Origin of the sequence: Sphingomonas sanxanigenens DSM 19645 = NX02 (assembly GCF_000512205.2) — a bacterium.
Lineage (GTDB): Bacteria > Pseudomonadota > Alphaproteobacteria > Sphingomonadales > Sphingomonadaceae > Sphingomonas_D > Sphingomonas_D sanxanigenens.
Map to the genome: position 1 here is coordinate 3982501 of NZ_CP006644.1, position 115343 is coordinate 4097843.

The 115343-nt window shown below is 65.9% G+C and carries 103 protein-coding genes and 3 pseudogenes (2 of these 106 only partly in view); 53 read left to right on the plus strand and 53 right to left on the minus strand.

All coding sequences use genetic code 11. The features are described 5' to 3' along the window. On the plus strand, positions 1–301 hold the 3' portion of the coding sequence (locus tag NX02_RS18095) for a type II toxin-antitoxin system RelE/ParE family toxin (protein ID WP_025293607.1). 17 nt of this gene lie to the left of the window's left edge; 301 of the gene's 318 nt are visible here — the last part of the coding sequence; its start codon lies beyond the left edge, outside the window; its stop codon occupies positions 299–301. 58 nt (positions 302–359) lie between these two features. Here NX02_RS18095 and NX02_RS18100 read toward each other — a convergent pair whose 3' ends face one another. After that, a complete protein-coding gene (locus NX02_RS18100; protein WP_025293608.1) occupies positions 360–3269 on the minus strand; it encodes a TonB-dependent receptor in 2910 nt (969 codons plus the stop codon). Between the two features lie 121 nt (positions 3270–3390). Between NX02_RS18100 and NX02_RS18105 the strand changes: the two genes are divergently transcribed. Continuing rightward, positions 3391–4770 carry a glycoside hydrolase family 28 protein gene (locus tag NX02_RS18105; protein ID WP_158014065.1) on the plus strand — a complete coding sequence of 460 codons (1380 nt, stop codon included), beginning with the start codon at positions 3391–3393 and terminating at the stop codon, positions 4768–4770. A 60-nt stretch (positions 4771–4830) separates the two neighbouring features. On the opposite strand, the gene NX02_RS18110 is transcribed toward NX02_RS18105, so the two are convergent. Continuing rightward, complete coding sequence (locus NX02_RS18110; protein ID WP_025293610.1) at positions 4831–5361, minus strand: Lrp/AsnC family transcriptional regulator; 531 nt, start codon at positions 5359–5361, stop codon at positions 4831–4833. Positions 5362–5772: 411 nt separating this feature from the next. Here NX02_RS18110 and NX02_RS18115 point away from each other — a divergent pair, with 411 nt between their 5' ends. After that, entirely contained in the window at positions 5773–8265 is a 2493-nt protein-coding gene (locus NX02_RS18115) for a TonB-dependent receptor (RefSeq protein ID WP_162232700.1), read from the plus strand. A 113-nt stretch (positions 8266–8378) separates the two neighbouring features. Beyond that, positions 8379–11345, plus strand: a complete 2967-nt coding sequence (locus NX02_RS18120) for a M14 family zinc carboxypeptidase (RefSeq protein ID WP_025293612.1) — start codon at positions 8379–8381, stop codon at positions 11343–11345. Positions 11346–11482: 137 nt separating this feature from the next. On the opposite strand, the gene NX02_RS18125 is transcribed toward NX02_RS18120, so the two are convergent. After that, on the minus strand, positions 11483–13783 hold the full coding sequence (locus tag NX02_RS18125; RefSeq protein ID WP_025293613.1) for a TonB-dependent receptor: 2301 nt from the start codon (positions 13781–13783) through the stop codon (positions 11483–11485). A gap of 301 nt (positions 13784–14084) precedes the next feature. Here NX02_RS18125 and NX02_RS18130 point away from each other — a divergent pair, with 301 nt between their 5' ends. Then, a complete protein-coding gene (locus NX02_RS18130; protein ID WP_025293614.1) occupies positions 14085–15875 on the plus strand; it encodes a gamma-glutamyltransferase family protein in 1791 nt (596 codons plus the stop codon). Between the two features lie 539 nt (positions 15876–16414). Here the strand turns inward: NX02_RS18130 and NX02_RS18135 are convergent. From NX02_RS18135 to NX02_RS18160, 6 genes are all read right to left on the minus strand, one after another. Next, positions 16415–16921, minus strand: coding sequence for a DUF421 domain-containing protein (locus tag NX02_RS18135; RefSeq protein ID WP_025293615.1), 507 nt, complete (start codon positions 16919–16921; stop codon positions 16415–16417). Positions 16922–16968: 47 nt separating this feature from the next. Then, on the minus strand, positions 16969–17430 hold the full coding sequence (locus NX02_RS18140) for an MgtC/SapB family protein (RefSeq protein WP_025293616.1): 462 nt from the start codon (positions 17428–17430) through the stop codon (positions 16969–16971). Next, a complete protein-coding gene (locus NX02_RS18145; protein WP_211258228.1) occupies positions 17430–18743 on the minus strand; it encodes a DUF2254 domain-containing protein in 1314 nt (437 codons plus the stop codon). The genes NX02_RS18140 and NX02_RS18145 overlap by 1 nt, the downstream gene beginning before the upstream one ends. Continuing rightward, positions 18740–20152: a L,D-transpeptidase family protein gene (locus NX02_RS18150; RefSeq protein ID WP_245648635.1), complete on the minus strand. Its 1413-nt coding sequence runs from the start codon at positions 20150–20152 to the stop codon at positions 18740–18742. Before NX02_RS18150 ends, NX02_RS18145 begins: the two co-directional genes overlap by 4 nt. Before the next feature lie 68 nt (positions 20153–20220). Continuing rightward, positions 20221–20508 carry a hypothetical protein gene (locus NX02_RS18155; RefSeq protein ID WP_025293619.1) on the minus strand — a complete coding sequence of 96 codons (288 nt, stop codon included), beginning with the start codon at positions 20506–20508 and terminating at the stop codon, positions 20221–20223. 73 nt (positions 20509–20581) lie between these two features. Then, positions 20582–20953, minus strand: coding sequence for a PRC-barrel domain-containing protein (locus NX02_RS18160; RefSeq protein ID WP_025293620.1), 372 nt, complete (start codon positions 20951–20953; stop codon positions 20582–20584). 253 nt (positions 20954–21206) lie between these two features. Here NX02_RS18160 and NX02_RS33920 point away from each other — a divergent pair, with 253 nt between their 5' ends. After that, positions 21207–21440 carry a Na+/H+ antiporter NhaA gene (locus tag NX02_RS33920; protein WP_025293621.1) on the plus strand — a complete coding sequence of 78 codons (234 nt, stop codon included), beginning with the start codon at positions 21207–21209 and terminating at the stop codon, positions 21438–21440. 34 nt (positions 21441–21474) lie between these two features. On the opposite strand, the gene NX02_RS18170 is transcribed toward NX02_RS33920, so the two are convergent. Further along, a complete protein-coding gene (locus NX02_RS18170; RefSeq protein WP_084717900.1) occupies positions 21475–21783 on the minus strand; it encodes a non-heme iron oxygenase ferredoxin subunit in 309 nt (102 codons plus the stop codon). A 64-nt stretch (positions 21784–21847) separates the two neighbouring features. On the opposite strand from NX02_RS18170, the gene NX02_RS18175 reads away from it, so the two are divergent. Continuing rightward, positions 21848–22813 carry an asparaginase gene (locus NX02_RS18175; RefSeq protein ID WP_025293623.1) on the plus strand — a complete coding sequence of 322 codons (966 nt, stop codon included), beginning with the start codon at positions 21848–21850 and terminating at the stop codon, positions 22811–22813. Here NX02_RS18175 and NX02_RS18180 read toward each other — a convergent pair. Then, positions 22802–23797 (minus strand): FAD-binding oxidoreductase, encoded by a 996-nt coding sequence (locus NX02_RS18180; protein WP_025293624.1) that lies wholly within the window; start codon positions 23795–23797, stop codon positions 22802–22804. The two genes, NX02_RS18175 and NX02_RS18180, sit on opposite strands and share 12 nt — an antisense overlap. Before the next feature lie 70 nt (positions 23798–23867). Here NX02_RS18180 and NX02_RS18185 point away from each other — a divergent pair, with 70 nt between their 5' ends. From NX02_RS18185 to NX02_RS18205, 5 genes are read left to right on the plus strand one after another with little or no spacing between them, the layout of a single operon-like run. Beyond that, positions 23868–24653: a 2-keto-4-pentenoate hydratase gene (locus NX02_RS18185; protein WP_025293625.1), complete on the plus strand. Its 786-nt coding sequence runs from the start codon at positions 23868–23870 to the stop codon at positions 24651–24653. A 23-nt stretch (positions 24654–24676) separates the two neighbouring features. After that, positions 24677–25837, plus strand: coding sequence for a Rieske 2Fe-2S domain-containing protein (locus tag NX02_RS18190; protein ID WP_025293626.1), 1161 nt, complete (start codon positions 24677–24679; stop codon positions 25835–25837). An 11-nt stretch (positions 25838–25848) separates the two neighbouring features. Further along, entirely contained in the window at positions 25849–26673 is an 825-nt protein-coding gene (locus NX02_RS18195) for an alpha/beta fold hydrolase (protein WP_053000674.1), read from the plus strand. Next, on the plus strand, positions 26670–26933 hold the full coding sequence (locus tag NX02_RS18200) for a hypothetical protein (protein ID WP_025293628.1): 264 nt from the start codon (positions 26670–26672) through the stop codon (positions 26931–26933). Before NX02_RS18195 ends, NX02_RS18200 begins: the two co-directional genes overlap by 4 nt. Position 26934: 1 nt before the next feature. Beyond that, a complete protein-coding gene (locus tag NX02_RS18205; RefSeq protein WP_025293629.1) occupies positions 26935–27744 on the plus strand; it encodes a DODA-type extradiol aromatic ring-opening family dioxygenase in 810 nt (269 codons plus the stop codon). A 22-nt stretch (positions 27745–27766) separates the two neighbouring features. Here NX02_RS18205 and NX02_RS18210 read toward each other — a convergent pair whose 3' ends face one another. From NX02_RS18210 to NX02_RS18230, 5 genes are all read right to left on the minus strand, one after another. Further along, entirely contained in the window at positions 27767–28546 is a 780-nt protein-coding gene (locus tag NX02_RS18210) for a transglutaminase-like domain-containing protein (protein WP_025293630.1), read from the minus strand. Between the two features lie 144 nt (positions 28547–28690). Continuing rightward, positions 28691–29215 (minus strand): cupin domain-containing protein, encoded by a 525-nt coding sequence (locus tag NX02_RS18215; RefSeq protein ID WP_025293631.1) that lies wholly within the window; start codon positions 29213–29215, stop codon positions 28691–28693. A gap of 10 nt (positions 29216–29225) precedes the next feature. After that, positions 29226–30461, minus strand: coding sequence for an FAD-dependent oxidoreductase (locus NX02_RS18220; RefSeq protein WP_025293632.1), 1236 nt, complete (start codon positions 30459–30461; stop codon positions 29226–29228). A 58-nt stretch (positions 30462–30519) separates the two neighbouring features. Then, positions 30520–31218: a GntR family transcriptional regulator gene (locus NX02_RS18225; protein WP_025293633.1), complete on the minus strand. Its 699-nt coding sequence runs from the start codon at positions 31216–31218 to the stop codon at positions 30520–30522. 101 nt (positions 31219–31319) lie between these two features. After that, a complete protein-coding gene (locus NX02_RS18230; protein WP_025293634.1) occupies positions 31320–32120 on the minus strand; it encodes an aspartate dehydrogenase in 801 nt (266 codons plus the stop codon). 91 nt (positions 32121–32211) lie between these two features. Here NX02_RS18230 and NX02_RS18235 point away from each other — a divergent pair, with 91 nt between their 5' ends. Continuing rightward, a complete protein-coding gene (locus NX02_RS18235) occupies positions 32212–33141 on the plus strand; it encodes an acetaldehyde dehydrogenase (acetylating) (protein ID WP_039996673.1) in 930 nt (309 codons plus the stop codon). Next, a complete protein-coding gene (gene dmpG, locus NX02_RS18240; RefSeq protein WP_039996674.1) occupies positions 33138–34160 on the plus strand; it encodes a 4-hydroxy-2-oxovalerate aldolase in 1023 nt (340 codons plus the stop codon). Before NX02_RS18235 ends, dmpG begins: the two co-directional genes overlap by 4 nt. Positions 34161–34169: 9 nt before the next feature. Here dmpG and NX02_RS18245 read toward each other — a convergent pair whose 3' ends face one another. The 5 genes from NX02_RS18245 to NX02_RS18265 form a co-directional block, all read right to left on the minus strand. After that, a complete protein-coding gene (locus NX02_RS18245; RefSeq protein ID WP_025293637.1) occupies positions 34170–35723 on the minus strand; it encodes a S10 family peptidase in 1554 nt (517 codons plus the stop codon). Between the two features lie 42 nt (positions 35724–35765). Next, entirely contained in the window at positions 35766–37505 is a 1740-nt protein-coding gene (locus tag NX02_RS18250) for a DUF885 domain-containing protein (protein ID WP_211258229.1), read from the minus strand. Positions 37506–37590: 85 nt separating this feature from the next. Continuing rightward, on the minus strand, positions 37591–39330 hold the full coding sequence (locus NX02_RS18255) for a DUF885 domain-containing protein (protein WP_211258230.1): 1740 nt from the start codon (positions 39328–39330) through the stop codon (positions 37591–37593). 2 nt (positions 39331–39332) lie between these two features. Continuing rightward, positions 39333–41057, minus strand: coding sequence for a gamma-glutamyltransferase family protein (locus tag NX02_RS18260; RefSeq protein ID WP_025293640.1), 1725 nt, complete (start codon positions 41055–41057; stop codon positions 39333–39335). 43 nt (positions 41058–41100) lie between these two features. Then, on the minus strand, positions 41101–43422 hold the full coding sequence (locus NX02_RS18265) for a glycoside hydrolase family 127 protein (RefSeq protein ID WP_025293641.1): 2322 nt from the start codon (positions 43420–43422) through the stop codon (positions 41101–41103). A 451-nt stretch (positions 43423–43873) separates the two neighbouring features. On the opposite strand from NX02_RS18265, the gene NX02_RS18270 reads away from it, so the two are divergent. The 5 genes from NX02_RS18270 (at position 43874) to NX02_RS18290 (ending at position 50657) form a co-directional block, all read left to right on the plus strand. Further along, on the plus strand, positions 43874–45286 hold the full coding sequence (locus NX02_RS18270) for a hypothetical protein (RefSeq protein ID WP_025293642.1): 1413 nt from the start codon (positions 43874–43876) through the stop codon (positions 45284–45286). 235 nt (positions 45287–45521) lie between these two features. Beyond that, positions 45522–46436 carry a dihydrodipicolinate synthase family protein gene (locus tag NX02_RS18275; RefSeq protein ID WP_025293643.1) on the plus strand — a complete coding sequence of 305 codons (915 nt, stop codon included), beginning with the start codon at positions 45522–45524 and terminating at the stop codon, positions 46434–46436. Between the two features lie 8 nt (positions 46437–46444). Then, positions 46445–47443, plus strand: coding sequence for a 4-hydroxyproline epimerase (locus NX02_RS18280; protein ID WP_025293644.1), 999 nt, complete (start codon positions 46445–46447; stop codon positions 47441–47443). Positions 47444–47498: 55 nt separating this feature from the next. After that, on the plus strand, positions 47499–48938 hold the full coding sequence (locus tag NX02_RS18285; protein WP_025293645.1) for an amino acid permease: 1440 nt from the start codon (positions 47499–47501) through the stop codon (positions 48936–48938). Between the two features lie 222 nt (positions 48939–49160). Next, on the plus strand, positions 49161–50657 hold the full coding sequence (locus NX02_RS18290) for an amidohydrolase family protein (RefSeq protein ID WP_025293646.1): 1497 nt from the start codon (positions 49161–49163) through the stop codon (positions 50655–50657). Between the two features lie 63 nt (positions 50658–50720). Here NX02_RS18290 and NX02_RS18295 read toward each other — a convergent pair whose 3' ends face one another. From NX02_RS18295 to NX02_RS18315, 5 genes are all read right to left on the minus strand, one after another. Further along, the gene (locus NX02_RS18295) at positions 50721–52478 is read right to left on the minus strand and encodes a DUF885 domain-containing protein (RefSeq protein ID WP_025293647.1); all 1758 of its coding nucleotides are present in this window, start codon (positions 52476–52478) and stop codon (positions 50721–50723) included. A 32-nt stretch (positions 52479–52510) separates the two neighbouring features. After that, positions 52511–54148, minus strand: a complete 1638-nt coding sequence (locus tag NX02_RS18300; RefSeq protein ID WP_025293648.1) for an amidohydrolase family protein — start codon at positions 54146–54148, stop codon at positions 52511–52513. A 77-nt stretch (positions 54149–54225) separates the two neighbouring features. Continuing rightward, positions 54226–57087 (minus strand): TonB-dependent receptor domain-containing protein, encoded by a 2862-nt coding sequence (locus tag NX02_RS18305; protein WP_245648637.1) that lies wholly within the window; start codon positions 57085–57087, stop codon positions 54226–54228. A 189-nt stretch (positions 57088–57276) separates the two neighbouring features. Then, a complete protein-coding gene (locus NX02_RS18310; protein WP_025293650.1) occupies positions 57277–58668 on the minus strand; it encodes a M24 family metallopeptidase in 1392 nt (463 codons plus the stop codon). Between the two features lie 273 nt (positions 58669–58941). After that, entirely contained in the window at positions 58942–59613 is a 672-nt protein-coding gene (locus NX02_RS18315) for a GntR family transcriptional regulator (protein WP_025293651.1), read from the minus strand. A 140-nt stretch (positions 59614–59753) separates the two neighbouring features. On the opposite strand from NX02_RS18315, the gene NX02_RS18320 reads away from it, so the two are divergent. Beyond that, entirely contained in the window at positions 59754–61007 is a 1254-nt protein-coding gene (locus tag NX02_RS18320; protein WP_025293652.1) for an NAD(P)/FAD-dependent oxidoreductase, read from the plus strand. 68 nt (positions 61008–61075) lie between these two features. Here the strand turns inward: NX02_RS18320 and NX02_RS18325 are convergent, their stop codons facing one another. The 3 genes from NX02_RS18325 to NX02_RS18335 all read right to left on the minus strand — a co-directional run bounded on the left by NX02_RS18325 (position 61076) and on the right by NX02_RS18335 (position 64357). Continuing rightward, entirely contained in the window at positions 61076–62392 is a 1317-nt protein-coding gene (locus NX02_RS18325) for a metal-dependent hydrolase family protein (RefSeq protein ID WP_025293653.1), read from the minus strand. A gap of 17 nt (positions 62393–62409) precedes the next feature. After that, complete coding sequence (locus NX02_RS18330; RefSeq protein WP_025293654.1) at positions 62410–63639, minus strand: MFS transporter; 1230 nt, start codon at positions 63637–63639, stop codon at positions 62410–62412. A gap of 94 nt (positions 63640–63733) precedes the next feature. Then, positions 63734–64357, minus strand: a complete 624-nt coding sequence (locus tag NX02_RS18335) for a GntR family transcriptional regulator (protein ID WP_162232701.1) — start codon at positions 64355–64357, stop codon at positions 63734–63736. A gap of 187 nt (positions 64358–64544) precedes the next feature. Here NX02_RS18335 and NX02_RS18340 point away from each other — a divergent pair, with 187 nt between their 5' ends. Continuing rightward, complete coding sequence (locus NX02_RS18340; protein WP_025293656.1) at positions 64545–65357, plus strand: TauD/TfdA dioxygenase family protein; 813 nt, start codon at positions 64545–64547, stop codon at positions 65355–65357. An 82-nt stretch (positions 65358–65439) separates the two neighbouring features. Here NX02_RS18340 and NX02_RS18345 read toward each other — a convergent pair whose 3' ends face one another. From NX02_RS18345 to NX02_RS18360, 4 genes are all read right to left on the minus strand, one after another. Next, a complete protein-coding gene (locus NX02_RS18345; protein ID WP_025293657.1) occupies positions 65440–65922 on the minus strand; it encodes a Ros/MucR family transcriptional regulator in 483 nt (160 codons plus the stop codon). 274 nt (positions 65923–66196) lie between these two features. Further along, complete coding sequence (locus NX02_RS18350) at positions 66197–67333, minus strand: acyl-CoA dehydrogenase family protein (RefSeq protein ID WP_025293658.1); 1137 nt, start codon at positions 67331–67333, stop codon at positions 66197–66199. 3 nt (positions 67334–67336) lie between these two features. Then, on the minus strand, positions 67337–68533 hold the full coding sequence (locus tag NX02_RS18355) for an acyl-CoA dehydrogenase family protein (protein ID WP_039996679.1): 1197 nt from the start codon (positions 68531–68533) through the stop codon (positions 67337–67339). Further along, on the minus strand, positions 68526–70577 hold the full coding sequence (locus tag NX02_RS18360; protein WP_025293660.1) for a 3-hydroxyacyl-CoA dehydrogenase NAD-binding domain-containing protein: 2052 nt from the start codon (positions 70575–70577) through the stop codon (positions 68526–68528). The genes NX02_RS18355 and NX02_RS18360 overlap by 8 nt, the downstream gene beginning before the upstream one ends. A 221-nt stretch (positions 70578–70798) precedes the next feature. Here NX02_RS18360 and NX02_RS18365 point away from each other — a divergent pair, with 221 nt between their 5' ends. After that, positions 70799–72568 carry a class I adenylate-forming enzyme family protein gene (locus NX02_RS18365; protein WP_025293661.1) on the plus strand — a complete coding sequence of 590 codons (1770 nt, stop codon included), beginning with the start codon at positions 70799–70801 and terminating at the stop codon, positions 72566–72568. Between the two features lie 73 nt (positions 72569–72641). Here NX02_RS18365 and NX02_RS18370 read toward each other — a convergent pair whose 3' ends face one another. The 4 genes from NX02_RS18370 to NX02_RS18385 all read right to left on the minus strand — a co-directional run bounded on the left by NX02_RS18370 (position 72642) and on the right by NX02_RS18385 (position 76556). Next, on the minus strand, positions 72642–73640 hold the full coding sequence (locus NX02_RS18370) for an NADPH:quinone oxidoreductase family protein (RefSeq protein WP_025293662.1): 999 nt from the start codon (positions 73638–73640) through the stop codon (positions 72642–72644). 16 nt (positions 73641–73656) lie between these two features. Next, positions 73657–74460 (minus strand): tyrosine-protein phosphatase, encoded by an 804-nt coding sequence (locus tag NX02_RS18375; protein WP_025293663.1) that lies wholly within the window; start codon positions 74458–74460, stop codon positions 73657–73659. Positions 74461–74477: 17 nt separating this feature from the next. Beyond that, positions 74478–74948 carry a MaoC family dehydratase gene (locus NX02_RS18380; protein ID WP_025293664.1) on the minus strand — a complete coding sequence of 157 codons (471 nt, stop codon included), beginning with the start codon at positions 74946–74948 and terminating at the stop codon, positions 74478–74480. A 345-nt stretch (positions 74949–75293) separates the two neighbouring features. Continuing rightward, entirely contained in the window at positions 75294–76556 is a 1263-nt protein-coding gene (locus NX02_RS18385; protein WP_025293665.1) for a TetR/AcrR family transcriptional regulator, read from the minus strand. Positions 76557–76686: 130 nt separating this feature from the next. Between NX02_RS18385 and NX02_RS18390 the strand changes: the two genes are divergently transcribed. From NX02_RS18390 to NX02_RS18415, 7 genes are all read left to right on the plus strand, one after another. Beyond that, entirely contained in the window at positions 76687–77748 is a 1062-nt protein-coding gene (locus NX02_RS18390) for a phosphotransferase family protein (RefSeq protein WP_025293666.1), read from the plus strand. 29 nt (positions 77749–77777) lie between these two features. Continuing rightward, the gene (locus NX02_RS18395) at positions 77778–78542 is read left to right on the plus strand and encodes an SDR family NAD(P)-dependent oxidoreductase (RefSeq protein WP_025293667.1); all 765 of its coding nucleotides are present in this window, start codon (positions 77778–77780) and stop codon (positions 78540–78542) included. Then, positions 78539–79342, plus strand: a complete 804-nt coding sequence (locus tag NX02_RS18400; protein ID WP_025293668.1) for an SDR family NAD(P)-dependent oxidoreductase — start codon at positions 78539–78541, stop codon at positions 79340–79342. Before NX02_RS18395 ends, NX02_RS18400 begins: the two co-directional genes overlap by 4 nt. Then, a complete protein-coding gene (locus tag NX02_RS18405; protein WP_025293669.1) occupies positions 79336–80112 on the plus strand; it encodes a thioesterase family protein in 777 nt (258 codons plus the stop codon). The genes NX02_RS18400 and NX02_RS18405 overlap by 7 nt, the downstream gene beginning before the upstream one ends. A gap of 539 nt (positions 80113–80651) precedes the next feature. Continuing rightward, complete coding sequence (locus NX02_RS18410) at positions 80652–82379, plus strand: N-acyl-D-amino-acid deacylase family protein (RefSeq protein ID WP_025293670.1); 1728 nt, start codon at positions 80652–80654, stop codon at positions 82377–82379. Beyond that, positions 82376–82555 (plus strand): hypothetical protein, encoded by a 180-nt coding sequence (locus NX02_RS32560; protein ID WP_158014066.1) that lies wholly within the window; start codon positions 82376–82378, stop codon positions 82553–82555. Before NX02_RS18410 ends, NX02_RS32560 begins: the two co-directional genes overlap by 4 nt. Beyond that, on the plus strand, positions 82552–84165 hold the full coding sequence (locus tag NX02_RS18415; protein ID WP_039996680.1) for a GMC family oxidoreductase: 1614 nt from the start codon (positions 82552–82554) through the stop codon (positions 84163–84165). Before NX02_RS32560 ends, NX02_RS18415 begins: the two co-directional genes overlap by 4 nt. A 46-nt stretch (positions 84166–84211) precedes the next feature. Here NX02_RS18415 and NX02_RS34030 read toward each other — a convergent pair. Then, positions 84212–84397, minus strand: a pseudogene (locus NX02_RS34030) (zinc-binding dehydrogenase); the annotation flags it as partial. Between the two features lie 9 nt (positions 84398–84406). Between NX02_RS34030 and NX02_RS18420 the strand changes: the two are divergent. Next, complete coding sequence (locus NX02_RS18420) at positions 84407–85222, plus strand: LysR family transcriptional regulator (RefSeq protein WP_342671316.1); 816 nt, start codon at positions 84407–84409, stop codon at positions 85220–85222. 51 nt (positions 85223–85273) lie between these two features. On the opposite strand, the gene NX02_RS33925 is transcribed toward NX02_RS18420, so the two are convergent. The 7 genes and pseudogenes from NX02_RS33925 to NX02_RS18445 form a co-directional block, all read right to left on the minus strand. Continuing rightward, complete coding sequence (locus tag NX02_RS33925) at positions 85274–85399, minus strand: hypothetical protein (RefSeq protein WP_281178227.1); 126 nt, start codon at positions 85397–85399, stop codon at positions 85274–85276. Positions 85400–85531: 132 nt separating this feature from the next. Next, positions 85532–86551, minus strand: coding sequence for a hypothetical protein (locus NX02_RS18425; RefSeq protein WP_158014067.1), 1020 nt, complete (start codon positions 86549–86551; stop codon positions 85532–85534). Between the two features lie 195 nt (positions 86552–86746). Continuing rightward, positions 86747–87778 (minus strand): Atu2307/SP_0267 family LLM class monooxygenase, encoded by a 1032-nt coding sequence (locus tag NX02_RS18430; RefSeq protein WP_025293673.1) that lies wholly within the window; start codon positions 87776–87778, stop codon positions 86747–86749. Positions 87779–87836: 58 nt separating this feature from the next. Next, positions 87837–89240 carry an alginate export family protein gene (locus tag NX02_RS18435; protein ID WP_025293674.1) on the minus strand — a complete coding sequence of 468 codons (1404 nt, stop codon included), beginning with the start codon at positions 89238–89240 and terminating at the stop codon, positions 87837–87839. 83 nt (positions 89241–89323) lie between these two features. After that, complete coding sequence (locus NX02_RS18440; protein ID WP_158014068.1) at positions 89324–89488, minus strand: hypothetical protein; 165 nt, start codon at positions 89486–89488, stop codon at positions 89324–89326. Between the two features lie 34 nt (positions 89489–89522). Beyond that, a pseudogene (locus NX02_RS34090) lies at positions 89523–89642 on the minus strand (hypothetical protein); the annotation flags it as partial. A 119-nt stretch (positions 89643–89761) separates the two neighbouring features. Then, entirely contained in the window at positions 89762–90460 is a 699-nt protein-coding gene (locus tag NX02_RS18445; RefSeq protein ID WP_025293676.1) for a hydrolase, read from the minus strand. Between the two features lie 283 nt (positions 90461–90743). On the opposite strand from NX02_RS18445, the gene NX02_RS32570 reads away from it, so the two are divergent. Together NX02_RS32570 and NX02_RS18450 are read left to right on the plus strand one after the other, a co-directional pair. Continuing rightward, entirely contained in the window at positions 90744–91094 is a 351-nt protein-coding gene (locus tag NX02_RS32570; protein WP_158014069.1) for a hypothetical protein, read from the plus strand. Positions 91095–91469: 375 nt separating this feature from the next. After that, positions 91470–92384, plus strand: coding sequence for a DUF3089 domain-containing protein (locus tag NX02_RS18450; protein ID WP_025293677.1), 915 nt, complete (start codon positions 91470–91472; stop codon positions 92382–92384). A 186-nt stretch (positions 92385–92570) separates the two neighbouring features. Here NX02_RS18450 and NX02_RS18455 read toward each other — a convergent pair whose 3' ends face one another. The 4 genes from NX02_RS18455 to NX02_RS18470 form a co-directional block, all read right to left on the minus strand. Further along, complete coding sequence (locus NX02_RS18455) at positions 92571–93092, minus strand: (R)-mandelonitrile lyase (protein ID WP_084717910.1); 522 nt, start codon at positions 93090–93092, stop codon at positions 92571–92573. A gap of 2 nt (positions 93093–93094) precedes the next feature. Beyond that, complete coding sequence (locus NX02_RS18460; RefSeq protein ID WP_025293679.1) at positions 93095–94174, minus strand: alpha/beta hydrolase; 1080 nt, start codon at positions 94172–94174, stop codon at positions 93095–93097. Between the two features lie 23 nt (positions 94175–94197). Continuing rightward, positions 94198–95403 carry an MFS transporter gene (locus NX02_RS18465; RefSeq protein ID WP_025293680.1) on the minus strand — a complete coding sequence of 402 codons (1206 nt, stop codon included), beginning with the start codon at positions 95401–95403 and terminating at the stop codon, positions 94198–94200. Between the two features lie 119 nt (positions 95404–95522). After that, positions 95523–96425, minus strand: coding sequence for a LysR family transcriptional regulator (locus NX02_RS18470; protein ID WP_025293681.1), 903 nt, complete (start codon positions 96423–96425; stop codon positions 95523–95525). Positions 96426–96780: 355 nt separating this feature from the next. Between NX02_RS18470 and istA the strand changes: the two genes are divergently transcribed. Then, positions 96781–98268, plus strand: coding sequence for an IS21 family transposase (istA, locus tag NX02_RS18475; protein WP_039996352.1), 1488 nt, complete (start codon positions 96781–96783; stop codon positions 98266–98268). Further along, positions 98265–99116, plus strand: coding sequence for an IS21-like element helper ATPase IstB (gene istB, locus NX02_RS18480; RefSeq protein WP_425424012.1), 852 nt, complete (start codon positions 98265–98267; stop codon positions 99114–99116). Before istA ends, istB begins: the two co-directional genes overlap by 4 nt. Positions 99117–99271: 155 nt before the next feature. Here the strand turns inward: istB and NX02_RS18485 are convergent, their stop codons facing one another. From NX02_RS18485 to NX02_RS30835, 4 genes are all read right to left on the minus strand, one after another. After that, positions 99272–99553, minus strand: a complete 282-nt coding sequence (locus NX02_RS18485; RefSeq protein WP_025293682.1) for a hypothetical protein — start codon at positions 99551–99553, stop codon at positions 99272–99274. Beyond that, complete coding sequence (locus NX02_RS18490; RefSeq protein ID WP_025293683.1) at positions 99550–100203, minus strand: hypothetical protein; 654 nt, start codon at positions 100201–100203, stop codon at positions 99550–99552. The genes NX02_RS18485 and NX02_RS18490 overlap by 4 nt, the downstream gene beginning before the upstream one ends. Then, positions 100200–100823 (minus strand): hypothetical protein, encoded by a 624-nt coding sequence (locus NX02_RS18495; protein WP_158014070.1) that lies wholly within the window; start codon positions 100821–100823, stop codon positions 100200–100202. The genes NX02_RS18490 and NX02_RS18495 overlap by 4 nt, the downstream gene beginning before the upstream one ends. A gap of 166 nt (positions 100824–100989) precedes the next feature. Then, positions 100990–101562 carry a LexA family protein gene (locus NX02_RS30835; RefSeq protein ID WP_025293685.1) on the minus strand — a complete coding sequence of 191 codons (573 nt, stop codon included), beginning with the start codon at positions 101560–101562 and terminating at the stop codon, positions 100990–100992. Positions 101563–101677: 115 nt separating this feature from the next. On the opposite strand from NX02_RS30835, the gene NX02_RS32575 reads away from it, so the two are divergent. The 19 genes and pseudogenes from NX02_RS32575 to NX02_RS18590 all read left to right on the plus strand — a co-directional run. Continuing rightward, on the plus strand, positions 101678–101911 hold the full coding sequence (locus NX02_RS32575; protein WP_025293686.1) for a helix-turn-helix domain-containing protein: 234 nt from the start codon (positions 101678–101680) through the stop codon (positions 101909–101911). 1 nt (position 101912) lies between these two features. Next, positions 101913–102950 carry a DUF7146 domain-containing protein gene (locus NX02_RS18505; protein WP_025293687.1) on the plus strand — a complete coding sequence of 346 codons (1038 nt, stop codon included), beginning with the start codon at positions 101913–101915 and terminating at the stop codon, positions 102948–102950. 20 nt (positions 102951–102970) lie between these two features. After that, positions 102971–103219: pseudogene (locus tag NX02_RS34095) on the plus strand (DnaB-like helicase N-terminal domain-containing protein); the annotation flags it as partial. Between the two features lie 24 nt (positions 103220–103243). Next, positions 103244–104425, plus strand: a complete 1182-nt coding sequence (locus tag NX02_RS18510) for a DnaB helicase C-terminal domain-containing protein (RefSeq protein WP_245648639.1) — start codon at positions 103244–103246, stop codon at positions 104423–104425. Next, a complete protein-coding gene (locus NX02_RS30845; RefSeq protein ID WP_025293689.1) occupies positions 104418–105341 on the plus strand; it encodes a DUF1376 domain-containing protein in 924 nt (307 codons plus the stop codon). Before NX02_RS18510 ends, NX02_RS30845 begins: the two co-directional genes overlap by 8 nt. Then, positions 105338–105958, plus strand: coding sequence for a transcription termination/antitermination protein NusG (nusG, locus tag NX02_RS18520; RefSeq protein WP_025293690.1), 621 nt, complete (start codon positions 105338–105340; stop codon positions 105956–105958). The genes NX02_RS30845 and nusG overlap by 4 nt, the downstream gene beginning before the upstream one ends. Before the next feature lie 319 nt (positions 105959–106277). After that, complete coding sequence (locus NX02_RS18530; protein WP_158014071.1) at positions 106278–106457, plus strand: hypothetical protein; 180 nt, start codon at positions 106278–106280, stop codon at positions 106455–106457. Between the two features lie 477 nt (positions 106458–106934). Then, entirely contained in the window at positions 106935–107291 is a 357-nt protein-coding gene (locus tag NX02_RS18535) for a hypothetical protein (protein WP_158014072.1), read from the plus strand. Continuing rightward, positions 107275–109128, plus strand: coding sequence for a terminase large subunit (locus NX02_RS18540; protein WP_047099816.1), 1854 nt, complete (start codon positions 107275–107277; stop codon positions 109126–109128). Before NX02_RS18535 ends, NX02_RS18540 begins: the two co-directional genes overlap by 17 nt. Before the next feature lie 2 nt (positions 109129–109130). Then, on the plus strand, positions 109131–110408 hold the full coding sequence (locus NX02_RS18545; protein ID WP_025293695.1) for a phage portal protein: 1278 nt from the start codon (positions 109131–109133) through the stop codon (positions 110406–110408). Between the two features lies 1 nt (position 110409). Further along, positions 110410–111291 carry a head maturation protease, ClpP-related gene (locus NX02_RS18550; protein WP_025295509.1) on the plus strand — a complete coding sequence of 294 codons (882 nt, stop codon included), beginning with the start codon at positions 110410–110412 and terminating at the stop codon, positions 111289–111291. Positions 111292–111302: 11 nt separating this feature from the next. Next, positions 111303–112556, plus strand: coding sequence for a phage major capsid protein (locus tag NX02_RS18555; protein ID WP_025295510.1), 1254 nt, complete (start codon positions 111303–111305; stop codon positions 112554–112556). Between the two features lie 52 nt (positions 112557–112608). After that, positions 112609–112896 (plus strand): hypothetical protein, encoded by a 288-nt coding sequence (locus tag NX02_RS18560; RefSeq protein ID WP_025293697.1) that lies wholly within the window; start codon positions 112609–112611, stop codon positions 112894–112896. Between the two features lie 56 nt (positions 112897–112952). Beyond that, positions 112953–113495 carry a head-tail connector protein gene (locus tag NX02_RS18565; protein ID WP_025293698.1) on the plus strand — a complete coding sequence of 181 codons (543 nt, stop codon included), beginning with the start codon at positions 112953–112955 and terminating at the stop codon, positions 113493–113495. Further along, positions 113492–113821 (plus strand): phage head completion protein, encoded by a 330-nt coding sequence (locus NX02_RS18570; RefSeq protein WP_158014073.1) that lies wholly within the window; start codon positions 113492–113494, stop codon positions 113819–113821. The genes NX02_RS18565 and NX02_RS18570 overlap by 4 nt, the downstream gene beginning before the upstream one ends. Continuing rightward, positions 113821–114309: an HK97 gp10 family phage protein gene (locus NX02_RS18575; RefSeq protein WP_025293700.1), complete on the plus strand. Its 489-nt coding sequence runs from the start codon at positions 113821–113823 to the stop codon at positions 114307–114309. Before NX02_RS18570 ends, NX02_RS18575 begins: the two co-directional genes overlap by 1 nt. Before the next feature lie 2 nt (positions 114310–114311). After that, positions 114312–114707 carry a tail completion protein gp17 gene (gene gp17 / locus NX02_RS30850; protein WP_053000675.1) on the plus strand — a complete coding sequence of 132 codons (396 nt, stop codon included), beginning with the start codon at positions 114312–114314 and terminating at the stop codon, positions 114705–114707. A gap of 10 nt (positions 114708–114717) precedes the next feature. Then, complete coding sequence (locus tag NX02_RS18585; protein ID WP_025293702.1) at positions 114718–115155, plus strand: phage tail tube protein; 438 nt, start codon at positions 114718–114720, stop codon at positions 115153–115155. After that, positions 115155–115343: the 5' portion of a hypothetical protein gene (locus tag NX02_RS18590; RefSeq protein WP_025293703.1), read on the plus strand. The gene runs 174 nt beyond the window's last position; 189 of the gene's 363 nt are visible here — the first part of the coding sequence; it begins with the start codon at positions 115155–115157; the stop codon falls past the right edge of the window. Before NX02_RS18585 ends, NX02_RS18590 begins: the two co-directional genes overlap by 1 nt.

A 115343-nucleotide genomic window follows, 5' to 3' on the forward strand; every position in this document is an offset into this window, starting at 1 on the left:
TCGCGTCTCGGCGATCGCCGGCGGGCGCATCGACGAGATCTACGCCTACACGCGCAGCCGATGGAGCGAGGATGAGGCGGAAACCTATGTCCGCGCGCTGTTCGATTGCTTCGGCCGGATCGCCGCGCGCGACATCATCTGGCGCGCGATTCCGGCAGAGTTCGGGATCGATGGCCATTATACGCGGCACCGGCACCATTATATCTACTGGCGCAGCCTTTCGGACGGTGCCGTCGGCATCGTGACGATCCTGCATGAGCGCATGCATCAGCTCGACCGGTTCCGCGAGGATCGCGGCTGAGGGCGCCGGTCCAGGCACAGGGGGAGCCCTGCCCCAAGGCAAGCCTCCCCCCGGAGGATCAGAAACGAACCGCCACGCCGGCGCTGAACTTCCGTCCGCTATAGGAGCTGTACAGCGGGTTCTGGCGCCCCGAGTCCATGAAGAAGCCGAGTTCCTGGTTGGTCAGGTTCTGCGCCTCCACCGTCACCCGGATTTCGGGCGTGATCTGGTAGGAGGCGGTGGCATCGAGGAAGAAGGCGGAGATATTGCCCTGCACGTCGCTGCCGGCGCGGCCCGAGGGGACGCGCAGCAGGAACTTGTCGCGGTAGGAGCCGCTCGCGCGAATGCTGAACTTGCTGTCCTCATAATAGATGGTGCCGTTGAACGCGTTCTTGGACAGGTTGACGAGATCGTTGCGGACCGTCGTCGTGCAGGTGGTGTTGGTGCAATAGGTGATCTTCGAATCGACATAGGTGTAGTTTGCGAGAATGCCGAGGTTCGACAGGAAGCCGGGCAGGAAATCGAGGCCCAGCTGGCCGTTGAGTTCGATGCCTTTCAACGGACCGCCCGGCGTATTGGTCTTGTTGGAGACGGTGAAGATCGTGCTCGCATCATTGTCCGACCCCGCGAGCAGCGACAGTGGCAGACCCGTTTCGCCGAAGGGGATGTTGCGCTGGAGCGTCTGGATGAAGGTGTCGATATCCTTGTAGAAGGCGCCCACCGAGATGATCCCGCTGCGCCCGATATAATATTCGAGCGAGACGTCCGCGGTCTTGGCGCGGATCGGCTCGAGCAGGAAATTGCCGCTCGACACGGTGCGCGTGTTGAGCGCGATCGACACCGATCCCGGCAGCAGGTCCGACAGTTCGGGACGCGTCATCACCTTGGCGGCGGCGGCGCGCAGGATGAGATTGTCGGTGATGTCCGCCACCACCGTCGCCGAGGGCAGCCAATCCTCATAGCTGCGCGACAGCGTCAGCGGCGAACCCGCCAGCGAGCCCTGCCCGACCTGGTCGGTATGGACATAGCGCACGCCGACATTGCCGCGCAGCCGCACCGGCAGCGCGTCGGTATCGAACTCGATCATGCCATAGGCGGACTTGATCGTTTCCTTGAGACTGCCGTCGGTCGTCGTCTGGAACGCGTAGATCCCGCTTTCGCTCGAGAAGCCGAGCACCGAATCGAACTTGTCATAGTCCGGCGCGGCCCAGCCAGAGATCGTCGTGCCGGGCAGCGAGCTGCCGAAGCCGGTGAGCGGCGAGGTGAGATCGGCCATGCTCGTGCCCGCGGGAAGCAGCGGCGCGAGGTTCTGCGTCACGCGGCTGCGGCTGAGCGTCTCATATTCGGACTGGCGATACTGCCCGCCCGCGCGCAGCGTCACGCCCTCCAGAATATCCCAGCTCGCATTGAGTTCGGCGGTGGTGTTGTTGGTCTCGTCGCGCCCGCGGGTGAGCGCCAGCGTGCCGCGCGTCGTGTTGTCGGCCAGCGGCGGCGCGAAGGTGAAGTTGGCCGGATTGGTGACGTCGATGCCCCAGCCGATGTCGGGGATGCGCCCGCCATCGCGGAAATCATAGGAGAAGCCGTTCACATTGTTGGCGAAGATGCCGATCTGGGTGCGCATCGGCCGATCGACGATCGTGCGCGACATGCCGACATAGCCATCCAGCTTGACCCCGCCGAAATCGTGCGAGGCGCTGAGATTGACCTGACCGAAGGTGGTGGTGAATTTGGTCAGCGTGAGATCGTTGGTGAGATCGACGCCGTTGAACAGACCATAGGTCAGCGTGCCGTCGTCCGCCCGCTCCGCATCGACGACCGAGCTTTCGGCGCTGCCATGCTGGCCGGCGTTGCGCGAGAAGGAGATCGCGGTGATCGTCTGGTCGCTGCGCGTCACGTCATAGCGCGAGAACAGGCCGTCGAGCGCGACCCGGGTGCGGTCCGACGGTCGCGCTTCCAGCGTCAATGTCGCGCCGAGGCGCGAATAATCCTGGTCCGAACGGATCAGGCGCGGGCTGCGCGGGATGAAGGTGCCGGCATTGTCGACCAGCGCATAGTTGGCCGCGTTGGTCGGCGTGTTCGGCAGGCGAGGATTGTCCGTCGAGCAGTTCGCGGCATCGCTGCCATTCCTGCTGCTGTTGGCGGGGCTTTGCGGCGTATAGCCGACCGGCGAGCAGAAACGGTTGAGACTGCCCTGCAGGATGTCGATCGCCGAATAGCCTTCCTCGCGCGTGTAGCGCCGGGTGTAGGCGATCGAGCCCGAGATGCCGAGCGTGCCATCGAGGAACGTCTTCGAGACCAACCCGGTGAAGCGCGGGCTGACGCGCTCGCGCAGATCGTCATAGGTCCCCTGCGCGCTGGCGGACAGGGTGAAATCCTCCTTCATGTCGAGCGGCCGGGGCGTCTGCAGGTCGACGGTCGCGCCGAGCGAGCCTTCCTCGACATCCGCCGAGCTGGTCTTGCGCACCGAGAGCGAACTGAACAGCTCGGATGCGAAGGTGCTGAAATCGAAGGAGCGCGAGGAGACATAGCCCGAGCGGATGTCCGACGATCCGGTCGAACTCGCGCCTTCCATGCCGTTCAGGCGAACGCGGGTGAATTGCGCACCGAGGCCGCGCACCGAGATGGTGCGCCCCTCGCCGCCATCGCCGCGCGTGATCGCGACGCCGGGCAGGCGCTGCATCGATTCGGCCAGGTTCGAGTCGGGAAACTTGCCGATATCCTCGGCGGTGATGGCATCGACGACGCCGGTTTCCTGGCGCTTGATCGCCAGCGCGTTGGTCAGCGACTGGCGGAACCCCATGACCACGATGTCGTCGGTGGTCGCCGGTGGCGCCTCCGGCGGCGCGGCTTCGGCGTCGCTTTGCCCGTCCTGCGGCGTTGCCGCGCCCTGCGCGAACGCCGGCGCCGCCGCCATCAAAAGGCCCATCGAGAGCGCCAGAGCGGAAACCGTGCCACGGCGATTCGAAAGCAGTCGAAACGATTCTTCCATCGATACCTCCCCCAAATGCAGCTTTTCGCTTTCTAAGGTGGACAAACCTGTAAGACAGAATAACCTGTAAGACAAGATTTAAAGCTGCATGCGTCGCAGCCTTTTTATGGGGAGAGGACCTTTGGAACGATCGCGGCGAGAGATTCTGGGGCATGTGCCGACCGCCGGGCTGCTTTGCGCGCTGCCGGCCTTCCCGAGCATCGCGGCGACACCGTCGCGGCGATTTGCGATCACGCGCTACGGCGCGAAGGCGGATGGCGTCACCATCAACACGCGGGCGATCCAGAACACGATCGATGCCTGTGCGGCGGCGGGCGGCGGAACGGTGGTGGTGCCGGCGGGCACTTTTCTCAGCGGATCGATCTTCCTCAAACAGGGCACCCACCTCGAACTCGCCAAGGGTGCGGTGCTTAAGGGTTCCGACAGGCTGGAGGATTATCCGCTGGTGATGCGGCGCTTCTGCGAGGCCTATCCCGAGCCGCTGCGCATGGCGCTGGTCAACGCCCGGGGCCTCAAGGGGCTGCGCATCACCGGCCCCGGCACGCTCGACGGCCATGGCGAGCCCTTCTGGCGCATGTTCTTCTCGGTACCGAAGGAGAGCCTGGAGGGCCAGGAGGTCAAATATCCCTTCCCGCAGATCGCGTTCCTGCAGGATTGCGACGACCTGCTGGTGAGCGGCGTGGCGTTCAAGGACGCCGCCTTCTGGAACCTTCATCTCTACCGCTGCACGCGCACCGTGATCGAGACATGCGGCTTCGACGTGCCGCACGTGATCCGCGCGCCGAGCAGCGACGCGATCGATCTCGACAGCTGCCAGGATGTGACGGTGCGGCATTGCCGCTTCTCGGTCGACGACGACTGCATCGCGCTGAAGGGCACGCAGGGGCCGGGGGCCGCCGCCTATGCGGAAGCGCCGCCCACCGAGCGCATCCACATCCACGACTGCCAGTTCGAATATGGGCTTGGCTGCATCACCTTCGGCAGCAACGGCACGATCATGCGCGACATCAAGGTGGAGCGGATCACCAATGTCGGCGACATCCCGACGGTCCGCTTCAAGATCCGGCCGGATACGCCGGGGCAGGTCTATGAGCGGCTGCATGTCCGCGGCGTCCGTCTCGCGCCCGCGCCGACGCCCTATGCCTTCTGGCACCGCGGCGAGGTGTTCTACGGGCTGCCCAACCCCAAGACCTTCGGCGCCGACGATCCGGCGATCGGCCTGATCGTCAACGCCCGCCTGATCCACGGCACCAAGGTGCCGGCGCAGCCGCCCGGCGGCGTGATCCGCAACATCCTGATCGAGGATGTGCGGGGAACGACGCGCGGCTTCGGCAACATCTCAGGCAACGCGACCACCGCGATTTCGGACATCACGCTGCGCGACATCGATGTGACGTTGCTCGACGCCGGGCGCAGCCAGTTGATCGCGCGCGGCGTGGAACGGCTGACGTTGGAGAATGTGCGGGTGAACGGCGCGCCGGCGGTCGTCGTGCGCAGTTGAGCCTAAATGCGCGCTCTCGCGACCGGCCGGGTCCGGTGACCGGGGCGGTGCCGGGCCGCTTCAAGTCGGATCGATCGGGGCAGACGGCCGGCCGCTCCGATCCACCTCGGGCGTGTAGCCGTCCTCACCGCAAGAGAGGGGCGACGCGCGGCGCAGCACCGTCTTCAGCACGAAGCTGGAGTTGATGCGCGACAGCATCGGGATGCGGGAGAGCGCGCTGAGCATGATCTGGTAATGATCGAGGTCCGTGACGACGACCCGCAGCAGATAATCATGGTCTCCGGTCGTCTGGAAGCAGTCGGTGACCTCCTGCATCTCGCAGATGCTGCGCTCGAAGGTGATCCGTGCCGCGTCCGACTGGCGATCGAGGCTGATGGAGATCAGTGCCTCGATCCGGCCTGCGAGCCGCCGTTCGTCCAGCAGCGCGGCATAGCCGAGGATATAGCCTTCCTCCTCCAGCCGGCGCACCCGCCGCATCGTCGGCGTCAGCGACAAGCCGATCGTGTCGGCAAGATCGCGCCAGCTGATCCGCCCGTCCCGCGAGAGAATCCGGAGGATGCGGAGATCGAAGGAATCGAGCTTGGCGGTCATGATCGGAGAATTCCCCACGCCGGGCCGGGAAACCATAGCCCGGATGCGGGGCGGATCAAGATGCCCGGCCGCGTTCCGAATCCGTCTGCATTGCTGCATTGCCGGCGCGTAGCGCATTTCGCTCCATATCGCTGAATCCGTAGCGCAATATCGCCATATTATAGTGTTAAAATATATTATTTTAGTGTTGCGCAAAATGTCAGTTCGGTTTCTCATTGGTTACAGGAAGCGGCGCAAGACCGCATGTTCGGGGAGCAGGAAGGCGACGATGTCGGCAGGGGCAAGGGCCCCGCCGGTGATCGGGAATGGTGCGGGGCGCCAGGTTCGTCCCGTTACAACAAGGGGGCGCTACCAATTATGATCGCTGTTTCGTTTCCGTTTCGCCGGGCCGGGATTCTGCTCGGGGTATCCGTGCTCAGCACGGCCAGCGCGCTGCACGCGCAGACGGCCGAGGCGCCGCAATCCGAACCCGTCGAGCAGGGCGGCGGCGATATCATCGTCACCGCGCTGAAGCGCTCGACGAGCATCCAGGAAACGCCGATCTCGATCTCCGCGGTGACATCGGAGTCGCTTGCCCGGCAGAACATCACCGATTCCAACGCCCTGGGCCGCGTCGCCCCCAGCCTCGTCATCAACGAGAGCTCGAACGGCGGCAGCCGCGTCATCATCCGCAACCTCTATGCGACCGGCGAACCGCTGGTCGGCCTCTATTATGACGAGGTTCCGCTGAGCGGCACCGGCGGCGTTTCCAACGACGCCGGCGGCACCCTGCCCGGCCTGCGCCTGTTCGACGTCGAGCGCGCCGAGGTGCTGCGCGGTCCGCAGGGCACGCTCTATGGCGCGAGCTCGATGGGCGGCACCATCCGCATCATCTTCGCCAAGCCCAAGCTGGACCGCTACGAAGGCGCGGTCGACGGGCAGGTGACGACGATCGACGGCAGCGGCGGATCGCTGGGCTATCAGATGAACGGCATGGTCAACGTGCCGATCATCGAGGACAAGATCGGCGCCCGCGTGGTCGGCTTCTACGAAAAGGGGGCCGGCTTCGTCGACAACAGCGTTCTCGGCTTCAAGGACATCAACGGCAGCGAGAGCTATGGCGGCCGTTTGACGGTGCGCATCAAGCCGATCGAGGATATCACGCTCGACCTGTTGGGCGTGTACCAGAACCGCACCGGCGCCCGTTCCGACTGGAACTACACCGAATATCTGCTGACCAACAAGCGCTACGACCAGTCGCTGCTGATCCGGCAGCCGCAGGAGGACGAGCTGAAGCTCGCCGCGGCGACACTCAACTGGGATGTCGGCTTCGCAACGCTGACCGCGACCGCATCCTATTCGGAACGCAACCTCAAATACAGCTTCGACTATACGAACTATTTCTCGCGCTACCAGACGGTCAACCAGACCAACGGGCTGGTGCCGAGCTATACCGGTGCGCCCACCGCGATCCCCGGGTACAGCCGCTACCTTGCCGATTGCCAGTCCGGCTACCTGGTCAACACGACCTGCGACGGCGCCGGCTACCAGAATCTGGTCAACAGCTACGGCATCCAGTCGACCTACCAGCCGCAGTCGAACAAGACCAACACCGAGGAAATCCGGCTCGCCGACGATCGCTATGCATTCAAGTGGACGGTGGGTTTCTATCACAGCTACCGCAAGAACTTCACGCGCTCCATCCTCGAGCGGTCGGACCCTGTCACCGGCCTGCAGAACTATCCGAACGGCTTCGCGAGCGGCGATACCTACATCGTCGGCACCAACTTCACCGGCCTCGACCGCACGATCGACGACCGGCTGGAACAGATCGCCGGCTTCGCCGAGGCGACGTGGGACATCACCGACGCGCTGAGCGTCACCGCGGGCGGGCGCTACTTCAAATATATGAAGGACACGACCTCGGCGGTGCTGGTGCCGAGCTACATCGCCGGCAACTCCCGCCAGGGGGAACTGACGGCGAGCGGCGACGAGACCGGCACGCTTTTGAAGTTCGGCGCCAACTACAAGTTCAACCGCGACTTCATGCTCTATGCGACGGCGGCGCAGGGATATCGCCCGGGCGGCGTGAACCAGACGCTCGGCCTGCCGAGCTATGCCGCGGTCTATTCCTCGGACTCGGTGTGGGCCTATGAGATCGGCGCCAAGACCTCATGGTTCGACCGCAAGGTGATCGTCAACATCGACGCGTTCCAGATGGACTGGAACGACATGCAGATCTCGGCGAGCTTCAACAACGCCTTCGGCTTCATCACCAACAGTTCCAGCCCGGCGCGGATCCGCGGCATCGAGCTCGACACCTCCTTCTTCCCGCTCGACGGGCTCGCGCTGCGCGTGTCCGGCAGCTATATCGACGCCAAGCTGCGCGGCGACCAGTCGCTGCCGAGCGGCATCACCCAGTGCCCGATCCCGTTCATTCCCGGCACGACCGGCTGCGCGACGATCGCCGCCGGGCGCGACGGCGACCGCATCCCCTATTCGCCGAAATGGACGATCCAGGGGTCCGCCGACTACACGATCCCGCTCGAGGATGATCTGCAGATCATCACCCATGCCGACCTCGCCTATCGCAGCAAATCGCTGACCACCTACGATCTGGCGCGCTATGCGACCGCCTACCCCAACGGCCCGGCCGGCACGCCGGGCGGCGAGGCGCTCTATACGCTGCCGGGCTTCGCGACGGTGGGCCTGCGGCTGGGCCTCGAAAAGGACGAGGGACGCTGGGGCATCTATGTCTTCGCGAACAATGTGTTCAACAAGCTCGGCCTCACCTCGCTGACCAACGGCCAGGCGAGCGCGACGCAGCTTTCCTACCGCTACAACGGCGCGCTGATCCGGCCGAGCTTCGCCCAGGTGACGCAGCCGCGCGTCATCGGCGTCCAGGCGACCGTCAAGTTCCGCTGATCTTCCGATGACACCGCCGACGCTCGCAGGAGCGTCGGCGGCCGCTGCACGACGGGCCCGGCGCCGGCCGCCCGAACCAGATGAAGACAAACGTTCAAGGCAGGGGATTCTCGATGCGCGTCCGTCTCTCGATCACGTCCGCGGCGCTTGCCGCGACCATGTTCTCCGGCTTGCCGGCCCGATCGCAGTCCCCGACCCAGGCGCCGTCGCCGGCCACGCTCGGACCGCCGGGCGCCGCCGTCCCCTCCGGCCTCACCCCGCTGACCCAGCCGCAGGATGCCGAATATACAAGGCTGATCGCGCAGCATCTCGTCGACAAGCGCTTCACCACCGAGCTGGTCGATCATATGCCGGCGTCGGACACGGTGCCCTCGCCGCTCAAATTCTTCGGCCGCATTCCCGGCACGCCCGGCGAACTCACCTATGCCGCCGACATCCACCGCTATTATCGCGAGCTCGCCCGCACGTCGAAGCGCGTGAAGCTGATGACGCTCGGCACCACCGAGGAAGGCCGCGAACAGGTCGTCCTGGCGATCGCCGACGAGGCGACGATCGCCAATCTCGACCAGTACAAGGCGCAGCTCGCCGCGCTGGGCGATCCGCGCCGCACCGACGCGGCGAAGGCGGCGGAGATCATCAAGACCGCCAAGCCGATCTACTGGCTGACCTCCGGCCTGCACTCGTCCGAAACCGGCGGGCCCGAGACGCTGATCGAGCTGGCCTTCCGCCTCGCGGTCGAGGACACGCCGTTCATCAGGAATGTCCGCGAGAATGTGATCACCTTCATTACCCCGGTGGTCGAGGTCGATGGTCGCGAGCGGCTGGTCGATACCTATTATTATGGCAAGAAGACCGGCAAGCCCAAGCCGCCCTTCATGTATTGGGGCCATTATGTCGCGCACGACAACAACCGCGACGGCATGGGGCAGGCGCTCAAGCTCACCCAGAACGTCACCAAGGGCGTGCTCGACTGGCATCCGACCGTGCTGCACGACCTGCACGAGTCGGTCGCCTATCTCTATGCGTCGACCGGCGGCGGCCCCTACAACCCGCAGCTCGATCCGATCCAGCCGGGCGAGTGGTGGCTGCTGGCCGAGACCGAGGTCACCGAACTGACCAAGCGCGGCGTGCCGGGCGTGTGGACCGGCGGCTTCTACGACGGCTGGGTGCCCAATTATCTGTTCTGGGTGGCGCAGACCCACAACGGCTTCGGCCGCTTCTACGAGGTGCAGAGCTATGGCCCCGAGATCACCAAGGGCCTGAAGCTGCCGCCGGCGACCACCAGCAAGGAATGGTATCGCCCCAACCCGCCGCTGCCCTCGGTCGACTGGGGCCCGCGCAACAACGTCAACATCCAGCAATCGGCGATCCTGTTCGCGCTGAACAAGGTGGCGGACGATCGCGCGACCTATCTGGAGAATTACTGGATCAAGAACCGCAACGCGGTGGAGATCGGCAGGACCGGCGCGGTCAATGCCTATGTCGTGCCCGCCGCGCAGCACGCGCCGGACAATGCGATCGACATGCTCAACACGCTGGTGCGGCAGGGCGTCGAGGTCAGCACCGCGACGCAGGCCTTCACCGCGGGCGGCGTGCAGGTGGCGGCCGGCGACTATGTGATCCGCGCCGACCAGCCCTACCGCACCTTGCTCGACATGTATTTCAGCGTGCAGAACTATCCGGCGTCCAACCCGCGTCCCTATGACGATACCGGCTGGACCATGCATTATATGCGCAACGTCGACATGAAGACGATCAAGGACCCGGCCGTCTTCTCGCAGCCGCTGGCGCCGATCGCGGGCGAAATCGCGCTGCGTGGCGGCGTGACCGGCAGCGGCCCGGTGATCGTGTTCGATCATACCGGCGACAATGCGCTGGTGTCGCTGCGCTTCAAGCTGAAGGGCGTGCGGATGCTGGCGGCGGACGCACCGTTCGAGGCGAACGGCCGGCGCTATGCCGCCGGCAGCTTCATCCTGCCCAACGCCGATCGCGCTGCCGTCGACCAGCTCGCGCGCAGCCTGGGCGTGAAGGGCGAGGCGATCGCGGCCGCCCCCGCGGTCGCCAGCCATGTCCTCACCGCGCCGCGCATCGCCTATGTCCATTCCTGGCTGCGGACGCAGGACGAGGGCTGGTGGCGCCTCGCGCTCGACAAATATGGCATCCCCTACGATTATTTCGCCGACACCACGCTCAAGCAGCGGCAGAACCTGCGCGCGAAATATGATGTGCTGATCTATCCCACCGTCGCGGTCGGCGCGCGCGAGCAGTTCGTGGGCCTGCCGATGAACGGCCCGGATCCGATCCCCTACAAGAAGACCGCGCTGACCCCGAACCTGGGCAATCTCGATTCCGCCGACGATATTCGCGGCGGCCTCGGCGGCGAGGGGCTGGAGGCGCTGCGCAGCTTCGTCCAGGGCGGCGGCACGCTGCTCGCCGACGGTTCGACCGTCGAGATGCTCTCGGCCTTCGGCCTGACCCCCGGGATCACCGTGACCACGCCGCCGGAACTCTACAACAAGGGCTCGGTCATGCGCGGCGTGATCGTCGATCGGAAGAGCCCGATCGTCTACGGCTATGACCAGAAGGAACTGCCGGTGTACTTCTCGCAGGCGCCGGTTCTCACCGTGTCGCGCGGCGAGAGCCGTGGCGGCGGCGCCGTCGATCCGAACTCGGCGGGCGCGCGGCTGGCGCAGAACCTGACGCCGAACGTCGCCTCCGCACCGCTCTCGCCATGGACGCCGGGCGTGGGCGAACCCGTCGCCGTCGCGCCGGCGGACCATGGCCCGATGCAGCAGCCGGCCTCGCGCTCCTTCGGTGCCGAGCCGACCCAGTTGCCGCGCGTCGTTATGTCCTTCCCGGCCAAGTCGAGCGACATGCTGCTCAGCGGCCTGCTTTCGGGCGGCGATGCGCTCAGCAACAAGCCGCTGGTGGTCGACCTGCCGAGCGGCAAGGGCCATATGGTGCTGTTCGCACTCAGGCCCTTCTGGCGATCGCAGACGCAGGGCAACTACATGCTCGGCTTCAACACCATCCTCAATTGGGATCATCTCGACGCCGGCGCGCCGGCGCCCAAGCCCTGATCGGCTGAAGCGGGCGCGCGGCGGCGGAGCCGCCCGCGCCGGCTGGATCACACCCACGCGCACCGACGCGCGCGTCCCGAAACGGCGGGCGGCGGGCCGTTTCCGGCCAGCCGCCCGAAGTCATGCGTGGGGTGCGATCAGAAGCGGGCGCGAACGCGGGCGCCGATCGTGCGCGGACGCGCGGTGAAGATGCGCACGCCATCCTGCGACGGGATCACCCCCAGATAGGGCGCCGCGTTGGTAAGGTTGTCGCCATAGATGGTGAATTCCACGCCCCCCTCGGTGCGCAGGCCGAACCGGGCACCGATCAACGTATAGTCGGGCAGATAGGTGTCGAACGCGGTAGCGCGGCTGAAGCTGCTGTAGCTGTCGCCATGATAGGTGATGTTGCCCGCGACGAAGCCGGTCAGCGTGCCGCCCAGCGCGGTTTCGTAATTGGCGGTCGCCGCCGCCGACCAGCGGGGAGACAGCGGCACGCGATCGCCGTCGCTGCCGAACGTCCCGGCCGCGACGACTTCCGGCGGCAAATCTTCGGCGAGCCTGGCATCGACATAGGTGACGTTGCCGTTGACGCTGAAGCCCTGCGGCAAAGTGAGCGTGGTGTTGAATTCCACGCCCTTGGTCACCGTCTTGCCGGCGTTGATCGTGTAACCGAACGCGCCCGCGGCACTCGCCAGCAATTGCTGGTTGGTCCAGTCGACCCGGTAGCCGGCAAGGTCGAAGAACAAGGCGCGATCGAACGCATAGCCCTTGATGCCGACCTCATAGCTCCACAGGCTGTCCGGATCATAGGTGCCCGGGAACACCACCCCGGCCTGCTCCGCGAGCGAGGTGGCGGTGTTGACGCCGCCGATGCGGAAGCCGGATGCGGCGCGGCCATAGAGGCTGAGGTTCGGCGTCGCTTCCCACAGCAATGCGAAATTATAGCTCGGCTCCGTGTTCACGCCCTCGCGATCGCCGGTGACGCTGGGCGTCGTGACGATGCCGAACACGAAGTCCGGAAACACGGTCTGCAGGTTGGTGACGAGATCGCGCACCTCGGCGCGGAAATAGCGCGCGCCGACCGTGGCGGTCAGGCCCTGCACCATTTCCCAATCGGCCTGCGCATAGAGCGCATATTGATCGATCCTGCGCTGGGTGAGCGTGCCGAACTCATAGATGCTGTTGCCGCGGCCGGGCTCCGCCAGCCCCTTGGCCTTGCATTCCTCATAGGTGAAGCAGGCGGGAATGAAGTCGGGCGCCTGGATCGCGTTGGTCTGATAGTCGCTCTCCGTGTGCTCGTAATAGGCACCCGCGACCAGCTGGAACGGACCATCGAACGCCGAGGAGAAACGGACCTCGCTGTTGAAGTCCTCGAAGTCGATGTTCGCGACGAAGTTCAGCGGCGCGTTCACGCCGAAGCTGATGTTGGTCGGCGTCGAATCCTTGGTGTTGCGCACGTCCTGCTTGCTGTAGCTGCCGCTGGCGATGATCGCGCCGAAGCCCAGATCATATCCGGCGGTCAGCGAGAACAGGCTGTAGCGATCCTGGTAGGTCTCCACCGTCGGCGACGTGTTGAGATAGGGGCCGGCCGCCGTCTGGAACGCCTGGCTGCCGTCCACGTCGATCGCCTGATGGGTGGCGAGCGCGCGCACCGACAGGTCCGGCCCCGCCTGCCACAGCAGTTCGCCGCGCACGCCGCGCACGAACTGGTCGTTGCCGTTCCTGATCACCACGCCGTCGCGCGGGCGCTGATCGATGAAGCCGCCGCCGCTTTCCAGCCAGCCGGTTATGCGCACGCCCAGCGTGTCGGCTACGATCGGCGCGTTGATCGTCCCACTGGCTTCGGCGAACGGATTGCCGCCCTCGACCGCGGAGAGGCCGAGTTCGGCCGAGCCGCCCCACTGGTCGAGCTCGGGCTTGCGCGTCAGCACGCGCAGCGTGCCGCTCATCGACGCGGTGCCGAACAAGGTGCCCTGCGGGCCCTTCAGCACCTCGACATGGTCGATGTCGTGCAGGCGGATGCCCGGCTTGCCATCCCCCAGGATGTTGCCGCCGGTGCCCCCCAGCACCGCGGATTCGTTGAGGTAGAGCGCCGAGGTCGCGCCGACATCCGAGTCGATGCCGCGCAGCACCACCTTGGTCTGGGCGGCGCCATAGCTCTGGATGTTGACCGACGGATCGAGCGCGCGAATGTCGGACAGGCTGGTGACATGGCTGCGCTCGAGCGTCTCCCCCGAAAAGGCGGTGATCGCGAGCGCCGTATTCTTGACCGACGCGTCGCCGCGGCGGGTTCCGGTGACGACGATATCGCCCCCGTCGACCGCGTCCGCGGTCGTATCGGGTGCGGCGTCCTGCGCGACCGCCGGGCTGGCGGCGAGCAACGCTGACAGCGCCGCCGACGCCATCAGCGTGAAAGCGCGCTGACGGCCGCGGACGCGGCTGAGAATCTGACCCATTTGGATTAACCCCTTGCTCGATGCATTCTCCCTGGTTCTCCTGCTGGCCCGTCGCCGATGATCCTGTGCGATCGACCGGCTCTCATCGTGCGGCCGCCGTTCATGCGGGGCCGATTTCGATGTGACGGTGTGACTGTCATACAAACTTCTGCGCTTGGCAAGCCCGCAATGATGCAATTGACGGTTGTCAAAGCGATCGAGGTACGATTGTGTTATTGTATGACGATGTTTGCTCCATCGCGGCACTGGAAACGCCCCGGTGCCGCGATCGTCCGCAGACCTGGCCGGAGATCTTCCCACGATGTTCACCACCCGCCCCGAGATCAGCGGCACGTTCGGCGTCGTCGCCTCGACCCACTGGATCGTCTCGCAGGTGGCGATGGGAATGCTCGAGCGCGGCGGCAACGCGTTCGACGCCGCGGTCGCCGGCGGCTTCACATTGTGCGTGGTCGAGCCGCATCTGTGCGGCCCCGCCGGCGAGGTGCCGATCCTGTTCCACGATGCAGCGAACGGCAGCGTGCAGGTGCTGTGCGGTCAGGGCGTCGCGCCCGCGGCCGCGACGATCGCCGCGTTTCGCGGCGAAGGGCTCGACATGGTGCCGGGATCCGGGCTGATCGCCGCGGTGGTGCCCGGCGCGTTCGATGCCTGGATGATGCTGCTGCGCGACCATGGCACGATGGACCTGGCCGAGGTGATGGCGCCCGCGATCGGCTATGCACTGAACGGCCATCCGCTGCTTGCCGGCGCATCGCGCGCGATCGCCGATGTCGCCGATGCGCTGCTGACCGAATGGCCGAGCGGCGCCGGGATCTGGCTGCCCGGCGGCGCCCCGCCCCCGCCCGGCGCGCTGTTCCGCAATCCCGTGCTCGCCGCGACGTGGCAAAGGCTGATCGCCGAGGCGGGCACCACCGGCACGCGCGCGGCGCGCATCGACCGCGCACGGCGCGCGTGGAGCCAGGGCTTCGTCGCCGAGGCGATCGACGCGTTCGCGCGCACGCCGCTGATGGATGCGAGCGGAGAGCGCCATCCCGGCCTGCTGACCGGCGAGGACATGGCGCGCTGGTCCGCCGGCTATGAGGCGCCGGTGAAGACCGACTTCGCCGGCTGGACTGTGTGCAAGACCGACAGCTGGGGCCAGGGCCCGGTGCTGCTCCAGGCGCTCGCCATTCTCGATGCGGCGGGGATCGCCTCGGTCGATCTCGGCGGGCCCGATTTCGTCCATCTCGTGCTCGAAGCCCTCAAGCTCGCCTTCGCCGATCGCGAGGCCTATTATGGCGACCCCGCCTTCGTCGACGTGCCGATGGCGGCCCTGCTCTCACCCGGCTATGCCGCAGCGCGCGCCGCGCTGATCGATGCGCAGGCCAGCCACGCGATCCGCCCCGGCATCATCGCCGGCTTCGAGGATCAGGTGCGGCGCGGCATGGCGCAGATCCGCGTCGCCACCTCCGAAGCGGCGGGCATCGGCATCGGCGAACCGACGATGATGCACCTCAAATCGACGTTGAAGCCCGGCGATACCGTGCACATCGACGTGATCGACCGCTGGGGGAACATGGTGACCGCCACCCCCTCCGGCGGCTGGCCGCAATCCTCCCCCACCGTCCCCGGCCTCGGCTTCGCGCTCAACACGCGTGCGCAGATGTTCTGGCTGGAGCCCGACCTGCCCGGCAGCCTCGCCCCCGGCAAACGCCCGCGCACGACGCTGACCCCGACGCTGGCGCTGAACGGCGGGCGCCCGGCGCTGGTCTGCGGCACGCCGGGCGGCGACCAGCAGGACCAGTGGCAGCTCGTGCTGCTGCTGCGCCGGATCCTTGGGGACATGAAGCTGCAGCAGGCGCTCGACATGCCGCTGTTCCACAGCCTGCACGTCCCCTCATCCTTCTACCCGCGCGAGGCGCTGCCCGGCGTGGCGGTGATCGAGGAGAATTATGGCGCCGATATCCTCGCCGACCTCACCCGCCGCGGGCACGACCTGCGCGAGGCCCCGGCCTGGTCGGCGGGCCGGCTCACCGTCGCCGAGCGAAGCGCCGATGGCGTGCTGCACGCCGCGGCGACGCCGCGGCTGATGCAGGCCTATGCCGTGGGGCGGTGACTCTATCGCGAGGTCTGCAATCGCCCCAGGCGCCGATCGTGAGCGCGACCCGTCACCGGCTTACGCCTGTGATGGCGACGGTCATTGCTGTCGCAATGGGTGCGATGCCGTCCTTGCCGGCACAATCGGACGCACAATCGGTTTCCGGCGTTCCAGCGATATGCCGGAACGGCCGGGATTGCCGCGAAGCATGCTAATGCGTGGAATGGGCAACGGCAGCTCGCGACCAGCTCAAGACATTAGCTTCGTTGATGTGAGCGGCGGCTTTTGCTGAAATCCGCCATTCGGGTCGCGCAGACCGGCTAGTCGGCTTTGCGTCCTATTTCGGTCATTCCGCGCGACGGCTATCGGCTGGCGCTGGCAGGCCGTATCGCGTCCTTCCCTTACGGACGTGCGATCCGCTGTCGCGCGACGGGCCCCGATCAGCCTCCGGTTTGCGTGGTCGCTACCAAGCTGGACCGCGTCTCGTTCTAAGATGAGAACGGCGAAACGTTCAGCGAGAGCAGGCCCGGGTATAGCTGCGCGATCGGACCGCCGCCTCACCGCTCGACCGAACGTAGCGCGGTTAGCTCGTCGTCGGCACCCCGTGCGATGACGCTCATGCTGCCGTCAGTCTCCAGCACGACCGCAGCTACTGCTTCGAGCCGACCGTGCCCGGCATTTCTCACAGCGGCGTCGATCTCGGAGGCGGTTACACGCTCCTGCGCCATGGCGCCGCGGCGATATTCGCCATTTTCAAGCAGGAGTCGCGGCTCCGCGCGGACGAGTGTTCGGAACCAGGCGCTCGAGATCGATATTCGCGAGACGAGCCACTGCAGGCTCGCCAACGCCGCGAAGGCGAGCACGCCCTCGCCAAGTGCGACATCCTTGCTGAGCAGCACGGTGGCCAACGTCGAGCCAAGCGCGACCGTGACAACCAGGTCAAATGCGTTGAGCTTTGCGAGCGAGCGCTTGCCCGCGATCCGCAGGACAAGAACCATCGCGGCATAAGCCAGCAGCGAAACGACCGCGACGCGCAGCAAGCCATCAAGATCGTCAAGGAGCATGACAGGCCAACGTTGCGGATACGCATTCGCTCCAACTCGGGGACGCATCAGTCGGCATCGTATTTGCCAGTGAGTGGCGCGCTGACGACCAGGACCAGCAACACGCAACCCGCGAGCAGCGTCGCAAGCCACAGCAGGCCAACGCCACAGATCAAGCCGATCGCACCCGCCGCCCAGATCGACGCCGCGGAGCCAGCACCCTTCACGTAGCTCTCCTCGCGGAACATCGCGCCCGCACCGAGGAAGCCAATGCCGGTTATGACGCCGGCGAACACGCGGCTGAGGCCGAGATCGACGTCAGGCCCGGTGGTACGCGCGGCGAGTTCCATGATCGTCAGCGCCAGCGAGCAAGCCGCCAGCGCCACGATTACGAACGGGCGGAAATCTATGGGTTTGCGGCGGAGGAAGCGGTCAATGCCGATCAGCAGCGGCAACAGCATCGACGCGCCGATGCGCAGCAGCGCTTCCGCCCACGAGATATGGATGGGGGAGAATGTGCCTGTGTCCATCAGGCGACAATCTCCGATGCGGCATTGGCTCCGCCCGCCGCCGGTGCCCGAGCGGTCCAATGCGATCGGTATACGGCGCGAACGCATTCGAGATCGGAGGCAAAGGTCATCGCCGCCTGGCAGCGCGCGAGCGCGTCCGCCGCCCGTACCGCCAGCAGGCCATGTGCAGCAGGCGCCATCACGGCGATCTCGGCAAGCGAGCGCTGAAGCTTGATCGCGACTTCGACGATGCCGGCGCCATCGCGCGCAACAGGCCGGAACAGGTCGTCGAGCAGGTCGTCGATCCTGATTTGAGGAAGCCGGACGTGTGCGCTGTCCGAACCACCAGTCCGGCTCTCAGCGAGCAATGCGGCCATCACCCGCACGCCGGCGCCCAGCACAGCGATCCCGGTTCCAGGGTCGTTGACCGCGGGCGACAAGGCTCGCGAGGCGATTTCCGAAAGGACGATCAGACCGAGCCGCGGATCGTGATCAAACTGGCGATGATGATCAAAGGTGAATGCCTCGCGGATTTCAACATCGCTCTTGTCGTTACCATGTTCGAGCCAAGCGATCTCCCGACCTGGCGTCACGAACGCGCCGGGCGTCACCGCTATGTCGATCGCACAACCGAGCCGCTCGGCGATCTCGTCGAGTGCCTTGAGATCGATGTGCGTGACGTAGCCGATCTTCTCGGGGTGGACCGAACGCCTGCCGCGCGTATCCGGACTTTCGGCGGGCACCACGGCGACCTTGTAGCCCGATCGAGCTATCGCCGCCTGCGTCACCTTTTCCACGCGATCGATCGTGTCGCCGACTCGGCCAAAGCTCGCCAAATGCCCTATCCAGCGCAGCAGCGTGATGACGATGACGGCGATGACGAGGATGGTGCCGGCGAACAGAATAACTCGGCCGGAGGTGCCGTAGATGCCAGTCGACAGCGCGCAGATCCCGACAATAGAGAACAGGAATGCGCCAATGAACGTCGAAAGCGCATTCTGCGCGGTCGAGTCCTCAACGAGCAACTGGGTCGCGCGAGGCGTGATCGCGCCACTCGCGGCGGAAAAGGCCGAAACCATCGCGGTCAGCGAAAAGGTAGTGACCGCCAGCATCGACGACGCCAAGATGCCCAGGATATTGTCTACGGCGTCAGAGCCGATCTTGGTGCTGATCTCATAAGGGATGAAAGGCGCCACGAACGCGGCCAGCAACGCGAGCACCACCGAGGAAATCGAGAACAGCGCCGCGCGGAACCAGATGCGACGCAACAGCAGCCGCATCACCCAGCGCCAGCGCGAGGTCATTCCACCAGCCTTCTTCACCGGCTTGTTCATGGGGCGATATCGGTTTCGTCACTGCGCAACTTAGTGTCAGCGCGTTCGGCGAAGCCCAGCGCCTTTGCGATCGGACCATTCCAGCCATAAGGATCGGTGCGAAATGCCACCTTACCATCCTTGTCGATGAACACGTTGCGATAGATCAAACGTACCGGGATCTCCGTGCTGAGCTGAACGAATTGCTGTTCTCCGCCGCCCCGTGCCGCTTCCCATGCCTCGGTTATTCCCTGATCCTCGGCCAGCATCCGGGCGAAGCCCAAGGCATCCTCCACGCGGACGCAGCCGTGGCTGCGATGGCGATGGCTGCGCTCGAACAGCTCGGGCGCCGATGTGTCGTGGAGGTAGATGGCATGTTCGTTATGCATGTCGAACTTAACCAGGCCGAGCGCATTATCCGTCCCCGAGCGCTGGACGATCCAGCCGCCTCGAAGCTCCATATTGTGACGTTGCAGATAAGCCGCACCGACCCCCGCCAGTTCGCCGTGCTGAATCGACTTGGGAACCGTCCAGGTCGGGTTGGCGACGAGCCGGTAGATCGGCGACTGAAGCGGCGGGGTTTCCGTGCCGGGCTTGCCGGCCACCACACGCCGCGTGTCGACGAGTACACCCTCGCGATAATAGTGGAGCAGCGACGCCGCGGTGTTGACGTCGATGCGGGTAGCCGGCGGCTCTCTTTCCAACCAGCGGCGCCTTTCGAGCGCGACGGCGATCGCCCGCGCCTTATCACCTGCGCCAAGGTTGAGAACGCGCAGCGTTGCGGGCCCCACGATCCGGTCGGCCGCGATGCCATAGTCGCGCTGCAGCGCCTTGACGGCATTCGCAACGCGGTCGGTATAGATAGGCGGACTTTCCGTGTCGGGTGCTGCGTCGGGGGGAAGATATTCGCCCATCACCAACTGCTCGACGATCGCCGACACGCGCGGGTCCGCATCGCCAACCTCAATCAGGCCGCTGCCGATCCCCGGGTCGCCGTCGTCCCTCGGGAGCGCGCGCAGCTCGAGATAGCGCAGCGATAGCCGCGCATATTCCTCATCCCGTGGCGCCAAGGCGGCCAGCCATTCGCGCAGCGTCCCTTCGGTAAGGGCGTTGTCCAGTTGCTTCGCGAGATCGGCGATGGGGCGCGGCAAAGAGTATGGATCATGCAGGTGGGTTGGATCGAGCAGTCCCCTTCCGAGCGCCCCTGCGTAGCGCAACGCCGCAGCGCGTAGCGCATCGTCGGACTCGGCGCTGCCCTCTTCCAGGAACACGACACGATCGAGGCCATGGCGAGCGCGGTCGGCAAGCGCTGAACGCAATGCGAGTCGGGACGCTTCGTCCCAACTGCTGGCAAGTTCGGCCACAACGCCAGATGCCGGCACTGCCGATGTCTGAGCCGCCACCGGCGCGGTGAGCGTGGCGGCCAGCACAGGGAATATCGCACGACAAGCGGCCGGTAAGGCCAGGCGGCGAACGCGATCGGCAGTTATCATCGCGATTATCGCACCGCTGGCGCTTCGTTCGCAATCACTGCGTCGCGGCGCTCCTGGCTCATCGTCGCGGCGACATTTCGGTCGGCTGCCGAGATTGCATCCGCACGCTCTTCGCCGGTCTGGCGAACTTGCTCGGCGCGGTCTTCAAGTGCACCTGCGCGGTTCTCCATCGCGTCGGCGCGCTCGTTGGCAGCGTCCTCGACGCGATCTGCCAGATTATCTGCTGGGCTCTGGTTGCAGCTGGCAAACGTCAATGCGCAAAGCGCGGTGCCGATGGCTAGGGCGATCTTCATCTCAATTCCTTCCTGAACGGGCATAAACCGATGCCTGTCACCACCTTGAGGGTGGAGACGAGGCAGCCTGTCGTCACATCAAGCGGACACCGTAGTAGCTGGTCAGCTGGTCGTCATATGAGCGGTCCCAGCTTGGCTCCCGATCTCGCTGATAGCGTGGGCCATCCTTCAGTTGGGCGATATCACGATCGACGATATAGCCGCCGCGGCGCTCGTCATAGGTCAGCTCGCTCCATGGCAGAGGGAAGTAGTCCTCGCCCATGCCAAGAAAACCACCATAGCTGACGACTGCATGACGCACTTGACCGTCGCGCTTCCCGATCATGAGATGATGCACCGAGCCGATCTGATCACCGTCCCGGCCATATACGGCGGTGCCATCGACTTTTTCGGAAGAGATGGTGTCATGGGTTTCCGTGCGATCGGTGGTCTGCGTATTTTCCATTTATCTGCTCCTGCGCCGCGATTTCCCATGTCAGGTCCAAACGGACCTTCCGGCACGAGCCGGTGCGCGACTGCTGTATTCAGACATCCGCACGAAACGCGAGGGTGCGAACGTTGGGGCGCGTCCCACATGCGGCGCACCTGAATAAACAGCGTCGGGGGTAACAAAAAGCCAACGGGTCGGCCCGCGCATTGTTCCAGTGTTTTCAAGAAAGGGCTGTGTCAATGATCGCCACACTATGTAAATTTGTGGTGTGGCCACGCTTGACAAGGTGGATACCCGGTTCGCACCTGCCTCGCTGCGCGTGTTTCTGGCCGCGCTGGCGATCATCGATAACCTGCGCGCGGTGCTGATCATCCCGATATTCTACACCACTGATTTGCCGCTACTTTGGTTCTCAAGAACTGCCGGATTGGTTCTCAATAACGGCCAGACCGCAACCGATCCACTGTCGGTCATTCTGCGATTTCGATCAGGCTCCCGCTGAATGTCGGCACTTGTGAAAGCAGAACCGGATCCCCCTACCCCAGATACACGATCCCGTTCTCGACGCTGACGGGGTAGGTTCCGAGCGCCTGCTTGCAGGGCAGCGACTTCGCCTTGCCGGTGCGGATGTCGAAGCTGCCGCCGTGGAGCGGGCAGAAGATGATATGGCCTTCCAGCCGCCCTTCCGCCAGCGAGGCGATCGCATGCGTGCAATCATCGTCGATCAACCGGAAGCTGCCCGCGTCGTTGATCAGCAACACCGGATCCGCGCCGGCGGGTTCGAAACGCACCATTTGCCCCGGCGCCACCGCACCGGCCTCGCAAAGCGCAATCTTTTCGGCCATGTCATTCCCTAGTGAAGCATATCTTTGTATTATTGTCATACAGACATGAGCGAGCGGAGCCGATATGTCCAGCCTTCTGTTGATCGATGCCGGCGGTACCATCGCCTCGCTGCCCGATGCCGCGGGTGTTCTCATCGGGCGCGCGGGGTCGGCGGGGCTGATCGACGCCTTGATGCCGGCCGCGCGCGACGGCGTGCGCGAGGTCCAGCTTTATGCGGGGCTGAGCGAGGATATGGGGTTCGCCGATGCGATGCGGATCGTCCGCACCATCGCGGCGGCGGCGCAGGAGGGCATGCACGGCTTCGTCGTCGCGCACGGCACCGATACGATGGAGGATGTCGCCTTCCTCAACGAACTCTTCCACGGCGGCACCGCGCCGGTGCTGTTCACCGGTGCGCAGCGTGCCGCCTCCGCACCGGGCAGCGACGGCCCCGCCAATCTGCATGACGCCGTGGCGGTGGCGCGCGATGCCGCCGCGCGCGGCATCGGCACCGCGATCATCTTCGGCGGCCGCATCCTGCCCGCGCGCAGCGCGCGCAAGCTCGACAGCAGCGGCCCCGAGGCGTTCGGGCCGCACACTGCGGCGATCGGCCGCGTCGACGATCATGGCGTGCGGCTGACCGCGATGCCCCGCCGCGTGCCGGGGTTCGCGATCGAGGATCCGGAGCCCGCGGTCGAGATCGCGGCGCTCGGGCTGGGCAGCGGCCCGGCGCTGGTCGACGCGCTGGTCGATCGCGGCGTGCGCGGGCTGGTGAATGAGGGGTTCGGGCGCGGCAATGTGCCGGCACAGCTCGTCCCCGCGATCGCGCGCGCGCGCGATGCCGGGGTGCTGGTGGGCATCGCGACGGGCTGCATCGGCGGCGGCACCGCGCCCGCCTATGATTCGGGCGCGCGCCTTGCCGCGATCGGTGCGATCGGCGCGCATGACCTCAGCGCGCGCAAGCTGCGCCTGCTGTTCGCGGTTGCGCTCGCCGGCGGGCGCGACGCCGCCGAAGCGGGGCGCCGCGCAACCGCCTGGCTACGCGCCTAGCGCGAAGCGCTCCGCCCGGATCCGTTCGGGCGGAACCCCCTCGGCGCGCAGCACCGCGCGCGCGGCATCGACCATCGCCGGGGGGCCGCAGAGATGATAGCTGGCACCCACGCAGGGATCGCCGGCGAGCAGCGCCACCGCCGTCCCTTCCCGGACGTCGCCCGCGGCCCCCTCGATCAGCGCGATGCGCACCTCCAGATCCGGCGTCTCCGCCTCGAGCGCGCGCAGCTCCCCGTGCAGGAACAGATCCTCGCGCCGCGTGCAACCGAAGCAGAGCAGCATCGGCATCCGCCCGGCCTGCGCGCGAATCATCGCCAGCGACGGCGCGAGGCCGGTGCCGCCCGCGACGAACACGGCGCGCGCCGCCCGGTCATCGAGCGAGAAGCCGCCGAGCGGCCCCTGCAGCGTCATCACCGCCCCCGGCACCGCGCCCCCACCGTCCAGCCAGCCGCTCACCTGACCGCCAGGAACATGGCGAATCAGCAGCTCGATCGAGGGGAGCGCACGCGGTGCCGAAGCGATCGAATATGCGCGCGCCACCCGCAGCCCCGGCGGGCGCAGCCGCACATATTGGCCGGGCTGGAAGCGGAACCGGTCGGGATCGTCGAGCCGGATGACGAGCCGCGAGACGGTCGCCGCCAGCCGATCGATCGCCACCAGCGTGCCGCGGTGGCGGTCGGGGTCGGTCGGGCGCGGATCGAGCGGATAGTCGAGCGCGAAGGCGGCATCCGATTCGAGCCGCGTGAGACAGGTCGGGTAGATCCCCGCCTCCGCCTCGTCCGCCGTCACGATCGCGGGCGCCACCGTCTCGCGCGCGACGCGCCCCTCGGTACAGCGCGCGATGCAGGCGCCGCACCGGCCGCTCATGCAATCCGAGCGCAGCGGCGCATCCGCCGCCATCGCCGCCTCGACCAGCGTCTGCCCCGGCGCCACTGCCAGATCGATCGAGCCGCCATCCTGAAAATGCAGCGCCGCACGGAACATCCCGAAACTTCTCCCTCGACAAGCAGGCACAATGTTTGTCATACAATCATATCAGGAACAGGGGAAGGCCATGGTTGAGATCGCCGCAGACGAACAGGTCGGTGCCGTGGCGCGGCAGCTTGCCGATGCCTATGCCGGCGCGCCGATCGCGCCGGTGGCCGATCGGATCGCGGACGTGGCGCAGGCCTATCGCGTGCAGCTGGCGCAGATCGAGGAACGCATCGCCGGCGGCCGGCGCATCGTCGGCCGCAAGATCGGCCTCACCTCCCCCGCGGTCCAGCGCCAGCTTGGCGTCGGCGAACCCGATTTCGGCCATCTGACCGACGAGATGGTGCATGGCGACAATGCCGCGCTCGCCCATGCCGATCTGCGCCAGCCGCGCGTCGAGGCCGAGGTCGCGCTGATCCTCGGCGCCGACCTCGACATGCCCAACCCGACCGTTGCCGATGTGATCGCGGCGACCGCCTATGCGGTGCCGGCGCTGGAAGTGGTCGCCAGCCGCATCGCCGACTGGAAGATCGGCATCCTCGACACCATCGCCGACAATGCCTCGGCGGGCGCGGTGGTGCTCGGCGGGCCGGCGCGCCGGCTGGACGGGCTGGATCTCTCCGGCTGCGCGATGGCGCTGCGGATCAACGACACGATCGTCTCCGAAGGCCGCGGCGCCGATTGCCTCGGCAACCCGCTCAACGCCGCCGCCTGGCTGGCCGCGCGCAGCCACGCGCTGGGCCGGCCGCTGCGCGCCGGCGAACTGATCCTCACGGGCGCTCTCGGGCCGATGCGGCCGGTCGCCCCCGGAGACGCCGTGCACGCCGAGATCGCCGGGCTCGGCACCGTCTCCGTCACTTTCCGCTGATTCAGATACCCGAAGGAAGAACGATGAACGAAGAGCCGCTGGTCAATCCCGACGTCGTCAGCATGATCGGGGACTGGAAGGGCTATGTGGAAGCGAAGATGGGCTTCCGCAACCACTGGTATCCGGTGCGCTTCTCCAAGGAGATCGACGAGGGCCAGATCGAGGTGATCGAACTGCTCGGCGAAAAGCTGCTGCTCAAGCGCATCGAGGGCAAGGTCTATGCGATGCGCGACCGCTGCCTCCATCGCGGCGTGCCGCTGTCCCGCAAGCCGGACTGCTATACCAGGGACACGATCACCTGCTGGTATCATGGCTATACCTACCGCTTCCAGACGGGCGAGCTGGTCAACATCCTCGCGGTGCCCGACAGCCGGCTGATCGGTCGGCGCAGGATCGTGACCTATCCGGTGCAGGAGGCGAAGGGGCTGATCTTCGTGTTCCTGGGCGACGAGGATGCGGTGCATGAGCTGAAGAAGGATGTGCCGCCGGGCTTCCTCGACGAGGATCTGATGGTGCTGGGCAAGCATCGCGTGGTCAATTCGAACTGGCGGCTGGGTGCCGAGAACGGCTTCGATGCGCTGCACATCTTCATCCACAAGGATACGACGCTCCGCCACTATCGCACCTTCAACTTCCCGATCGGCCACACCCCGCTGCCCGGCGCCGTCCAGGTCGTCGAGGACGCGGATGGCCCCAAGGGCGTGATGGACGATTTCGCGCAGCACACCCCGGTGTGGGACGGCGTGATCGATGGCGAGGTGGTGGTGAGCGGCCCGCGTTCGGCGCAGGTGAAGGGCACATCCGCCTCGGTCGGCACCTCGATCTGGCTGCCGGGCGTGCTCAAGGTGGAAAGCTTTCCCACCGGCGGGCTGACCCAGTTCGAATGGTATGTGCCGCTCGACGGCGAGCGCCACCTCTATGTCCAGACCATCGGCAAGGCCTGCACGACGCACGACGAGCGCATCGATTTCGCCAACGCGTTCGAGGCGATCTGGAAGCCGCACGGCCTCGACGGTTTCAACGGCGACGACATCTGGGCGCGCGAGGTGACCGAGCCCTTCTATGCCGACGATTTCGGCTGGGTCGACGAGATGCTGTGCGAACCCGACGAAACCATCCTGCAGTGGCGCCGCCTCGCCAGCCGGCACGGCCGCGGCGTCCAGCAGAAATCCGACCTGCGCTGAGGGACGCCGCCATGGAGATCGCATCGCATTTCATCGACGTCGACGGCGTCCTTACCCACTATCTCGAAGCGGGGGAGGGTCCGCCGCTGCTGCTCGTCCATGGCGGCGGCGCGGGCGCGGACAGCTGGGGCAACTGGAAGGATTGCTTCGCGCATTTCGCGCCGCATTTCCGCGTGATCGCACCCGACATGATCGGCTTCGGCAAGACCGACAAGCCATCGCCCGAGGCCTATGTCTATGACCAGCCGGGGCGCAACCGCCACCTTGCCGGCTTCATCGACGCGATGGACCTTTCGGGCGTCGCGATCGTCGGCAATTCGATGGGCGGCGCAAGCGCGATCGGCGTGGCGCTGGACCGGCCGGAACTGCTCTCGAAGATCGTGCTGATGGGCAGCGCCGGGCTGCCGATCCCGCCCAGGCCGTCGCCCCATCTGCTCCACAACCTCCACTATGATTTCACGCGCGAGGGCATGCGCAGGGTGATCGGCGGGCTCACCGCGCCGGGCTTCGAACCCGGCGAGGAGATGGTCGAGTATCGCTTCCAGCTGCTCGAGAATGACGAGGCGCGCGCCGCGCTCTCCGCGATCAACGCCGAGACGCGCAAGGGCACGCTCAACTATGACGAGGATCGGCTGGCGACGATCGCGCACCCGGTGCTGGTGGTGAACGGCAAGGATGATGGCGTGTCGATCCTGCCGCGCGCCTATCGCTTCCTCGAACTGCTGCCCAACAGCTGGGGCTATATCGTGCCGCATTGCGGGCATTGGGCGATGATCGAGGCCACGGACGATTTCTGCGGCGCGGTCAATCGCTTCCTCGGCGTCGCGGCGGCATGACCGCGCCGGCGGGGGTCCATGCGCTCATCGAGCATCTCGTCCGCCACCCGGAGGAGCGTGGGCTGGTGACATCCGATCCGGGCGCGCTGTTCGCGCGCTTCGGCGTCGACGAGGCTGCCCAAGCGGTGCTGCGCGACGGTTCGCGCGACGCGATTTCGCGGATCGGCGTCCACGGCAATTACGTGATCAAATGGCTGATCTGGTCGGGAAGGCCCACGCTGCCCTTCTTCGCGATCAGCCATTTCTTCGATCGGAGATAATATGGGCAAGATCGTCGGCGCCTTCGCCATGTCGCACCAGCTCGGTTCGCCCGCGGGGGTCGAGGAACAGTCGGAGCGCGTCTTCCAGGGCATGCGCGAGATCGGCCGCCGCATCCGCGCGCTCGATCCGGACGTGCTGGTGATCATCACCAGCGACCATCTCAGCAATTTCTCGCTGACCACCCCGGCGCCCTTCGCGGTCGGCACCGCGGCGGCGTTCCACCCGCTCGGCGATATGGGCCTGCCGCGCGATCCGGTGCCGGGCGCGCCCGGATTCGCCGAGGGGTTGCTCGCGTTCGCGCAGGAACGGGGTGTGGCGATCGACCGCGCCGATCCCATCCAGCCGGATCATGGCGTGATGATCCCGCTCGGCATCGTCGATCCCGAGCGCCGGTTCCCGGCGGTTCCGCTCTACGTCAACACCGTCTTCTACCCCGAGCCCCGCCCCGCCGATTGCCGCCGGCTGGGCGAACTGGTGCGCGATTATGTGACCCAATCGCCGGACGGCGCGCGCGTCGTGCTGCTGGCGGGCGGCGGCCTGTCCCACTGGGTCGGCACGCCGCAGGAAGGCGCAGTCAACGCGCCCTGGGACCGGGCCTTCTTGGCGGACATGCTCGCAGGCGACCTCGACGCGCTGGCCGCCCGCGACAATGCAACGATCCTCGACGTGGCCGGCAATGGCGGGCTGGAAGTGAATGCGTGGATCGTCCTCGCCGCGGCCGTACCCGGCGCACGCGGCGAATGCCTGTTCTATGAGGCGATGCCGACATGGGCGACGGGCATGGCCGGGGTGGAGATGCGGCTGGGCTGACGGCAAGCGCGCCGCCGCCCCCTCATTCCACCGACACCACCTGGACCGCCTGCGTGATCATCGTTGCTTCACCGAACGCCGTGAGAAAGGCAACGTCGGCAGCGTCGCGCCCGACCCCGATCTTCGCCATGGCCCCCTCGCGCGCCATGCCCGTGGCGTCGAGCAGATGCCATTCGCCGCCGAGAAACACCTCGGCGACCGCGTGAAAGTCGGGCGGCTCGACGCCGTCGGCGTAGACGCTGGCGAAGCGTGCGGGGACACCGGCAGCGCGCGCGAAGGTAATCAGCAGATGCGCATAATCGCGGCAGATGCCGTGGCGGGCGATAAAGGTATCGGCCGCGGTGGTTGCCGCATTGCTCGATCCCGGGACATAGCTGAGATGGTCGTGGATCCAGTCGCGCATCGCGATCACCTGCGCGCCCCCGCTCAGCTCACCGAACGTCGCATGGACGAAGCTTTCGAACTGGTCCGAGGGACAATAGCGCGACGCGAACAGATACTGCACCGTTTCCCCGGGCAGGCGATGCGGCTCGATGCGCGCCAATGTCGAACAGTCGGCGAGGATGCGGTGGATGACGACGGTCGCGCGGTAGTCGACCTGGAGCCGGCCATGCGCGCGCAGCCACAGCCGCTCGCCGATGCCGTCATGCGCCGGCACCCGTGCGGTATGCTCGCACGGTGTCAGTTCCAGCGTGGCGTTTTCAACGCTTTGCTCTGGCAGCGGCGCTGCTTCCAGCTGAAGGAGGAGATCGGTGGGATCGGCGAACGCATATTCGAGATGCGCATGAATCGAGAGCTGCATGCCGCCACAACGCAACGCGAGACAAGATGGGCGCAAGCCCGGACGAGCGGCATATCTAAAAATGCTGATTATCCGGATCGAAGCCGATCGGGATGACCGACCGAAGGCACCGCGGCGCCGGACAAGGGGAAGCCGTGCAGTTCGCTACGACAGATGCGCCTCGCGCTTCTCGAACAGCGCATCGTCCGCGAAGCCGGCGACCTCCGGCCGCCCGCGACCGAGCACGACCTGCAGATAGCAGGGTTCGTCCGTATCGTTCTGATAGCCGTGGATGACGCCCGCGGGGCAGGACATCAGTTCCCAAGGCCCCAGTTCGCGCGACAGGCGATGTCCCGCCTCATCCTCGACGAAGACGGTGCAGCGCCCCTGGAGGATGAAGAACACCTCCTCAACCTCGTGCGTGTGCGGGGCGTTGCCCTGCCCCGGCGGCACCAGCATGATCGACAGCGTGAAATTGCCCGCGGGCACCACTGCACCATCATCATGCTTGCCCGAGGCGCCGGCGCCGATGAAGCGGTGCTGGGCGCGGCGATAGCCTTCGATGCTGGCGTCGGAAAAGGCGTTCCAGTCGGGCACGCGATCCTCGAACCGCGCGACATGGCGGTCCATGATCTGCTCCAGGCTCCAATCGGCGATCTCGGCCGGGCGGGCATGGCGGGCGACGTTCATCTTCTTCTCCCTATTCGATGGCGTTGGCGGCGGCGAAGCTGTCGATCATGCAGCTCCGGCGGATGAAGGCGTCGTGCAGGTCCGGCGTTTCCGAGGCGCGGCGGATCTCGGCGAGCTTGGCGGCGCGGACGACGGGATCCTTCTCCCCAAGCGTCTGCTTGTTGGCGATGCTCTGCGCCTGCACGCCATCCACCTGCCCCTTGCGGCGCTGGCGGGTGTAGCGATCGAGCAAGGGCAGCGCTTCGGCGCCGCGCAACAGGATGTCACCCAGCTTGGCGGCCAGGTTCATCGCATCATGGATGCCGCCGTTCATGCCCATGCCGCCGACCGGGTTGTTGACGTGGGCGGCATCGCCCGCGAGCAGCACGCGGCCCTTGTTGAACGTCTCGGCGATGCGCTGGTGGACGTTGTAGAGCGCGACGGTGACGACCTCATAGCTGCCGGGCTTCGGGCAGAATTTCTGCAGCCGCGCCTCGATCGCCGCGGGCGAGAGCAGCGCGTCATCGGTCTGCTCGGGAAGCGTGGGGCTCACCGCGCGCCACATGCCGGACCCATCCTCGCCGCGCGCCTTGAACAGGTTCATCCATTCCTCCGGGTCGGAGAAATAGTTGCGATTGCTGATCTTCGGCCCGAGCGCGGTGAAATCGTGCCGCGTGTCGATCTTGATGAAGCGTTCGGGCCAGGTGAAGCCGTCGAACCCGATCCCGGAAAGCTTGCGCACGGTGCTGCGGCCGCCGTCGCAGCCGACGAGATAGGCGGCGTCCAGCCGGTCGGTGGAGCCATCGGCGCGCTCGACGATCGCGGCGACGCCGTCTTCGTCCTGCGCGATGCCGAGCAGCTTCGTGCTGCGCTCGATCCGGGCGCCGTCGTCGGCGTTCAGCATGGCCTCGACCGTGTCGGCGATCTTGTACTGTTCCCACTGCAGCACATAGGCGTGCGCCGGCGGCTGCTGCATTTCGGGCAGCGCGAAGCGCCCCACGCGCTCCCCGGTGACGCGATCGAGATAATGGAACACCGGCGAGACGAGCCCCTGCTCCAGCCCCGCCTCGAGCAGCCCGAGCTCTTCGAGGATCGCGATCGTCGGCGGATGGCAGGATGCCGCACGGCAATCGCGTTCCGGAGCCGCCAGCTGGTCGATCAGCAGGATCGGCACGCCCTGCCGGCGCAGCGCAAGCGCGAGGACCGAACCCACCGGTCCCGCGCCAATGATCAAGACGCGGTCACGCGTCGCTTTGTCCTGTCCCATGGGCAGGACGGTAGGCAACGAAACTTTGTATGACAATCATAAAGTCATACAGAAATGATCAGGCAGGATGGGCGGCTTCCCTTTCGCCCGTCGCGCTGAGCCGGGCGACCAGCGTGTCGCGCGCATTGCGGATGTGCTGCCCCAGCGCCGCGGCGGCGGCATCGGCATCGCCCTTGATCACCGCATCGACGATCGCGCTCCATTCGGCCACGCCCTTTTCGACGCGATCCGGTGCCGACATCGAGGTCAGGCGCAGATAGGAGACGCGCTTCAGAAGCTGGCGACCGCTGTCGCTGATAATCCGGCTGCCCGAGCCGTCGAGGATTTCTTCGTAGAACGCGCCGGCCATTTCGGAGAGCGCGGGCAGATTGCCCTTGCCGGCATATTTCTCGATCGCGCGATAGGCGGACTGGAGGCGCCTCACGACCTTGGCATCGTTCCGCTCGACCAGGCGGCGGATCGCCGTCGTCTCGATCAGTTCGCGCAACGTATAGATGTCCGCCGCGTCCTCGGCGCTGAGCACCGCGACCATGATCGTGCGGCGCGGGCCGGGCTCGATCAGCCCCTCGGACTGAAGCTGGCGCAGCGCCTCGCGCACCGACGTGCGGCTGACGCCGAGCGCCTCGCACAGTTCGCGCTCGACCAGTCGCGCGCCCGGCAAGTAAAGCCCGGTCGCGATCGCGGTGCGGATCTTGTCGACGGCATGTTCGCGCACGAGCGTCGGGTTCGCGACGATGCGCAGATCTTCGATGTTCACGTCTCTCGCTCCTTGTTGCGAACGCATACCAGCTACCGACGCCCGGAGATAGGGTTCCCTGTCACACAATCATATGGGGAACCGCGCCGGTGAAGCGCCAGTTACGCGCCGATCAGCGCGGATACCGGCCATGCCCCACCCAGCCGCGCGCATTGCAACAGGCTGTATCCGGTCAGCGCCGAGGTCTTGGGATTGCCGGGCGAGGCGAGCGCAAGAATCTCGAAGCGGAAGCGTCCGAACGCGCCCTCCGCCTCGATCACCCCCAGCGGGTCCGCCACCGCGCGGCTGGAAACCAGCCGCACGCGCGTACGATCGATGCCGATGCCGGCGAGCCCGACCGCGACCGAGACATTGGCGTTCTTCGGATAGGTCGCCGCCGCCTCGCGCGCACTGCCCTCGAAGAAGATCTGCTCCGCCGCCGGCGCGTCGAGATCGATCAGCGCCTCGGCGGGCGTCCCGCGCCAGGCGTGGGGCGGCTTGTGGGAGGTATAGGTGACGCGATCGATGCCGGCGAGCGCGGCCGCGACCAGCCCGTCGAGCCCGGCGATGGCGCCCGCGGGCAGCAGCAGCCGCCCCCCGCCCCGCGCCTCGGCGGCGAGCAGTTCGGCGGCGAGTTCGGTATCCGCCAGCGCGCCGATCGACGAGACGATGCAATCGATGCCCGCCTCCAGCAGCGCCGGCACATACTCACGCACCGCCTGATGCCCGGCGCATTCGATCACCACCACCGGCCGCGCCGCGATAAGTTGCGCCACCGTCCCGACCGCCGCCGGCGCCGCGCGGCCGCTGCGGACCAGCGTGCCGACGAGGCGCGCGTCCTCCCCCAGCCGGCCCAGCGCCTGCGCGATCTCCTGCCCGATCGCCCCGAATCCGATCATGCCGATCTTCGTGCCTGCGCTCATTCCGCAATTCCTCTTGTATGACAGTCATACATATCTTACGCCGCGCCCCTCGATTTGCAACGCCCGAGGGGACGCCGTGAGCAAACATAAAATGAAAGCCGCGATCATCGGATCGGGCAACATCGGCACCGATCTGATGATCAAGATCATGCGCCGGTCCGACGTGCTAGAGATGGCGGCGATGGCCGGGATCGACCCCGCGTCGGACGGGTTGGCGCGCGCCGCGCGGATGGGCGTCGCCACCACGCACGCGGGGATAGCGGGGCTCGAAGCGCTCGCGGTATGGCCCGAGATCGGCGTCGTCTTCGACGCCACCTCCGCGGGCGCGCATGCCGGGCACAGCGCGGCGGTGACGGGCGCGGGCAAGGTGATGATCGACCTGACCCCGGCGGCGATCGGCCCCTATGTCATTCCCGTCGTCAATGGCGACGCGCATCTCGAAGCATCCAACGTCAACATGGTGACCTGCGGCGGGCAGGCGACGATCCCGATCGTCGCGGCGGTCGCCTCGGTCGCGACGGTGCATTATGCCGAGATCGTCGCCTCGATCGCCTCGCGCTCGGCCGGCCCCGGCACGCGCGCGAACATCGACGAGTTCACCGAAACCACCGCGCGCGCGATCGAGCAGGTGGGGGGTGCCGCCAGGGGCAAGGCGATCATCATACTCAACCCCGCCGAACCGCCGATGATGATGCGCGACACCGTGTTCACCCTCTCGAACGGCGCCGACGAGGCGGCGATCGCTGCGGCGGTGGAGGCGATGGTCGCGCGCGTCCGCGGCTATGTGCCGGGCTATCGGCTGAAGCAGCAGGTGCAGTTCGAACGCTTCGGCTCCAACGATCCGGTCGCCATCCCCGGCCTCGGCACGTTCGAGGGGATCAAGACCACGGTGTTCCTCGAGGTCGAGGGCGCGGCGCATTATCTGCCCGCCTACGCCGGCAATCTCGACATCATGACCTCGGCGGCGCTGGCGACCGCGGAGAAGATCGCCGCGCGGCGGCTGGTACGGGAGGCAGCATGATGGACCGGAAGCTCTATCTGCAGGACGTGACCTTGCGCGACGGCATGCACGCGATCCGCCACCGCTATGGCATCGATCATGTCCGCGCGATCGCCCGCGCGCTCGACGAGGCGAGGGTCGACGCGATCGAGGTATCGCATGGCGACGGGCTCAACGGCTCCTCGTTCAACTATGGCTTCAGCGCGCACACCGACTGGGAATGGATCGAGGCCGTCGCGGACGTGCTGGACCATGCCGTGCTCACCACCTTGCTGATCCCCGGCATCGGCACGATCGAGGATCTGAAGCACGCCCATGCGCTCGGCGTCCGCTCGGTGCGCGTCGCGACGCATTGCACCGAGGCGGATATCGCGCGCCAGCACATCATGGCGGCGCGCGACCTCGGCATGGATGTCGCCGGCTTCCTGATGATGAGCCACATGATCGCGCCCGATGCGCTCGCCGCGCAGGCGAAGCGGATGGAGGATTATGGCGCCCACTGCGTCTACGTCACCGACAGCGGCGGCGCGCTCGACATGGATGGTTATCGCGAGCGGCTGGAAGCCTATGACCGCGTGCTCAAGCCCGAAACCGAGCGCGGCATCCATGCGCACCACAACCTCTCGCTCGGCGTCGCCAATTCGATCGTCGGCGTGCAGGCCGGCGCGATCCGCATCGACGCAAGCCTTGCCGGCATGGGCGCGGGCGCCGGCAACGCACCGCTCGAGGTCTTCGTCGCCGCCGCCGACCGCAAGGGCTGGAACCACGGCACCGACCTGTTCAAGCTGATGGACGCCGCCGAAACGCTGGTGCGACCGCTGCAGGACCGGCCGGTGCGCGTCGATCGCGAGACGCTGAGCCTGGGCTATGCCGGCGTCTATTCCAGCTTCCTGCGCCATGCCGAAAAGGCCGCGGCCGACCATGGCCTCGACACCCGCCAGATCCTCGTCGAGCTCGGCCGCCGCCGGATGGTCGGCGGCCAGGAGGACATGATCGTCGACGTGGCGCTCGATCTGGTCGCGGCGCGAAACGCCGCCTGACGCGGCGCCCTACATCGCCGAATCGTAGAAGGCGTCGAGATCGCGCTTGAGCGCCGACATCGAATCCGGGTGGATGTAGATCATGTGGCCGGACTCATAATATCTGAACGTGAGATTCTGCCGCAGCGCGGGATCGAGCTGCATGTGCTTCAGATCATATTCGGCGCCGAAGAAGGGCGTCGCCATGTCATAATAGCCGTTGAGCGACAGCACCTTCAGGCGCGGGTTCTGGCGCATCGCCTGGCTGAGATCGAACGAGGTCGCGGCGAGGCCCTGGTTGCTGCCGTCAGGCGCCTTGTGCTTCTGATCCCAGTTGCCGCGGATGCCGCTGTAGAAATTGGGGCGGTAGGTGAGCGGCGTCCTGTAGCCCAGCGTGCCGAACAAATAGGTGTTGAGCGCGCCGATATAGGCGCCGCTGATCGCCGTATCGGCCGCATCATATTCCGGGCCGTTGCCCGCGGCATCGACGTCGATGCCGATAAAGCGCGAATCGAGGCGGCCGACGGTGCGGCGGCGATCGCGCATCAATTCCTTGCGGAACCGCGCGAGATCGACGCGCAGATCGTTGCGGAGGAGGAAGTCGGGCGACAGGCCGGTATAGGCGCTCATCTGCGCGGCGATGGCATTGCGCTCCGCGTCGTTGAGATCGTCGCCGCGCGCCAGCGCCTGCAGATAGGGGCCGCGCGCCCAGTTCCGCACCTCGGTCAGCCACGGCTCCAGCGCGGCCGGGCGGTTGGCGAGGCGGTTGTGATACCAGGCAGTCGCGGCATAGCTCGGCAGATAGGTGACGAAGATCTGGTCGAAGCCGGGCTGACGGATGCCGTAGTTGAGGATCGAGGAGAGCAGGATGATGCCGTTCATCTGCACGCCCTTCGCCTGAAGGCTGTGGACGAGGCCGGCGCCGCGTAGCGTGCCATAGCTTTCGCCCAGGATGAACTTGGGCGAATCCCAGCGGCTGTTGATCGTGAGGTAGCGCTGGATCGCCTTGGTGAAGGCGTCGATATCCTGATCCACCCCGAAGAAGTCGGTCTGCTTCGCCTTGCCGAGCGGGCGCGACAGGCCGGTGCTCATCGCGTCGATGAAGACGATGTCGGTCCTGTCGAGGATCGACTGATGATTGTCGACGATGCGGAAGGGCGGATTGGCGGCGACGTCCGTCGTCGGCGTATCGACGCGCACCGGGCCGAAGGAGCCCATGTGCAGCCACATCGTCGACGAGCCCGGCCCGCCGTTGAACATGAAGGTGATCGCGCGCGGCGCGGCGCCCTTCGCCCGGTCAGCGACATAGGCGGTATAGAACATGCTGCCGACCGGTTCGCCCTCATCGTTGCGGATCGTCAGCGTGCCGGGGGTGACGGTGTAGGCGATGGTGCGACCATTGATGGTAACGCTGCCGCGCTTGGGCTGGGCATCCTCGACCGCGCTGGCGAGCGCGCTGTCCGCGTCCGGCTTGTCCTTGCCGTTCTCGGCCGCCGGCGATTTCGCGGCATCCTGGGCAAGCACCGGCGCCGTGGCGGACGAGGCGAGAAGGGCGGCGGCAAGGGACAGGACAATCAAACGCATGGGCTGCGATCCTCGATTTCGATGGGATTGAGTGCGATGGGTTCAGGCGGCGTTGGGGTTCTTGCCGCCGCCCGCGATCCAGTCGTCGATCTTCTCTTCCAGCACGGGCAGCGGGACGGAGCCGAGCCCCAGGATCAGGTCATGGAACCAGCGCTGGTCGAAATCGGCGCCCAGCTTCGCCTCGGCATCGGCGCGCTTGCGGCGGATCGTCATCTCGCCCAGCTTGTAGGCGAGCGCCTGGCCCGGCCAGCTGATGTAGCGATCGACCTCGGTCTCCACCTCGTGGCGGGAGAGCGCGGTGTGATCGAGCAGATAGGCGATCGCCTTCTCGCGGCTCCAGCCATAATGGTGGATGCCGGTGTCGATCACGAGCCGGCAGGCGCGCCACATCTCGTAGGAGAGGCGGCCGAAATCCTCATAGGGCGTGCGATAGATGCCCATCACCGTGCCCAGCCATTCGGTGTAGAGCCCCCACCCCTCGCCATAGCCCGAGAAATAGGTCTGCTTGCGGAAATCCGGCCGGTTGGGGCCTTCCAGCGCGAGCGCCGCCTGGAAGCTGTGGCCGGGCACGCATTCGTGCAGGGTCAGCGCCGGGATCTGGTAGAGCGAGCGCGACGGCAGGTCATAGGTGTTCATCAGGCAGCTTTCGAGCCCGCCGCGGCCCGCGGTGTAGAAGGGCGCGATCGAATCCGGCACCGGGCGGATGGTGAAGCGATAGCGCGGCAGCAGCCCGATCGTGTCCTTCAGCGCGCCGTCCGCGCGCTTGGCGACATAGGCGGAAACGCCCATCAACTCGTCCGGCGTCTTGGCGTAGAATTGCGGATCGGTGCGCAGGAAGGTCTTGAACTGGTCGAGCGTGCCGGCAAACCCGGTCTTGGCCTTCACCTGCTCCATTTCCGCGGTGATCCGCGCGACTTCCTTGAGGCCGATCTGGTGGATCTGCACCGCGGTCAGGTCCAGCGTGGTGTATTGCCGGATCTGCGCCTGATAGAAGGCGACACCATCCGGCATCTTTTCCGCGGCAAGCGTGGTGCGCGTCTTCGCGAGATACTCGTCGCGATAGAAGGCCAGCAGCAGCTTGTAGGCGGGCACGACCTGTTCGGCGATGATCGTGCGCGCTTCGGCGCGCAGCTTTTCCTGGTCGGCGGCGGGGATCGTGCCCGGCAGGGTGGCGAACACCTTGTAGAACGGGCTCTGCGCCGGATCCGCGGTAACATAGGCGGCGATCGAGGCGTCACGGCCGACGAGCGTCGCCCGGGGCACGCTGAAGCCGCGCTTCAGCCCGGCGCGCATGTTCGCGATATGCTCGCCGAAATAGCGCGGAAGATCGCGCAGGCGGCCGAGATAGCGGCGATATTCGTCGGCGGTGCGGAAGCTGCCGCGCGGCTCGATGCCCGACCAGAAATTGCTGTCGGCATTGAACGGCATTTCCCACACGCGATAGGGCCCGTCGGCGACGAAGGCGGCGATGCTGGTGCGATAGACCGCGTAATTGACCTTCTCTTCCGCCGAAAGCTGGTCGACCGGCACCTTGTCCAGCGCGGCGAGCGTGCGCGTCCAATAGGCAATGCGCGCTTCCTCGCTCTTCGCATCCACCCTGGGCAGGTGGTCGGCGGTCGCGGTCCACGCCTCGTCATCCTCCAGCCGGGCGAACTCGTTCTGCCGCCACGCCCATTCCGCCTCGTAGATCGCGCGCAGTTGCGCGTCGGCGGTCTGGGCGAGCGCGGCGGTGGGCGCGGCCGAAAGCGCGAGCAGCGCGGCAAGGATGCGGGTGGCGACCATCGGACTGTTTCCCCTGTGCTTCATTCGTCTGGGAGCGGCTTGTGGCCGCCGCCGCGGCGGCGCGGCAAGCCGTTTCATGCGCATCTCAGCGTTCCGGCGCCGCGTTGGGGTTCTTGCCCCCGCCCGCGATCCACAGGTCGATCTGCTGTTCGAGCACCGGCAGCGGCACCGAGCCGAGGCCGAGGACGACATCATGGAACCAGCGCTGGTCGAACCGCTCGCCCAGTTTCGCCTCCGCCTCGGCGCGCTTGCGGCGGATGGTCATCTCGCCCAGCTTGTAGGCGAGCGCCTGCCCGGCATCCTTGATGTAGCGATCGACCTCGATCGTCACCTCATGGTCGGAGAGCGCGGTGTGGCTGGAGAGATAGTCGAGCGCCTGCTGGCGGCTCCAGCCCATGTGGTGGATGCCGGTATCGATCACCAGCCGCGCGGCGCGCCACATCTCATAGGTTTCGCGGCCGAATTCCTCGTAAGGGGTCTCATAGATGCCCCAGCCGATGCCGAGCCATTCGGTATAGAGCCCCCACCCCTCGCCATAGCCGGAGAAATAGGTGGTCCGGCGGATCGGCGGGCGGTTGGGGCCCTCCAGCGCCAGCGCCGCCTGCAGGCTGTGGCCGGGCACGCATTCGTGCAAGGTCAGCGGGTTGATCGTGTAGAGCGGCCGCGCCGGCAGATTGTAGGTGTTCATCACGCAGCTATCGAGCCCGCCGCCGCCGCCGGTGCTGAACGGCGCGATGTTGGCGGGGGTCGGCAGGATGGTGAAGCGATAGCGCGGCAGCAGCCCGATCGTCTCGTTGAGCTTCCCGTTCGCCTTGTTGGCGATGTAGGCGGCGTGGGCGAGGAGTTGATAGGGCGTTTTCGCGGTGAATTGCGGGTCCGTCTTGAGGAAGTGGAGGAAGCCGGCGAAATCGCCCTTCCAGCCCGACGCCTTCATCGTCGCCTGCATGTCGGCATCGATGCGCGCGACCTCCTTGAGGCCGATCGCGTGGATCTGCTCCGGCGTCAGGTCGAGCGTGGTGAACTCCTTCACCTTGGCGGCATAATAGGCCTTGCCGTCGGGCAGGCTTTCCGCGGCGATATCGTCCCGCGCGCGCGGCATATAGTCGGTGCGCAGGAAGACCAGCAGCTTCGCATAGGCCGGCGCCACCCGGCCCGCGATCACCGTCCGCGCCTCGGCGCGCAGCCTTTCCTGCTCGGCGGGCGGGATGCTGCCCGGCATCTGCGCGAAGGCGGTGTAGAAGGGGTTCTGCTCCATGACGGTGCTGGCGAGCGGCTCGACCGTCCTGTCGCGGCCGGCGACCGCCGGCTTCGCGGGCATGAAGCCACGCTTCAGCCCGGCGCGCATGTTGACGATCTGCTCGTCGACATAGCGCGGCATATCCCGCAGGCGGCCGAGATAGTTGCGATAATCCTCGGCCTTGGCGAAGCCCTGGCGCGGCGCCAGCCACGTCCAGAAGCCGAACGCCTCCTCATATTCGCCGAACCGGATCTGGTTCACATAGGCGGTCAGCGCGGTGCGGAAGACCGCCGCGTTGATCGACGCCTCGTTGGACAATTGATCGGCCGGGATCGCATCGAGCTTGGCCAGCGCCGCGCTCCAATAGGCGCGGCGGCGCTGCTGGCTGGCGGCATCGACATGCGGCATGCCGGTGACCGGACGGTTCGACCCTTCCGGATCGAGCAGCAATTCGTTGGTCCGCCACGTCCATTCGGCGTCGAGCAACGCATCGAGCCGGGCATCGGCCGAGCCGGGGACGGCCTGCGCGCGCGCCGGAGTGGCGGCAACGCAGGCCAGCGCCAGCAGTGCGGCAAGGCTGCGCCGCATCGTCAGAAGCCCGCCGCCAGCCCGGACCGGCGCGGATCGGCGACGCCGGACAGCCCGCCATCCGCGGTCCGCTCGATCGCGTGGATCGATCCGAAGTGCCAGTTATAGGGCGTGGTCGGCTTGACGACGACGCCATAGGTGCGCGCGAGATCGTCGCGCGTCTGCTGCGTCACGCGGGTCTCGATCGTCGCGGGCAGATCGATCTGCGAGCCCTGGAAGCGCGGCGCGTCGACCGCCTGCTCCAGCGTCATGCCATAGCCGAGATAGTTGATCAGCGTCAGCGCCACCGCGCGCGAGGAGAGGCCGGGCGATCCGATCACCAGCCTGGGCTTGCCGTCCTTCGCGACGATCGTCGGCGGGAAGGGCGAGATCACCCGCCGGCCGGCGCCGGTGCCCGTGCCCGGAAAGGGATTGCCGGTGTTCATCGCGATGCCATCCACCACCTGGCCGGTGGCGAAGGTGCTGCCGTAGACGGTGTGGGTGACGGAGACCATGTTGCCCTCCGCATCGACCGCGACGAGATGGTCCGTGTCGGTCGAGCGCTGGTCCTTCAGGTCGGCGGGCGTCGCGGCCAGCTCCATCCCCGGCATCGGCGCGGCGGCGCTGGCGGCGGGGAGCGGCTTGGCGGCGCTGCCCTCGATCAACGTCCGCATCATCGCCGCATATTCCTTGGAGAGAAGCGTCTGCAGCGGCACGTCGAACGACAGCGGATCCTTCACATAGCTGTCGGTGGCGTTCTCCGCGAAGGCGAAGGTCCGGCGCATCCGGTTGAAGCTCTCCGCGGACTGCGCATAATGCGGCTGCGCGTTCAGATCCCAGGGCTCGATGATGTTGAGGATCATCGAGATCAATGTGCCCGCGGTCGACGGCGGCGGCGCGCTGATGATGTCATGCCCGCGGAAGGTGGAGCGCGTCGGCTCCTCCCAGCGCACCGCGTAGCTGGCGAGATCGTCCATGCTGATCTGGCCGCCGGTGCGCTGCGCCTCCGCCACGAATTTGCGCGCCCATTCGCCCTTGTAGATATAATCCGGCCCCTCGGCGCCGATGCGCTTCATCGTCGCGGCGAGGCGCGGCCGGGTGACGATGGTGCCGACCGGGGGCACATAGCCGTTGGGCAGGAATTCCTCGCGGCCCGAAGGATAGGCGGAAAGCCGGCCCATCGCCGCCTCCGCCATCTCGCCATAGAGGAAGCTGTACATCGGGAAGCCGTTTTCGGCGATGCCGATCGCGGGTTTGAAATAATCCGCCCATGGCAAGGTACCGAAGCGGTCCGCGGCGGCCTTCAGCCCGGCGACGGTGCCGGGCACGCCGATGCGGACGCCCGAGGTTTCCGCGACGACCTTCTCGTTCGAGGTATAGGCGATCCAGCCCGGCGAATTGGGCGCGCCCTTCTTCGTCTTGTTGAGTTCGGCATCGAGATAATAATATTTGCCGGTCTTCGCCTCATAATAGAGGATCGACATGCCGCCGGCGAGCGTCGTCATCTGCGGCTCGACGATCGGCTGGATGATCACGCCGACCAGCGCCGCATCCATCGCATTGCCGCCCTTGCGCATCACCTCCACCATCGCCCTGGTGACGAGCGGGTGGTTGGCGGAGGCCATCGCCTTCTTCGCGGTGACCGCGGGCTTGGCGCCCTGTTCCTGCGCGACGGCGGCAGGCGGCGCGGAGATCGCGGCCAGGCAGCCCAGACAGGCCGTGATCATCAGCTTCGCTCGTTTCGTCATCCTTGCCCCCTTGTCGATGTGATGGACGTTCGTGGTGCGCCGGTTATGGCGCGATGATGCGCACCCCGAAGACGGGGCCGCAGCGGGTGGTGTCGTTGGCGGGCTGGAAGCGGATCAGCACGCTTTGCTTGCCGCGGGTCAGAGCCTCGGGGATCGCATAGGCGCGATCGAAGAAATCGCCGGGCACCGCGCCGTCCAGCCGCTGGGTGGCGATGCGGGTGCCGTCGACGAGGATGTCGAACAGCTTGTTGCGCTCCTCCCCCCAATAGGTCGCCTGCAGCCGCAGCGGGCCGGGCCGCACCTGAGCGCGGAATTCGAAATAGCCGAAGGTGCGCGCGTCGCGGCCGTGGCGGCTGCGATAGGTGACGGCATAGCTGTTCTTCGCGGTGAGCTGGTGATCGCGCTCGGGCTGCATCTCGCCGAGGTTGATCACGTCCACCGATCGCGCCGCAAGATCGCGCAGCCGCGCCTGTTCGGCGGCATAGGCGGCCTGCTCGCGCGTCCAGCCGGCATCGTCGAACGCCTTGAAATAGACCGCGGTGCGCCGATCGCGCATCTGGAAGAAGGGCGCGAAGGCGAGATCGCCGGGCCGGGCGATGCCCTGCGTGCGAAACCGGCCCGCGGCGGCATCCACCGGCGCGAAACCGGCGAGCACATCGGCGGCGACCAAAGCGGGCGCCGGCCCGTCGAACGGCCGGTCGGCGGGGCCGAGATCGGCGGCAAGCACGACCGGGCCGTGCAGCAGCGCGATCGTCGCCGGATCGTCGTTGGTCGGCTCGGTGCGCAGCGCCATCGGCAGGGTCAGGACGATGCGGTCCCCTGCCCGCCACCGCCGGTCGATCCGCGCATAGCCATCCGTCACCGCCAGCGGCTCCGCCTTGCCGTTGATCGCCAGCGCGGCGCCGCGGCACCAGCCGGGGATGCGCAGCGCGATCGGAAAGCGGCCGTCGCCCGGCTGCTCGACGGTCAGCGCGATGCTGTCACCGAAGGGATAGGCGGTTTCCAGCCGCAGCCGCGCTCGCTTCCCGCGCCAGTCCAGCACCGACGGGATATAGAGATTGACCAGCAGCGCGCCGTCGTCGCCCGCCCACCAGATGCTCTCGCCATGCTTGGCATGGGTCTCCATGCCGCTGCCGACGCAGCACCAGAAATGATCGAACGGCTTCGACCATTCGCGCGCCGCGCCCGACATCAGCGGCACCATATAGGCGAACATGCCGGTCGCCGGATCCTGATGCGCGAGCATATGGTTGATGTGCGCGCGCTCATAATAATCGAACAGCCGCGCCTCGGGCCGCCAGGCATAAAGATGCCGGGTGAGTTTCAGCATATTGTAGCTGTTGCAGCTCTCGCAGGTCTCTTCGGTGATATGCTTGCTGATCGTGCGCGGCGCGGTGAAATATTCGCGATCGGCATTGCCGCCGATGACATAGCTGTAATCGCGGGTGACGGTTTCCCAGAAGAAGCGCGGCGCGACCGCGTGCTCGGGCTTGCCGGTGACCTCATGCAGGCGAGCGAGGCCGATGATCTTGGGGATCTGCGTGTTGGCGTGGATCCAGGGCAGCGAATCCTGCCGCACGCTCAGCGGATCGAGCACTTTGCGGTGGCGGATGCGCTCGGCCAGCGCCAGCCAGCGCGGATCGCCGGTGCGGGCGTGGAGTTCGGCGAAACTCTCGTTGATGCCGCCATGCTCGCAATCGAGCACCCGCTGCACCTGATCCTCGTCGAGCGCGGCGAACACCCGATCGATATAGCCCCCCAGCGCGACCGCGACCGGCAGCGCCCTGGCATTGCCGCACCATGTCTGCGCATCGAACAGGCCGGCGAACAGCTTGTGCCAGTTGTAGAAGGGCACCCAGCAGCCGTTGAGATCGAACCCCATCGAGCGGATGTCACCCGCGACCAGTTCCGGGAACAGCGCCTTGCCGGTCTCCACCACATCGCCGCGCTTCCGCGAAAAGCCCGCGACATAGCCATCGCCATGCGCCGCCTGACAGGCGGCGAGTTCATCGACGATATAATCGACCCGCTGCCGGCACGCGGCATCGCCCGTCTGCGCATGCATCAGCGAGAGCGCGGTCAGATAATGGCCGAGCGTATGGCCGGCGATCGTATCGCTCTCCCACCCGCCATAGACTTCGCCCTTCGGCGCCAGCCCGGCGAAGACGCGGAAATTGTGGAGCAGGCGGTCGGGTTCGAGGCGGAGGAGATAGGCGCGGTTGGCTTCGATGGCGTCGAGCCAGGTGGAGGGTAGGAGGCGGACGGAGTGGATTGGGAGCGGGTGCGCGCGGGATAGCGCTGGTGCCGATCGCGCTGCCGCCAGCGCTGGACACGACGACAGGACGGCGGTTGCCGTTCCGATCATTAACGCTCTGCGGCTGATCGAGCCATACGCCATGTCGCGACCGAATCTCCCAAATCTTCCCCGATAGTATAATATACGGTATACGATGCAACTGCGTTGAGCAATCTGCCGATAATCTGTCGCCCCTGCTTGGTTTCATAGCTGAGGTGATCGTTGCCCTTGCAGACGGCCGGCAAACTATCCGACGTTACGCTTGGAGAAGCCAAACTCTCCCAATGTGCCACGCCTAGTGCCCATCATAACGGCTACCATTACCAGTGGCCTTTGTCGCGCCGTGGTGCTGCGCCAAGTCCGATCATTTTTTGGATACTATTCCATTCCAGGGGAAGATATTCTTTCCCGAATCGTCGGTTATTTTCATCTCCTTCTATCAAATATGGCTATCGACTAGCAAACGAAGCCGAGCTAATCATCTGATCTATTATAATTATCGTACTTTGGAGCGCGAAGAATGGATAAGAAGCCGAACAGCAGACCATCGGCGATCTCTGCCTTCTTCCAATCAATAGAAGCTTTCGAGAACGCGATGGTGCCAAGCTTAAGTTATCTCGCATTTCGACGCGATGGGGTCTGGCACCTCTTTCGAGGGCGCATCAACTACAATTTTTCGGGATACACCCGGGAGAAATTCGAGGTCAAAACTGCCAATATTCTCGCCGGCACGATGGTAGTCGATGGAGGTCCGGCCGAAGCCAGAAAAATTGTTGAGACGCTCGAAGAGGGGGCGCTTACCATTGGTAGAGACCGCTTGCTCTTCGAGCCCCAGTACGGGGGCGGTTACGCGTCTGTACACATCCCACTAATTCCCGAAGGAGCCGAGAAGCAGTTCCGCATGGGACTGCTCCAGATTCGTGGCAGCGATCAGCAGGGTTTCCTCAGCCACGCGCCATTTGATTGGGAGTTACGCGCAGCGGCAACGCCGTTTGACGGGGTCGGGGAGTTACTGTCAGCGCTCAGTATCGTTCACTTGCCCGAGCAAGCCAGCCTGTTTGAAGTGATGACCTTCCAGATCGCGGCCATTGATGCTTCATCCACTGTCGGAGGAACGAAGGCGCGGTTGGGAATCAGTCTCGCTCCGCGGCTTGATCATGCGAAGGCAAGCGTCGGCTATCGGGTGATCTCCAGCGGCACTGTCGTCGCTCGGGGCCGCATAGCCGGTTCGGATTTAAACTGGACATCTGAAGCCGCCCGCGAAATAGCTTGGACGGAGTTGGAAGTCCCTCCAGCCGCCGTTGTTCAGGCTTTCGCATGCTACGATGGCATCGCCTACCAGCACTGGTGGCTCCAAGATCCGCAACATAGCCAAAATCCAAGGCGAGCGGCATTCATGCGCATCGATCCTGGCCTGACCACCTTGACCTCTTTTTTGGGAGAGCAGCCAACCAAGCAAGCTCGCGACCTAGAATTTGCCGTATCCTGGCTTTTATGGTTACTCGGGTTCAGTCCAGCTCATATTGGCGCGAACCAAAAAATGTCCGACGCAGCCGATATTCTTGTTACCACGCCCCAAGGACACTTCGCAGTTGTAGAGTGTACGACTAGCGTCCTCAAGTCTGGCCACAAACTTTCTCTGCTGGTAGAGCGTACTGAGCTTATCAGACAGGCGTTAAGGCAGTCCAACAGCCAGTATTTTCGCGTACTTCCGATCATTGTAACAACGAAAACCCGCGAGGAAATCAAAGCGGAACTCGACGATGCTCGACGGTCAGGCATAGTGGTGGTAACGAGAGATGACCTGCCGCTTTTAATCGAGCGGACGCTGCTGATCTCTGATCCTGATCAAATCTACGTTGAAGCGGAGCAGACACTGCGCGAATCTGAGGCTGCGCCTGTAATTGAGCCGGAGTTTCATCTTGACGTGTAGGTCAGCGCGAGCGGCAGCCGATAGCAATTAAACTCGATCGATGAGCGGGCATCATGGGCAGCGTGCCCTGTCAGCGGTTCAACGACCCGGCCTCCGGATCCGAGACCGCCGCTTTTTGGGGTAGCTGACAGTAAACACCACGCATGCGTCAGCCCCCCAATGACTGCACCAAACCCACCTTGCCACGGTTTATCATATACCGTATACGATGATGACGCACTATGGAGAACCCCGAATGAATGCGTCAAATGTCCTGTGGCAGGGCGTCTATCCTGCTGCCACCACCCAGTTCGCCGAAGACCTTTCGATCGATCTCGATGAAACGCAGAAGGTCCAGACGGCCCTGGTGGATGATGGCGTGGACGGGCTGATCCTGCTCGGCACCTGCGGCGAGAACAACTCGCTCGAGCCCGACGAGAAGCGCACCGTGCTGGCCGGCGCGGTCGAGGCGGTCGGGGGGCGGGTGCCGCTGGTTGCGGGCGTTTCCGAATTCACCACCGCGCGCGCGGTGCAATATGCCAAGGATGCCGAGGCGATCGGGCTCGACGGGCTGATGCTGCTGCCGGCGATGGTCTATGTGCCCCGCGCGGAGGAACTGGTCGCGCACTTCGCCGCGGTGGCCGCGGCGACGTCGCTGCCGATCATGCTCTACAACAACCCGCCCGCCTATCGCGTCCAGATCGGCTTCGACGTGCTCGACGAACTGGCGGCGATCCCCAACATCGTCGCGGTCAAGGAAAGCGCGCCCGATCCGCGCCGCTTTACCGACGTGATCAACCGCTATGGCGATCGCTACACGGTGATGGCGGGGCTCGACGACATCGCGCTCGAAGGGCTGATGCTGGGCGCCAGCGGCTGGGTGTCCGGCCTCACCAGCGCCTTCCCCACCGAATCGGTGCGGCTGGTCGCGGCGGTGCGCGAAGGCAAGTTCGACGAGGCTCTGGCCATCTACCGCTGGTTCATGCCACTGTTGCACCTCGACGCGGAGCATGACCTGGTGCAGTCGATCAAGCTGGCGGAACAGATCATGGGGCGGGGCAGCGAGCGCGTGCGGATGCCGCGCCTGCCGCTGACCGGCCAGCGCCGGGCGGACGTGATCGCCTGGGTGGAGGCCTGCGCCGCGACCCAGCCGAGCAAGATGGCGGCCTGATCCACCGCATGCGGCACAGCTTCTTCTGCATCGATGGCCACACGGCGGGCAATCCCGTCCGCCTCGTGGCCGGTGGCGCCCCGCTGCTGCGCGGCGCCAGCATGGCGGATCGGCGGATCGACTTCCTCGAGCGGTTCGACTGGATCCGCACCGGGCTGTGCTTCGAACCGCGCGGGCATGACATGATGTCGGGCGGGTTCCTCTACCCGCCGACATTGCCCGACAGCGACATCGGCATCCTGTTCATGGAAACCAGCGGCTGCCTGCCGATGTGCGGGCATGGCACGATCGGGATCATCACCTTCGGCCTCGAACATGGGCTGATCCCGGTCTCCACGCCCGGCAAATTGCGCGTGGAGGTGCCCGCCGGGGTGATCGACATCGAGTACCGCATCGAGGGAGACCGGGTGACGGGCGTGAAGATCCGCAACGTCCCCTCCTATCTCGCGCGGCGCGGCATCGCGATCGACGTACCGGGCTTCGGGCCGCTGACGCTGGATGTCAGCTATGGCGGCAATTATTACGCGATCGTCGAGCCGCAGGGCGCCTATACCGGGCTGGACGATCTCGGCGCGTCGCGCATCGTCGAGCTCAGCCGCACGATCCGCGAGCTGGTGCGCGCGGTCTATGAGCCGGTCCATCCGCTCGATCCGCGCATCCGCGGCGTCAGCCATGTGATGTGGACGGATGCGCCGCGCGGCGACGGCGCGGACGGGCGCAACGCGGTGTTCTATGGCGAGCGCGCGATCGATCGCAGCCCGTGCGGCACCGGCACCTCGGCCCGCCTCGCGCATCTCACCGCGCTCGGCCGGCTGGCGGTGGGCGATGCCTTCGTCCACGAAAGCTATATCGGCAGCCGCTTCATCGGCCGGGTCGAGGCGGCGACGACGCTGGGCGACGCGCCCGCGATCATCCCCTCCATCGAGGGATCGGCGATCCAGACCGGGCTCAACACGCTCTGGATCGACCGGGCGGACCCCTTTCATGCGGGGTTCTCCGTCACCTGACAGGGCCATGACGGCCATAACCACACAGCCATAACCACAAACAGGGGTAGCGCATATGGGTCTGCTCGGGCCGATCAAACCGATCGACAGCGGCGAAACGAAGCAGCACGGGCGCAGCCTGAAGGCGACGCTGAGCTGGCCCCATCTGGTCGCGCTGGGGGTGGGCGCGATCGTCGGCACGGGCATCTATACGCTGACCGGCGTCGGCGCCGATCGTGCCGGGCCGGCGGTGATCCTGGCCTTCGCCATCGCCGGCGCGGTCTGCGCGTGCGCCGCGCTCGCCTATGCCGAGCTCGCGACGATGATCCCGACCGCGGGCAGCGCCTATACCTATACCTATTCGGTGCTCGGCGAGGCGCTGGCCTGGGTCGTCGGCTGGAGCCTGATCCTCGAATATTCGCTGGCCTGTTCCACGGTGGCGGTCGGCTGGGGCGGCTATCTGGTCGGCTGGCTGCAGTCGGCGGGGGTCGTCCTGCCGGCGGCGCTGCTCGCGGGGCCGCATGGCGGCGGCATCGTCAACCTGCCCGCGGTCATGGTGTCGCTGGCGGTGATGGGCATGTTGCTGGCGGGCACGCGCGAGAGCGCGACGCTGAACATCGTGCTCGTCATCATCAAGCTGGTCGCGCTCAGCATCTTCGTCGTCTTCGCGCTGCCCGCGTTCAACGCGGACAATCTCACCCCGTTCATGCCCTATGGCTTCGGCAGCGCGGAGGTGAACGGCGCCCCGCGCGGAGTGATGGCGGCGGCCGCGATCGTGTTCTTCGCCTTCTACGGCTTCGATGCGGTCGCGACCTCTGCCGAGGAAGCCAAGAATCCGGGGCGTGACCTGACCATCGGCATCATGGGATCGATGGCGGTCTGCACCTTGATCTACATGCTGGTGGCGATCGCCGCGATCGGCGCCCTGCCCTATCTGACATTGGCCAATTCGCCCGAGCCGCTGGCGCTGGTGCTGCGCACGCTCGGCCAGCCGACCGTCGCCTATCTGGTGGCGCTGGCGGCGCTGATCGCGCTCCCCTCCGTCATCCTCGTCATGATGTATGGGCAGAGCCGGATCTTCTTCGTGATGTCCCGCGACGGGCTGCTGCCGCGGCGGCTGAGCCAGGTGTCCGCCAACGGCTCGCCCCGGCTGATCACGATCATCACCGGGCTGTTCGTTGCGCTTGCCGCCGGGCTGTTCCGGCTCGACGAGATCGCCGCGCTGGCGAATGCCGGCACGCTGATCGCGTTCATCGCGGTGGGCCTCTGCCTGATGGTGCTGCGCCGCCGTTCACCCGAGCTCGTGCGCGTGTTCCGCTGCCCGGCGCCTTACCTGGTCGGGACGCTGGCGGTGCTGGGCTGCCTCTATCTGCTGTTCAGCCTGCCGAGTTCGACCTTGATCAACTTCCTGGGCTGGAACGCGATCGGGCTGATCATCTACTTCGCCTATGGCCGCAACCGGAGTGTGATCACGACCACGGGCGCGGGTGCCAGCGAAGCGGGGCTGCCGGCGTAAACAAAAGCCCTCTCCCGCACTTCGCGGGAGAAGGTTGGGTGAGGGTGCGAGCAAAGCGAGCGTTCTTCGGCGCCGGGCTAATCTGCAAATGCGGTGCCTGAAGAACAGGAAGAAGCCTCGCTCCGCTCGGCCCCTCACCCAACCCTCTCCCCCAAGGGGAGAGGGCAGTCCGGCGCACACACGACGTTCTCGGCATTTCCGTTTGTGAAGGGGGAACAGGACATGCAACTCACCCGCAAGGGCTTTCTCGGGCTGGCCACTTCGGCGCTTGCGGCAGCGGCGGTCCGCCCTGCCCTCGCCGCCACCCCCAAAGCCACCGACAAGGTGATGCCGGCGCGGCGCACGCTGATCCGGGGCGCCGACATCATCACGATGGACAGGACGCTGGGTGAAATCGCTGCCGGCGACGTGTTGATCGACAAGGGCAGGATCGCCGCGGTCGGCAAGGGGTTGCGCGCGGACGATGCCGAACTGGTCGACGGTCGCGGCATGATCCTGATGCCCGGCATGATCGACGGCCACCGCCACATGTGGGAAGGCATGGACAATGGCGTGATCGCCAAGATCTCCCGCAGCATCGGCAACTACAACGAATACAAGCTGCGGACGATGGTCTGCTACCGGCCGGAGGATGCGTGGCTCGCGCAATATGCGAGCGCGATCCAGGCGATCGATTCCGGCGTTACCTCGGTCATCGACTATTGCCATATCTTCCACACCGCCGAGCTCGCCGAGCAGGGAGCGCGCGGGCTGATCGAGTCCGGGATCGCCGGCACCTTCTGCTATCAGGTGTCGCACAGCCCGACCTACACGGCGGGAGACACGGTGCGGATGGCCGATGCCAATGCGATGCGCAACGCGCCCGCCGACGACATCCACTGGCGCACGGTCGAGCAACTGCGCGCGCGCGTGTTCACCGGTACGGACGGGCTCATCCGCTTCGGGCTGTGCCTCAGCCCCGGCATGAACGGCCGCCCGATGAAGGATCTCGCCGCCGAGTTCGCCAAGGTCCGCTCCTATCGGCCGCACATCGTCGCGCAGCATCATCACCGCGCGAAGGCGGTGCTGGCGCCCGACCTGTTCAACCAGTTCGAGCAGCTCGGGCCGGCGGGGCTGCTGGGCCCCGACTATCACGTCACCCACGGCAACGGCATGACCGATGCCGAACTGGCGATGTGTCGCGACACGGGCACGATGATCTGTTCGACCACGATGGGCGAGCACAGCTATCCCTACCCGTCCGTGCATGGCCGTGCGCGCGAGATGGGCGTCGCGGTCGGCATCGGCGTGGATGGCGCGCTCGCCTTCACCCACGATTATTTCCAGCATGTCCGCGGCGCGTTCTACAATCTGTTCCGCACCGACGAAGGCAAGGCGATCGCAGCGCGCTATCAGGGCGAGGATGCGCTCGACTTCGTCACCCGCCTCGGCGCCCGCGCGATCCGCGAGGAGGGCGTGACCGGCACGATCAGCGTCGGCAAGCGCGCGGACCTGCTGCTGCTGAAAACCGACCGCATCAACTTCCCGATCGTCGGGCCGCTGGCGGATCGGGTCGCCAACTATGCCAACCAGCCCGACATCGACACGGTGTGGATCGCCGGCGTCGTCCGCAAGCGCGGCGGCGCGATGGTGGGGGTGGACATGAGGGCGCTGAAGGCACGGATCAACGAGGCATCGACCCGGATCAACCGCGAAGGCGCGACGATCACCTTCCTATGATCCCAGGGGCCGATGAGCAGCACTCATCGGCCCCTGGCTAGCCGGCCGGTCCGGCCCGGCCGACTATTCGGGAAGTGCGGGGTTCCAGCCTTCGGGCAAGGTGCCGCCATCGGCGATGAACTGGTCGAGCCGCGCCTCGAGCACGTCGAGCGGCACCGATCCCAGCGCCAGGATGCAATCGTGGAAGGCGCGCTGGTCGAACGCGGTGCCGAGCTTCGCCTCCGCCTCGGCGCGCTTGCGGCGGATCAGCATCTCGCCCAGCTTGTAGGCGAGCGCCTGCCCCGGCCACGCGATATAGCGGTCGATCTCGGTTTCGATCTCGCGCTCCGAATGGGCGGTGTGATCGCGCATATATTGCTGCGCCTGCTCGCGGCTCCAGCCATAATGATGGATGCCGGTGTCGATCACGAGGCGCGAGGCGCGCCAGATCTCATAGGAGAGCCGGCCGAAATTCTCGTAGGGCGTGTCGTAGACGCCCATCTTGGTGCCCAGCCATTCGAGGTAGAGCGCCCAGCCCTCGCCATAGCCCGAAAAGCTGGTCTGGCGGCGGAAATCGGGCCGGCCCTTGGCTTCGGCGGCGACCGCGGCCTGGAAGCTGTGCCCCGGATTGCATTCGTGCAGGGTCAGCGCGGTCAGCGTGTAGAGCGGCCGCGAGGGCAGGTCATAGGTGTTCATCAGGCAGCTTTCGAGGCCGCCGCGTCCGCCCGTGTAGATCGGCGCCAGCGCCGGCGGCACCGGCAATATGGTGAAGCGCCGCCGCGGCAGGAAGCCGATATAGTCCGCCAGCACGCCATCGACGCGCTTGGCGACATAGGCGGAGAAGGACAGCAATTCCCTGGGCGTCTTGGGATAGAATTGCGGATCGGTGCGCAGGAAGACGAGGAACTCCGCCATGCTGCCCTTGAAGCCGGTCTGGGCCTTCACCGTCTCCATCTCGGCATAGATGCGAGCGACTTCCTTCCTGCCCATCTCGTGGATCTGCTCGGCGGTGAGGTCGAGCGTGGTGAAGCCCTTGATCTGCGCCTGGTAGAAGGCGGCGCCACCCGGCATCTTCTCCCCCGCCAAGGTGGTGCGGGCCTGCGTCATATAATCGGTGCGAATGAAGGTCAGCAGCTTCGCGTAGGCGGGAACCACCGTATCGCGCACGACGCCTTCGGCCTCCGCCTTCAGCGTGGCCTGTTCCGCCGCCGGGATCGCGGTCGGCATGGCGGCGAACGGCGCCATGAAGGGATTGTCGGCACCCGCCTCCGTGTAGGGGACGATCGTCGCGTCGCGGCCGGTGACGACGACGCGCGGCACGCTGTAGCCGCGCTTGAGCCCGGCGCGCATGTTCGCGGTCTGCTCGTCGAAATAGCGCGGAATGTCGCGCATCCGCGCGATATAGGCGCGATAGGCCGCGGCGGTCGCGAAGCCGCCCGAGCGCGGATGGTGCCCCGCCCAGAAGAAGGTGTCGGCGTTGAACGGCGCCTCATAGGTCTTGTAGCGGATGTTGGTGGCGAGCGTTCCCACCGACGCCTTGAAGATCGCGTAATTGACCTTCTCTTCCGCCGAGAGCCGGTCGAGCGGGATCGCCTTCAGTTCGGCCAGCGCCTTGTCCCAATAGGCGAGGCGTGCGGCCTGCGACGCGGCATCGACGCGCGGGAGATGATCCGCACCGTCGATCCAGCGGCCGCTCGCGTCCCTGACCCGCGCCAGTTCGGTCTGCCGCCAGGTCCATTCGCGTTCGTACAGCGCCTTGAGGCGCGCATCGGCATCCTGCGCATGGGCAGGCGAAGCCGCCGCGACCGAGGCCGCCAGCATGGCGAGCGTCAAGGTTTTCATATCATCCCTTCCTGGTCGCGGCGGCGCATCGCTCAGTTCGCCGCCGGCTCGGCGTTGACGATGGTCATGATGCCGGGCGGCAGGCCGCGTTCGGCCTTGGACCTGCTCACCATGTCGCGCACCTGCCGGCGCAGGTCTGCGGCGTCATAGATGATGCCGTCCTTCACGGTGTAGGCGATGCCGCCGATCCGCTCGACCTTGCCGGTCTCGTCGTTGAGCTTGATCGTGCCGGTGCCGAACAGCAGCTTCATGTTGGCGGCGGGGTTGCCCTTGACGATGGCGAGGTCCGCCTTGCGGCCGACGCGGATCGTGCCGACCTGATCCTCGTGGCCGAGCACCTTGGCGCCGACCTGCGTCGCGGCATGGATCACTTCGAGCGGCGAGAAGCCGGCCTCGCGCATCAGCTCCATCTCCTGGATGTAGCCGAAGCCGTAGAGATTGTAGATGTAGCCGGCATCGCTGCCGATCGAGACGAGCCCGCCGCGATTCTTGTACTCGTTCACGAACTGCATCCACAGCCGGTAATTCTCCTTCCACGCCATCTCGTCCTCGGTGGTCCAGTCGAACCAGTAGGCGCCGTGGTTGACGCGGCTCGGGCGGTAGAAGTCCCACAGCCCCGGCATGGTATAATCGGCATGCCATTCCGCGCGGCTCATCCGCATGAAATCGCGGCTGGTGAGATAGGCGGTGAAGGTGGGATCGAGCGCGAAATTGCGTTCGAGCAAGGTGTCCATCACCGCGTTCCACTTGTCCGATCCGGGCTTGGCGGTCTGCGCCCAGAGCCGGCCGGATTCGCCGAAGCGCATCTGCTCGTCATTGTTGATGAAGTCGGCGGGCCAGGCCTGGATGCGCTTGTCGGTGAACATCGCCTCGGGCAGCCCGTACCAATGCTCCATCGATTCCAGGCCGTGCGCGGAGGTGGTCAGCACATTGGCGTAGGCGACGCTGGGCTGGGCATGGTGCATGGTGCTGCGCAGGCCGATCTTCCTGGTCTCCTCGATCGCGGCGAACAGCACGTCTTCGGCGCCGCCGATGAACTTGATGCCGTCCGCCCCGCGCTTCTTGGCTTCCTGGATGGCGAGGCGCGCCTGCACCGGATCGTTGACCGGCGTGGTGCGGATCTGGTGGAACATGGGATAGATATCGATGCGGGGCGCGACGATCTCGTTGCGGGCCGAGCGGTCCTTGATGCCCTTCAGCCACTCGATCGGCTGGCCGCTGCCGAGATCGCGCACCGAGGTGATGCCGTTCGCCATCCAGAGTTTCAGGATATATTCGGACGGCACCTTCTGGTCGTCCGCCATGTTGTGGAGGTGGACATGGCCATCGACGAAGCCCGGCATCACCGTATAGCCGGTCAGGTCCATCTCATAGTCGCCCTTGGCGGCGCGGGCGCTTTCGTCGATCGCCTTGGGCACGCCGATGCTCTTGATCTGGGCGATGCGGTCATTCTCGATGACGAGGTCGATCGGCCCCTGCGGCGGCGCGCCGGTGCCGTCGATGATCGTCACGTTGCGCAGCACGACGCGGGCATAGGGGCCGACGCCCTCCTTGCGCGCCGGAATGGCGTCTGGCGGCACGGCGCCGGCGGGGGCTGCCTGCGCCACGGTCGGCATGGCGAGGGCGAGCGGGGCGGTCATGAGCAGCAGAGCGCGGCGCAGTTTGAGCATGGCACGGGTTTCCCTGTTGACGATGTGCAAGGAAAAGCCGGCGGACCCCGAAGCGCCCGCCGGCAACATCCTGTCGATCAGAACTTGACGCGGGCGCCCGCGAAGAAGCGAACCCCCATGAGATCATAAAGCGAGATGTCGACATTGGCGTCGCCGACATAGGTCGTGCCGAGGATCGGCGGCTGCTTGTCAAAGACATTGTCGACACCGCCGAAGAAGGTGAAATTCTCCGACACTTCATAGTTGGTCGAAAGATCGAAATACCAGACCGGGTCGAGCTTGCCGATGCTGGTCGTCACCGTCTTGTAGGGCGTGATCGCGCCGACCATGCGGCCCTGCGCGCGCAGGGTGAACGGACCGTTGTTGTAGGATGCGTTCACGTTCAGCTTGAAGTCCGGGATGATGAAGCCGCCATTGCCCTGCGAACAGCCGCCGCCATAATGGCCGGCGCAATCGAGCGGCTCGGCGGTCGACAGCGTCTGGATCGAGCGTTCGAACATCCAGCTGGCGACGCCCTGCAGCGACAGATTGGCGTCCTCGCCGAAGAAGGTCGGCAGCGAGGTGCGATAATCCACCTGCGCGTCCAGACCCCTCGCCTTGATCGAGCCGATATTCTGCAGATTGACCATGACATAGTCGATCTGGCCGTTGGGCAGGCGCCGGATCGCCTGGCAGGTCGAGCTGTTGATGTCGCCATTGGCGAGGCAGTCGTTGAGCGTCTGGATATTGTTGATCGAGGCGACCGCATCGTCGATCCTGATGTTGTAATAATCGACGGTGATGTTGAGGCCGCGCAGGAACGGCGGAGAGATGACGCCGCCGATCGTATAGGTCTTGCTGGTTTCCTCGATGAGATTGGGGTTGCCGCCGGTTTCCTGGTTCATCCCCAGCGCGGACTGGTAGAAATTGTCGATATCGCCGGCCGGCACGCCGGTCGCGACGCAGATCGCCTTGACCGCCGCGCTGCGCGTGTCGGACGTGGCGGAGGTGCGGGCGCAGGGGTCGGCACCGCCGACATAGCCGATCGAGCGCGCCGAATAGAGTTCGCCGATGTTGGGGGCGCGGATCGCGACGTTATAGGCGCCACGGATACGGATCCAGTCGACCGGCGCATATTCGCCGCCGGCCTTCCAGGTGAAGACGCCGCCCACCGTGGAGTAATCGGAGTAGCGGGCGGCACCTTCGAAGGCGAGCGTGTCGATGAAGGGCATGTCGCCGAGAATCGGCACGCGGATTTCGCCGAACACTTCCTTCACGTCGAAGCTGCCGGACAGCGCGGTCTGAGATCCCGTACCATATTCGCCGGCAAGATCCTGCGCGCTGGGCGTGAACGCGTAGCGATCCTTGCGATACTCGGTGCCGAGCGCGACCGCGACCGGCCCGGCGGGCAGTTCGAGCAGGGTGCCGCTGATCGATGCGCCGGCGACCTGCCGGACGAACTCGTCTTCCGAGCGCCGGATCGGCGTCAGGAAGACACCCGCCTCGGGCGAGATCGCGTTGAGGCCGAAGATGTTGACGGGCACGCAGCCCAGGATCTGCGTGCGGCACACCACCTGGCCGGCGCCGTTGGTGACCGTATCGAGGCCGAGGCTGAGGCGGGTCTGCGAGATCACGCCTTCGGCGCGCGTATCGGTGCGGTTTCGCTGATACTGGTAGAACGCGTCCCAGCGCCAGTTGTGGCCGATCATGTCGAAATCGCCGCGCACGCCGCCCGTGAACGCAAGCTGGTTGCGCTCGTAGAAGGAGTTGCGCGTGCCGAGTTCGTCGGCGCGACGGCCCGCGCCGACGATCGATGCCGTGCCGTCGCCATCGGCATCGAAGATCGCGGCGTTCGCCGCGAAGAAGTCCCGCACGGCGGCCGGCAGCCCCGGATTGGTGGCATAATTGGGCACGAGCAAGGTCTGCGAGGCCGCACCGGGGGTCACCGGCGCGAAGGAATCGGGTGCCAGACGCGAATCATTCTTCGAATTGATGTAGAACGCCTCGCCATAGGCAGTGATGTGATCGCCGACATCATAATGCGTGAGCGCAGAGACACTGCGGCGCTCCTGCGGACGCTGCAGATAATTGAGCGGCGCATAATTGTAGGTGTCTTGCGGCTGGCAATAGGGCAGCGGCGCGCCATTCTCGCCGAAACGGATGCCGGTGATGTTCGGGCAGGCCGCAGTCGGCGTGACGTTGACCCCGACGAGTTGGTCGCGTTGCGCCTGGCTGAGACCGATGCGGGTACCCGGGATGTTGCCCGAACCCGAATAGGTCAGCGCGCCGTTGATTTCGGCCAGCGGCGTCCGGCTGTAGGCGCGCGACGACTGGAAGAAGGGCTCCTGCTTGGCCCAGGTCGCCGCGACCGTCACATTGCCGCGGCCGTCGCCGGTGCTGGCGCCGTAGGTGAGGTCCAGCTTGTAGCTTGCCGCATCGCCGCGCCCGGTGATGCCCGTTTGGGCCGCCATTTCGACGCCCTCGAACGCGTCGTCGAGGATGAAATTGACCGCACCGGCAATCGCATCCGAACCATAGACCGCCGAAGCGCCGCCGGTGATGATTTCGACGCGCTTGATCAACGCATCGGGAATCGAGGCCAGATCGACTTCGCCGCCCGAATTGGCCGGGATGAAGCGGCGCCCGTTGACGAGCACGAGGCTGCGCGAGGAGGACGGGCTCTGCGCACCGGGCTGGTTGAGCCCGCGCAGGTTGACGGTAAGGACGCCGCTGCCGCCGCCGATGTTGGCGGCGGAGTTGTTGCCCGAGGCAAGCTGTGGAAATTCGTTGAGCGTCTTTTCGAGCGAGACATTGCCCGAGGATTTGATCTCGGATTCACCGACCACCGTCACCGGGCTGGGCGCGGTCAGGTCCGAACGGACGAGGCGAGATCCGGTAACGACGATATCGCCGCTCGCAGAGGCCTGAGGTTCGGTGATACTTTCGGCTTCTTGTGCCACAGCCGGCTGTACTGCCGCCAACGACAGAGTCCCGAACATCGTCGTGCAGAACAGCATCCTGCGATGCAACCGTCGGGAACAGCTTATATTGCGCGATCCAATCATGCCAAATCCCCTTTTTTGTCCGATAGGAATCTCGAAGACGCACCTCTCCTGTCAGATCGATTTTCTATTCTTCCATCGATGCATTCAGATCTGGATGAAGGCCCACTCTTCGGACCATGGCAGGCGCGACATCTGCCGCGAGGGGCCGGTCTCCTGGACGATAAAGCCGTCGGAGAAATTGGCCCCGGTGCCGGTTTCCGGATCGAACATGCCCGGTTCGACCGAGAACATCATGCCGGTGTCGAGCACGGTATGGTCGCCGAGCGCCAGATAGGGCGGCTGGTGGCCTTCCATGCCTTCGCCATGCGCCGGGCGATGGTAGATATATTTCTGCATGCCCGCCGCGATCTGCATCTTGTGGATTTCATAGGCGACGTCGGAGCACAGCGTGCCCTTGCGCGAGAGATCCTTTTGCATCAGGCAGCCGTCGCGCGCGGTCTTCCACACCTTCTCCATATGCCCGGTGCGGGGCGCGATCATATAGGGCCGGTAGAGTTCGCCGCCGCAGCCGCCGATGCGGACCACGCCCGCCACCTGGATCGCCTTGCCGCGCTCGATCTTGTTGTAGTGAAACTGGTTGGGATGCGGATAGCCCGTCGCCTGCCCCACGCGGCAACCGATGCCGACGCTTACGCCCACCGCCTGATGCGGCTTGCCCGTCGACCTGAGATCTTTCATCACCAGTTCGGTGCCGAACTTCTCCGCCGCATTGGCGACTTCATAATCATAGAGATCGGTGCCGTGCGTCATGATCAGGTCACGCGCGAAGCAGTGGATCCGGTCGAAATAGGTATAGGCGCGGCGCGTGAGCTGGATCTCGAGCGGGTTCTTGCGCTGGCGCATAAACATGCAGTCGGCGGCGGCGGAGACCATCGGCCCGCCAAGCACTTCGACCACCGGCTTCTGCCTTGACGGCACAAGCTCCCGATCGACCGCCAGTTTCTTGCCGGCGAAGCCCCGCTTCTTGAGGCCTTCGAGCAGCCACACCCAGAGATCGCGGGTCGGCCCCTTGGTCAGCTTGCCTTCCTGCGGCATCGCACCGGCCACATCGAGCCAATCGAAGTACATGTCGCCATCTTCATACCACCAGGTCTGGATGAGATCGCGATCGAGCGCCGGATAGAACCAGATCGGGTGCGTGCCCTTGGTCGGGATGAAGCAGTGGATCATCCGCTCCGTGGTGGTGAAGAACAGGCCGGTAAAATAGATGACGTTCCACTGGTCGGTGAGCAGGATGCCGTCGAGCCCCGCCTTTTCCAGCATCGCCTGGAGCGTCTGCGTCCGCTCCTTGCTCCAGCTCAGCGGCAGCCGATCGATGGTGACGTCCGGCAAATCATCCTTCGGCAACAGCAGTTTTGCGGATTCCGCGCCCGTCGGCAGCGTTCGTGTTTCGCCCTGGGCCGCCGCGGTGCCGCCCCATGTGGACGCCGCGGCGGCCGCCAGTCCGCTGCCGAGGAAATGCCTTCTCTGCATCATGACCGCCCCCTGATTCTTCAAACTGTATACGGGATACGATATACGTTGTCGGGAATGTGTCAACGTGCTGTCCCAACATTGTCATGAGCAAGCGCTACCGACCCACGCCGCTCCCGGTCGGGTTGATTCCGGACGATGCTGAGAATGGCGCGGCGTCGGCGTTGGCGACGCGCGCGCGTTCGGCCGGGCGCGGTCGGGCGGCGCCGGCCGCGCTCCGGCCATCGCCACATCGCGCTGGACGGCGCAGGCGCCGCCCAGGATTCAAGGATAGTGTTAGGGCTTGCCCGCCGGCGCGGCGTCATCCCGCGGCAATTGCCGGCGCAGGTCTTCGAGCGTCTGCCCGATATGATCGTGCATCAACCGCTGCAACGTGTCGGTGTCCCGCGCGAGCCATGCCTTGAAGATTTCCCGATGCTCGTCATTGGCGCGCTCATCGCGCCCGAGCGGTTCGAGATGCTTGCGCACATAGCGTTCGGACAGGACATGCAGCCGTTCGAGAATGCTGTTGGTCACGAAGCTTCGCGACGGACGGATCAGCGCCAGATGGAAGGCGCGGTTGAATGCCCCCACCCCTTCCCCATGCTCGTCGGTCACGCGATAGAGCGTCTCCAGCGTGTCGGTGGCAAAGGCGCGCTCGTCATCGGTGGCGCGCGTCGCCGCCCGCGCGACGGCCGCGGGCTCCAGTGTCAGGCGCAGGTCGAACACTTCCTCGGCTTCCTCGGTGGAGAGCGGCCGGACGAAAAAACCGCGATTGGCCTGCGCGCGCACCAGCCCTTCCTGTTCGAGCCGTCCCAGCGCCTCGCGCAACGGTATCTTGCTGACACCCAGTTCCGCCGCAAGCGCATCCTGACGAATAGCGCCATCCCCGGCGACCGCACCCGATAAAATCCGATCCCTTACAAGTTCCACCAACTGATCCGAGAGATTACGAACGACGAGACTCATGCTATTTCCTACAACTTCATACTGACAAACTTCTGTCCCGATTGTTCGACGGGCGCAATTGCCGGCAGCACCGCAGCATCCCCATCGACTCAAACTGGCAGTCCATTGCCAGAAATTCGTATACGATATATGGATCGCGGATGGCAGAGAAAAATCGTGCGGGTTCCACAGCCATCGTCATAGGCGCCGGGGTCATCGGTCATGCCTCGGCGATTGCGCTGCAGCGTGCGGGCTTCGCGGTGACGCTGGTCGCACCGCCGACGGGCCCCGAGGCAAGCTGGGGCAATGCCGGCCATATCGCGATCGAACAGGTCGAGCCGCTGGCATCCCGGGCGACCATTTTGTCGATGCATCGACGCCTGTTCATGCGCGGCGGCGCGCTGGGCCTGCCGCCGCGCGATATTTCGGCATGGCTGCCTTTTTCGATGCGGTTGGTGCGATCATCCGGCGCATCGCGTTTCTCGGCGGGCGCGCATGCCCTCGGTACCATGCTGGGCGTGGCGCTGCCCGCCTGGCGCACGCTGCTCGAAATGGTGGGCGCAGGGTCGCTGCTGCGCGAAGCCGGCCATTTCGTGCTGTGGGAGAGCCTGGCGACAGCCGATGCCGGGCGCAGGCGCTGGGCGCAAACCAACATCGGCACCACCCGCTTCCGCGACGCCACCACCGATGAGATGGCGCAGATCAAGCGCCATTTCCAGGTGGAGGCGGCGGGCGCGATCCGCTTTGCCGGAAGCGGCCAGATCGCCGACCTTCGCCAACTCGCCCGGGCGCTGGATGCGGGTTTCCATGCCGGCGGCGGTCAGAGACGGCTGGGCCGTGCGATCCGGCTCGAACGGCAGGGCGACCGCGCCGTCGCGCATCTCGACGATGGTGCACGGCTCGACGCCGACGTCATCCTTGTCGCTGCAGGCGTCGGCTCACGGCATTTGCTGGAGCCGCTCGGCCACCATGTCCCGATCATCGCCGAGCGTGGCTATCATATCCAGATGGCCGCGCCGGGCTGGCCAGAGAATCTGCCGCCGATCGCCTTCGAAGATCGATCGATGATCGTGACCCGCTTCGATTCCGGGCTGCGCGCGGCGAGCTTCGTGGAATTCGGCCGCGAACAAAGCCCGCCCGATCCCCGCAAATGGGCAAGATTGCGGCGCCATGCCGCCGAACTCGGCCTGCCCGTGGCAGACGACACATGCGAATGGATGGGCGCGCGCCCCACGCTTCCGGACTATCTGCCCGCCATCGGCCGGAGTTCGGCAGCGCCCAACATCCTCTACGCTTTCGGCCACCAGCATCTCGGCCTCACGCTGGCCGCGGTGACGGGCGAAGCCATGGCCGCCATCGCGACCGGCGGTGTCGCGCCATTCGATACCGCGCCGTTCACGCTCGAACGCTTCTGATGGCGAAGGGGGCGCTACGGTCCTGGGCCCCTCACCCTTTCCCCCTGAAAAGGATGAGGGGCCGGCGATCAGGGATTGACCAGCCTCACCGGCTGCTCGATCCCTCCGCGCTTGTAGACGATGCCGCCCTTCATCACGAAGTCGATCGTCTCGACCAGCTTGATGTCGGCGATCGGATCGCCGCGCACCGCGACGATGTCGGCGTAGCGGCCGGCCTCGATCTTGCCGATGTCCGGCGACCCGACGAGATCGGCGCCGCCGCCGGTGGCCGCGACCAGCACGTCGATCGGCGCCATCCCCGCCTCGACCATCAGGGCCGCTTCCTTGGGATTCTCGCCCGCGCCGGTATCGCTGCCGAAACCGATCTTCACGCCGGCCTTGTAGGCGGCGGTCAGCTTGGCGCTGCCGGTGCCCATCGCCAGCACTTTCTTCACGGTCAAGGGATTGAGCGTTTCCGGGCGCTTCTGCGCGGTTTCGTAGAGCTTGCGGGTGGTGAGCAGCGTCGGCACGAACCAGGTGCCGCGCGCCTTCATCAGCGCCCAGCTTTCGGCATCGGCATAAGTGCCATGCTCGATCGAATCGGCGCCCAGCCGCACGGCATCGTCGATCGCCGCCTTGCCATGGCCATGCGCGGCGAGCTTGAGGCCCAGCGCGTGCGCGGCTTCCGCCGCCGCCTGGATCTCGGCATTGCTCATCAGCTGCGCCTTGGGATCGTCACCGCTGCTGACCACGCCGCCCGACGGCATGATCTTGATGACCGACGCGCCGAGCTTGTGCTCCTTGCGGACGAGCGCGGTCACTGCGTCGGCACCGTCCGCCAGACCGGCACCGAATTCGGGCCGCGACACATCCGATGCCAGGCCATGGCTCCAGTCATTATGGCCGCCGGTGGGGCCGATCGCCTCGCCCGCCACCCACATGCGCGGGCCGACGATCGAGCCGCGGTCGATCGCGGTGCGCAGCGCGACATCGGCGCCATAGAGGCCGCCGAGATCGCGGATCGTCGTCACCCCCGACAGCAGGATCGCCCGCGCGTTGACCGTCGACGCGAGCGCCACGTCGAGCGGCGAATAGGTCATCGTCTTGGCGATCGGATTGCCCGTGCGCGGCAGCGAGGTGATGTGGGTGTGGCCGTCGACAAGGCCGGGCATTACGGTCTCGTCCTTGAGATCGATCACCTCGGCACCGGCCGGGGTGACGTGGCCCGGCACCACCGAGACGATCCGGTCGTCCCTGATGACGATGCTCGACGGGCCCTGCAGCACGCGCTTCTCGCCATCGAACAGCCGGCCGGCATGGATCACCCGATCCTGCGCGGCGGCGCCGCCCGCGCCCAACACCAGCGCGAGCAGCGCTGCACCCGCCTTGACCCCATGAACTTGCATATTCGCCCCCTTCGGCATCACGTGATCGAAACCTGTCCGCCGCGCGCGCGCGCGCCATAGGGGCTGAGCAGCAGCACCAGCCCGGCGGCGCACATGCAGATGGGAACGCCGACCGCGAGGATCGCGGTGTAGGATCCGGTCTGGTCGTACACGAAGCCGAAGGCGAGCGGCCCCAGCCCCATCGCCACCATCACCGCGGCGAACAAGGTCGAGAAGATCTGCGCGAAGCTGCGCAGCCCGAAATAGCGGCTGGTGAGATAGGCGAGCATATCGACTTCCGCCCCCAGGCTGCCGCCCAGCAGCAGCGCCGCCGGCAGAAAGGCCCAGAGCGGCAGCGGCAGCGCGAGCAGTGCGAGGCCGATGGCGGAGAGCGAGAAGAACAGGAAGGCGATGCGCCGCGCATCGTGCCGATCGACCATGAAGCCGATCAGCAACCGGCCGGCAAAGGCGGCCATGCCGAACAGCGAGGCGATCCACGCCGCCTCCGCCGCCGGGACGCCGCGATCCAGCAGCAGCGAAACGAGGTGCGGGATCAGCCCGTAGAGCACGAAGGCGAGCACCACGAAGATGCCGCCCAGCACCCAGAAATCGGGCTTGCGCATCGCCTCGCCCATCGTGGCGCCCTGCACGCCCGCATGCGCCTCCGGCCGGTCGTGCGGCGCTTCATGCGCGGGCGCCTCGCGCAGCACCAGCAGCGTCAGCGGCACGGTGGTCGCGAGCAGGAGCACGCCGAGCCCGATATAACCCGCGCGCCACCCCATGTCCGCGACCAGCGCCTGCGTGAGCACGGGCACATAGGCGAAGCCGAGCCCGGTGCCGCTGCCGGCGATGCCGATCGCCAGCCCTCGCCGGTGATCGAACCAGCCGGTGATGATCCGCATATAAGCGGTGCTGTTCGATCCCACCGCGATCGTACCGATCGCCACATAGAGCGCGATGAACTGCCAATAGGCCTGCACGAACCCCAGCCCGATCATGCAGCCGGCGAGCAGCAGCACCGACGGGATGAGCACCCGGCGCGCGCCCAGCGTATCGATCAGCCGGCCGGCGATCGGCATGCAGGCGGCGGTCGCCAGCATCATGATCGAGACCGCGGCGCTGATCTCGGTGCGGCTCCAGCCGAATTCGCGCGCCAGCGGCTCGGCGGCGATGCCCAACGAGGAAAGCCCGAAGGCAGCCGGACCGGTCGAGATCCCGAACAGGCTGACGATGACGACCAGCCATGGCCGGATGCGTGAATTGGGCATGTGCGCGAAATCCCCGAAGCCGCATCTATGCGTGCGGGGCTTACGATAGGGCCGTGCCGATCCCTGTCAATGTATGACAATCATACATCGATCGTCACGATCGGCCGCGCAGCGCCGATCCACCCACCCGATCGAGAAAGGCGGTGACTTCGTGCTCGGCTGCGTCCGCATCGCCGCGGCCGATCGCCGCGATCAGCAGTCGCTCGGCCGCCAGCGTCGCCTCGCGGTTGGCGGCGATGCGATAGAGTTGCTCGCGGCCCAGCCGGAAGGCGTCGTCCACCAGCGCCGCGCAGCGCGCCAGAAGCCGGTTGTCCGCGAGCAGACGGATCTCGTCGCGCAGGCGATAATGCGCCGTCGCGAAGCTCTTGGCGCGGCCCGCCTGATGCGCCGCGGCCATCTTCTCGATTTCGCGCTCCATTGCGGAGATGCCGGCGCCCCCGCGCACCGCCACTGCCGCTTCTCGCGCGATCGCGATGTCGAGCACCCGTCGCGCCGCCAGCCGTTCCCGCCGCGCCGACGCATCCTCGCGCGGCAGCGCATAGCCGCGATCGGCGGGGTCGAGCACGCCCTCCCGCGCGAGCCGGATCAGCGCCTCGCGCACCGGCGTGCGGGAGACGCCGAAGCGTTCGGCGATATCCACCTCGATGATGCGGTCGCCCGGCGCGATCGCGCCGGCCTCGATCTGATCGCACAGCCGCGCCGCAACCTTGTCGCTCAACCGCTCCGTCGCTCGCTTGGCCATAATTTCCCAGTCGTCTCGCTCGCCCGTGTACCGCGCGGGCCCGGCACTGACAAACCCCCGCCTCCGACAGGCTGCATCGGCCGCAATGTATACATTCAGTATACATTGCGTATACATTGATGGTCGAATCAGCGCTCCGGCCCGGCCGGACAGAGGAGAATCCATGGCCTACCGCACGATCACCGCCGAACAGCTCACACCGCGCATCGGCGCCATCGTCTCGGGCATCGATCTCACCGCGCCGCTTTCGGCCGGGCAGGTGGCCGACCTTCACCAGGCCATCGCCGACCATCAGGTGATCTTCTTCCGCAACCAGCCGCTCGATCCGGTGTCGCTGAAGCGGCTGGGCCTCCATTTCGGCAATCTCCAGGCGCACGCGCTGAAGGGGCTTCCCGACCATCCCGAAGTGCGCAAGCTCCACGCCGACGAGACCTCGAAGCATGTCGCCGGAGAGGAATGGCACAGCGACATGACATGCGCGACGAAGCCGCCGATGGGCAGCATCCTCTATCTTCACACCTTGCCCACCGCCGGCGGCGATACCGCCTTTTCCAGCATGTATGCCGCCTATGACGCGCTGTCTGACCGGATGAAGGCCTATCTCGAAGGGCTCACCGCCACGCACGACGGCCGGCTGGCGTTCGGCCGCTTCGATCCGACCGGAAGCTATCCGGTCGCCGTCCACCCGGTGATCCGGGTCCATCCCGTCACCGGCCGCAAGGCGCTGTTCGTCAACAAGGGCTTCACCAGCCACATCAACGAATTGCCGCCAGCGGAGAGCGAGGCGGTGCTCGACTTCCTCTATCGCCATGTCGAGAACGCCTATTTTCAGTGCCGCTTCAAGTGGGAGCAGCATTCGGTGGCGTTCTGGGACAATCGCTGCACCCAGCATTTGGCGATCTGGGATTATTTCCCGCAGGTCCGCTCAGGCTTCCGCGTCCAGATCGAAGATCCGGATCTCGCTGCCGCGGCGTAAAGGCACAGCCGATCATCGAAGCCACCGCAGCTTTCCTGCGGTGGCTTCGGCATATGGTTCCGCCGGCAGGCGCCGGCGCTCGTCAGCGCGGCCGCTTGGTCGGGGGTTTATTCGACGTGGAGATGCCCAGCTTCCGCCGCGTCGGCTTGGGGGCCACGGCCAGCGCCTCGGCGGGTTTCGGCTTCCGCCCCAGTCCTGCCGCCAGCGCCAGTTCCTTGCGGCGCGCGGAATAGTCCGGCGCGGTCATCGGATAGTCGGCGGGCAGCTTGTACCGTTCCCGATAGGCCTGCGGAGTCAGGCCATGCGCCGAGAGATGCCGCGTCAACGTCGCATAGGGCTTGCCGTCGATCATCGAGATGATCTTCGCAGGGTTCGCGAGGCTTTTCCGGAGCGTCGTGGCAGGCTCATAAACGACCTCGGCAGGCGCCGGCGCAGCTTGCAGGCCTACAAGCGCCCCATGAACCTCTGCGATCAGCCCACCGACATCCCCGATCGGCAATTCATTGTTCGCAACATAGTTGGCGACGATGTCCGCCGTCATTTCGGTGAGATCGGATTCAACCAAACGAAGTCTCCCTTGTGCCGCGTACGCGAGGCACGCCGTCTCTCTGCTCGCTGAACAGCGCGGCCATGGTGCCATGTTCTTGCGACGATGGCGACCTCTCTCGGTCGCGACCACGCAGGATTGCGCCGCATGACGCAGGCAATGCGCGCCAACGGGTCGGCCGATCCGGCAACTCCCGCTTCAGCACCTTGCCGAGGGCGCCCCACGGCGGATCATCGCGAAGCACGACGACCGCCGCCGGCGTATCGCCTGGCCGGCGCGGCTTCGCGCCGTCTCAATAACCCGAGAGCCGGGCGAGACGATCGGCGTGGAAGTCGGCATCGCCGAACAGTTCGGCAAGCACGCGCTGCCGCTTCATGAAGAAGCCGATATCATATTCGTCGGTCATGCCGATGCCGCCATGCATCTGCACGCCTTCCTGCACCGCGAGCAGGCTGGCGAGGCCCGCCATGCCCTTCGCCACCGAGACCGCGCGATCGGCGCCCTCGCTCCCCTCGTCGAGCAGTTGCTGCGCCTTGAGCACCGCGGCGCGCGCGACTTCAAGCTCGGCATAGAGATGCGCGGCGCGGTGCTGCAGCGCCTGGAAGCTGCCGATCGCGACGCCGAACTGCTTGCGCTCGCGCAGATAATCGACCGTCATGTCCATCGCGCCGCCGCCGACACCGAGCATCTCGGCCGCGGCACCGGCACGCACCGCGCCGAGCACGCGGTTCAGCGTTTCCCTGCCCTCGCCCACGGCGCCGATCACCGCGTCGCCATCCACCTCGACGCCGTCGAAGGCGAGCCGCGCCGCCATGCTGGCATCCGCAAGGCGGTCGGCGCCGATTGAGAGCCCCGCGACATCCTTTTCCACCGCGAACAATGTCACACCGCCCGCGTCGGCATCGCCGCCCGCGGTGCGCGCGGCGACGATCAGCAGGTCGGCGACATGGCCCAGCGGCACGAAGCGCTTGGCCCCGCTCAGCCGGAAGCCATTGCCCGAAGGCTCGGCGCGCAGCCCGATCGATTGCGGCCGATGCCGCGCGCCCTCGTCGACCGCGAGCGCCGCCACGGTCTCGCCCGCGGCAATGCCGGGCAGCCAGCGCTCCCGCTGCGCCGCGCTGCCGTCCTTCAGCGCGGTCACCGCGCCGATCGCGGTGCCGAGAAAGGGCGACGGCGTGAGGTTGCGTCCGACCTCCTCCAGCACGATCCCCGCCTCGACATGGCCGAGCCCGAGCCCGCCGTCCGCCTCGGGAATCAGGATGGCGTTGAACCCCATCTCGCCGAACTGCCGCCACAGCGCCGGCGAGAAGCCCGCCGCGTCACCGGCATCGCGCAGCGCGCGCATATGGCCGACCGGTGCCGCCCCGGCGACGAAGCCGCGCGCGGTATCGGCGAGCATCGCCTGCTCATCGTCATGGAACATCGGCATGGCTCAGGCTCCCGGCAGGCCAAGGATGCGCTTGGCGATGATGTTGAGCTGGATCTCGGACGTGCCGCCCTCGATCGAATTGGCCTTGGTGCGCAGCCAGCTCCGCGCGGCGGCACCGCCATGCGATCGTTCGCTGTCCCATTCCAGCGCGTCCGATCCGCCGGCCGCCATCGCCAGTTCGTGGCGCTGCTTGTTCAGCTCGGTGCCGTAATATTTCATCATCGACGGCTGGGCGGGATGCGCCTTGCCCGCCTTCAACTGATCGATGAAGCGTTCGGACATCGCCCGGAACGCCTCGGCACGCAGCTCGAACAGGGCGATGCGCGCACGCAGCACGGGATCGTCGAGCCGACCGTCGGGCTCGGCGCCGAGATGCGCGAGCGCCATTTCCCCCAGCGACGCCTCGCCTGCGCGCAATCCCATGCCCGAGATCATCTCGCGCTCATGGCCGAGCAGATATTTGGCCACATCCCAGCCGCGGTTGAGGTCGCCGACCAGATTGTCCTTGGGCACCTTCACATCGTCGAAGAAGGTCTCGCAGAAGGGCGAATAGCCCGAGATCAGCAGGATCGGCCTGGTCGAGACGCCGGGCGAGGCCATATCGAACAGCACGAACGAGATGCCTCCATGCTTGTTCTCCGGATCGGTGCGGACGAGGCAGAAGATCCAGTCCGCCTTGTCGGCATAGCTGGTCCACACCTTCTGACCGTTGACGAGGAAATGATCGCCCTTGTCCTCCGCGCGCGTCGCGAGCGAGGCGAGGTCTGATCCGGCATTGGGTTCGGAATAGCCCTGGCACCAGCGGATTTCGCCGCGCGCGATCTTCGGGAGATGATCGCGCTTCTGCGCCTCGCTGCCATATTTGAGCAAGGCCGGCCCGAGCATCGAGATGCCGAACGAGCTCAGCGGGCTGCGGCAGCCGAGCGCGGCCATCTCCTGCTGGAGGATCTTCGCCTCGGCCGGCGCCAGCCCGCCGCCGCCATAGGCGGCCGGCCAGTCGGGCACCGTCCAGCCGCGCGCGGCCATCACGTCCAGCCATTGCTTCTGCGCCGGGGAGGTGAAGCGCGCATTGCGTCCGCCCCAGCAGATATCGGCCTCCGAACGCATCGGCGTGCGCATCTCGGGCGGGCAATTCTCGATCAGCCATGCGCGCGTCTCCGCGCGGAAGGCGTCGAGCCCGGTCTGCACCGCCTCACCCATTGAAGGTCTCGCCCTTCGCTGCCCTGGCCTTCAGCAGCTCGGAAACGCGCAGTGCCGGCATCCGCGCGGCATGCTTCTCCAGCCCCGCGACGACGGTATCGAGGCCGATCGTATCCGCCCAGAACATCGGGCCGCCCGTCCAGGCCGGCCAGCCATAGCCGTTGAGCCAGACGATATCGATGTCCGAGGCACGCTGCGCGATCCCCTCTTCGAGGATCAGCGCGCCTTCATTGACCATCGGGTAGAGCAGCCGCTCCAGGATCTCCTCGTCGGAAATGCTGCGCTGTTCCGTGCCCGCTTTCGCGGCGAAGTCGGCGATGATCGCCTCAGCCTCGGCCGAGGGGGTGCGGTTGCGGCTGGCGTCATAATCGTAGAAGCCGCGGCCGTTCTTCTGCCCGCGCAGGCCCGCTTCACAGAGCCGGTCCCGCAGCGTCTCGCCGTTCGATTTCGCCGGATCCCAGCCGATGTCGAGCCCGGCGAGATCGGCCATCTGGAACGGCCCCATCGGGAAGCCGAAATCGAGCAGCACGCGATCGACATCGACCGGCCGCGCGCCTTCCATCAGCAGCGCATTGGCCTCGCGCTGGCGCGGCGACAGCATGCGGTTGCCGATGAAGCCGTGGCAGACGCCCGAGACGACCGCGATCTTCCCGATCCTGCGTGCCAGCCCCATGCAGGTCGCCAGCACCGCCGGCGCGGTCTTCGCCCCGCGCACGATCTCGAGCAGCTTCATGACGTTGGCGGGGGAGAAGAAATGTAGGCCGATCACCGCTTCCGGCCGGCTGGTTGCCGCGGCGATCTCGTCGACGTCGAGATAGCTCGTATTGGTCGCGAGGATCGCGCCCTGCTTGACGATGGCGTCGAGGCGGCCGAACACCTCCTTCTTGATCTCCATCAGCTCGAACACCGCCTCGATCACGAGGTCGCAATCGGCGAGGTCGGCATAATCGAGCGAACCGGCGAGGTTGCCCATCGCCTTTTCCACCGCCTCGGCGGTCATCCGCCCCTTGGCCGCGCTCGCCTCGTAATTCTTGCGGATGATGGCGATGCCGCGATCGAGCGCGGCCTGCTCGCGCTCGATGATCGTCACGGGGATACCCGCGGTCAGGAAGTTCATCGCGATGCCGCCGCCCATCGTGCCGGCACCGAGGATGCCCACCTTCGCGATCGGCAGCGTCTGCGTGTCGGCGGGCAGCCCGTCGATCTTGGCCGCCGCGCGCTCGGCGAAGAACAGGTGGCGCAATGCCCTGGACTGGGTACCGTTCATCAGCTTGAGGAACAGCGCACGCTCCTTCGCCACGCCCTCGGCATAGGGCAGCGCCACCGCCGCCTCGACCGCCTGGATGCAGGCTTCCGGCGCCTCGAAGCCCTTCAGCCGCCGCGCGTTGGCCTTGCGGAACGCGGCGAAGGTGGCGGCATCCGCGCCGGCGATGCGATCGGCGCGCGTGCTCGCGACCGGATGCGCGTCCTTGTCGGCGACGGCGCGCGCAAAGGCGATCGCCTCGGCGAGCAGCAGATCGTCCGCGACCAGCGCGTCGACCAGCCCGATCGCCGCAGCCTTCTTCGCCGGGATCGGATCGCCCGTCACGATCATCGCCAGCGCCGGTTCGACGCCGACCACGCGCGGCAGCCGCTGCGTGCCGCCGGCGCCAGGCAGCAGCCCCAGCTTGACCTCGGGCAGGCCGAGCTTCGCCGATGCGGCAGCGATGCGATAATGGCAGCCCAGGGCGACCTCCAGCCCCCCGCCGAGCGCGGTGCCATGGATTGCGGCGACCACCGGCTTGCCGCTCGCCTCGATCGCGTCGATCACCGCAGGCAGGCCGGGTTCGCGCGGCGGCTTGCCGAATTCGGTGATGTCGGCACCGGCGAAGAAGGTGCGGCCGGCCGCGGCGATCACCACCGCCTTCACCTGCGGGTCGCCTTCCGCTTCGGCAATCGCCGCGGCCAGCCCCTGCCGGACATCCGCGGAGAGCGCGTTCACCGGCGGATTGTCCGAGGTGACGATCAGGACGTCGCCGTCGCGGCGCGTGGTTATCGCAGGCATGTCTTCTCCTTGGGCGGTCGTTCGGCGAGGGCCGACCCGGCGAGGATGCAACGCCGCGCGACGATCCGCCACGCTGCCGCCGAAGCCCCTCTCCGAAACATACCCTCTTTCTTAATTTCTCGACTCATCGTCGTGATGAAGCTAGGGATAATCACTGTGATGCGGAAGAATCAAGGATAAGCCGCACATACCGACATTTGAGATTGTAGGGAGAGGTGCCGATGCCCACCGAGGATATGGCGGCCGTCGCCGTCCGTGAGGGCGCCGCCATGTGGCCCGCCATGTCGATCGAGGAGGCCACCCGCCGGCTCTGCGCCCCGGGCGCGCTGTTCGAAATGGAGACGGTCTCCATCGCCGGCGTGCCGACGCGGACCTGGAAGAACCAGCCACCCACCTTGGCCGCGCTCGCGAAGGCGGTGCATGCCGGCTATGCCGACCGTGAATTGATGGTGCTGGAGGGTGATCGCGTCACCTATGATGGCTGGTTTCGCGCCGTGGCCGCCCTGGCCGCAAAGCTGGCGGAAGCGGGCATCGGCAAGGGCGACCGGGTGGCGATGGCGATGCGCAACCTGCCCGAATGGCCGGTCGCCTTCTTCGCGATCGCCAGCCTGGGCGCGATCGCGGTGCCGCTCAACGCATGGTGGACCGGCGCCGAGCTTGCCTATGGCCTCACCGATTCGGGCGCCCGCCTGCTGATCTGCGACGGCGAGCGCTGGCAGCGCATCGCGCCGCTCGCGGAAGGAATCCCCACGCTGCAGGCTGCCTGGGTCGCCCGCGTCGGCGCGACCGAACTGGCCGGGATCGCCCGCGCGTTCGAGGACGCGGTCGGCCCCGTCGCCGGCTATGGCGACCTGCCGCCGGGCGAATTGCCGGCGGTGGACATCGCGCCGGACGACGATGCGACGATCTTCTACACCAGCGGCACCACCGGCGCGCCCAAGGGCGCGCTGGGCACGCATCGCAACATATTGACCTGCAGCCTGGCCAACGCCTTCTCGATCCACCGCTCGCACCTGCGCCGCGGCGAGACCCCGCCCCAGACCACGCCGCGGGTGACGCTGCTCGTCATCCCGCTGTTCCATGTCACCGCCTGCAACGCCGTGCTGATGGGCACGCTGGCGACGGGCAGCAAGCTGGTGCTGATGCGCAAATGGGATCCGCTGGTGGCGCTCGGCCTGATCGAGCGCGAGCGGATCAACAATGCCGGCGGCGTTCCCACCATCGCCTGGCAGATCCTCGAACATCCCGAGCGTGCACGCTTCGACCTCTCCTCGCTGGAGACGATTGCCTATGGCGGCGCGCCCTCCGCGCCAGAGCTGGTGCGCCGCGTCCATGGCGATCTCAACGCGGCGCCCAACAATGGCTGGGGCATGACCGAAACCTCCGCGACCGTGACGCATCATGGCGCCGAGGATTATCTTCACCGGCCCGACAGCTGCGGCCCGCCCCTCCCCGTCTCCGACCTGCGCATCATGGCGCCCGACGGCCGCACCGAATTGCCGGTGGGCCAGGTCGGCGAACTGTGGGTGTCGGGGCCGCAGGTGGTGAAGGGCTATTGGCGCAACCCGGAGGCGACGGCAGCCACATTCGTCGATGGCTGGGTGCGCACCGGCGACCTCGCCCGCCTCGACGACGAAGGCTTCTGCACGATCGTCGACCGCGCCAAGGATATCGTCATTCGCGGCGGCGAGAATATCTATTCGACCGAGGTCGAGAACGTCCTCTACGCACATCCTGCGGTGACCGACGCGGCGCTGATCGGCCTGCCCCATCGCACATTGGGCGAGGAACCGGGCGCCGTCGTCCATCTCGCGCCGGGCGAACAGGCGACCGAGGCCGAACTGCAGGACTGGGTGCGGGAGCGGCTGGCGCCGTTCAAGGTGCCGGTGCGGATCGTGTTCGCGCACGATACCTTGCCGCGCAACGCCAATGGCAAGATCCTGAAGACCGAACTCCGCCCATTCTTCGAGCCGTTCCGCTCCGGCGTCTAGGGGCCGCAGCGGAACGACGTTCCGGAGATGAACGGCTGGACAAGCATCCCTGCCGACCGACAGGCGATCGGTGCTACGCCACCGTCACCACCACCTTGCCCACCGCCCGGCGGTCGGCGAGCCACCGGATCGCATCGCCGCCTTCCGCGAGCGGCCACGACCGGTCGATGCGCGGGCTGATCTGGCCCTTTTCCCACCAGTCGAACAGTTGCGCGACGTTGGCGCGGTTGCGCTCCGGCTCGCGGCGGGCGAACGCGCCCCAGAACACGCCGCGGACATCGCAGCTCTTGAGCAGGGTGAGGTTGAGCGGCAGCTTCGGAATGCCGGCGGGAAAACCGACGACGAGATAGCGCCCTTCCCATGCGATCGATCGCAACGCAGGCTCGCAATAATCGCCGCCGACGGGATCGTAGATCACATCGGCGCCGCTCTCGCCCACCGCCTCCTTGAACGCCTGCGCCAGCGCCTTGGACTGTTCCGGCGTGAAGGGCGCGCGGCCATAGAGCAACGTCGCATCGGCACCGGCCTCGCGCGCGGCGGCCGCCTTCTCCTCGCTGGAGACCGCCGCGACGACGCGCGCGCCCAGCGCCTTGCCGATCTCGATCGCCGCCAGCCCGACGCCGCCCGCGGCGCCCAGCACGAGCAAGGTCTCGCCGGGGCGCAGCGTGCCGCGATCCACCAGCGCATGGATGGTGGTGGCATAGGTCATCAGCAGCGCCGCCCCTTCTGCCGGATCGCGTCCGTCGGGGAGCTTGAAGGCGCGCCCGGCCTCCAGCACCATCTGTTCGGCGAGGCCGCCATGGCCGGTGACCGCAATCAGCCGGTCGCCGATCGCCCAGCCCTGCACATCGGCGCCCACCGCTTCGACGACGCCGCTGATCTCGCTGCCCGGCGCGAAGGGACGCTGCGGCTTGAACTGATATTTATCCTCGATGATCAGCACGTCGGGATAGTTGATGCCGCAGACAAGCACACGCACGCCCAGTTCGCCCGCCCCCGGCACGGGTACCGGCAGATCGAGCAGGGACAGGGTTTCGGGGCCGCCAACCGCGGTGGAGACAAGCGCTTTCATCCGGTTTCCTCTCTTCTCAATCCTGCTCGACGAGCCGCGCGCGCAGGCGCGCCACGACCTCGTCGTCCACGCCGATCGACGCAAGATAGGCGGAGATCGTTCCGTGCCCCCGCGCGACCGCGTCGAACGCGGCGGCGATATAGCCGGGATCCGCCGCCATCATCGCCGCGATCGCCTCGGGCGGATAGCGCCGTCGAAATTCCTCATCGCCGCCGGTGCGGACAACGGCGCGCGCCATGTCCCCCGCCTGCCGGCCCGGAATGGCGCTCGTGAACGCATAGTCCACGGCGATTTCCGCGCGGTCGACGCCCAGCGCCGCGAGCAGCAGCGCAACCGCAACGCCGGTACGGTCCTTGCCCGCCGAACAGTGGATCACGCAGGGCGCGGCGCCGTCCGCGACATGACGGATGATCGCGCCGAACGTCTCGCCCATCGCGGTCGGCATCTCCGCGTAGAAATCATGCATCAGCGCCTGCGCGCCCGCCGCTGTCGGCGGATAGTCCAGCGCCATGTCGACCAGGCGGCGCTTGTGGCCGGGGCGAAAGACGTGGGTGATCGACGCGGGGTCGGTCCAGACGGTGGGATCGGCTTCCCGCTCGCGCCGCGCGCGCAGGTCGAAGATGGTGGTGACGTCCAGCGTGGCGAGGCGATCGAGATCCGCTGCGGTCAGCTTCGACAATCGGTTCGAGCGATAGAGCCGCCCGCGCCGGATCCGGCCGCCTCCGCTGACGGCATAACCGCCGAAATCACGAAAGTTGCGCGCCCCCTCCAGCCCGATCAGCCGCCCGGCCAGACCTTCGGGGAGCGCGATGCCGTGCATCGGTCAGAGCGCGCGGATCATGCCGCGACGACGAACTGGGTGATCCAGCGCGCGACGAGCGCGGGCGCCTCCGCCCCATCGACCAGCAGTTCGACATCGAGCGTCTGCTGGAAACGCCCGGGCTGCTTCTCGACGAGTTCGGCAACGGTGAAGCGCGCCCGCACGATCGCGCCCGCACGCACGGGCCGCACGAAGCGCACCCGATCGAAACCATAATTGATCCCCATCGCGATCGGCGGCTGCGTCGGCCGCGGCGCGCGCTCGTGGAGGTGCGGCAACAGCGACAGCAGCAGGAAGCCATGCGCGATCGTGCCGCCGAACGGCGTCGCCGCGGCGCGCTCGGGATCGATGTGGATGAACTGGCGGTCGAACGTCGTCTCGGCGAACGCGTCGATCATCGGCTGATCGATCAACAGCGTTTCCGAAACATAGGTCCGGCCGACCAGCCGGACGGCGACATCCTCGTCCAAGATCGTTTCAGGTGCCATTCGCGCACTCCCTTGTCGTCGCTGTTTGGCCGCGGTTGTCGTGCGGGGCAACTGAAAACGACGTGGACGGATGATTTTTCGTAAAACAGGTATGCTCGGGCAGGCGGCGAAGCGGATGTGCAATATACTGCATTCCGGCTTAATTCCGGCAGGCGACTTGCCTTCCTTCCCGTTCGTCCCGAGCGAAGTCGAGGGAGCCGTCGAGCGAAGCCGAGACGGGGGACACACTCCGGGCGGGGCTCGGTTCTCGGCTGCGCTCGAACCACCCCTCGACTTCGCTCGGGGCGAACGGGGCAGGGATCAGGGGTTTAGGAATCCCGGTATGCCCACCCTCGAGCCCGCCCTTCAATCCCCAGCCAGCACATGATCGTCGAACATGCCGTCCATGATCACCGACGCGTAGATCGCGATCGCCCGGTCGCGCGGCAGGCGGGATGCCCATTTGCGCAGGTCGAACGCCGCATTGAGCATGGCGATGATCATCTGGCTGGCGACCAGCGGATCGACCACGCGCAGCGAACCCTCCGCCGCCCCCTCGGTGAGCGTGCCGGCAAAGCGGAGCGCGGTGCGGTTGGAACGCTGGACGACCTCGAGGCGCACCGGCGCCGGCAACGCCTGCAACGCGGTGGTGCGGGTCAGCGGCCAGCTCGCCTCGAACTGGATGTCGAGCAGCGAGGCGATCGCGGTCGACAGGCTGTCCCACTCATTGCTGCGGCTGCAGTGCGCGCGGCTCTGCATGTTGGCGACGCGCTTGTAGCTGCGCCGGAAACATTCGAGCACCAGATCGTCCTTGGCGTCGAGATGGTGATAGAAGCTGCCCTTCGTCACCTTCAGCTTCTCGACGATGCGTTCGACCGAAGCGCCGCGATAGCCGCTCTCGTTGATCAGCTGGGTCGCGACGCGCAGGAAATTCTCGCGCCCGCCTTCCCCCGCGCCGAAATCGCCGCTGTCCTCCGCCAGTGTCCGCGGCCGCCACACCGCGCCCGGCACCGCCATGCCCCTGGCGAGGATGTCGAACAGCCGCTTGGTGACGCGCGGGAAATCGTCCAGCGCATATTGGCTGATCCAGATCGGCAGCCAGAACACCAGCTCGAGCAGGATGTGCGCGCGGGCGGTGAGCAGATCCTTGTGCGCTTCATCCGCCGGCGCGCCGAAGAAGGCGCGCACCTCGCGGAACAGCGCCTGATACTGCTTCTCCAGCGGCACGCGCAGCGGCTCTTCCAGCGCGCGCACGTCCGAAAGGCTGGCGAGCGGCCGGGCATCGCCGCGCAGCACGGCGGCGCGCAGTTCGGCATGGAGTTGGACGAAGCGGCGGACACGCGCCTCCGGCGTCGCCTCGGCGCCTGCGACGCGAACCATTTCGGTCAGCCGCTCGGTCGTCCGTTCGAAGACGGCGGCGGCCAGCTGGTCCTTGCGGCGGAAATAATAGGTGACGCTGGTGGTGTTGAGCCCGACCGCGCGCGCGACGTCGAGCAGCGCGGTGCCCTTCGCGCCGCGCTCGTTGATCAGGTCGGTGGCCGCGTCGAGAATATCGTCGCGCTTGCGCTCGAAGCGTTGTCGACTGCGCGGTGCGCGCAGCGGGGCAGTCGGAGCGGTTTCGGTCGTCATGGATAAACTCTTATGCCCGATGCCGGCGGATCACAAAGCCGTATCGATGGTATGGCGCTCAGCACTTGCAAAACAGAACAATTTGAACATAGGGTATCACCAATTACGACAATGATAGCGATCTGCGAGGATGACGATGGGAGGCCAGGACGGCGGTGGCGCGCGCGTGCCCGCGGCGGACTTCGACGCGACGGCGCTGGGCGCATGGTTGTCGGCGCATGTCGGCGGATTCGGCGCCGTCACCCGCATCGCCAAATTTCCGGGCGGCCAGTCCAATCCGACCTATCGGGTTGAGGATGGCGCGCGCGCCTATGTCGTTCGCCGCAAGCCGTTGGGCGCCATCCTGCCCTCCGCCCATGCGGTGGAGCGCGAATATCGGCTGATCGCGGCCCTCCATCCCACCGGTTTCCCGGTCGCCCGCCCCCATGCGCTGTGCGAGGATCCGGCGGTGATCGGCGCCCCCTTCTATGTGATGGAGCTGGTCGAGGGCCGCACCTTCTGGGACGGGGCGCTGCCCGAATCGGCTCCCGCCGAGCGCCGCGCGATCTACGAACAGATGGTCGACGTGCTCGCCGGTCTCCACATGATCGATCCGGAAGCGGTCGGCCTCGCCGACTATGGCGCGCCGGGCAATTATTTCGACCGGCAGGTCCGTCGCTGGACCAAGCAGTATCGCGCCTCGCAGACCGACGAGATCGAGGCGGTCGAGCGGCTGATCGCCTGGCTGCCAGCGACGCTGCCGACGCAGGCGCGCACCTCGATCATCCATGGTGATTACCGCATCGACAACATGATCTTCGATGCCGCCGCCCCGCGCGTGCTGGCGGTGCTCGACTGGGAACTGTCGACCCTGGGCGATCCGTTCGCCGACTTCGCCTATTTCGCGATGAACTGGGCCTTGCCCAGCGGCGAGCGGCGCTCGCATCTCGGCGGGCTCGATCTCGCGGGGCTGGGCATTCCCGATCTCGACGCGATCAGCGAACGCTATTGCGCGCGCACCGGCCTCTCCGGGGTCGGCCAGCTCGACTGGTATTTCGCCTACAACCTGTTCCGCCTCGCCGGCATCGTCCAGGGCATCCGCAAGCGCTTTCTCGACGGCAACGCCTCGAGCGCGGAGGCCGAGGAGGCCTCGAAACGCGTCCGGCCGCTCGCCGAACAGGCGTGGGCGTTCGCGGTTCGCGCCGGCGCCTGAGCCGCACGCACCTACCAAGGGAGAGAGTGATGGAATTGTTCGACCTGAAGGGCAAGGTCGCGGTCGTGACCGGATCGTCGCGCGGCATCGGCCGCGCGATCGCCGAGGAACTGGCGGCGCATGGCGCGAAGGTGGTGATTTCCAGCCGCAAGCAGGATGCGTGCGAGGCGGTGGCGGCGGAGATCAACGCGAAGCACGGGCCGGGCGCGGCGACGGCGATCGCCGCCAGCATCTCCTCCAAGGAGGCGCTGCAGGAGATGGTGGCGAGCACGCAGCGCACGCTCGGCCCCATCGACGTGCTCATCTGCAACGCGGCGAGCAATCCCTATTACGGGTCGATGGACGGCATCTCGGACGAGCAGTTCCGCAAGATCCTCGACAACAACATCCTCTCCAACCACTGGCTGATCCAGCTCGCGCTGCCCGACATGCGCGCGAAGCGCGACGGCGCGATCGTGGTGATCTCGTCGATCGGCGGGCTCAGGGGTTCGGACACGATCGGCGGCTACAACGTTTCCAAGGCGGCCGATTTCCAGCTCGTGCGCAACTATGCGGTCGAGAACGGCCGGCACAATATCCGCATCAACGCGATCGCGCCCGGCGTGGTGAAGACCGATTTCGCGCGCGCGCTGTGGGAGGATCCCGCCACGCACGACGCCACCGCCAGCCGCACGCCGATGCGCCGGCTGGGCGACCCGCGCGACATCGCCGGCGCCGCGGTGTTCCTCTCCTCGCAGGCGGCGGCGTGGATGACCGGCCAGGCGATCGTGGTCGACGGCGGCGTGACGATATGAGCGGCGTGCTTTCGGGCAAGGTCGCGGTGGTCACCGGCGCCGCGTCCGGCATCGGCCGCGCAAGCGCGCGCCGCTTCGCCGCGGCGGGGGCGCGGGTGCTCGCCTTCGATCGGGCGGCGGCGGTGGATGAGGTTGCCGCCGGGATCGGCGATGGCGCGATCGCGATGGAGGGCGATGCCGGTGCCGAGGCGGATGTGGCGGCCGCGATCGAGCGCGCGGTCGACGCCTTCGGGCGGATCGACATCTTCTATGCCAATGCCGGCATCGTCGGCCAGGCGTCCGGCGGCATCTTCGACACGACGCCGGAGGTGTGGGCGGAAACCTTGCGGGTCAACCTGATCGGCCCCTTCCTCACGGTGAAACATGCCGCGCCGCGGATCGCCGGCTTCGGCGGCGGTGCAATATTGTGCACAGCCTCGGTCGCCGGGCTGCGATCGGGCGCCGGGCCTGCGCATTATTCTGCATCCAAGGCGGGGGTGATCAACCTCGTGCAGACCGCGGCGCAGCAGCTTGCCGGCACCGGCGTCAGGATCAACGCGATCTGCCCCGGCCTGATCGAGACCGGCATGACCCGTGCCGCCTATGACCATGCCCGCGCCGCCGGCAAGCTCGACCGGATCGGCCAGCTCAACCCGCTGCTGCGCGGCGGCGAGCCCGAGGAGATCGCGGAGGTGGCGCTGTTCCTCGTCTCCGACGCGGCGAGCTATGTCCATGGCCAGGCGATCGCAGTGGATGGCGGGCTCTCAACCTCGCACCCCACCGTCAAGCGCCCCGGCGACCAGCGCGGTGCGGCATGGTAGGCATCGCCGCGCTGCTCGACGCCGCCGGTCGCGATCCCGGCCGGCTGGAACTCGACCTGCCCGAGGGCTGGACGCAGGGCCGAACCGCCTATGGCGGGCTGAGCGCGGCGATCGCCTATCGCGCCGCGCGCTCCGTCCAGCCCGATCTGCCGCCGCTCCGCGCGGCGCAGATCGCTTTCGTCGGCCCGGTTTCCGGTGCCCTCTTCGCGCAGGCGACCTTGCTCAGGCGCGGCCGGACGAGCGCCTTCGTCCGCGCCGACCTGTTCAACGGGGATGCCGTGGCGCTGAGCGCGACCTTCCTGTTCATGGACGAACGCGCATCGGAGGTGCAGTTCGACGCGCCGGCCATGCCCGAAGTCCCCGCCCCCGAAGACGCGGCGCCGGCGATGCGCGACGGCGCGCCCGCCTTCACCGAGCGGCTGGATTATGGCCATGGCCTGCCGTTCAGCGAACGCGGCCACCCCGAACTGCTCCGTTGGGTGCGCCTGCGCGACCGCGACGGCCTCGACGCGGCGACCGAGATGCTGCTGGTCGGCGATGCCTTGCCGCCGGGCGCCACACCGCTGATGCCCCGCCCTGCCCCGATCAGTTCCGCCAACTGGACGGTGAACCTGCTCACCCCGGCGCCGGCCACGACGGACGGCTGGTGGCTGCTCCAGTCCCGCGCGGAACATGCCGCCGGCGGGGTCAGCAGCCAGGCGATGCGGGTTTGGAACCGGGCCGGCGCGGGGGTGATGACGGGCAGCCAGACGGTCTCGATCTTCGGTTGACCCGTCGAGGCGGACACGCTGCGCGGATCGCTCGACAGCTTGAACGTCTCCGAGCGGCGAAGGATGATCGAACGCATCGCCGGCGTGCGCCGCGATCATGCCCGCCAGCGGCCAGGCCGGCGCGAACACGATGCCTGGGGTCGGTGCGGCCATCCATCGTGCCATTCGGCGCAGGTGGACGGGACTGCCGTCATGCCTGCGTCGAGGTATATAGTCAGGACGAGGACGGCCGCAAAGATACGCAATATGTAAATATATGACCACAAACCCCTTCACATGCGTAACTGGCGGGGATATCTGAAAGCCGCAATGGCCGATCGGCGCGGCCGATGACAACTACCGGAGAGAAACTTGGCGACTGCTCCCGACAGGATCGCGCTCGCGCATCCCGACCGGCGATGCGGACTGCCGCCCTATCTCGAATCGAAGACGATCCTGCTGGCGGGCGAACCGGCCAAGCTGGCGCCGTGACCGAGATATCGGCGGCTCGCCGCCGCGGCCGATCGCTGAGCGGCGGCCCCATGACGGGAGAACGTCAAATGGCAGCGTATGACCTCGTGCTGCGTGGTGGCCTGATCGTCGACGGCAGCGGCGACGAACCCTTCACCGGCGACGTGGCCCTCAGCGGCGGCCGCATCGCCGCCGTCGGCCGCGTGGACGGGCCCGGCTTGCATGAGATCGACGCGACCGGGCGGATCGTCACCCCCGGTTTCGTCGACATCCACACCCATTATGACGGACAGGCCGTGTGGTCCGAGAGAATGACGCCATCGTCCGCGCATGGCGTCACCACCGTGGTGATCGGCAATTGCGGCGTCGGCTTCGCGCCCTGCCGGGCGGCTGACCATGACTTGCTCATCGAGGTGATGGAAGGCGTGGAGGACATCCCCGGCGTGGTGATGGCCGAGGGATTGCCGTGGGACTGGGAAACCTTCCCCGAATTTCTCGATACGCTGGCGGCGCGGCCGCGCGATATCGATGTCGCCGCCTACCTGCCGCACAGCCCGCTGCGGGTCTATGCGATGGGCGCGCGGGGTGCGGCGCGCGAGGCAGCGACCAGCGACGACTTGCGCCGCATGCGCGATCTGGCACGCGAGGCGGTGGAGGCCGGCGCGCTCGGCTTCGCCACGTCGCGCACGTTCATCCACCGCACCGCTAACGGCACCCCGATCCCCAGCTTCGAGGCATCGGGTGAGGAACTCGCCGCGATCGCGATGGGGCTGGCGGACGCGGGCGCCGGCATCGTGCAGGCGGTGATGGACGTGCCGCAGCGCAGCTGGGACGAGGAACTCGCGATGCTGCGCGACGTGATCCGCCGTTCGGGGCGCCCCGCCACCTTCACCTTCGGCGCGCCCAACGGCGGCCCGCCGATCTGGCGGCCGGTGCTGGATGCGCTGGACGAGGCCCAGGCGGCGGGCGAGGTGCTGAGCGCACAGATCTTCCCCCGGCCGATCGGCATGATCGTGGGACTGGAGCTTTCCACCCACCCGTTCGCGCTCTCGCCGAGCTTCCAGCCGATCGCGCGCCTGCCGCTGGCGGAGAAGGTAGCGGCGCTGCGCGATCCGGCGATGCGCGCGCGGCTGATCGCGGAGCAGCCGGCGGTGGGGCATCCGCTGGCCGCGATGGGGCGCAGCTGGCCGTTCATGTTCCCGCTCGGCGATCCGCCGGTGTACGAACCCGCCGCCTCGGAAAGCGTCGCCGCGCGCGCTGTGTGCGCCGGCGTCACCCCGGAGGAGATCGCCTACGACCTGCTGCTGGAGGAGGGCGGCCGCGCGATGCTGTACGTCGCGCTCGGCAACTTCCACGAGAACCGGCTGGATGCGGTGCGCGAGATCATGGCGCATCCCGCCACCGTGCTGGGATTGGGCGATGGCGGCGCGCATTACGGATCGATCTGCGACGCCAGCTACCCCACCTTCATGCTCGCCTACTGGGTGCGTGACCGGGCGAACGGGTTCCCGCTGGCGCAGGCGGTGCGGATGCTGGCGCGCGATCCGGCGATGGTGGTGGGGCTGGCCGACCGGGGATTGATCGCGCCGGGATACAAGGCCGATCTGAACGTGATCGATCTCGACCGCGTGGCTCTGCACAAGCCGATGCTGCGCAGCGACCTGCCCGCCGGTGGACGCCGGCTGGACCAGGGCGCGGACGGTTACGACCTGACCATCGTGGCGGGCGAGATTATCGCCGAGCGGGGCGCGCCGACCGCCGCCCGCCCGGGCCGGCTGGTGCGGGGTGCGCAGGCGGCGCCCGCGACGGCGGCATGAACGGCGCGGCCTTTACTCGAGGCCTCCTGCAGCACCCCGGCGATTCCGGCAGCTGTTACGAACCGATCGAGGAGACCGGCATGCACGCAACGATCGACGAAGGACTCGCGGAGGCGGCCAGGTGGGACGGCCGCGATCCGATCCACGACATCGACATGCGCGGTGACGCGGCATGAGCGCGCTGCCGGATACCGCCGACTATGTCGTGATTGGCGCAGGCTCCGCCGGCTGTGTCGTCGCCAACCGGCTGAGCGCCGATCCGGGCACCCGCGTGGTGGTGTTGGAGGCGGGGGGCCGCAATGCCGGGCTGCTCGCCACGATGCCCGCCGGCATGGCGACACTGATGCGGGCCGCGAACGCCAGCAACTGGGCGTTCGAGAGCGAGCCGGTTGCGGCGTTGGGCGGGCGGCGGATGTTCGTGCCCCGCGGCAAGGGGTGGGGCGGTTCCTCCTCGATCAACGGCATGCTCTACGTTCGCGGCAACCGCGCGGATTACGATCAATGGCGGCAGATGGGACTGGCCGGCTGGAGTTACGACGATGTGCTCCCGCTGTTCCGCCGCATGGAGGACTTTTGCGGCGAGGCGGACACGTGGCATGGCAAGGGCGGTGAGTTGCCGGTGCGCTACGGCACCTCGCACGATCCGATCTATCGCGCCTTCATCGCGGCGGCGCGCGCGGCGGGTCACCCGGAGACGGACGATTTCAACGGCCGCGATCAGGAGGGCGTCGGCCGTTATCAGGTGAACATCGAGGGCGGCCGCCGTGCGGGCGCCCGGCGCGCCTTTCTGCTGCCGGCACTGAAGCGACCCAACCTGACGGCGGGGACGGAGCTGCACGTGACGCGGATCGTGGTGGAGGGCGGCCGCGCCGTCGCGGTGGAGTATGTCCGCGGCAAGGATCGCACGCCCGGCCGCATTGCCGCTGATCGCGAGATCATCCTGTGCGCGGGCACGATGCAGTCGCCGCAACTGCTCGGCCTGTCCGGGATCGGCGATCCGGAGGATCTGCGCGCGCTCGGCCTGGCTGTCGTTGCGGCGCTGCCGGGGGTGGGGCGCAACCTGCAGGATCATGTCGATATCGCCGTCACGTATCGCTCTCGCCTGCCCTTGTTGTGGAGCCGAACGAAGGGGTGGCGCGCGGGCCTTGTCGGGCTACGCTATCTGCTGTCACGCAGTGGGCTCGGCGCCAGCAACTCGCTGGAGGCGGGCGGCTTTCTGCGCACACGCCCCGAACTGGACCGGCCCGACGTGCAGATCCAGTTCATTCCCGGGGCGATGGTGAACCACGGGCAGAAGGGCATGCAGCCGTTCGATGGTTTCTCGATCGACATGATCGCGCTGCATCCCGAGAGCCGCGGCACCGTGCGGCTGCGTTCGGCCGATCCGTTCGCCCCGCCTGAAATCCACCCGAACCACCTCGCCACCACCGGCGATGTCGCGACTTTGCGCGCCGCCGTCCGCCTTGCGCGGGCGATCGGCGAGCAGCCTGCGCTGGCGCCGTGGCGGATCGCGGAGGACGAGCCGGGCGCCGATGCGGTAAGCGATGCCGCGATCGACGCATGGTTGTACGAACGTGCCGCGACGATCTTCCACCCTGTCGGCACCTGCCGGATGGGCGCGGCGGACGATCCCGGCGCGGTGGTGGACGCGGCACTGCGCGTCCGCGGCGTTGCCGGGCTGCGCATCGCCGATGCCTCGATCATGCCGACCATCGTCACAGGCAACACCAATGCCGCCTCGATGATGATCGGCGAGAAGGCCGCCGATCTCATACTGGCAGGTTAAACATTATATGACATGGACCGGGCTGCCGCCGGCTTGCTGCTCCCTCTGCGCCGATGCCAAGCGCCTCCACCTGCGCCGCCAGCGGCTTCGAATGATCCAGGACGTGGTGTGCGCCAAGCTCCTTCACCCAATCCTGCGTTTCGGGGCGCGAGGCGGTCGCGATCACCGTCAAGTCGGTGCGCTGGCGCGCGATCTGCACTGCGACGGATCCAACGCCGCCAGCGCCGCCGAGACGGCGTCATTGGTCAGCCGCCGGCTCGCCCGCCTCGAGGAAGAGTTGGGCATCCAGCTCCTTGCGCGCACGACGCGCGGCGCCACGCTTACCGAAGCTGGCGGTGCGTTCCGTGACTATGCCATGGGGGTTTGTGCCGGCCTCGACGCGGTGCGGGAAGCGATCCTTCCTGAAGAAGATCTTCAAGGGCTGTTACGTATTACGGCGCCTCTATCCTTCGTCCCAACGATCTTCGCACCCGTCATCGCAGATATGGCTGTGCAGCACCCACGCCTGCAAATCCACGCCTCCTACAGCGATCATTATGTCGATCTGGTCGGCGGGGGTTTCGACTGCGGAATTCGTGTCGGCTATCTTGAGGATTCAAATCTGATCGCTAAGCGCGTCGGGCCGATCTATGGCTCGCTCGTGGCAAGCCCGGCTTATGTCGCCGCTCACGGCGCCCCCGAAACGCTCGAGGAATTCCTCGATCACGAGGTTCTCATGCATGGAACGGAAGCTTGGCAGTTGATGGACGGCGATAAAGCCGTCATGGTTCGACCCCAAGGGCGATTGAAAGCGGACAACATCATAGCCTTAATGACGGCGGCCATAGCGGGGCTGGGCATAGCCAGGCTGCCCGACGGCATTGCCCATGAGCATCTGGCAAGCGGGGCTCTGATAAGAGTTTTGCCGCAACACCCACTGCCGATAGCGGGAATGTTCGTTGTGCGCCCACATAGCCCACATCCAGCACGCAAGGTGCGCGTCTTCACAGAGATGCTGCAGAACTTTCTTGGCAGCTGCCCATTTATCTCAAAGCCGTATTCTGACGACCAGCCGTAATCAAGCGCGTTCGAAAATTGCGGCACATTGCTTGAGCGCATATCAAAGGGGTCAGACAAACCTTATGTCATCATTGGCGATGTCGAAGGACAGTATTTGACCGATGTGCAGCGCCCTTGGCAACGGCTCCGCAGGCGCGCCAAACTCGACGATGTCCACATTCACGATCTGCGTCATTCCTTCGTTTCGGACGCTCTCGAAAGGGGTAATTACTGACGACGATCGGAAAACTGCCGGCCCGCACACAGGTCCAGACCACCGCGCGATACGCTTATCTTAAAACAGCGTCGGTGCAACGCTTGCCAATCCTCAACGGACGAGCAGATAAATGCGCTTACGGGGATAGTCCCACACCGTTTTGAACTGGCTCAAGATGTTATAGCCGAGGGACAACAGGTCAGGTTCGGTGATGCCGATCGGCGCGGCTGCGGGGGAAGGCGTTGTTTCGACCTCGATGCCCTTCAGGTCGGGCATGGGATGGCCGCTCAACTCCCAGCCATGAAGATCGAAGCTGTCCGGTTTCGTTTTCGATGGGGTCAGTCGGCCTTCTTTTAGCAACCGGGCCTTGCCCGCTTCGCTCGTGCGGAGACTCCCATATTGGCCGGTGTCCCAGTCGGTGATGACGGGCATGTCGCCGATGTAGCCCGGCACAAGGGGAATATTGGGCAGCTTGCGGGTCTCGAACGGCAGTTCGGCGATCACGCGCTCCCCTTTCAGATAATCAGCCTCGCCATGCTTGTAGAAGGTTGCACGTAGATTTCGATAATCGAGCTTCATCGCGTGGTTCGCAAAGGCGGTGTAGCCGAACCAGCCGATGAAATCCGGGGTGACGTCGTTTTCCAACAGACGGGAATCCTTGGATGTGACGAGGGTTACGCTCGGGTAAGACAGCCCGCCAATGTGAACGGCCCGCACTTCGGGCACGAGATGAATCTCGAACGTCTGCCCGCTTCCAAAAAATCCCGTGCCGATTGTTCGTGCGCCCGTTACCGGCACGCGATGATCGTTGATCGACAGCGCCGATTCAATACCGGTGTCGAGCATGAATTTGCCTCTGACGCCGGCGGCTGAGCCTTCGATGAAGGGATATTCTCGCACCATAACGATAGGCAGAGTCACAATCTTGTCGGTTAGTCTTACTTCGGGCGCTTCCTCGGACCGGGGGGGCCTTGCGGCGTCGCCCGCTGCCAAGACCGGCGCAGCGATTGCCGCCAGCAGCGCCGTGGCGCCAAATTTCCGAAGGCCGCCCAGTGTGGGCGCATATGGCGCGCGAAAGATGTCGCAATTGATCAATGGTATGATGAAATTATATTTTTCCGAAATGGTCATGATAATTCACCTTGATATAGTTAAATTCATGATCATGCCGAGCTTATCTGTGAATCACATCAAATTCATGAGGCAATAAAAATCAAATATGCGCGCGTCTGCTCGACGGCAAATTCGGATCGGTGACGGTTAGCGTCATGCCCACGGGGCAGCGCTCCATTGCCATGTCGGCCGTCGCGGCGAGAGGCGCACGCGTCACTGTGCTGCCCTGATCATCGGCGCAACCTCTGTGCCGAGCAGTGCAATGGAGCGCATCATTGCTTCGGTTTCCAGCGATGCCGTACTCATCTGGAAAGTCACGCGCGATACGCCGCCCAGCACCTCGTCGAGGCGGCGTAGCTTTGCCGCAACCGTTGCAGGTGCTCCGATCAGATAGGCGCCTTCGAAGCTGGCGGTATTGTCGAACTGCTCGCGCGTTGGCGGCGACCATCCGCGTTCGCGCCCGATCGTCGTCGTCAAGTGCAACCAGCCGGGAAAGAAAATGTCCCTTGCGGCTCCGTCGGTCTCGGCGACGAACCCCATGGCGTGGACGCCGATCTTCAGCCTTTCGGGGCTATGGCCCGCGCGTGCGCCTGCCTCCCGGTAAAGGTCGATCAACGGACGGAACCGGTCGAACGTGCCGCCGATGATGGCGACCATCAGCGGCAGGCCAAGGGCACCTGCCCGCGCAAAGGATTGGGGCGTGCCACCCACGCCGATCCAGACGGGCAATCTCGGCTGATGCGGACGCGGGAAGATGCCTTGGCCGTGCAGCGCGGGCCGGAAACGGCCCTGCCACGTGATTTCGGTGCTCTCACCCAGTTGGAGGAACAGGTCGACCTTTTCCGCGAAGAGATCGTCATAGGCGCGTGTGTCGAGGCCGAAGAGCGGATAGGCTTCACCGAAGGATCCCCGGCCCACGACCAGTTCCGCGCGGCCTTTCGAGATGAGATCGAGCGTGGCGAACTCCTGGAAGACGCGCACCGGGTCAGCCGCGCTCAGGACCGTGACCGCGCTGGTCAGGCGGATGCGGCTGGTGCGTGCCGCTGCCGCTGCCAGGATGATGGCGGGCGCGGAATCGAGGAATTCGGCGCGATGATGTTCGCCAATGCCAAAGACGTCGATGCCGGCCCGATCGGCCGCTTCCACCTCAGCCAGAAGGGCGGCCATGCGATCGGCCGGCGATGGGCGTTCGCCCGTTACCGGGTCCGGGAGAATGGCTGCGAAGCTGTCGATACCGATTTCCATGCATCTTCCTTACAGGCGCAATGAGGGGTTGGACGGGGAGAGAGAGGACATGGCGCCTTCAAAACCGGAAGTTGGCCATGCCACCGGCCACGCGCATCGTCCGCGCCGGACCTGTCTCTCGAATGAAGCGGCCGGGAGCAAACGAACTCATCGACGCCGACAGGTTCAGTTCGGGCGTAGCCTGCCATGCCATCGCGAATTCGATCTGTTTGCCGACGAACCGTGCATCGCTGTGCCGGCCGCTGCGCACCAGGAAACCGGGGATCGCGTAGATCCCGTCGTGCCTGCTCTCCCGCCAATAGGCCACGCCTTTCAACGACAAGGTGACGGCTTCGTGCGGGTGGATAGTGGCCGATGGCTGGATATGGATGATATTGCGCGGGCCGATGGGCGCTTGGGACGCAAAATAGGATCCTCTTGGGAACATGGGGTTGAAGGTGCCCAGGGTTGCGTCATCAGGATCATGATCGCCGGAGATGACGTCCGTCGTCAGCGCGATTTCCGGCCGCAGCGACGTCTGGGTGAAGCGATATCCGATCTCGCTGGCAAAACCCCACGCCGCCACTCGCCCATCCCCGAATGTCCCGCGCTGGAGCAGAGTTTCCAGGTTCCAGTGCAGCTTCCCTGTGTCGCCGAACAAACGGGCACCGAAGGAATGGATCATCTGCTTGTCGGCGCCCTGGTCGAAGACGGCGGCGGCGTCGCGATATCCAAGATAATAGAGGTCGATGCCCGACTTCCGGTCGCCCTTGAACCAGTTTGTCGCATAGGCACCCCACACCGCCTTTTGTCGGGAGGTGCGATCGTTGAAGCCGCCAGGCGAAGTATCGACCGGCCGGACGTAAATGGCCGTGATCTGGTAGGTCGGACCTGTCAGCCTTGCTTCAGAGCCGTCGAAAGCCTGTGGGACATTGGGGCCATAGCGCGTGTCGATCAGTCGACCAGCGCCAAGGGAAAGAAGCTTGCGGCCGGCAGAGATCCGGAGCGACGTTCGAGCTGCGATATCCAGCTCAACTTCGGCGAACGCCTGCAATATATCGACACCGGTCGTATCGACCGGCGCCTTGGGCCGGTCCACGTCCGAGATTGCGGAAAGGATCGGCTGAGCGAACAGGCGCACCTTTCCGGCATGGAGATCGGCATAAGGCATCAGCCGGTGCCAAACATAGGAATCGTCGGGGCGTGCCCCCCAATCCGTGTTTGCATATCCTTCGAACCGGGAACGCGCCTCCACGCCCGTCGTCAGGTAAACGGACGCATTCTTGTCCAACTCGATATATTTGAACGGCTCCGTCCATCTTCCCGTGCGGAGATCGGGATCGGCCAGATGCGACCAGTCTTCCGAATAGCGCTCGACGGTGAGCGTCGGCGCGCGCGTGACATCCGTGCCGGGCTGTGCATGGGCGGTGACGGGAATGACCGTGGCTGCGGCTGCCGCAACCGAAGCGAAGCTCCACCTCATAGGCTACCAATCTTCGGGCGGACGGGACCACCCATGGTCGTGGCCAAGCTGCAGATTGCGCGATTGTCGGTTGCAAACGATGATCATGATCCATGCTCCCGAAGCTGAAAGCGGACTGCGCCCAGTCCGGCAGCCGAGACGGCGACGAGACCACCGACGATGGCGAAATGCTCCCTTGCGGTCGTGAACTGCCGGCGAAAACCGCCGCCTGCGAAGCCCCAGACGGAACGGCCGATCAGCGTCGCCATGACCGTGAAGGCCGCCACAGCGCGGCCTGGCTGCTCAGCCAACCGATCGCCAGCGCCGGCATGGGCAGGCGGTGCCAAAAAAGCCGAGCGCCCTGAAGACAACCAGCAATGCGCCGACGATCGGGGGCGGCGCAGGCAGCGGCAGGTCGAACCAGCAGCAACCGGCGCAGGGGCGGGGGGCCCGCGGGGTGGGGCATTACAGGCCCCCCGCATGTGGCGACAGCGGCAGACGGCTGGGGGGAGCGGTCTGTCGATGCCGGCACATTGCAAAGGCTAAGCCGCGGCAATACCAGCCGATCTAGCCGCCATGGGCTCGAGGCGGGGTCCGTGCGTCACGCGCTCCGCCGCTTTATGGACCATGGTATATGCGTAATCGACGCCCATTCCATATGCGCCGGAGTGCTCCCGCACGATGCTCATGACGCCGTCATAGGTGTCCCGGCGCGCCCAGTCGCGCTGCCATTCGAGCACGACCTGCTGCCAGGTGACCGGCACCACACCCGCCTGAATCATGCGCTGCATCGAGTAGTCGTGCGCATCCTTAGTCGTTCCGCCGGAGGCATCGGCGACCATGTAGATTTCGTAGTCGCCCTCGCTCATCGCGGAAAAGGCGAAGCTGTTATTGCAGACCTCCGTCCAGAGGCCGGACACGATCACCTTTCTCTGTCCGTTCTTCCCGAGGGCATCGCGCACCTTCTGGTCATCCCAAGAGTTCATCGAGGTGCGCTCAAGCAGGGGGTGCTCGGGGAAAACGGCCAGCAGTTCCGGATAGGTGTGACCGGAGAAGCTTTCGGTTTCGACCGTCGTGATCGTGGCGGGGATGCCGAAGAGCTTCGCGGCTTTGGCGAGCGCTACGGTGTTGTTCTTCAGCACCTGCCGGTCAATCGACTGCACGCCAAAGGCCATCTGCGGCTGATGATCAATGAAGATGATCTGACAGTTCCCGGGCGTCAGAAGTTCCGGCTTATTCATCACTGCTTTGCTCCAGCTTGATCCTGTCTCACCAATGCCTTTTCTGAGCATTGCGGCCACACGATAGGCTTTAGAGATAGTCGGCGCGAGGAGCGGCGCAGATCATGCCGAAGGGGTGCCGATCTTGCGGCATTTTCCCCTATTTGAAAAAGCGCCCCGGGATTGCCGGGTATTCCGATGCATGCCGCGATGAAGCGTAGCCATCTCACGATCGCGCTCGCTACGACATAGCCCAGCGCAGCCCACCGCCTCGAGTTAACCGAGGGCGAGTAATCGGGCCGCTGTGGCGAGCGCGCCGAGCGATCTTGGCGTGGTCGATCTGCACATTTGCGAGATTGCCCCCCCCCGCCCGCGCCTCTGGCATACGGAGAAGCCGGCAAACCCCGATGCACAAGCATCTCTCGGGCAGCTTGCAGCGACAAAGGCCCGCCCGTTCCAAAGCAGACATTGCAGCAAGATCGGCACCTTCGCGGCAGCCTTCACGCCGCATGGCTCAATACACTTGATACTCTCCGACAAACGAACCTGCTCTCGCTATGAGACAAAGGGTGAAGCCATGGCCTATCGAAAAAACCTTGACCCTCTGCTTCGTTCCGATGATTCTGTCCTGTTTATGATCGATCACTATCTCTAACAGCGACCAAACCGTAATGATCATGACTCAAAATCTATATTGAACAACACAACAGCACTGACAACTGCTGTCAAATTTTTGACACTTTCACGATTCTCACGTAGAAAAACACCAGTTTCTCAAATCAATAGATTTCCCTTACGGTAGGTAGACACGTATAGTATGAATGGTTCCTACATAACATCCCGAGCGCGCAATCCGCTCTGGTTGATATCCGCCCTCGCGGGTGCATTTGCCCTAGCGGCGTGTGCCGGAGGCACTCCGCCACGACCGTTCGACGCATCGGCCACCCCTCCCGCGCCCAACTATGCCCGCCCGAACGCCTGGCTGGCTTATCCCGGACGAAACGGCCTTGAGCGATCGACGCCTCCCGGTTTGACGGCAGTCAATGAGGCAAACGCGCCCGCCGATGTTTTCTTCGTTCATCCAACGACCCTCTCCGACAAGACGGTCTGGAATGCGCCATTCGACGCGGCAGACGATATGGTGGAGCTGGAACCGTCCGTGCTCACGGGCCAATTGAGCGTCTTCAACGGATGCTGCCGCCTCTTCGCACCGCATTACCGGCAGGCCTCGCTGCCGGGTCTGGAGGATCGCCAGGCGAGCGGTCTCGCCTATTCGGATGTGGCCCGCGCCTTCCGCCACTTCATCGCACGTGAGAGCAATGGGCGCCCATTCATCATCGCTTCGCACAGCCAGGGCAGCGGCCATGCTGTAGAACTGCTGCAGCGCGAGATCATCGGCACGCCGCTTCAGGGGCGCATGGTCGCCGCTTACCTGATCGGCGGCTATGTCCCGCGCGCGTTCGCCGATATCGGTGTGCCAGTGTGCGACAACCCGCGTCAGACCGGATGTGTGCTGTCCTACAACGCCAGCAAAGGCGGGCGGCTCGCCCGGATGGTGATCGAGGGCAAGGAATACTGGTGGCAGGGGAAGTGGCGTCAACAAGGTGACCCCGAGGCGATCTGCGTCGATCCGCTGACCTGGCGCGCCGACGGTTCGGGCACATCGGCCGCGAACAAGGGAAGCCTTCCGCTGCCCAAGGCACCATTTCCGCAGAAGGCAGGGCCGCTAGCCAGCCTCACGCCGCGTCTGACGGGAGCTATCTGCCGCAATCAGATGCTAGAGGTGCAATTGGCCCCATCGGCCCCCAAGGGCTTCTCTGACATGCTCAGCATGTTGGCCGGGAGCTATCACCTCAATGATTACGGCCTGTTCTACGTCAATTTGCGAGAAAATGCGACCGACCGGGTGGCGGCCTGGCACGCTGCTTATCGCAATCGCGACTGAGCCGTCCGCTCGCACGCGGTGGTAAAGCTTTTGCACTCCGCGGCGAGCTTGGTGGTCACGAACAACGCGTCTCGTTCGACGCCGCTGGCGCGTACGGTCTCGGCAACGCCACGCTCGTTGCCGTAGGCCTGAGCGGTGTGGTGACGCCATTGGCGAGCGTGAATGTTTCATCGCGGATCATGCGGTTCACGCCTTCGGCTCGCCGAGCGGGGCAAGATATTGCTCCTCGGTTACCTTCTCCATCCACGTGACCGGCGTGCCGTTCACCGATTCTTGGATTGCGATGTGGGTCATGGCATCGCGCGGCGTGGCGCCGTGCCAATGCTTGTGCTCGGCCGGGCACCAGAGGATGTCGCCGGCTCGGAACTCCAGCTTCGGCCCACCCTCGATCTGGGTCCAGCCGACGCCTTCGGTGACGATCAGCGTCTGGCCAGCCGGGTGCGCGTGCCAGGCGGTACGTGCTCCGGGTTCGAAACGCACGATCGCCCCGCCAACGCGCGACGGGTCGGGCCGCTGGAACTGACCGGTGATGGTGACCTTGCCAGTGAAATATTCCGCCGGGCCGTCGATGGTCTTCAATTCAGATTTATGATCAATCTGCACGAGAGGCACTCCTTGTCGGGACGATGTCTTCTGCACCTGCGCATCCGCTGCACTCGGCAGCCAAACGCTTGCGAGGCTCGCAGCGGCCAGAATCGATTTCATCATGGTCAGAGTCCCCGGCTGAAGAAGGCGGCGATCCGGTCGAACGGGATCTTGTCCTCACGGTCGTAGAGGTCGACGTGGTTGGCACCGGGTATCATCACGAGTTCCTTCGGCTCGGCAGCGGCGGCAAAGGCAGTTTCGCTGAAGTAGCGCGAATGCGCCTTCTCGCCATGGATCAGCAGCATCGGCCGCGGCGCGATCTCCTTGATGTAGCTCAGCAGCGGCATGTTCATGAACGACAGTGGGTTGGTGACCGTCCACGAGGAGTTCGAGTTCACCGACCTCGGATGGAAGCCTCGCGGCGTTTTGTAATAGCCATGGTAGTCGACCAGAAACTGCGCCTCGCCGCCGTTAAGCTCGTTCATCGGCGGGCCGTAAGCGGGCGCTCCCCGCTCGGCATCCTGCCAGCGCTGTTGGCCCAGTTGCTCCGGTGTCTTGGTGCGTTCTTCAAGCGTGACACTATCGTTATAGCCCTTCGACATCACGCGGGTCATGTCATACATCGTGACCGCGACGACCGCCTTGACGCGCTTGTCCACAGCAACCGCGTTCAATGCCATCCCGCCCCAGCCGCAGATGCCAATCACGCCGATGCGCTGGCGATCGACGAAGGACTGGAGGCCGAGATAATCGACCGCGGCGCCGAAATCCTCCGTGTTGATGTCGGGCGAGGCGACGTTGCGCGGCTCGCCGCCGCTCTCACCGGTAAAGGATGGGTCGAACGCAATCGCCGCGAAGCCGCGCTCCGCCATCGTCTGGGCATAGAGCCCCGACGATTGTTCCTTCACGGCACCGAAGGGACCGCTGATCGCCAATGCCGGCAGCCGACCGCCTCCCCGATCCTTAGGAAGATAGAGATCGCCGGACAGCGTGATGCCGTAGCGGGTCCTGAAGCTCACCTTGCGGTGATCCACGCGGCTGCTCTTCGGGAACACCTTGTCCCAGTTCGCGCTGCCTTGCGCGGCGAAGGCGCTCGTTGCGGGTAGCGTCACCACGCCGGTCGCGGTGACCGCCGCCCCGCTGAGTTGCAGGATGCCGCGCCGGGTCAGCCGGCTGCTGCTATCGGCTTGCGGTTCGATGTTCATCTGGTTTCTCCGAAATCGATCGTTCATGAAAGCGAGGGCTTGCGGCTGCAGAGCACGCCAAGCAGGGCCGAGCCCGCGAGCAGAACCGCGCTGGCGAGGAAGGTCGCCCGGTGGCCCGCTGCGTCGAACAGCAGCCCGCCACCAGCCGCACCCAGCGTGATTGCAAGCTGGATGACGGCGACCATCAATCCACCACCCGCTTCCGCATCGTCAGGGAGGGTGCGGCTGAGCCACGTCCACCAGGCAACCGGGAGCGCCGTCCCGATCAGGCCCCAGCCGGCGAGCAGCGCCGCGGTGGGCAGCGACATCGTGCCCAGCGCGATGAGACCGATAGCAATCGCCGCCATCGCTAGCGGCGCGCCTATCAAAGTGGCGGAAAGGCTCCGCGTCACGGTTCGCCCGATCAGCCAGGTGCCGATGAGGCCCGCCCCGCCCATGCCCAGCAGGACCAGTGAGAGTAGCGAGACACTGAGTTGCGTGACGCCTTCGAGGAACGGCCGCAGATAGGTGAAGAGCGCGAACTGGCCCATGAACAGCAGTGCGACCGCGACCATGCCAACCCGCGCCTCGGACCGCCGCAGCACGGCCAGCGGGCTGGCGGCACGCGTGCTGCGCTGTGACGGCATCTCAGGGAGCGTGCGCCACAGCCAGACGAAGGTGAGCGCCGCGAGTGGAACAACTATGGAGAACGCGCCGCGCCAGCCGATATATTGGCCCAGGAAACTGCCGAGCGGGGCCGCAATCGTGGTCGCCAGAGCATTACCGCCGTTCAGCATCGCCAGTCCCCGGGGCACCTGGTCCTCGGGCAGCAGGCGCATGACCGTCGCCGCCGAAATCGACCAGAAGCCGCCGATGACGATGCCGAGCAGCGCGCGGCCGGCCATCAGCACCGCATAGGTTGGCGCGAACGCAACCATGGCGCCCGACACGAGCATCAGCGCGGCGAGCCCAAGGAGAAGCGTGCGGAGATCGAGGCCACGGGTCAGCGACGTGATCGTCAAGCTCGCCAAGACCGCGAACAGGCCGGACACGGAAATAATCTGGCCCGCTGCGCCTTCGGTCAGTCGTAGGTCGTTGGCGATGGGGGTGAGGATGCTCACCGGCATGAATTCCGACGCGATCAGCGTCGCAACGCACAGGGTCAGGGCAACCACCGCGCCCCAACCGCCGCTGCCTGCGCGCGTCGTTGGATGCGTTTCTGCAAATTCGAGATCGACGCCGATCGCCATGCAATCCCACCTTCATCCAGTTGTCCGAATTTTCCGGACAAGACGATTATGGTGAGCGTCGACGTGATGAATTAGACGGGGCTGCGTTGATGAACCAATGAGCGATGTTCAACGATCGATCAGCGCGAGTCGCCGCCCCGGATGTGATCGATCAGCAGGCGAAGTGCTGTCGGCAGCTGCCGCCGCCCAGGATAATAGATATGGAAGCCCGGGCCGTCCGACGCCCAGTCCTCAAGCACAACCCGCAGGTCGTCACGTTCCACGTAGGGCAATGCCAGAGGCTCCGGCACATAGGCGATCGCCGCGCCGCGCCGGGCGAGATCCAGCGCCAGCGCGCTGTTGTCGATCGTGATCGCGCCGGGCACGTCCACGGCTAAATTCTCGTCGCCGCGATCGAATTCCCAGGCATACCGGCTGTCATCGCCCAAGCGGAAGCGAAGGCAATTGTGCGACATGAGATCGTTCGGGTGAAGCGGGGTCCCGAACCGCTCGAAATAGGACGGCGCACCCGTTGCCACCCAGCGCATGTCGGGGGAGAGCCGCTGCGCCACCATGTCCTCGGGCACCGTTCCGCCGTAGCGGATGCCGGCATCCGCACCTGCCTCCACCACATCTACCATGTGATTGCTGACGAAAACGTCGACCTCGATCTGGGGATAGCGCTCGATGAAGCTCGGCAGCGCTGGTGCGAGCAACATCGTCGCCGCATGTTCCAGGACATTCAGCCGGATACGACCGGCCGGGTCGTCGCGGTAGCGGTTCAGCACGTCCACTGCCGTGCCGATTGCATCGAAATGCACGGAGATCGCCGCGCGCAGCTCCTCTCCTGCAGCGGTCAGCGTAACGCTGCGGCTGGTCCGATTGAGCAGGCGCACGCCGAGCCGGGCTTCCAGGCCTTTAAGCGAATGGCTCAGCGCCGACGCGCTGACACCGACTTCAAGCCCCGCGCGCCGAAAACTGCGATGCCGCGCGATCGCAAGGAAATAGCTGAAGTCAGCGAGATCGGCCCGGTTTAACTGCACGTCGCCATAGTGCCCCGGAGCGACCAGAACGGCAACAGCGCTGAGATGTGCTCAACGTTGTGACATCCTTCCTTGGCGGGCGTGCCTAGCGTTTGCGTCGATAATCTGCGCTTCCGAAAGCGATCTGGCAGCAACGTCCCCACAGCCCTTCGCACGCGAACCCAAAGCGCCGGACCTGTCCCGCTACGACCGCGAACAGGGCCTGCGATGAACGATGTCACAACGCCGCTGCCGCTGGCTGGCCCCTGCCTGTGTAGGGCGGTGACAAACCCGGCCACGGGAGCGCCGGCATAGGTGCCGGTGCGGCGGAGAGAAATCCTGCCAGTGGTAAGCTGCTCGTTTTGGGGCGGCGGGGATGTTTGCCTTGGAGAGTTACGCGGCCGTTCGGCGTTTTGTGTTCGTGGAAGGTCACAGCCGCCGGGAGGCGGCGAAGGCGTTCGGTCTGAGCCGGGACACGGTGGCGAAGATGTGCGCGTTCTCGCTGCCGCCGGGCTACCGGCGCACGAAGCCGCCGGAGAAGCCGAAGCTAGGTCCGCTGTTGCCGGTCATCGACGCTATCCTGCGCGAGGATCGCCTGTCGCCGGCCAAGCAGCAGCACACCGCCAAGCGGATCTTCGAGCGGCTGCGCGACGAGCATGGCTATGGCGGCGGCTACACGGTGGTGAAGGACTATGTCCGGCAGAGCCGCGCACGCAGCCGCGAGACGTTCGTGCCGCTGGCACACCCGCCGGGCCATGCCCAGGTCGACTTCGGCGAGGCGTGGGCAGAGATCGGCGGCATGCGGCAGAAGGTCCATTATTTCTGCATGGACCTGCCGCACTCAGATGCGTGTTTCGTGAAGGCCTATCCGCGCGAGACGACCGAGGCGTTCCTCGACGGTCATGTTTCGGCCTTCGCCTTTTTCGGCGGCGTGCCGCTGTCCATCCTCTACGACAATCTGAAGATCGCGGTGGCGAGGATCTGCGGCGACGGCAAGCGCGAGCGCACGCGGGCCTTCACCGAGCTGGTCAGCCACTATTTGTTTGCCGACCGCTTCGGTCGTCCCGGCAAGGGCAACGACAAGGGGAAGGTCGAAGCGCTGGTGAAGCACGCCCGCGCGATGTTCATGGTGCCCATTCCGGTAGCGCGCAGCTTCGACGAGTTGAACGAGCGCCTGGCGAAGGATTGCCTGGCTCGACAGAACGGGCATGCCGGGCGCCATGCCGACACCATCGCCGAGCGCCTCGTCGCCGACCGGCAGGCCTTCCGGGCCTTGCCGGCGGTGCCGTTGGAGCCGTGCGAGAAGCGGTCGGCGCGCGTATCGTCGACCGCGCTGGTGCGCTATCGGACCAACGACTATTCGGTGCCAACCGTCTATGGCTTCCGCGACGTCCTGGTGAAGGGGTTCGTCGACGAGGTGGTCATCAGCATCGCCGGCGAGGAGATCGCCCGGCATCCGCGCAGCTATGGCGAGGGCGCATTCGTCGCCAACCCGCTGCATTATCTCGCGCTCATCGAGCAGAAGCCCGGCGCGCTCGACCAGGCGGCCGCCTTGCAGGGCTGGGATCTGCCCGAGATCTTCCAGCATCTGCGCCACCTTCTGGAAGCTCGTATGGGCACCAAGGGGAAGCGCGAGTTCATCCAGGTGCTGCGGCTGCTCGAAGCCCTGCCGCTCGCCGTCGTCACCGACGCGGTGACGCAGGCCGTGCAGCTCGGCGCCATCGGCTTCGACGCGGTGAAGCTCATCGCGCTGGCGCGTATCGAACGGCGACCGCCCCGTCTCGATCTGGCCGCCTATCCGCACCTGCCCCGGACGGACGTGAAGACGACACGGGCGGCGGACTATGGGGTGCTGGCGGCATGACCGGCGACAAGATGCCGACCGGCACGACCGGCGGGACACCCCAGGTGCTGCTCGCCCACCACCTCAAGCAGCTCAAGCTGCCGACCGTGCTGCGCGAATATGAGAAGGTCGCGCGCGAATGCGCTCGCGACGGTGTCGACCACCCACGCTACCTGCTGCGCCTCATCGAGCTTGAGCTCATCGACAGGGAGCGGCGCACGGTCGAGCGGCGGATCCGCGCCGCCCGCTTCCCGGCGGTGAAGAGTCTCGACACCTTCGACTTCACAGCCATCCCCAGCCTCAACAAGATGCTGGTGCTCGAGCTCGCTCGCTCGGAGTATATCCTTCGGCGGGAGAACGTCATTGCGCTGGGCAACAGCGGCACGGGCAAGACGCACGTCGCTCTCGCGCTCGGCCTGGCTGCTTGCCAGAAGGGATTCACCGTCGCCTTCGCGACCGCCGCTTCGCTGGTCAACCAGCTGATGGAGGCGCGCGACGAGCGGCGCCTGCTCAAGCTCCAGCGGGAACTGGCGGCCGTGAAGCTGCTCATCGTCGACGAGCTCGGCTATGTGCCGCTGTCGGCGACTGGCGCCGAACTTCTCTTCGAGGTGCTGTCGCAGCGCTACGAGCGCGGCTCGACCATCATCACGTCGAACTTGCCGTTCGAGGACTGGACCCAGGTCCTCGCCTCAGAACGGCTTACCGGCGCGCTGCTCGACCGGCTCACCCACCACGTCTCCATCCTCACCATGAACGGCGACAGCTACCGCCTCAAACAGTCCGCCGGCCGGCGATCAGCCAGAAGGGCGGAGCAAAACCAGGCCACCGTGTCGGCCGACCCGAACACCGGCGAGATCCCGTCGCCATAGCCGGGAGAAAACGGTCGCGACGATATGGAAAGGGCCCCGATCGGGGCCCTTTCCATATCGTCATCACGCCTCGACCGCTGGCCTGCTTTTACTCCGCCCCGCTGGCCGGGTTTTGCTCCGCCGTTGACACTCAAGCTCGGCGATGATGCGGGCGATCAGCATGACGCACCTCCCGCCAACCGCCTAAGATCATCCAGCACCGGTTGCAGGTGCGCGGCTTCTAGTGTGCCGCCCGACCAATCCACGATCTCGGAAAGGATAATTTCGAGCTTGGTGTGAACGTCACTGAATGTCGCTGCCGGCACTTGCTGCAGCGCCGTGAACCGGCTCATCACAACCTGATCCGCTGCCTCCGCAGCGACTTCGCCGCGGGACGCTCGATAGGCAGCTTTCGCGTCGCGGTATGAGGCCAGCGCCTTACGGAACTCTCCCATCATGCCCTCCCGGCCGCAGCGAGGCGGGCGATGTCGGCAGTGATCGCCTGGGCGGTGAACCCCAGTTCAAAGCCTTCCGTCTCGTTGATGATCGCCATCTTTTCGTTGAGTTCGGCGATCGTCGTAACGGGGTGAAGAATGGCTGCTTCCAACGCTTCGCACTCGGTATCGCAAAGGACGCCGGATTGAGCGTCGATAGCGTCCAGCCCGTGCCGTTCGTGGAAGGCGTGCCGCTTCGCGTCGCGCAGGTCAGCCTGCGCCACAAAGGTCAGCATGTCGTCTCGCCAACTTTCGTTGAGACGGAGGCCCTTCCGCACCGACGCGCTATCAGGCGAACGTCCGTCATCCAGTGGCGCGCTGAAAGATCGGGCGAACTTCACATCGGCGGCATCTCGTGTCGAGAGTATGCACCGGCCGCCCATCGCATCATAAGCCATGGTGTGATGCGGGATCGCCGCGACATCCCGGTCGTAGGCCCGCAGCGCTGGCTTATAGATATCGCGCTCGAATGACTTTCGGTCGGCTTCCGCCTTACGATAGGCGGCGAGTATTTTCGCCCATCCTGATGCCCGCGCGGTAGTGGCGGCAGCCGGAAGAGCTGCGGCGGGCGCGAGCGCGATTGCGCCGAGAACGGCGCGTCGTGTGGCGCTCATTGGCTTGCCTCCGCAGCATCCGACCTGTCGTCTTCGGCAAGGGCGTGCGACACGAGGTCCAGTCCGGCGGTGATCAGAAGGCTGCACTGCAGAGAGCATTCTTGCTGCGTCGCGGCTTCAAGGACGGCGCCAACCTGCTGGAGGGCGACGCGCAACTCGCCATGCTGCCACATGAAGGAGGGCTCGCGCGCCGTCGCGGCCTCTTGCGGCCCATCGCGCCCCGTCAGGAACAGTTGCGCCTCGTCGAAGAGCGCGCGGATGTCGCCGTCATTGACATCGCTTCTGTCCCAGCGGTGGCCGTCGACCGTCATGAAAGCGGTCAGCAGCTTGCGGATCATCTGTTCCGGTGTGGATGCCGGGACGGCTAGGAGAGTGCGCCCGGCAGCTATTTCGATCTGCGTGGCAAGTTCGGCCGCGTCGTCGTTCGGAGCAGTGTCCACTGCGCGGAGCGCGGCGGCCATCGCAGCTGTGGTGGCCTCCCACGCGCCGCCCGTATCCGGCCTGATCCGGTCTGCCGCTGCCTTCAGGTTGTCGTAGGCGCGGATGCGCGGCGCACCGGCGTTGATGGTCTCGAAGCCGGCGCGGGCGCGGCTTGCAGTATCTGAGCTGTCACCAGCCATGCACATTCTCCCCAGCGTGGACAGGGAGATCTGCGGAGGCTGCCGTGGCTAGCGCGCTTTACTTCCCTGCGCGTCGGGGTCTGCGCTTCCGGCTCACCCGACAGGGAGCTGAGTAGCCCATATGGCTACAAACGGTCAAACGCTTTCTGTAGGCATATCGGCTACATCACACTTCGTTCATGAACATGAAGATCCTGCCGACAACCTGGAAAGGCTCAGCGCCAAGTAACATCGGTTTGTGATCGGGGTTGGCCGAGTCCGGTTCCAAGCGTGGCGGATTGTTGCGGAACCGCTTTGCGGTTGCTTCGCCCTCACCGGTGCGAACCGCGTAAATCTTGCCGTCGAACAAAGCGATATCGTCCGGATCGATCAGCACAATTGCGCCGGGACCAAAGACGCGATCCATGCTGTCGCCCGAAACCCGAAGCGCGAACGCGTTTGGCCCGCCGCCCACAGCGGGCACCATCCCCATTGGGTCTTCCACCGCCAGACGCAGCGGCCCGGCGGGAATGCTGCCGATGAGCGGAACCATTCGCAACTGAGGCTTGACCGGTGCTTCGATCAATTCAGTGGGCGTAACCTCGAGCGCAGACGCGATGCGTTCCATCCATTCAAGGGACAGCCGCCTTTCGCTGCGTTCGATCTTGGCGAGAGTGGTGAAGTGCACCCCCATCTTGTCGGCCAGATCCCGCATCGTCAGGCCCTTGGCGTTGCGAATTTCGCGGATTCTGTTCGGCATTGCTCGCTCCATTGTGCTGTGCAACATGTAGCCATTTGGCTACGCTTCGGCTAGGGGATTTCGTTATGGCGACACCCCCCTTTGCAAATGTCGCCATGATGGCTACAAAGAAGGCATGAAGCTTTCCGACTATCTGGCAGCGAACTCCATCTCTTACGCGGAGTTCGCCCGCAAAATCGGCGCTCAGCACCGGCGGACGGTTGAGCGGTATGCAAAGGGCGCTCGCATCCCGATTGGGAAGATGATGGCGGCCATTGCAATCGCGACCGGCGGGCAGGTGCAACCTAACGACTTCTTCGCGCCGCCGGATCCTGGCGGCGCTGAGGACGCCACCGCTGAGGCAGCGTAACTTGGCGCGGGGGCGGCACGGGCAGGACGACGCCGAGTTCCGGCGGCGGGTCGACGCGGCGCGCGGGCGGGTTGCGCTATCGGATGTAGCTGGGCGCTATACAAAGCTGACCCGCTTCGGTCGGGAACTGGGCGGGCTTTGCCCATTCCACAAAGAGAAGTCACCGTCGTTTCGCGTCAACGATGCGAAGGCCACCTATTATTGCTTCGGCTGTGGGGCGTTCGGCGATGTCATCAAGTTCCTCGTCAAGAAAGCCGGGCTGTCGTTCATGGACGCGCTGCGCGACATCGAAGGCGGCACGTATGCCGAGGTCGACCCCGCCGAGCGGGCGCGCCGCACTGAAGAGGACGCCGCCGATCGCGAAGCTGCCATCGCTGAGGCGCGTCGGATCTGGGATGATGCGTCGGAGGCGGCCGACTCGCCCGCCGAGGTCTACGCGCGCAGCCGCGGCATCATCATGCCGCTGCCACCGTCGATCCGCTTCACGCGGGTCTACGCCTGGATCGATCGGGAGAACGGCGAGGTCGGCCCTGACCTTCCCGCGCTGATCGGCGCGGTCACGGACGGCAATGGCGAGGTCATTGGTCTCCAACGCATCTTTCTCGCCAAGGGCGGGCACGCCAAGGCCAGCATGAGGAAGCCGAAGAAATCGCTCGGGCGTATTCGGGGCGGTGCGCTGCGGCTGGATCATGCCATTGTTCGTGACGCATGGGCCAACGAAGGCGTCGGCCTGCTGCCGCCAGACGATCCCCGTAGCGAGGTCATCATCACTGAAGGGCCGGAGGATGGCCTGTCGCTGGCGCAGGAGATGCCGGCTCGACGCGTCTGGGTCGCGCTCGGCACTGCCATGATGCCCGAGGTGCAGTTCCCGCCTGAGGTCCGCTCGATCGTCATTGCCGGCCAGAATGACAAGGCCGGGCACGATGCGGTGAAGAAGGCTGGCGAGGCATTGGCCGAACGCGGCTTCGGGGTGCGCACGATGTTCCCGGCCCCTGAGTTCAAGGACTGGAACGACCAGTTGCGGGGTATCCGCAAATGAGCGGGGCCTTTGATGAAGAGATGGGGGGCGCCCTGCCGATCGAGCCGCTGGCAACGTCGGCTATTCGCGCGCTGTGCAACCCCGAGGCCGAGCTCTACCTGATCGAGGAACTGATTGCCGACAACAAGCTGATCGAACAGGCGGCAGACGAGGTAAGAGCGGTGGACTTCTCAGCCGCGCTTCACGCCCGGATCTTCACGCGAATGATTGCGGAACATGCCTCCGGCCGCCGGGTCGAAGCGATCACGCTCGAACCCTTCTTTCGTGAGGATGAGGATTGGATCAGCGGCAAGATGTTCGGCCGGCTGTCTGGCGCCGATATCAACGCATCGCGGGATCGATCCCGGATCCGTGGCTATGTCGACCACCTCGTCGAACTGTCGAAGCGTCGGCGGCTGGTCGCTGGCCTCCAAGATGCCATCGCATCTGCGCGCACGATCGAAGTGCCGCTGCTCGAACTGGCGACCCACATCGACGAAGCAGTTGCCGTCATCACCGAGGCGGAGCAAACCGAGGAGCATGGCACGCTCGGCGAGTATGCCGCCCAGGTCATCGCTGATTGGGGTAAACCGATCCACGGCGTGCGCAGCGGCCTGATCAAGTCGCTCGACGATGTCACTGGAACACTGGAGACCAGCGACACTGTAGTCGTGGCCGGCGGGACCGGCATGGGCAAGACGGCGTTCGCCAGCAGCTACGCGATCGGCGTCGCGCAGGTCGGCCAAGGCGTGCTCATGATCAGTCAGGAGATGACCGGCGTGCAGCTCGCCCGGCGTGCCATCGCTGACGCCTCTACCCTGATCGGCCAGGCGGTCGATCATCGCGGGATCCGCAACCAGTCGCTCGATGGCGAGCACATGATGCGCATGACGCGCACCGCGGAGAAGCTGAGCGAACTGCCGATCGAGGTCGTTCCCGCCGCGGGTATGACCGTGGACAAGCTGCGCCGCGTGATCCGCCGGCAACGCCGCCGGTTCCAAGCGAAGGGCACAGAGTTGATGCTCGTCGTAGTCGACTATCTCCAGCTCATGCAGCCGTCGCGCGCGGGAATGTCAGCCTACGAATCCGCGACCGAGATCAGCAAGGGCCTAAAGCTGCTGGCAGGTTCAGAGAACGTCGTGATGATGGCGCTCTCGCAGTTGAACCGCAACATGCACAAGCGGGCATCGCACAAGCCGGAACTGGCGGATCTGCGCGACAGCGGCCAGATCGAGCAGGACGCATCGACCATCATCCTGCTGCATCGCGAAGAGCAATTCGTGAGGAACGAGGAGCCCAAGACGAAGCCTCGGGACAGCCTCGAATACACGGACTGGGAGACACAGTTGCGCGCCTGCCTCGGCCGCATCGAGTTCATCGTTCCGAAGTCGCGCCACGGCACGACCGGCAAGGCGCTGGGCTGGTTCTTCGGCAAATATCAGGCCGTCCGCGGCAACGAGCATGATCCTTCTGACTATGGTGGCTTCTATGTCTGACGCGGCGCTCCCCGACCCTCTCACGCCGCCGGACTGCGATCTGCGCGGGCTGGAGTATATGCCCCTGCTGGGCAATCACCTGTTCGGCAGCGAGTTCAACGCGCGCGCAACGGACAGCGAGTGGCGCGCGGCACTGACGCTATGGTGGGCTGCATGGGGACAGGTGCCGGCCGCTTCTTTGCCGGACGAGGATACGGCTCTGTGTCGCTTCGCGGATCTCGGAAAGGATGTGAAGTCGTGGCGCAAGCTTCGCGCTGGTGCGCTGCACGGATGGGTGAAGTGCGCTGACGGGCGGCTCTATCACCCGCTGCTGGCCAAGCAGGCTTTGATCGCCTGGGAAAAGCGGCAGCAGGATCGGCAGGCGCGGACGACCTCGGCAGAGCGGAAGGCACGGGAACGCGCGGATCGATCGCGCATGTTCGAGGATCTCGCTGCGGTTGGCGTCACGCCGGCATGGAACATTCCAACAGGTGACCTACGCGCTCTCGTCACCGAGCATGTCCGTGACCAGTCACGCGAAAAAGTCACACCTGTCACGCCTCCTGTCACACGAAATGTCACGGCTAAGACGGGACGGGACGGGACAGTATATTCCGATACTAACGTATCGGGCGCTGACGCGCCGCCGATCGATGTCGTGAAAGCGATGTTCGACGAGGGCGTCGCCTTGCTTGGCCAGTACGGCCGGAACGCCAGTTCCTCGCGAAGCATCATCGGGAAGTGGCGCAACGCTCGCGGACCCGATTGGGTGTTGAGGGCGATCCGCGCTGCCAAGGCCGAAGCGACGGGCGATCCTGTGGAATGGATCCAGGGCCGCCTTCGGCGCGAGAACTCCGACGAGGATGAGCGGGCGGCGTACAGGCGGCTCGCGGTTCAGGAATATCTGGAAGCCGACAAAGCGGCAGGGAGGGCATGATGGAGAACGGAAACTGGTGCATCCTGCGCACGGCTGCGCCTAGCACCCTGCGATTGATGGAGTCTCTGGTCTCGGCCGGCTTCGATGCCTGGACACCGACTGTCACGCTTTCCCGCCGCCTGCCTCGATCGAGGAAGCGTGTTCAATACCCGGTGCCACTGGTCTCTCGGTTCGTGTTCGCTCGTGCCGATCGGATCGACGATCTCGTCAGGTTGGCCGCCACCGAGCGCAAAGCTCAACCGGCCTTCTCGGTGTTCCGGTACATGGGCGGATACCCGCTGATCTCTGACCGCAACCTCGAGCCGTTGCGCACGGCGGAACAGCGGGAGAAGCCGAAAGAGGATCGACGCGCCTTCGCAAAAGGTGAAGCGGTCCGCTTGGCCGAGGGCGCCTTCGCCGGCATGTCGGGAATCGTGGAACTCGCCAAGGGCAGCCATGTGCTGGTGTGCTTTCCGGGCTGGCGGATCCCCATCAAAATAGAGGCTTTCCATCTGCGCCCGGATGTTGCAAAAGTCGGTACGCCTTCACGGGCGCGGCTGGCACGACCGGCAGACGAGAGAAATGAAGCGGCGCCCAAGACGGTGGCCGGCCTCGTCCCAACCGAGCAGGTGCAATGATGCACTTGGGCGGTCGTCAAAAACTCGTCCAGAGCACATCGGGTAAGCCCCAGCATGATAGCTGGTACAAGACAGCGCGCTGGCAACGGCGCCGCGCTGCCCAGCTAAGAGACGAGCCCCTCTGCCGGATGTGCCAGGGCGAGGGGCGCATCACGGCGGCGACCATTGCCGACCACGTCATCCCCCACCGCGGCGACCCCGTGCTGTTCTGGCAAGGCGAACTGCAGTCCCTGTGCAAGCCTCACCATGACCGGGACAAGCAGCGCATCGAGCGCGGCGGTAAGCCTCGGCAAGCGATCGGACTAGATGGATGGCCCGTGTGACCGTGACCCTTCGATCCGTATCGCGCTGGTGGCTGCGCCCCGCGATAGGTGGCGTTGTGTTCGTGACCTGGCTGGCCGGCAAGATGCGGCCGTCACGGCAGGACATCTACATCGATAGGCTCAAGGCTGCGATCTCGTGGCTCGTCGAGCGCGGTGTGAAGGTGAGGGCCGAGTGACTGTCATCGATGCATCGGATGCGATCAGGACGGCGATGGCGAGCCTCGGGCTGGTCGGATCGTTCGACGTGCGATGGCAAGGATCACGGTCGACCGGATGGGTTGGGAAGCCTGGTGAGGGTGACGACGTTGCGGTCGTCGTGACGATCGAAAAACTGCCTCCCCTTTCACCGACGCCATGATGTCCAAGCGGGTCGGCGTAAAATGCGACGAACCGTTGCCGGTTTCCCTTGCGGCGTAATAAAATTTCGTTCGCTCGACACAAAATGTCCCACGATATGGAATTGCTATTCAACGCAATGAAATTACGTGCGTTTGGATTGAAATATTCTTGCGCGTAACAAAATTGCGGCGGGGGGACATGAAAAGTCCGGAGCCCTTCGCTTCTAGGGCGGGCCTGAAAAACACATTTTTGCAAATTGATGTCCCGGAAGGTCCAATATGGCGACACGCGGAGCGAAGCCGAAGCCGGTCGCGTTGCGGATCGTCGACGGTACGAACAATGTCACCCGGCACGGCACTGAGGCGGACGCGCGCAAGGCGGTCGACGCGGCGGTGACCAGCTTCGGGAAGCTGACCCGCCCAAGCAAGATGAAGGGCGAAGCGCTGGCGGCGTGGAAGCGCTACATTGAGCCGGCGGCTTGGCTGGATGGATCACGCGAGCCGGCCGCCATCGCGTTCTGCGAGCTATGGGCCGAGTTCCGGCTCAACACGACCGGCTTTCCGGCGTCGAAGCACGGTCAGATGCGCGCTTACATGAGCGAGCTCGGCCTGACCGACGAGCGGAACCGCGGCGACACCGGCACCGAGGAACCGGATGAGTTTTTCGGCTGACCGCGCCACCGCCTATGCGGAGCGCGTGCTGGCGGGTCTGGTGGTCGCGGGGCCGCATGTTCGCAATGCATGCCGCCGGCATATCGATGATCTGGATCGCGGCTCCGATCGCGGCTTGTCGCTCGACCTCGAAAGCGCCGATCGCGCTATCCGCTTCTTCGAAACGAAGCTGAGGCTGAGCGAAGGTCAGTTCGAAGACGCGCCGCTGATCCTGCATGAGAGTCAGGCGTTCAAGGTCGGCTCGATATTCGGTTGGAAGCGCGACGGCGGCGTCCGCCGCTTCCGCCGCGCCTACATCGAAGAGGGCAAGGGCAACGGCAAGAGCCCAATCGCGGGCGGCGTCGGTCTGTACGGCATGATGGCCGACGGTGAGGCAGGCGCCGAGATCTACGCGGCCGGCGCGACGAAGGACCAGGCGGGCATCCTGTTTCGCGACGCCGTGAACATGGTCGACAAGTCGCCCGACCTGAAGAAACGGATCAAGCAGAGCGGCGGCGCCGGCCGGGTCTACAACCTCGCCTATCTGGCGAAGAGCAGCTTTTTCCGTCCGATCAGCCGGGAGGCAAAGCGCACCGGCTCGGGTCCCCGTCCGCACTTCGCGCTGTGCGACGAGGTGCACGAACATCCTGACCGCGGCGTGATGGAGATGCTTGAACGCGGCTTCAAGTTCCGCCGCCAGCCGCTGCTGTTCATGATCACGAACAGCGGCAGCGACCGCAACTCGGTTTGCTGGGAAGAGCACGAACACGCGGTCAAGGTCGCGGCCGGCAACTACGACGCGAAGGACGGGGACGCGCCCTACATCGGCGAGCCGATCGACGACACCACCTTTAGCTACGTCTGCGCGCTCGACCCGGGCGACGACCCGCTGGAGGATCCCGCCTGCTGGCCGAAGGCCAACCCGCTGCTGGGGGTGACGATCACAGAGGATTACCTCGCCGGCGTCGTCGCCCAGGCGAAGGCGATGCCGGGCAAGCTCAACGGCATCATGCGGCTGCACTTCTGCCAGTGGACGGACGCCGAGACCGCATGGATCACACGCGAAACGCTCGAGCCCTGCATCGCGGATTTCGACCCGGCCGAGCACCACGGCAAACCAATTTCGGTCGCGCTCGACCTTTCGCAGAGCCGCGACATCACCGTGAAGGCGTGCGCCGTCGAGACTGGTAGCGTTGCTCGCGAGGTGGAGATCGATGGCGAAAAGCGGACCATTGCCAAGCCGACGTTTGATGTTTGGGTGGAAGCGTGGACGCCGGGCGACACGATCGCGGCCCGCGCGCTGCGAGACAAGCAACCCTACGAGGAATGGGCCCGAGCCGGCTTCATCCACGCGCCCAAAGGGCAAAGCATCCGGTTCGACCATGTAGCCCAGGCGCTCGCGGAAGATGCGCACGACTTCGACATCCGCATGGTGGCTTATGACCGGTACGCGTTCCGCCGGCTCGAGGACGAATGTCACAAGCTTGGGCTGTCGCTTCCCTTCGTTGAGCACCCGCAAGGCGGCACCAAAAAGGGCAAGCCATCCGAGGCGATGCGGGAGACCGCAAAAGCGGAGGGGCGCGATCCCGAGGGGCTGTGGTTTCCTGGCTCCCTGCGGATCATGGAAGAGGCAATCCTCGAAGGGCGCGTCCGCTTTCGGCGCAACCCGGTCTTCATTTCCGCGATGATGTCCGCCGTCACCGACGAGGACAAATGGGAAAACCGGTGGCTCTCCAAAGAGCGCGCCACGAACAAGATCGACGCGGCTGTTGCGGCGTGCATGGCGATAGGAGCGGCTATGACGACGCAGATTTCTCAACGGTCGGTGTATGAAACCCGCGGCGTGCTGGCGTTCTGACAGTGGGCGTTATCGATCGAATCGCGACATGGCTTGGCGGCGAAGTCGCACCGCCGGCTGCAGCAACGCCGCCAGTCGTCGCGCCGGGCGTGCAGGCCTATTCCACCTTCGACCTGAACGATCCCAATCTGCCCGACTTCCTGCGAGACGGCATTGCCAACGCTGCTGGTCGGCCGGTGACCGAGCGCGGCGCTCTGCGGAACGCAACGTTCTTTCGGGCAATCAATCTGATCTCGTCGGCGGTCGGCATGCTGCCGCTCCACCTGTTCGAGCGCGAGGCGGATGGCGATCACCGCAAGGCCCGCGAGCATCCTGTGTTCGGGCTGCTGCATGCGAAGCCGAACGGCTACCAAACACCGCTCGAGTTCAAGAGCTACATGCAGGCGAAGGCGCTGCTGCATGGGGACGGGTTTGCTTACAAGGTCCGGTCGCGCGGGCGCACCATGGCGCTGATCCCGATGGATCCGCGCAAGGTCGAGGTCACGCTTTCGGCGGAGTGGCGCAAAACGTTCAAATGGACGCGCACCGACGGCCATCGAGTGACGCTCGACCAAGACGAAGTCTTCCACCTGCGCGCGCCGCTGTCGTCCAATGGGCTCACCGGTGACGCTCTGCTGAAGGTTGCCGCCGAGGCCTTGGGTCTCGCTGACGCCGCCGACAATGCCGCGGCTCGCCTGATGCGTCATGGCGCCTACGTCGGGGGCGTGCTGAAGCATCCGAAGCAATTGAGCCCGGAAGCCATCGCAAACCTCGCGACGCAATTCGAGCAGCGTCACAGCGGCCCGGAGAACGCGGGGAAATGGATCGTCGCTGAGGAAGGCATGGAGCCGGCGCCGTTCGGAATGAGCGGCAAGGACGCGCAGGGGCTGGAGCAGCGCAAGTATCAGGCGGAGGAAGTCTCACGCTTTACCGGTGTCCCGCGCCCATTGCTCATGTTCGATGAAACGAGCTGGGGCAGCGGCATCGAGCAGCTTGGCCTGTTCCTCGTCACCTACTGCCTGATGCCTTGGTTCGTCGCGTGGGAAGAGGCCATTGCGCGTGATCTGCTGACCGATGCGGAGCGAGAGGTCTACTTCGCCAAGTTCAACGAGGGCGCGCTGCTGCGCGGGTCGCTGAAGGAGCAGTCCGAGTTCCTGTCCAAGGCGCTCGGTGGGCCGGGCGCGGCGGGCTTCATGGTCCCCAACGAGGCGCGCGAGAAGATGAACATGAACAAGATCCCAGGCGGCGATGAGCCCGCCTGGGGGCAGACGGCGGCCACCCCGCCGGCCGAGGGAGAGTAGCATGGCCAACCGATTCCCCGTCTTTGCGAAGGAACGTCCTGGCGCCATGCCGCTGCCGGGCGACCGCACCGTGTCCGCGCTGACCAAGCCGAACGTGCTGGAGCGCTGGTCCGAGGACGGCGCCGGCGTTCGGTCGCTGGCGATCGACGACAACGTCATCACCATGTTCGACATCATCGGCGAGGATTTCTGGTCGGGCGGCGGCATCACGGCGAAGAAGATCGGCGCGCAGCTCCGGGCGATCGGCGCCAAGCCGATAGAGGTGCATCTGAACTCGCCGGGCGGCGACATGTTCGAGGGCATCGCCATCTACAATGTCCTGCGCGAGCATCCGCAGCCGATCACCGTGAAGATCATGGGCATGGCCGCGAGCGCCGCCTCCATCATCGCGATGGCCGGCGACACGATCGAGATCGGCGCCGCCAGCTTCATGATGATCCATAATTGCTGGGTCATGGCGGTCGGCAATCGGCACGACATGGCGGAGACGGCCGAATGGCTGGCGCCGTTCGACCAAGCGATGGTCGATGTCTACACCGCTCGCACCGGCGCCGAGGGCAAACAGGTCGCGCGCTGGATGGATGCCGAGACCTACATGTCGGGGACCGTTGCGATCGAGCGCGGCTTCGCTGATGCGCTGCTGCCGTCCGACCAGATCAAGGTCGACGAGAACGCCAAGGCGGCCGACCGCGAGATCAACGAAATTCGCGCGATGGAGCTGACGCTCGTCGCCGGGGGCATGCCGCGCAGCGATGCGCGCGCCCGCATCAAGAACCTCAAGGGCACGCCAGGCGCTGCCACTGAGCCTGACGGCACGCCGGGCGCTGCCGATACCGACCTGATGGGCGCGCTCGCCCGTCTGGCAGCATCCACCCGCTCATAGGGAGCACCAGAATGAAGCATTATTCGACCGCCGCGCTTCTTGCGGCCGGTGCCGTCGTCGCTGTGCCGCGTGCCGTGGCAGCCGCACCCCGCGCCGACGCCTCCAATCCCGCCGCGCTGATCGCCCAGATCCAGGCGGGCTGGGAAGAGTTCAAGGGCACCATCGAGGCGAACCTCGGCAAGAAGGCCGATGACGTCGTCGTCAACGACAAGCTCGACAAGATCAACGGTTCGCTGGTCGAGCTGGAGAAGGCGCTGGACGAGCAGGCCACCCTCATCGCCGCGAACCGCCTCGGCGGCGCGCCCGGCGACATGGAGCCGACCAACCCGGAATATGTGGCCGCCTTCAAGGCGCACATGCGCCGCGGCGATGTCTCGGCGGCCATGTCGGTCGGCACCGCGGCGGACGGCGGTTATCTCGCGCCGGTCGAGTGGGATCGCACCGTCACCAACAAGCTCAAGCTGCTGTCGCCGATCCGCGCCAATGCGCAGGTCATCTCGATCAGCGGCAATGGCTTCTCGCGCGTCTACAACGACGGCGTGATCGGCTCCGGCTGGGTCGGTGAAACGGCGGCGCGTCCGGCGACCGCCACCCCGGGCCTGACCTCGCTGACGTTCAACACGGGCGAGCTTTACGCCAATCCGGCGATCACCCAGACCGCGCTCGACGACGTGGCGATCGACCTCGAGCAGTGGCTCTCGGACGAGGTCGACGGCGAGTTCTCCATTCAGGAGAACATCGCGTTCCTGTCGGGCAACGGCGTCAACAAGCCCGACGGCATCCTGACCTACGTCACCGGTGCGGCGAATGCGGCGAAGCACCCCTTCGGCGCGATCCAGCTCACCACTGCGGCTGCTGCGGCGGCGATCACGACCGACGAGATCATCGACCTCGTCTATTCGCTCCCGAGCGAGCGCAACGGCATGGCGAAGTTCTATCTGAACCGCTCGTCCCTTGGCCGCCTGCGCAAGCTGAAGGACGGCCAGGGCAACTACATCTGGCAGCCGACCTATGTCGCGGGCGAGCCCTCGACTCTGGCCGGTTATCCGGTGATCGAGGTGCCGGGCATGCCGAACGTCGCCACCGGCCTGGTGCCGATCCTCTTCGGCGACATGGCCGCGACCTACCTGGTCATCGATCGTATCGGCATCCGCGTGCTGCGCGATCCCTTCACCAACAAGCCGTTCGTCCACTTCTACACCACGAAGCGGGTCGGCGGGGGCGTGCAGAACCCGGAATACATGCGCGCCCTGAAGATGGCCTGATCGGCCACGGCGCCGCGCCGTGCGGCGCCGTCCCTTCCACAGGAGAAGATCCATGACCGTGAAGAAGACCGTCGACACGAGCGGCGTGAAGCTGTCTGACGTGCCGGGCAAGCCCGACACCGCCGGCCTGGAGCCGGACAAGCTGAAGCCGGCCACCGACGTTGCCGCTTCGGGCGCGCTGATCGAGCCGACCATCGTCGAGCGCATCGACACCAAGCATCCGGCCGTTGACGACGAGCCGCGCAAGGGTGCGTCGAAGGTCAGCAATCAGATCGATTTCAACGATCCGACGCTGACACCGGAAGAGGCCGTCGAACAGAACCTCAAGGCGTCCGACTAAGTCGAATCCTCCCGCAGGCGGCCGGGCAAGCCGCCACAAGTTTCACGGAGGTGGCAATGCCCGAGCCTATCACCTTGGCCGAAGCTAAGGCGCATTGCCGCGTGCTCGACGATAGCGAGGACAGCCTGTTCCCGGGCTGGATCGCTGCCGCTCGGGAGGTTGTCGAGAATTTCACAGGACACATCCTTGCGCCGCGCGAGGTGACGCAAACCTTCGATGACTTCGGACGGGTGGAGTTGCGGGCGTGGCCGATCGCTGCGGATGCGGTGTTCGTGGTCAGCTACACCGATCCCGCCGGGGTGGATCACGTCGTAGGCGATGCCCGCTTGATCTCGGGGGTGCGCCCCGCGAGGCTTCGACCGGCTTTTGGCGCCGCATGGCCCATGCCCCTCTATTCGCCTGGCGCTGTCAGTGTCACTGTCACTGCCGGATATGCGACGCCCGCCGATGTGCCGCAGTCGCTCAAGCAGGCGATGCTCCTGCTCATCGGCCACTATTTCGCCAATCGCGACGCGGTGATCACCGGCACGATCTCCGGCGAACTGCCGCTCGGTGTTGAAGCCCTTTGCCGGCCTTATCGAATGGTGTGGATCGCGTGAACAACGGCCGGCGAAACCGCCTGATCCGGGTCGAACGGGCGACGATCACCACCAACAATTACAATGAAGAGGTTCAGACCTGGGGCCCGCTGGTTTCCGCCTGGGCGCGGGTCATCTTCGCGAAGGGCACAGAGCGGCGGGAAGCCGCTCAGGAGCAGGCGCAAGCGGCGGCAACCTTCATCGTGCTCGCCAACTCCGACACGGCGGGCATCTCGGTTGAGGATCGCATCGTGTTCGACGGCAGCAACTGGAATGTCACCAGCAATATCCCGAGCGAAGAGTTCAACGCCGAACGCGAGATCGAAGCTGTGAGGGACGTTGGCTGATGGCAGGCACGACCATTCCCGTTCAGGGGCTCAAGGAGCTCGACGACGCGCTGGCGTCGATGTCGAAGGCGACGGCGCGCAATACCCTGCGCCGCGCCGGCCTTCGCGCGCTGGAGCCGTTCCTCGCGAAGGTGAAGGAACTGGCGCCGGTGTCCGACCCCGAGGAAAGCCCCGGCCGCGCCCCGGGCACTCTGCGGGATAGCTACATCATCGGCACCAAGCTGACCAAGCGGCAGGCGCGCTTGGTGCGCAAGGAAGGTCAGAGCTTCGTCGAAGTGTATGCGGGCACGACCGATCCGGCCGGCATTCCGCAGGAGTTCGGCACCGAGGATCACGCAGCGCAGCCGCACGTCCGCCCGGCGTGGGATACCACGTCGTCGCGCGTTCTTGTGCTGGCGCAGGAGTTCATTGGGGAAGAGATCGAGAAGACCCGCCAGCGCGCCGCAGCCCGCGCGGCCCGGCGGGCTGCCCGTTCCGGGACCGTCTAGGCATGGACATGCAAGCGGCGCTTGCGCAGCGCCAGGTCGACGCCGCGCCGGTCGCGGCGCTCGTCGGGCGCCGGATCCATTGGGTGACATCGCCACAGGGCACGCCGCTGCCGCGCATCACGATGCAGGTCATCACCGAGCAGCGCGAGCAGCACTACAAGGGCTTCTTCGGGATGCAGTTCGCGCGCGTGCAGATCGACGTGCGCGCGAAGTCGTACAGCGAGGCGAAGGCGCTGGCCGACACGGTGATTGATGCTGTGGTGCCGGCGGGCACCTTCCACGGTGTGAAGTTCCGCCGCGGCATCGTCGATCGGATCACAGACTTCGAAGAGAAGGCCGGCAACGAGCAAGTCATGCGCCGCTCGTTGGACGTGCTGCTTTGGCATTCGCAGGCGTAGGAGGAAAGTTATGGCAGGCGAGACGACCGGCTGGGGCAGCGAGTTTCATCTCGCCAACGCCTCCGGCACATTGATCGAACTGGACGGCGTCTTCGACATGGGCATCCCGGAGGAAACCGTGTCGGAGGTCGAGAAGACGCACTACAAATCGCCGCAGAAGCGGCGCGAGTATATCGGCGGCCTGATCGACACCGGCACCTTCTCGATCCAGATGAACTATGTGCCTGGCTCCGCGACCGACGCGGCTTGCCGCGAAGCGCGCGGCAAGGTGCGCGAGTTCATGACGCGGCTGCCAGATGAAGATGGGGAGCCCGCGTGGGAGATCTCGGGCACCGTTCTGGTGCTGGGCTATCAGCGCGCGATCCCGCTCGACGACCGGCTGACCGCCACTCTCAACGTCCGCGTCACGGGCGCGGTCGATGAAGACGCCGCGGTGGTGACGCCGTAATGGCCAATCCGCTCAAGGGGGAGGCCACCCTCAAAATCGGCGAGGGCGATGACGCCGAAGAGTTGACGATCGTCATCGACATCAACGCGCTGATCGAGGCCGAGGACGCGTCGGGCCTCGATCTCGATCAGTTGCTTGATGGGCTCCAGCGCGGCCGATCCCTCAAGGTTCAGCGCGCTCTGCTGTGG

Bases quoted from the DNA above. Each gene is read 5' to 3' on its own strand.
- NX02_RS18100 (WP_025293608.1), bottom strand. From the start codon at position 3,269: ATGGAAGAATCGTTTCGACTGCTTTCGAATCGCCGTGGCACGGTTTCC.
- NX02_RS18110 (WP_025293610.1), bottom strand. From the start codon at position 5,361: ATGACCGCCAAGCTCGATTCCTTCGATCTCCGCATCCTCCGGATTCTC.
- NX02_RS18120 (WP_025293612.1), top strand. From the start codon at position 8,379: ATGCGCGTCCGTCTCTCGATCACGTCCGCGGCGCTTGCCGCGACCATG.
- NX02_RS18125 (WP_025293613.1), bottom strand. From the start codon at position 13,783: ATGGGTCAGATTCTCAGCCGCGTCCGCGGCCGTCAGCGCGCTTTCACG.
- NX02_RS18130 (WP_025293614.1), top strand. From the start codon at position 14,085: ATGTTCACCACCCGCCCCGAGATCAGCGGCACGTTCGGCGTCGTCGCC.
- NX02_RS18135 (WP_025293615.1), bottom strand. From the start codon at position 16,921: ATGCTCCTTGACGATCTTGATGGCTTGCTGCGCGTCGCGGTCGTTTCG.
- NX02_RS18140 (WP_025293616.1), bottom strand. From the start codon at position 17,430: ATGGACACAGGCACATTCTCCCCCATCCATATCTCGTGGGCGGAAGCG.
- NX02_RS18145 (WP_211258228.1), bottom strand. From the start codon at position 18,743: ATGAACAAGCCGGTGAAGAAGGCTGGTGGAATGACCTCGCGCTGGCGC.
- NX02_RS18155 (WP_025293619.1), bottom strand. From the start codon at position 20,508: ATGAAGATCGCCCTAGCCATCGGCACCGCGCTTTGCGCATTGACGTTT.
- NX02_RS18160 (WP_025293620.1), bottom strand. From the start codon at position 20,953: ATGGAAAATACGCAGACCACCGATCGCACGGAAACCCATGACACCATC.
- NX02_RS18170 (WP_084717900.1), bottom strand. From the start codon at position 21,783: ATGGCCGAAAAGATTGCGCTTTGCGAGGCCGGTGCGGTGGCGCCGGGG.
- NX02_RS18175 (WP_025293623.1), top strand. From the start codon at position 21,848: ATGTCCAGCCTTCTGTTGATCGATGCCGGCGGTACCATCGCCTCGCTG.
- NX02_RS18180 (WP_025293624.1), bottom strand. From the start codon at position 23,797: ATGTTCCGTGCGGCGCTGCATTTTCAGGATGGCGGCTCGATCGATCTG.
- NX02_RS18185 (WP_025293625.1), top strand. From the start codon at position 23,868: ATGGTTGAGATCGCCGCAGACGAACAGGTCGGTGCCGTGGCGCGGCAG.
- NX02_RS18190 (WP_025293626.1), top strand. From the start codon at position 24,677: ATGAACGAAGAGCCGCTGGTCAATCCCGACGTCGTCAGCATGATCGGG.
- NX02_RS18195 (WP_053000674.1), top strand. From the start codon at position 25,849: ATGGAGATCGCATCGCATTTCATCGACGTCGACGGCGTCCTTACCCAC.
- NX02_RS18200 (WP_025293628.1), top strand. From the start codon at position 26,670: ATGACCGCGCCGGCGGGGGTCCATGCGCTCATCGAGCATCTCGTCCGC.
- NX02_RS18205 (WP_025293629.1), top strand. From the start codon at position 26,935: ATGGGCAAGATCGTCGGCGCCTTCGCCATGTCGCACCAGCTCGGTTCG.
- NX02_RS18210 (WP_025293630.1), bottom strand. From the start codon at position 28,546: ATGCAGCTCTCGATTCATGCGCATCTCGAATATGCGTTCGCCGATCCC.
- NX02_RS18215 (WP_025293631.1), bottom strand. From the start codon at position 29,215: ATGAACGTCGCCCGCCATGCCCGCCCGGCCGAGATCGCCGATTGGAGC.
- NX02_RS18220 (WP_025293632.1), bottom strand. From the start codon at position 30,461: ATGGGACAGGACAAAGCGACGCGTGACCGCGTCTTGATCATTGGCGCG.
- NX02_RS18230 (WP_025293634.1), bottom strand. From the start codon at position 32,120: ATGAGCGCAGGCACGAAGATCGGCATGATCGGATTCGGGGCGATCGGG.
- NX02_RS18235 (WP_039996673.1), top strand. From the start codon at position 32,212: ATGAAAGCCGCGATCATCGGATCGGGCAACATCGGCACCGATCTGATG.
- dmpG (WP_039996674.1), top strand. From the start codon at position 33,138: ATGATGGACCGGAAGCTCTATCTGCAGGACGTGACCTTGCGCGACGGC.
- NX02_RS18245 (WP_025293637.1), bottom strand. From the start codon at position 35,723: ATGCGTTTGATTGTCCTGTCCCTTGCCGCCGCCCTTCTCGCCTCGTCC.
- NX02_RS18250 (WP_211258229.1), bottom strand. From the start codon at position 37,505: ATGGTCGCCACCCGCATCCTTGCCGCGCTGCTCGCGCTTTCGGCCGCG.
- NX02_RS18255 (WP_211258230.1), bottom strand. From the start codon at position 39,330: ATGCGGCGCAGCCTTGCCGCACTGCTGGCGCTGGCCTGCGTTGCCGCC.
- NX02_RS18260 (WP_025293640.1), bottom strand. From the start codon at position 41,057: ATGACGAAACGAGCGAAGCTGATGATCACGGCCTGTCTGGGCTGCCTG.
- NX02_RS18265 (WP_025293641.1), bottom strand. From the start codon at position 43,422: ATGATCGGAACGGCAACCGCCGTCCTGTCGTCGTGTCCAGCGCTGGCG.
- NX02_RS18270 (WP_025293642.1), top strand. From the start codon at position 43,874: ATGGATAAGAAGCCGAACAGCAGACCATCGGCGATCTCTGCCTTCTTC.
- NX02_RS18275 (WP_025293643.1), top strand. From the start codon at position 45,522: ATGAATGCGTCAAATGTCCTGTGGCAGGGCGTCTATCCTGCTGCCACC.
- NX02_RS18280 (WP_025293644.1), top strand. From the start codon at position 46,445: ATGCGGCACAGCTTCTTCTGCATCGATGGCCACACGGCGGGCAATCCC.
- NX02_RS18285 (WP_025293645.1), top strand. From the start codon at position 47,499: ATGGGTCTGCTCGGGCCGATCAAACCGATCGACAGCGGCGAAACGAAG.
- NX02_RS18290 (WP_025293646.1), top strand. From the start codon at position 49,161: ATGCAACTCACCCGCAAGGGCTTTCTCGGGCTGGCCACTTCGGCGCTT.
- NX02_RS18295 (WP_025293647.1), bottom strand. From the start codon at position 52,478: ATGAAAACCTTGACGCTCGCCATGCTGGCGGCCTCGGTCGCGGCGGCT.
- NX02_RS18300 (WP_025293648.1), bottom strand. From the start codon at position 54,148: ATGCTCAAACTGCGCCGCGCTCTGCTGCTCATGACCGCCCCGCTCGCC.
- NX02_RS18310 (WP_025293650.1), bottom strand. From the start codon at position 58,668: ATGATGCAGAGAAGGCATTTCCTCGGCAGCGGACTGGCGGCCGCCGCG.
- NX02_RS18315 (WP_025293651.1), bottom strand. From the start codon at position 59,613: ATGAGTCTCGTCGTTCGTAATCTCTCGGATCAGTTGGTGGAACTTGTA.
- NX02_RS18320 (WP_025293652.1), top strand. From the start codon at position 59,754: ATGGCAGAGAAAAATCGTGCGGGTTCCACAGCCATCGTCATAGGCGCC.
- NX02_RS18325 (WP_025293653.1), bottom strand. From the start codon at position 62,392: ATGCAAGTTCATGGGGTCAAGGCGGGTGCAGCGCTGCTCGCGCTGGTG.
- NX02_RS18330 (WP_025293654.1), bottom strand. From the start codon at position 63,639: ATGCCCAATTCACGCATCCGGCCATGGCTGGTCGTCATCGTCAGCCTG.
- NX02_RS18340 (WP_025293656.1), top strand. From the start codon at position 64,545: ATGGCCTACCGCACGATCACCGCCGAACAGCTCACACCGCGCATCGGC.
- NX02_RS18350 (WP_025293658.1), bottom strand. From the start codon at position 67,333: ATGCCGATGTTCCATGACGATGAGCAGGCGATGCTCGCCGATACCGCG.
- NX02_RS18355 (WP_039996679.1), bottom strand. From the start codon at position 68,533: ATGGGTGAGGCGGTGCAGACCGGGCTCGACGCCTTCCGCGCGGAGACG.
- NX02_RS18360 (WP_025293660.1), bottom strand. From the start codon at position 70,577: ATGCCTGCGATAACCACGCGCCGCGACGGCGACGTCCTGATCGTCACC.
- NX02_RS18365 (WP_025293661.1), top strand. From the start codon at position 70,799: ATGCCCACCGAGGATATGGCGGCCGTCGCCGTCCGTGAGGGCGCCGCC.
- NX02_RS18370 (WP_025293662.1), bottom strand. From the start codon at position 73,640: ATGAAAGCGCTTGTCTCCACCGCGGTTGGCGGCCCCGAAACCCTGTCC.
- NX02_RS18375 (WP_025293663.1), bottom strand. From the start codon at position 74,460: ATGCACGGCATCGCGCTCCCCGAAGGTCTGGCCGGGCGGCTGATCGGG.
- NX02_RS18380 (WP_025293664.1), bottom strand. From the start codon at position 74,948: ATGGCACCTGAAACGATCTTGGACGAGGATGTCGCCGTCCGGCTGGTC.
- NX02_RS18385 (WP_025293665.1), bottom strand. From the start codon at position 76,556: ATGACGACCGAAACCGCTCCGACTGCCCCGCTGCGCGCACCGCGCAGT.
- NX02_RS18390 (WP_025293666.1), top strand. From the start codon at position 76,687: ATGACGATGGGAGGCCAGGACGGCGGTGGCGCGCGCGTGCCCGCGGCG.
- NX02_RS18395 (WP_025293667.1), top strand. From the start codon at position 77,778: ATGGAATTGTTCGACCTGAAGGGCAAGGTCGCGGTCGTGACCGGATCG.
- NX02_RS18400 (WP_025293668.1), top strand. From the start codon at position 78,539: ATGAGCGGCGTGCTTTCGGGCAAGGTCGCGGTGGTCACCGGCGCCGCG.
- NX02_RS18405 (WP_025293669.1), top strand. From the start codon at position 79,336: ATGGTAGGCATCGCCGCGCTGCTCGACGCCGCCGGTCGCGATCCCGGC.
- NX02_RS18410 (WP_025293670.1), top strand. From the start codon at position 80,652: ATGGCAGCGTATGACCTCGTGCTGCGTGGTGGCCTGATCGTCGACGGC.
- NX02_RS32560 (WP_158014066.1), top strand. From the start codon at position 82,376: ATGAACGGCGCGGCCTTTACTCGAGGCCTCCTGCAGCACCCCGGCGAT.
- NX02_RS18415 (WP_039996680.1), top strand. From the start codon at position 82,552: ATGAGCGCGCTGCCGGATACCGCCGACTATGTCGTGATTGGCGCAGGC.
- NX02_RS33925 (WP_281178227.1), bottom strand. From the start codon at position 85,399: ATGACGCAGATCGTGAATGTGGACATCGTCGAGTTTGGCGCGCCTGCG.
- NX02_RS18425 (WP_158014067.1), bottom strand. From the start codon at position 86,551: ATGACCATTTCGGAAAAATATAATTTCATCATACCATTGATCAATTGC.
- NX02_RS18430 (WP_025293673.1), bottom strand. From the start codon at position 87,778: ATGGAAATCGGTATCGACAGCTTCGCAGCCATTCTCCCGGACCCGGTA.
- NX02_RS18435 (WP_025293674.1), bottom strand. From the start codon at position 89,240: ATGAGGTGGAGCTTCGCTTCGGTTGCGGCAGCCGCAGCCACGGTCATT.
- NX02_RS18440 (WP_158014068.1), bottom strand. From the start codon at position 89,488: ATGGCGACGCTGATCGGCCGTTCCGTCTGGGGCTTCGCAGGCGGCGGT.
- NX02_RS18445 (WP_025293676.1), bottom strand. From the start codon at position 90,460: ATGAATAAGCCGGAACTTCTGACGCCCGGGAACTGTCAGATCATCTTC.
- NX02_RS18455 (WP_084717910.1), bottom strand. From the start codon at position 93,092: ATGATGAAATCGATTCTGGCCGCTGCGAGCCTCGCAAGCGTTTGGCTG.
- NX02_RS18460 (WP_025293679.1), bottom strand. From the start codon at position 94,174: ATGAACATCGAACCGCAAGCCGATAGCAGCAGCCGGCTGACCCGGCGC.
- NX02_RS18465 (WP_025293680.1), bottom strand. From the start codon at position 95,403: ATGGCGATCGGCGTCGATCTCGAATTTGCAGAAACGCATCCAACGACG.
- istA (WP_039996352.1), top strand. From the start codon at position 96,781: ATGTTTGCCTTGGAGAGTTACGCGGCCGTTCGGCGTTTTGTGTTCGTG.
- istB (WP_425424012.1), top strand. From the start codon at position 98,265: ATGACCGGCGACAAGATGCCGACCGGCACGACCGGCGGGACACCCCAG.
- NX02_RS18485 (WP_025293682.1), bottom strand. From the start codon at position 99,553: ATGATGGGAGAGTTCCGTAAGGCGCTGGCCTCATACCGCGACGCGAAA.
- NX02_RS18490 (WP_025293683.1), bottom strand. From the start codon at position 100,203: ATGAGCGCCACACGACGCGCCGTTCTCGGCGCAATCGCGCTCGCGCCC.
- NX02_RS18495 (WP_158014070.1), bottom strand. From the start codon at position 100,823: ATGGCTGGTGACAGCTCAGATACTGCAAGCCGCGCCCGCGCCGGCTTC.
- NX02_RS30835 (WP_025293685.1), bottom strand. From the start codon at position 101,562: ATGCCGAACAGAATCCGCGAAATTCGCAACGCCAAGGGCCTGACGATG.
- NX02_RS32575 (WP_025293686.1), top strand. From the start codon at position 101,678: ATGAAGCTTTCCGACTATCTGGCAGCGAACTCCATCTCTTACGCGGAG.
- NX02_RS18510 (WP_245648639.1), top strand. From the start codon at position 103,244: ATGTTCGGCCGGCTGTCTGGCGCCGATATCAACGCATCGCGGGATCGA.
- NX02_RS30845 (WP_025293689.1), top strand. From the start codon at position 104,418: ATGTCTGACGCGGCGCTCCCCGACCCTCTCACGCCGCCGGACTGCGAT.
- nusG (WP_025293690.1), top strand. From the start codon at position 105,338: ATGATGGAGAACGGAAACTGGTGCATCCTGCGCACGGCTGCGCCTAGC.
- NX02_RS18540 (WP_047099816.1), top strand. From the start codon at position 107,275: ATGAGTTTTTCGGCTGACCGCGCCACCGCCTATGCGGAGCGCGTGCTG.
- NX02_RS18550 (WP_025295509.1), top strand. From the start codon at position 110,410: ATGGCCAACCGATTCCCCGTCTTTGCGAAGGAACGTCCTGGCGCCATG.
- NX02_RS18555 (WP_025295510.1), top strand. From the start codon at position 111,303: ATGAAGCATTATTCGACCGCCGCGCTTCTTGCGGCCGGTGCCGTCGTC.
- NX02_RS18560 (WP_025293697.1), top strand. From the start codon at position 112,609: ATGACCGTGAAGAAGACCGTCGACACGAGCGGCGTGAAGCTGTCTGAC.
- NX02_RS18565 (WP_025293698.1), top strand. From the start codon at position 112,953: ATGCCCGAGCCTATCACCTTGGCCGAAGCTAAGGCGCATTGCCGCGTG.
- NX02_RS18575 (WP_025293700.1), top strand. From the start codon at position 113,821: ATGGCAGGCACGACCATTCCCGTTCAGGGGCTCAAGGAGCTCGACGAC.
- gp17 (WP_053000675.1), top strand. From the start codon at position 114,312: ATGGACATGCAAGCGGCGCTTGCGCAGCGCCAGGTCGACGCCGCGCCG.
- NX02_RS18585 (WP_025293702.1), top strand. From the start codon at position 114,718: ATGGCAGGCGAGACGACCGGCTGGGGCAGCGAGTTTCATCTCGCCAAC.